The 113,831-nt window shown below is 68.2% G+C and carries 97 protein-coding genes and 2 tRNA genes (1 of these 99 running past the window's edge); 48 read left to right on the top strand and 51 right to left on the bottom strand.

Annotation, left to right across the window (positions count from 1 at the left end; all coding sequences use genetic code 11):
- Nucleotides 1-269 carry the start of a 2OG-Fe(II) oxygenase gene (locus tag C9J49_RS03185; protein ID WP_046079953.1) on the bottom strand. It extends 382 nt beyond the left edge of the window, so only the first 269 of its 651 coding nucleotides appear in the window; the start codon lies at nt 267-269; its stop codon lies beyond the left edge, outside the window.
- On the bottom strand, nt 266-886 hold the full coding sequence (locus C9J49_RS03180) for a CoA pyrophosphatase (protein WP_173835003.1): 621 nt from the start codon (nt 884-886) through the stop codon (nt 266-268). The genes C9J49_RS03185 and C9J49_RS03180 overlap by 4 nt, the downstream gene beginning before the upstream one ends.
- Nucleotides 887-978: 92 nt before the next feature.
- Here C9J49_RS03180 and C9J49_RS03175 point away from each other — a divergent pair, with 92 nt between their 5' ends.
- Nucleotides 979-1,536 (top strand): NUDIX hydrolase, encoded by a 558-nt coding sequence (locus tag C9J49_RS03175; protein WP_046079955.1) that lies wholly within the window; start codon nt 979-981, stop codon nt 1,534-1,536.
- A gap of 84 nt (nt 1,537-1,620) precedes the next feature.
- Here the strand turns inward: C9J49_RS03175 and C9J49_RS03170 are convergent, their stop codons facing one another.
- Nucleotides 1,621-1,932: a YqfO family protein gene (locus C9J49_RS03170; protein WP_107180900.1), complete on the bottom strand. Its 312-nt coding sequence runs from the start codon at nt 1,930-1,932 to the stop codon at nt 1,621-1,623.
- A 187-nt stretch (nt 1,933-2,119) separates the two neighbouring features.
- On the opposite strand from C9J49_RS03170, the gene C9J49_RS03165 reads away from it, so the two are divergent.
- Together C9J49_RS03165 and C9J49_RS03160 are read left to right on the top strand one after the other, a co-directional pair.
- A complete protein-coding gene (locus tag C9J49_RS03165; protein ID WP_107180899.1) occupies nt 2,120-2,626 on the top strand; it encodes a fasciclin domain-containing protein in 507 nt (168 codons plus the stop codon).
- Between the two features lie 148 nt (nt 2,627-2,774).
- Nucleotides 2,775-3,620: a fructosamine kinase family protein gene (locus tag C9J49_RS03160; protein WP_107180898.1), complete on the top strand. Its 846-nt coding sequence runs from the start codon at nt 2,775-2,777 to the stop codon at nt 3,618-3,620.
- Between the two features lie 27 nt (nt 3,621-3,647).
- Here the strand turns inward: C9J49_RS03160 and C9J49_RS03155 are convergent, their stop codons facing one another.
- Nucleotides 3,648-4,547, bottom strand: a complete 900-nt coding sequence (locus C9J49_RS03155; protein WP_107180897.1) for an alpha/beta fold hydrolase — start codon at nt 4,545-4,547, stop codon at nt 3,648-3,650.
- A 169-nt stretch (nt 4,548-4,716) separates the two neighbouring features.
- Between C9J49_RS03155 and C9J49_RS03150 the strand changes: the two genes are divergently transcribed.
- The 4 genes from C9J49_RS03150 (at nt 4,717) to C9J49_RS03135 (ending at nt 11,572) form a co-directional block, all read left to right on the top strand.
- The gene (locus C9J49_RS03150; protein WP_046079959.1) at nt 4,717-6,162 is read left to right on the top strand and encodes a TolC family outer membrane protein; all 1,446 of its coding nucleotides are present in this window, start codon (nt 4,717-4,719) and stop codon (nt 6,160-6,162) included.
- 93 nt (nt 6,163-6,255) lie between these two features.
- Complete coding sequence (locus C9J49_RS03145) at nt 6,256-7,518, top strand: efflux RND transporter periplasmic adaptor subunit (protein WP_107180896.1); 1,263 nt, start codon at nt 6,256-6,258, stop codon at nt 7,516-7,518.
- A complete protein-coding gene (locus tag C9J49_RS03140; RefSeq protein WP_035597328.1) occupies nt 7,515-10,694 on the top strand; it encodes an efflux RND transporter permease subunit in 3,180 nt (1,059 codons plus the stop codon). The genes C9J49_RS03145 and C9J49_RS03140 overlap by 4 nt, the downstream gene beginning before the upstream one ends.
- A 176-nt stretch (nt 10,695-10,870) precedes the next feature.
- The gene (locus tag C9J49_RS03135; RefSeq protein ID WP_107180895.1) at nt 10,871-11,572 is read left to right on the top strand and encodes a hypothetical protein; all 702 of its coding nucleotides are present in this window, start codon (nt 10,871-10,873) and stop codon (nt 11,570-11,572) included.
- On the opposite strand, the gene C9J49_RS03130 is transcribed toward C9J49_RS03135, so the two are convergent.
- Nucleotides 11,569-12,183, bottom strand: a complete 615-nt coding sequence (locus tag C9J49_RS03130) for a TetR family transcriptional regulator (protein WP_046080483.1) — start codon at nt 12,181-12,183, stop codon at nt 11,569-11,571. The two genes, C9J49_RS03135 and C9J49_RS03130, sit on opposite strands and share 4 nt — an antisense overlap.
- Before the next feature lie 152 nt (nt 12,184-12,335).
- Between C9J49_RS03130 and C9J49_RS03125 the strand changes: the two genes are divergently transcribed.
- Entirely contained in the window at nt 12,336-13,367 is a 1,032-nt protein-coding gene (locus C9J49_RS03125; RefSeq protein ID WP_035597321.1) for a succinylglutamate desuccinylase/aspartoacylase family protein, read from the top strand.
- A gap of 21 nt (nt 13,368-13,388) precedes the next feature.
- On the opposite strand, the gene dusA is transcribed toward C9J49_RS03125, so the two are convergent.
- On the bottom strand, nt 13,389-14,387 hold the full coding sequence (gene dusA / locus C9J49_RS03120) for a tRNA dihydrouridine(20/20a) synthase DusA (RefSeq protein ID WP_107180909.1): 999 nt from the start codon (nt 14,385-14,387) through the stop codon (nt 13,389-13,391).
- A 148-nt stretch (nt 14,388-14,535) separates the two neighbouring features.
- On the opposite strand from dusA, the gene C9J49_RS03115 reads away from it, so the two are divergent.
- From C9J49_RS03115 to C9J49_RS03105, 3 genes are read left to right on the top strand one after another with little or no spacing between them, the layout of a single operon-like run.
- Nucleotides 14,536-14,775 carry a hypothetical protein gene (locus C9J49_RS03115; RefSeq protein WP_046080022.1) on the top strand — a complete coding sequence of 80 codons (240 nt, stop codon included), beginning with the start codon at nt 14,536-14,538 and terminating at the stop codon, nt 14,773-14,775.
- A gap of 28 nt (nt 14,776-14,803) precedes the next feature.
- Nucleotides 14,804-15,124 (top strand): TraR/DksA C4-type zinc finger protein, encoded by a 321-nt coding sequence (locus C9J49_RS03110; protein WP_035597313.1) that lies wholly within the window; start codon nt 14,804-14,806, stop codon nt 15,122-15,124.
- Nucleotides 15,125-15,161: 37 nt separating this feature from the next.
- Complete coding sequence (locus C9J49_RS03105; protein ID WP_181454235.1) at nt 15,162-15,779, top strand: hypothetical protein; 618 nt, start codon at nt 15,162-15,164, stop codon at nt 15,777-15,779.
- Nucleotides 15,780-15,788: 9 nt separating this feature from the next.
- Here the strand turns inward: C9J49_RS03105 and C9J49_RS03100 are convergent, their stop codons facing one another.
- Together C9J49_RS03100 and C9J49_RS03095 are read right to left on the bottom strand one after the other, a co-directional pair.
- Nucleotides 15,789-16,376 (bottom strand): helix-turn-helix domain-containing protein, encoded by a 588-nt coding sequence (locus C9J49_RS03100; RefSeq protein WP_107180894.1) that lies wholly within the window; start codon nt 16,374-16,376, stop codon nt 15,789-15,791.
- Nucleotides 16,377-16,483: 107 nt separating this feature from the next.
- A complete protein-coding gene (locus tag C9J49_RS03095; protein ID WP_107180893.1) occupies nt 16,484-17,224 on the bottom strand; it encodes an SDR family NAD(P)-dependent oxidoreductase in 741 nt (246 codons plus the stop codon).
- Between the two features lie 192 nt (nt 17,225-17,416).
- On the opposite strand from C9J49_RS03095, the gene gltX reads away from it, so the two are divergent.
- The 3 genes from gltX (at nt 17,417) to C9J49_RS03080 (ending at nt 19,264) form a co-directional block, all read left to right on the top strand.
- The gene (gene gltX, locus C9J49_RS03090) at nt 17,417-18,895 is read left to right on the top strand and encodes a glutamate--tRNA ligase (RefSeq protein WP_046080026.1); all 1,479 of its coding nucleotides are present in this window, start codon (nt 17,417-17,419) and stop codon (nt 18,893-18,895) included.
- Between the two features lie 195 nt (nt 18,896-19,090).
- Nucleotides 19,091-19,166, top strand: a tRNA-Ala gene (locus C9J49_RS03085).
- A 22-nt stretch (nt 19,167-19,188) separates the two neighbouring features.
- Nucleotides 19,189-19,264: transfer RNA gene (locus C9J49_RS03080), tRNA-Glu, on the top strand.
- Between the two features lie 736 nt (nt 19,265-20,000).
- Here C9J49_RS03080 and gltA read toward each other — a convergent pair.
- Nucleotides 20,001-21,287: a citrate synthase gene (gene gltA / locus C9J49_RS03075; RefSeq protein WP_046080027.1), complete on the bottom strand. Its 1,287-nt coding sequence runs from the start codon at nt 21,285-21,287 to the stop codon at nt 20,001-20,003.
- A 458-nt stretch (nt 21,288-21,745) separates the two neighbouring features.
- Between gltA and sdhC the strand changes: the two genes are divergently transcribed.
- From sdhC to sucD, 9 genes are all read left to right on the top strand, one after another.
- Nucleotides 21,746-22,123, top strand: coding sequence for a succinate dehydrogenase, cytochrome b556 subunit (gene sdhC / locus C9J49_RS03070; protein WP_046080028.1), 378 nt, complete (start codon nt 21,746-21,748; stop codon nt 22,121-22,123).
- Entirely contained in the window at nt 22,117-22,464 is a 348-nt protein-coding gene (gene sdhD / locus C9J49_RS03065) for a succinate dehydrogenase, hydrophobic membrane anchor protein (RefSeq protein WP_046080029.1), read from the top strand. Before sdhC ends, sdhD begins: the two co-directional genes overlap by 7 nt.
- Nucleotides 22,465-22,467: 3 nt before the next feature.
- Entirely contained in the window at nt 22,468-24,240 is a 1,773-nt protein-coding gene (sdhA, locus tag C9J49_RS03060) for a succinate dehydrogenase flavoprotein subunit (RefSeq protein WP_035597292.1), read from the top strand.
- A gap of 11 nt (nt 24,241-24,251) precedes the next feature.
- On the top strand, nt 24,252-24,962 hold the full coding sequence (locus C9J49_RS03055; RefSeq protein WP_035597289.1) for a succinate dehydrogenase iron-sulfur subunit: 711 nt from the start codon (nt 24,252-24,254) through the stop codon (nt 24,960-24,962).
- Between the two features lie 212 nt (nt 24,963-25,174).
- The gene (locus C9J49_RS03050) at nt 25,175-28,012 is read left to right on the top strand and encodes a 2-oxoglutarate dehydrogenase E1 component (RefSeq protein WP_035597286.1); all 2,838 of its coding nucleotides are present in this window, start codon (nt 25,175-25,177) and stop codon (nt 28,010-28,012) included.
- Between the two features lie 42 nt (nt 28,013-28,054).
- Entirely contained in the window at nt 28,055-29,605 is a 1,551-nt protein-coding gene (odhB, locus tag C9J49_RS03045; protein ID WP_107180892.1) for a 2-oxoglutarate dehydrogenase complex dihydrolipoyllysine-residue succinyltransferase, read from the top strand.
- Between the two features lie 47 nt (nt 29,606-29,652).
- A complete protein-coding gene (gene lpdA / locus C9J49_RS03040) occupies nt 29,653-31,092 on the top strand; it encodes a dihydrolipoyl dehydrogenase (RefSeq protein ID WP_107180891.1) in 1,440 nt (479 codons plus the stop codon).
- A gap of 139 nt (nt 31,093-31,231) precedes the next feature.
- The gene (sucC, locus tag C9J49_RS03035; RefSeq protein WP_016856036.1) at nt 31,232-32,398 is read left to right on the top strand and encodes an ADP-forming succinate--CoA ligase subunit beta; all 1,167 of its coding nucleotides are present in this window, start codon (nt 31,232-31,234) and stop codon (nt 32,396-32,398) included.
- Nucleotides 32,398-33,270, top strand: a complete 873-nt coding sequence (sucD, locus tag C9J49_RS03030; protein ID WP_035597275.1) for a succinate--CoA ligase subunit alpha — start codon at nt 32,398-32,400, stop codon at nt 33,268-33,270. Before sucC ends, sucD begins: the two co-directional genes overlap by 1 nt.
- An 85-nt stretch (nt 33,271-33,355) precedes the next feature.
- On the opposite strand, the gene siaD is transcribed toward sucD, so the two are convergent.
- The 5 genes from siaD to C9J49_RS17395 form a co-directional block, all read right to left on the bottom strand.
- Nucleotides 33,356-34,150, bottom strand: coding sequence for a biofilm regulation diguanylate cyclase SiaD (gene siaD, locus C9J49_RS03025; protein ID WP_181454234.1), 795 nt, complete (start codon nt 34,148-34,150; stop codon nt 33,356-33,358).
- Nucleotides 34,147-34,536 (bottom strand): biofilm regulation phosphoprotein SiaC, encoded by a 390-nt coding sequence (gene siaC, locus C9J49_RS03020; protein ID WP_046080035.1) that lies wholly within the window; start codon nt 34,534-34,536, stop codon nt 34,147-34,149. Before siaC ends, siaD begins: the two co-directional genes overlap by 4 nt.
- Before the next feature lie 13 nt (nt 34,537-34,549).
- Nucleotides 34,550-35,083 (bottom strand): biofilm regulation protein kinase SiaB, encoded by a 534-nt coding sequence (gene siaB, locus C9J49_RS03015; RefSeq protein WP_107180889.1) that lies wholly within the window; start codon nt 35,081-35,083, stop codon nt 34,550-34,552.
- Between the two features lie 12 nt (nt 35,084-35,095).
- The gene (gene siaA, locus C9J49_RS03010; RefSeq protein ID WP_107180888.1) at nt 35,096-37,135 is read right to left on the bottom strand and encodes a biofilm regulation protein phosphatase SiaA; all 2,040 of its coding nucleotides are present in this window, start codon (nt 37,133-37,135) and stop codon (nt 35,096-35,098) included.
- Between the two features lie 200 nt (nt 37,136-37,335).
- Nucleotides 37,336-39,204 carry a cellulose binding domain-containing protein gene (locus C9J49_RS17395; RefSeq protein ID WP_107180887.1) on the bottom strand — a complete coding sequence of 623 codons (1,869 nt, stop codon included), beginning with the start codon at nt 39,202-39,204 and terminating at the stop codon, nt 37,336-37,338.
- 262 nt (nt 39,205-39,466) lie between these two features.
- Here C9J49_RS17395 and C9J49_RS03000 point away from each other — a divergent pair, with 262 nt between their 5' ends.
- Both C9J49_RS03000 and C9J49_RS02995 read left to right on the top strand, forming a co-directional pair.
- Nucleotides 39,467-41,218, top strand: a complete 1,752-nt coding sequence (locus tag C9J49_RS03000) for a type I secretion system permease/ATPase (RefSeq protein ID WP_258393744.1) — start codon at nt 39,467-39,469, stop codon at nt 41,216-41,218.
- Nucleotides 41,202-42,515 (top strand): HlyD family type I secretion periplasmic adaptor subunit, encoded by a 1,314-nt coding sequence (locus C9J49_RS02995; protein ID WP_107180885.1) that lies wholly within the window; start codon nt 41,202-41,204, stop codon nt 42,513-42,515. The genes C9J49_RS03000 and C9J49_RS02995 overlap by 17 nt, the downstream gene beginning before the upstream one ends.
- Before the next feature lie 25 nt (nt 42,516-42,540).
- Here C9J49_RS02995 and C9J49_RS02990 read toward each other — a convergent pair whose 3' ends face one another.
- The 3 genes from C9J49_RS02990 to C9J49_RS02980 form a co-directional block, all read right to left on the bottom strand.
- On the bottom strand, nt 42,541-43,533 hold the full coding sequence (locus tag C9J49_RS02990; protein ID WP_107180884.1) for a lysylphosphatidylglycerol synthase transmembrane domain-containing protein: 993 nt from the start codon (nt 43,531-43,533) through the stop codon (nt 42,541-42,543).
- Nucleotides 43,526-44,638 carry a glycosyltransferase family 1 protein gene (locus C9J49_RS02985; protein ID WP_107180883.1) on the bottom strand — a complete coding sequence of 371 codons (1,113 nt, stop codon included), beginning with the start codon at nt 44,636-44,638 and terminating at the stop codon, nt 43,526-43,528. The genes C9J49_RS02990 and C9J49_RS02985 overlap by 8 nt, the downstream gene beginning before the upstream one ends.
- Nucleotides 44,639-44,813: 175 nt before the next feature.
- Nucleotides 44,814-46,754, bottom strand: coding sequence for an exoribonuclease II (locus C9J49_RS02980; protein ID WP_107180882.1), 1,941 nt, complete (start codon nt 46,752-46,754; stop codon nt 44,814-44,816).
- 165 nt (nt 46,755-46,919) lie between these two features.
- On the opposite strand from C9J49_RS02980, the gene C9J49_RS02975 reads away from it, so the two are divergent.
- A complete protein-coding gene (locus C9J49_RS02975; RefSeq protein ID WP_046080044.1) occupies nt 46,920-47,717 on the top strand; it encodes a Cof-type HAD-IIB family hydrolase in 798 nt (265 codons plus the stop codon).
- A 107-nt stretch (nt 47,718-47,824) separates the two neighbouring features.
- Complete coding sequence (locus tag C9J49_RS02970) at nt 47,825-49,012, top strand: AGE family epimerase/isomerase (RefSeq protein ID WP_107180881.1); 1,188 nt, start codon at nt 47,825-47,827, stop codon at nt 49,010-49,012.
- A gap of 45 nt (nt 49,013-49,057) precedes the next feature.
- On the opposite strand, the gene C9J49_RS02965 is transcribed toward C9J49_RS02970, so the two are convergent.
- The 8 genes from C9J49_RS02965 to C9J49_RS02930 all read right to left on the bottom strand — a co-directional run bounded on the left by C9J49_RS02965 (nt 49,058) and on the right by C9J49_RS02930 (nt 56,864).
- Complete coding sequence (locus tag C9J49_RS02965; protein WP_107180880.1) at nt 49,058-49,501, bottom strand: universal stress protein; 444 nt, start codon at nt 49,499-49,501, stop codon at nt 49,058-49,060.
- A 79-nt stretch (nt 49,502-49,580) separates the two neighbouring features.
- The gene (locus C9J49_RS02960; RefSeq protein WP_035597241.1) at nt 49,581-50,021 is read right to left on the bottom strand and encodes a universal stress protein; all 441 of its coding nucleotides are present in this window, start codon (nt 50,019-50,021) and stop codon (nt 49,581-49,583) included.
- Nucleotides 50,022-50,095: 74 nt separating this feature from the next.
- Nucleotides 50,096-51,160 carry a TIGR01620 family protein gene (locus tag C9J49_RS02955; RefSeq protein WP_107180879.1) on the bottom strand — a complete coding sequence of 355 codons (1,065 nt, stop codon included), beginning with the start codon at nt 51,158-51,160 and terminating at the stop codon, nt 50,096-50,098.
- Complete coding sequence (locus C9J49_RS02950; protein WP_046080049.1) at nt 51,157-52,533, bottom strand: YcjX family protein; 1,377 nt, start codon at nt 52,531-52,533, stop codon at nt 51,157-51,159. The genes C9J49_RS02955 and C9J49_RS02950 overlap by 4 nt, the downstream gene beginning before the upstream one ends.
- Before the next feature lie 22 nt (nt 52,534-52,555).
- Entirely contained in the window at nt 52,556-53,734 is a 1,179-nt protein-coding gene (locus tag C9J49_RS02945) for an MFS transporter (RefSeq protein WP_107180878.1), read from the bottom strand.
- A complete protein-coding gene (locus C9J49_RS02940; RefSeq protein ID WP_107180877.1) occupies nt 53,725-54,744 on the bottom strand; it encodes a GlxA family transcriptional regulator in 1,020 nt (339 codons plus the stop codon). The genes C9J49_RS02945 and C9J49_RS02940 overlap by 10 nt, the downstream gene beginning before the upstream one ends.
- A gap of 157 nt (nt 54,745-54,901) precedes the next feature.
- Nucleotides 54,902-56,494, bottom strand: a complete 1,593-nt coding sequence (locus tag C9J49_RS02935; RefSeq protein ID WP_107180876.1) for a solute:sodium symporter family transporter — start codon at nt 56,492-56,494, stop codon at nt 54,902-54,904.
- A 151-nt stretch (nt 56,495-56,645) separates the two neighbouring features.
- Nucleotides 56,646-56,864 carry a hypothetical protein gene (locus tag C9J49_RS02930; RefSeq protein ID WP_107180875.1) on the bottom strand — a complete coding sequence of 73 codons (219 nt, stop codon included), beginning with the start codon at nt 56,862-56,864 and terminating at the stop codon, nt 56,646-56,648.
- A 117-nt stretch (nt 56,865-56,981) separates the two neighbouring features.
- Here C9J49_RS02930 and C9J49_RS02925 point away from each other — a divergent pair, with 117 nt between their 5' ends.
- Nucleotides 56,982-57,530 (top strand): DUF924 family protein, encoded by a 549-nt coding sequence (locus C9J49_RS02925; RefSeq protein WP_107180874.1) that lies wholly within the window; start codon nt 56,982-56,984, stop codon nt 57,528-57,530.
- Nucleotides 57,531-57,600: 70 nt separating this feature from the next.
- Entirely contained in the window at nt 57,601-57,843 is a 243-nt protein-coding gene (locus tag C9J49_RS02920; RefSeq protein WP_107180873.1) for a GlsB/YeaQ/YmgE family stress response membrane protein, read from the top strand.
- 90 nt (nt 57,844-57,933) lie between these two features.
- Here C9J49_RS02920 and gabT read toward each other — a convergent pair whose 3' ends face one another.
- Together gabT and C9J49_RS02910 are read right to left on the bottom strand one after the other, a co-directional pair.
- On the bottom strand, nt 57,934-59,226 hold the full coding sequence (gene gabT / locus C9J49_RS02915) for a 4-aminobutyrate--2-oxoglutarate transaminase (protein WP_107180872.1): 1,293 nt from the start codon (nt 59,224-59,226) through the stop codon (nt 57,934-57,936).
- Nucleotides 59,227-59,259: 33 nt separating this feature from the next.
- Complete coding sequence (locus C9J49_RS02910) at nt 59,260-60,705, bottom strand: NAD-dependent succinate-semialdehyde dehydrogenase (RefSeq protein WP_107180871.1); 1,446 nt, start codon at nt 60,703-60,705, stop codon at nt 59,260-59,262.
- 229 nt (nt 60,706-60,934) lie between these two features.
- Between C9J49_RS02910 and C9J49_RS02905 the strand changes: the two genes are divergently transcribed.
- Nucleotides 60,935-63,397: a DUF1266 domain-containing protein gene (locus C9J49_RS02905; RefSeq protein WP_107180870.1), complete on the top strand. Its 2,463-nt coding sequence runs from the start codon at nt 60,935-60,937 to the stop codon at nt 63,395-63,397.
- Between the two features lie 120 nt (nt 63,398-63,517).
- A complete protein-coding gene (locus C9J49_RS02900) occupies nt 63,518-64,099 on the top strand; it encodes a C40 family peptidase (RefSeq protein ID WP_107180869.1) in 582 nt (193 codons plus the stop codon).
- Nucleotides 64,100-64,279: 180 nt separating this feature from the next.
- On the opposite strand, the gene C9J49_RS02895 is transcribed toward C9J49_RS02900, so the two are convergent.
- Entirely contained in the window at nt 64,280-65,158 is an 879-nt protein-coding gene (locus C9J49_RS02895; RefSeq protein ID WP_107180868.1) for a LysR family transcriptional regulator, read from the bottom strand.
- Between the two features lie 86 nt (nt 65,159-65,244).
- On the opposite strand from C9J49_RS02895, the gene C9J49_RS02890 reads away from it, so the two are divergent.
- Nucleotides 65,245-66,459 (top strand): MFS transporter, encoded by a 1,215-nt coding sequence (locus C9J49_RS02890; protein WP_046080059.1) that lies wholly within the window; start codon nt 65,245-65,247, stop codon nt 66,457-66,459.
- Here the strand turns inward: C9J49_RS02890 and msrA are convergent.
- Complete coding sequence (msrA, locus tag C9J49_RS02885; RefSeq protein WP_107180867.1) at nt 66,444-67,091, bottom strand: peptide-methionine (S)-S-oxide reductase MsrA; 648 nt, start codon at nt 67,089-67,091, stop codon at nt 66,444-66,446. The genes C9J49_RS02890 and msrA overlap by 16 nt on opposite strands.
- A gap of 140 nt (nt 67,092-67,231) precedes the next feature.
- On the opposite strand from msrA, the gene C9J49_RS02880 reads away from it, so the two are divergent.
- Both C9J49_RS02880 and C9J49_RS02875 read left to right on the top strand, forming a co-directional pair.
- A complete protein-coding gene (locus tag C9J49_RS02880) occupies nt 67,232-69,502 on the top strand; it encodes an FAD-dependent oxidoreductase (RefSeq protein WP_107180866.1) in 2,271 nt (756 codons plus the stop codon).
- Nucleotides 69,502-70,131 carry a CDP-alcohol phosphatidyltransferase family protein gene (locus C9J49_RS02875; RefSeq protein WP_107180865.1) on the top strand — a complete coding sequence of 210 codons (630 nt, stop codon included), beginning with the start codon at nt 69,502-69,504 and terminating at the stop codon, nt 70,129-70,131. Before C9J49_RS02880 ends, C9J49_RS02875 begins: the two co-directional genes overlap by 1 nt.
- Before the next feature lie 87 nt (nt 70,132-70,218).
- Here the strand turns inward: C9J49_RS02875 and C9J49_RS02870 are convergent, their stop codons facing one another.
- The gene (locus C9J49_RS02870) at nt 70,219-70,701 is read right to left on the bottom strand and encodes a peptidylprolyl isomerase (RefSeq protein ID WP_035595239.1); all 483 of its coding nucleotides are present in this window, start codon (nt 70,699-70,701) and stop codon (nt 70,219-70,221) included.
- A 207-nt stretch (nt 70,702-70,908) separates the two neighbouring features.
- On the opposite strand from C9J49_RS02870, the gene C9J49_RS02865 reads away from it, so the two are divergent.
- On the top strand, nt 70,909-71,190 hold the full coding sequence (locus C9J49_RS02865) for a hypothetical protein (RefSeq protein ID WP_035595240.1): 282 nt from the start codon (nt 70,909-70,911) through the stop codon (nt 71,188-71,190).
- 78 nt (nt 71,191-71,268) lie between these two features.
- Here the strand turns inward: C9J49_RS02865 and C9J49_RS02860 are convergent, their stop codons facing one another.
- The 10 genes from C9J49_RS02860 to C9J49_RS02815 form a co-directional block, all read right to left on the bottom strand.
- Nucleotides 71,269-71,736, bottom strand: coding sequence for a glycine zipper 2TM domain-containing protein (locus C9J49_RS02860; RefSeq protein WP_107180864.1), 468 nt, complete (start codon nt 71,734-71,736; stop codon nt 71,269-71,271).
- Between the two features lie 286 nt (nt 71,737-72,022).
- Nucleotides 72,023-72,241, bottom strand: coding sequence for a hypothetical protein (locus C9J49_RS02855; RefSeq protein ID WP_035595246.1), 219 nt, complete (start codon nt 72,239-72,241; stop codon nt 72,023-72,025).
- Between the two features lie 438 nt (nt 72,242-72,679).
- Nucleotides 72,680-74,278 carry an isocitrate lyase gene (locus tag C9J49_RS02850; RefSeq protein WP_107180863.1) on the bottom strand — a complete coding sequence of 533 codons (1,599 nt, stop codon included), beginning with the start codon at nt 74,276-74,278 and terminating at the stop codon, nt 72,680-72,682.
- A gap of 372 nt (nt 74,279-74,650) precedes the next feature.
- Nucleotides 74,651-75,082, bottom strand: coding sequence for a GNAT family N-acetyltransferase (locus tag C9J49_RS02845; protein ID WP_107180862.1), 432 nt, complete (start codon nt 75,080-75,082; stop codon nt 74,651-74,653).
- A gap of 18 nt (nt 75,083-75,100) precedes the next feature.
- A complete protein-coding gene (locus C9J49_RS02840) occupies nt 75,101-76,285 on the bottom strand; it encodes a cupin domain-containing protein (protein WP_107180861.1) in 1,185 nt (394 codons plus the stop codon).
- Nucleotides 76,286-76,595: 310 nt separating this feature from the next.
- Nucleotides 76,596-77,975, bottom strand: coding sequence for an adenylosuccinate lyase (gene purB, locus C9J49_RS02835; protein ID WP_107180860.1), 1,380 nt, complete (start codon nt 77,973-77,975; stop codon nt 76,596-76,598).
- Between the two features lie 43 nt (nt 77,976-78,018).
- Nucleotides 78,019-78,660, bottom strand: coding sequence for a high frequency lysogenization protein HflD (hflD, locus tag C9J49_RS02830; RefSeq protein ID WP_107180859.1), 642 nt, complete (start codon nt 78,658-78,660; stop codon nt 78,019-78,021).
- Nucleotides 78,657-79,787, bottom strand: a complete 1,131-nt coding sequence (gene mnmA, locus C9J49_RS02825; protein ID WP_046080067.1) for a tRNA 2-thiouridine(34) synthase MnmA — start codon at nt 79,785-79,787, stop codon at nt 78,657-78,659. The genes hflD and mnmA overlap by 4 nt, the downstream gene beginning before the upstream one ends.
- Nucleotides 79,788-79,972: 185 nt before the next feature.
- Nucleotides 79,973-80,422: an NUDIX domain-containing protein gene (locus tag C9J49_RS02820; RefSeq protein ID WP_035595259.1), complete on the bottom strand. Its 450-nt coding sequence runs from the start codon at nt 80,420-80,422 to the stop codon at nt 79,973-79,975.
- Complete coding sequence (locus C9J49_RS02815; protein ID WP_107180858.1) at nt 80,419-81,069, bottom strand: pseudouridine synthase; 651 nt, start codon at nt 81,067-81,069, stop codon at nt 80,419-80,421. Before C9J49_RS02815 ends, C9J49_RS02820 begins: the two co-directional genes overlap by 4 nt.
- Before the next feature lie 275 nt (nt 81,070-81,344).
- On the opposite strand from C9J49_RS02815, the gene C9J49_RS02810 reads away from it, so the two are divergent.
- From C9J49_RS02810 to clpA, 3 genes are all read left to right on the top strand, one after another.
- Entirely contained in the window at nt 81,345-83,579 is a 2,235-nt protein-coding gene (locus tag C9J49_RS02810) for an NADP-dependent isocitrate dehydrogenase (protein WP_107180857.1), read from the top strand.
- Between the two features lie 223 nt (nt 83,580-83,802).
- A complete protein-coding gene (clpS, locus tag C9J49_RS02805; protein WP_046080071.1) occupies nt 83,803-84,165 on the top strand; it encodes an ATP-dependent Clp protease adapter ClpS in 363 nt (120 codons plus the stop codon).
- Nucleotides 84,166-84,300: 135 nt separating this feature from the next.
- A complete protein-coding gene (clpA, locus tag C9J49_RS02800) occupies nt 84,301-86,577 on the top strand; it encodes an ATP-dependent Clp protease ATP-binding subunit ClpA (RefSeq protein WP_107180856.1) in 2,277 nt (758 codons plus the stop codon).
- A gap of 124 nt (nt 86,578-86,701) precedes the next feature.
- Here clpA and infA read toward each other — a convergent pair whose 3' ends face one another.
- The 3 genes from infA to aat form a co-directional block, all read right to left on the bottom strand.
- Nucleotides 86,702-86,920 (bottom strand): translation initiation factor IF-1, encoded by a 219-nt coding sequence (infA, locus tag C9J49_RS02795; RefSeq protein ID WP_013332816.1) that lies wholly within the window; start codon nt 86,918-86,920, stop codon nt 86,702-86,704.
- 123 nt (nt 86,921-87,043) lie between these two features.
- On the bottom strand, nt 87,044-87,781 hold the full coding sequence (locus C9J49_RS02790) for an arginyltransferase (RefSeq protein ID WP_107180855.1): 738 nt from the start codon (nt 87,779-87,781) through the stop codon (nt 87,044-87,046).
- A complete protein-coding gene (gene aat / locus C9J49_RS02785; RefSeq protein ID WP_035595269.1) occupies nt 87,771-88,547 on the bottom strand; it encodes a leucyl/phenylalanyl-tRNA--protein transferase in 777 nt (258 codons plus the stop codon). Before aat ends, C9J49_RS02790 begins: the two co-directional genes overlap by 11 nt.
- 249 nt (nt 88,548-88,796) lie before the next feature.
- On the opposite strand from aat, the gene C9J49_RS02780 reads away from it, so the two are divergent.
- Nucleotides 88,797-92,090 carry a DNA translocase FtsK 4TM domain-containing protein gene (locus C9J49_RS02780; RefSeq protein WP_309250813.1) on the top strand — a complete coding sequence of 1,098 codons (3,294 nt, stop codon included), beginning with the start codon at nt 88,797-88,799 and terminating at the stop codon, nt 92,088-92,090.
- 106 nt (nt 92,091-92,196) lie between these two features.
- The gene (lolA, locus tag C9J49_RS02775) at nt 92,197-92,826 is read left to right on the top strand and encodes an outer membrane lipoprotein chaperone LolA (protein ID WP_107180853.1); all 630 of its coding nucleotides are present in this window, start codon (nt 92,197-92,199) and stop codon (nt 92,824-92,826) included.
- 93 nt (nt 92,827-92,919) lie between these two features.
- Here the strand turns inward: lolA and C9J49_RS02770 are convergent, their stop codons facing one another.
- Entirely contained in the window at nt 92,920-94,257 is a 1,338-nt protein-coding gene (locus tag C9J49_RS02770) for a replication-associated recombination protein A (RefSeq protein WP_107180852.1), read from the bottom strand.
- Nucleotides 94,258-94,452: 195 nt separating this feature from the next.
- On the opposite strand from C9J49_RS02770, the gene C9J49_RS02765 reads away from it, so the two are divergent.
- The 4 genes from C9J49_RS02765 (at nt 94,453) to C9J49_RS02750 (ending at nt 102,189) form a co-directional block, all read left to right on the top strand.
- A complete protein-coding gene (locus C9J49_RS02765) occupies nt 94,453-94,998 on the top strand; it encodes a hemerythrin domain-containing protein (protein WP_035595313.1) in 546 nt (181 codons plus the stop codon).
- A 171-nt stretch (nt 94,999-95,169) separates the two neighbouring features.
- A complete protein-coding gene (murI, locus tag C9J49_RS02760) occupies nt 95,170-95,946 on the top strand; it encodes a glutamate racemase (RefSeq protein ID WP_107180851.1) in 777 nt (258 codons plus the stop codon).
- 90 nt (nt 95,947-96,036) lie between these two features.
- Complete coding sequence (trmA, locus tag C9J49_RS02755) at nt 96,037-97,143, top strand: tRNA (uridine(54)-C5)-methyltransferase TrmA (protein ID WP_107180850.1); 1,107 nt, start codon at nt 96,037-96,039, stop codon at nt 97,141-97,143.
- Between the two features lie 204 nt (nt 97,144-97,347).
- The gene (locus C9J49_RS02750; protein WP_107180849.1) at nt 97,348-102,189 is read left to right on the top strand and encodes an NAD-glutamate dehydrogenase; all 4,842 of its coding nucleotides are present in this window, start codon (nt 97,348-97,350) and stop codon (nt 102,187-102,189) included.
- 79 nt (nt 102,190-102,268) lie between these two features.
- Here C9J49_RS02750 and mgtE read toward each other — a convergent pair whose 3' ends face one another.
- On the bottom strand, nt 102,269-103,621 hold the full coding sequence (gene mgtE / locus C9J49_RS02745) for a magnesium transporter (protein WP_107180848.1): 1,353 nt from the start codon (nt 103,619-103,621) through the stop codon (nt 102,269-102,271).
- A 176-nt stretch (nt 103,622-103,797) separates the two neighbouring features.
- On the opposite strand from mgtE, the gene C9J49_RS02740 reads away from it, so the two are divergent.
- Complete coding sequence (locus C9J49_RS02740) at nt 103,798-104,814, top strand: quinone-dependent dihydroorotate dehydrogenase (RefSeq protein WP_107180847.1); 1,017 nt, start codon at nt 103,798-103,800, stop codon at nt 104,812-104,814.
- Between the two features lie 93 nt (nt 104,815-104,907).
- On the opposite strand, the gene rmf is transcribed toward C9J49_RS02740, so the two are convergent.
- Nucleotides 104,908-105,114: a ribosome modulation factor gene (rmf, locus tag C9J49_RS02735; RefSeq protein WP_081945816.1), complete on the bottom strand. Its 207-nt coding sequence runs from the start codon at nt 105,112-105,114 to the stop codon at nt 104,908-104,910.
- Between the two features lie 261 nt (nt 105,115-105,375).
- Between rmf and rlmKL the strand changes: the two genes are divergently transcribed.
- A complete protein-coding gene (gene rlmKL, locus C9J49_RS02730; RefSeq protein ID WP_107180846.1) occupies nt 105,376-107,574 on the top strand; it encodes a bifunctional 23S rRNA (guanine(2069)-N(7))-methyltransferase RlmK/23S rRNA (guanine(2445)-N(2))-methyltransferase RlmL in 2,199 nt (732 codons plus the stop codon).
- Nucleotides 107,575-107,754: 180 nt separating this feature from the next.
- Nucleotides 107,755-108,093, top strand: a complete 339-nt coding sequence (locus C9J49_RS02725) for a glutaredoxin family protein (RefSeq protein WP_107180845.1) — start codon at nt 107,755-107,757, stop codon at nt 108,091-108,093.
- 33 nt (nt 108,094-108,126) lie between these two features.
- On the opposite strand, the gene C9J49_RS02720 is transcribed toward C9J49_RS02725, so the two are convergent.
- Nucleotides 108,127-108,408, bottom strand: coding sequence for a hypothetical protein (locus C9J49_RS02720; RefSeq protein ID WP_046080085.1), 282 nt, complete (start codon nt 108,406-108,408; stop codon nt 108,127-108,129).
- A 106-nt stretch (nt 108,409-108,514) separates the two neighbouring features.
- On the opposite strand from C9J49_RS02720, the gene pdxB reads away from it, so the two are divergent.
- Entirely contained in the window at nt 108,515-109,663 is a 1,149-nt protein-coding gene (gene pdxB, locus C9J49_RS02715) for a 4-phosphoerythronate dehydrogenase PdxB (RefSeq protein ID WP_107180844.1), read from the top strand.
- Between the two features lie 154 nt (nt 109,664-109,817).
- On the opposite strand, the gene htpX is transcribed toward pdxB, so the two are convergent.
- From htpX to msrB, 4 genes are all read right to left on the bottom strand, one after another.
- Nucleotides 109,818-110,717, bottom strand: coding sequence for a protease HtpX (gene htpX, locus C9J49_RS02710; RefSeq protein WP_046080087.1), 900 nt, complete (start codon nt 110,715-110,717; stop codon nt 109,818-109,820).
- A gap of 145 nt (nt 110,718-110,862) precedes the next feature.
- A complete protein-coding gene (locus C9J49_RS02705) occupies nt 110,863-112,092 on the bottom strand; it encodes a pyridoxal phosphate-dependent aminotransferase (protein WP_107180843.1) in 1,230 nt (409 codons plus the stop codon).
- Between the two features lie 79 nt (nt 112,093-112,171).
- Nucleotides 112,172-113,140, bottom strand: a complete 969-nt coding sequence (ylqF, locus tag C9J49_RS02700) for a ribosome biogenesis GTPase YlqF (protein WP_107180907.1) — start codon at nt 113,138-113,140, stop codon at nt 112,172-112,174.
- A gap of 76 nt (nt 113,141-113,216) precedes the next feature.
- Complete coding sequence (gene msrB, locus C9J49_RS02695) at nt 113,217-113,618, bottom strand: peptide-methionine (R)-S-oxide reductase MsrB (RefSeq protein WP_035595307.1); 402 nt, start codon at nt 113,616-113,618, stop codon at nt 113,217-113,219.
- Nucleotides 113,619-113,831 lie beyond the last annotated feature (213 nt).

Genomic DNA, 113,831 nt, shown 5'->3' with positions numbered 1-113,831 from the left:
ATGGCTTCCAGGTAGCGGCGCTGAGCCAGGCTCTCGCGGTCCAGCCAGCGGATGGCGTCGCCGCGGATGTCGCGGCGCAGGTGATGCTCGCTGCCGCGGCCGACGCCGGCGGCTTCCAGCGCCTCGCGGGCGGCCATCGCCTCGACTTCGGCGAACAACGGGGCGTGCAGGGCCTCGGGCAGGAAGGCTTCGCCCAGGTACCAGCCCTGTTCGACCAGGGCATCGACCAGCTCGGTCAGGCGGGCGGGGGGCAGGTGCGGGTGGCTCATGATGGCGTCAGTCGGCGTTCGGGGTGGAAATGCAGGGTGCCTGCGGGGCGCTGGAAGAGGTCGATCGGCATGGCGAAGCCCTCGGCCAGCAGCTCCACCAGCATCATCGACGACAGGCCCCAGATCACGTGGTCGTCGTGGCGATAGCTCGGCACGTAGTAGTCGCGGCCGTCGACGCGGATCACGTCGGTGTGGGTGCGGCGGTCGGCGAGGAAGCTCGCCACCGGCACCTCGAAGATGGCGTCGAGCTCATCCGGATCGGGAGCCAGTGGCAGGCCCGGGGGAATCACGCCGACGAAGGGCGTGACGCGGATGCCGTGCAGCGAGATGACCTCGGACAGTCGGCCGAGCACCTCGACCCGGTCCGGCGGCAGGGCGATCTCTTCCTCGGCTTCGCGCAGGGCGGTGGCCAGCAGGTCGGCGTCGCCGTCCTCGCGTTTGCCGCCGGGGAAGGCGACCTGGCCGCTATGGGTGGAGAGGTGGGCGGCGCGGCGGGTGAACAGCAGCGTCGGCTCGGGGTGGGCCACCAGGGGAAGCAGCACCGCCGCCTGGGGCAGGTCGAGGGCCAGGCGGCGCGGCGCATGCGCTTGCAGGCGCTCGCGAAGTTTCTCTAACATGATGATTCCATCGAGTTTCACCTCTTTTACCCAGTCGCCGCGCGCGGCGTCAAGCCCGGGGCACTCCCGGTGCCAGCCAGTCAGGGAGCGCCATGAACTTTTGCAGTCATTGTGGGCAGCCGGTCCGTTTCGCGATTCCCGAAGGCGATGATCGGCCACGATTCCTGTGCGACGCCTGCGGCACCATCCACTACCAGAACCCCCGCATCGTCGCCGGGACCCTCCCGGTATCGGGCTCGCGGGTTCTGCTGTGCCGCCGGGCCATTTCTCCGCGCAAGGGCTACTGGACGTTGCCGGCGGGCTTCATGGAGAACGGCGAGACCACCGTCGAGGCGGCCGCCCGGGAGACCCGCGAGGAGGCCATGGCCGAGGTGGCGCTCCAGCCCCTCTATACCATGATCAACCTGCCGCACATCGACCAGGTGTTCATGATCTTCCGCGCCGAGCTCGACGGCGACTTCGGCCCCGGGCCGGAGAGCCTCGAGGTGGCGCTGTTCGAGGAGCACGAGATTCCCTGGGGCGCGCTGGCCTTTCCCACCATCGAGCGTACCCTGCATCACTTCTTCGCCGATCGGCGCCAGGGCGACTTCGCCCTGCACGTCAGTGACATCACGCCCGAGGATCGCGAGCGCTACTTTGGCTCGGCCTGACGGCGGGCTCGCTGCCTGACCAGACGACGCCACGGGCCATGCCCGTGGCGTTTTCGTCGTGGGGCGCCGGATATCGGCTGGATGCTAGAGGTCGGCCAGCCGCCAGACGTCGTAGGCCGGCTCCTCGTAGGGGTGAGCCCGTCTGAGCGCGGCCAGGGCCTCGCGGATCAGTCCGACCTCGCAGACCAGCTCCACCTTGAGTTCCTCCACGTGTTCCAGGTCGCCGGCGCGGCCGATATGCGGGTCGGCGCCGGTCAGCGGACGAAACTGCCCGGTGCCCGGCGTCTGGAAACAGCAGGCCTCGTAGTCGCCGATGCGTCCGGCGCCGGTGGCGAACACGGCTTTCTTGACGCGCTCGGCGTCTTCCGCGGGCACGAAGAAGGCGAGCTTGTACATGACGGTCTCCGATGTCGAGGGTTCTTCCTCGTTGTGCCATAGCGACGCGTGCCCGTCAGCCATGCGCGAGAAAAAACTTGCCTCTTTTATGTACGTGGATTAATTTCTGTATAGGTTGAGTAAAGGAATCTCTGCCAGGACATTTCCCGCATCGAGTGTCAGCCGGTATCCCCGGAGGAGCCATCTCATGAAGGTCATGACATCACGCATTCCCCAGTTCATCGGCGCCGGCCTGGTCGGCCTGGCCCTGAGCGGCGTCGCCCAGGCCGATCATCACGGCATGAAGGCGGACATCGTCGACACCGCCGTCGAGGCCGGCCAGTTCGAGACCCTGGTGGCCGCGGTCCAGGCCGCCGGCCTGGTCGAGACTCTCAAGGGCGAAGGCCCGTTTACGGTCTTCGCCCCGACCGACGAGGCCTTCGCGGCACTGCCGGAGGGCACCGTCGACGACCTGCTCAAGCCGGAGAACCGCGACACCCTGGCGTCCGTGCTGACCTACCACGTGGTGCCCGGCAAGGTCACGGCCGAGGACGCCATGGCCGCCGACAGCGCCACCACCGTCCAGGGGCAGGACATCACCATCACCACCATGGACGGCCAGGTGATGGTGAACCAGGCCACCGTGATCCAGCCCGACGTCGAAGCCAGCAACGGCGTCATCCACGTCATCGATGGGGTCCTGATGCCCGAGTGACGTCTGCCGCTTCCCCCGCGATTGCGTCCTGCAATCGGTCCCTTGCCGCCCGCCCCGGGCGGCTTTTTTTATGACGTGTCCGCGGTTTTGACAGCAGGGGCGCACGGGGCGAGCCTCGAGTCACATGATGACGGATGGAGCACAATGCATGGTCGACGATGCCTTGACGGCGCTGCTCGAGCGCCTCGACCTCGGTTTCCGAGGGCCCCTCGAGCCGCTCTCCGGCGGTGATATCGCCGCTGTCTACCGCCTGGACACCGATCGCGGCGAGGCGGTGGTCAAGCGCGACGATCCGGCGCGGCTGGCCGGCGAGGCCGAGGGACTTCGCGCCCTGGGAGCGGCGACGGGGCGACTCGTGGTGCCCGAGGTCTGGGGCGAGGGCGATGGCTGGCTGGTGATGGAGGCGCTGACCCCGGCCCGGCGCACGGACACGGGCGAGCGGGCGCTGGCCGAGGGCCTGCGCGAATTGCACGGGGTGGGACACTCGCCGCACGGCTGGGCGCGGGACAATGCCTGCGGCGCCACGCCCCAGCCCAATGCCCCGCTCGACGACGGTCGCGCCTTTCAGCGCGAGCGTCGGCTGCTGCCGCTGATGCGCGCCTGTCATGCTCGGGGGCTGCTGGACGATCGCCTGTGCGCGAGGCTGGAGGCGGTGGCTTACGGGCTCGAGGGCTGGCTGCCGGATACGCCGGCGCGACTGGTGCATGGCGATCTGTGGTCGGGCAACGTGCTCTACACCACGCGGGGGCCGGCGCTGATCGACCCGGCGGTCTATCGTCACTACCCGGAGGTCGATCTGGCCATGCTGACGCTGTTCGGCGCTCCGTCAGAGGCCTTCTTCGACGCCTACTGGAACGGTGCGGCACCGGCGGACTGGTCGCGTCGCGAGGCGCTGTTCCAGCTCTATCCGCTGCTCAACCACCTGCTGCTGTTCGGCGGCGCCTATCGCAGCGGCGTGGCACGAGCGTTGCAGCGAGTGGAAGCGGGCGGCTGAGGTGCTCCGGTGCCGCGGCCGGCGTTCTCAGCCCTGGCGAAGCCGGGCCAGGGCGCGTCGCCACCAGGGCGTCCGTTGTCCGGCGGCGGGGAAGCCCCGGGTCAGGAAGTCGGCGATCGGGTCGACCTGATCGGTACGGTCGAGCATCGGGGCATGGCCGCAGTCGCTGGTCTCGAGGCGGATCAGCCCGGGCTGGGCCTGGCGCATGCGTTCGACGCTCTCGGCCTTGAGCAGCGGCGAGTCGGCGCCGCGTACCACCATCAGCGGGCAGCGGATCGCGCGCCAGTCGGCCCAGGTATCGCGCGGCGTATCGTGGATGAATTGCTCGCCGATGCGGGGATCGTAGTGGTAGGTCCAGCCGCCGTCCGGCAATCGACGAGCGCTGCCGAGGGTCAGGCGACGCCAGGCGTCGTCGCTGCGCGGGCCGAAGCCGGCATAGTGCCGGCGCAGCTCCGCGGCCAGGTCGCGGAACCGGCCGAAGCGGTGGGGCACGCCGAAGTAGGTACCCAGCGCGGCCAGGCCGTCGGGGTCCAGCTCCGGGCCCACGTCGTTGAGCACTAGGCGCTCGATGCGCTCGGCGGTGTCCGCTTCAGCGGCCAGCAGCATGCCCAGCAGGCCGCCCATGGAGGTGCCGACCCAGGGCACCCGCTCGAGGCGGAAGTGATCGAGCAGCGCGACTGCTATGGTCATATAGTGCGAGTACAGATAGTCATGGGCGGGATACAGCGACCAGCTCGACAGGCCTCGCCCGGGCGTGTCCGGTGCCAGGACTCGCCAGCCCGGGCCGAGCAGGCGGGCGAAATCGGCGAAGTCGCCACCGTGGCGGGCCAGGCCGTGCCAGGCGATCAGGGTGCGGGGTGCATCGGGATGCCAGATGCGGACGGCGACGTCCAGCTCCCTGACGCGCACGAAGGTCAGGTCGTCCATGATGAGGGCTCGGTCGGCGGATGTGGCTTTGCAGCATAGACGATGCCGGGAGGGCAGCTTGCTAGGAAGATAATTTTCTTGCTAATTACACGAACGTTGATGGATTGACGTGCTAAACATGCGACAATGAATGTATATCCTCATAGTCACCCTTAGAAGGAACTTGCCGATGAAGCCGTATCGTCCGGTATCGTCGGGGCGGCGTGTCCTGTTGCCCTGCCTGCTGGCCGTCTCGCTGGCCGGTCAGGCCCAGGCCGCCGACCTGCTGACCATCACCCGGGATGCCATCGACAACAATGCCAGCCTGGCTTCGGCCCGCGCCCAGTACGGCAGCGTGGAGGCGGGCCGCGACGTCGCCCGTGGCGACCTGTTGCCCCAGGTCTCGGCCTCGGGCCAGGTCGACCACAACCGTCTCTACGAGAGCGTCTCCTCGAGCCGCGGGTCCGGTGCGGGCAACGGCGATGACAGCTACAACAGCGCCAGCCTGACCCTGGAGGCGACCCAGGCGCTGTTCGACGCCGCCAACAGCGCCGAGGTGGATCAGGCCGCGAGTCGGATCGACCAGCAGACCTACCAGCTGGCCGCCACCGAGCAACAGGTGCTGATCGACGTGGCGTCGGCCTACTTCGACATCCTGCGTGCCCACGAGATCCTCGAGGCGCGTCGTGCCCAGGAGCGGGCCATCGGCCGCCAGCTCGAGCAGGCCCAGGAGCAGTTCGACGTGGGCCTGATCGCCATCACCGAGGTGGAAGAGGCCCGCGCCAGCTTCGACCAGTCCCGCGCCGACCGCATCGCCGCCGAGAACGATCTGCAGGTCAGCTTCGAGACCCTGGAGCGGCTGACCGGGCAGCGCTACGACAGCATCGACGCGCTTCAGGAGGCCATGCCGGTGACTCCGCCGCAGCCGAGCGGCCGCGATGCCTGGGTCGAGCTGGCGATGGACAACAGCCCGCTGGTGCTGGCCAGCCAGGCCGGCGTCGAGGTCTCCGAGGATGCCGTGGACATCGCCCGGGCCCAGCGCCTGCCGGTGGTCGAGGCCTTCGCCAACTACAGCTACTCCGACACCGATCAGGACCAGATGGACGGGCATAACTCCCAGAGCCAGGTCGGCGCTCGGGTGAGCCTGCCCATCTACACCGGCGGCCGCACCAGCGCCGGCATTCGCCAGTCCACCTACGACCTCGAGTCCAGCCAGTACGACTTCGAGGATCAGCGCCGCCAGACCGTTCAGCAGGTGCGTTCGCTGTACACCCAGGTCACCAACGACGTGGCCACCGTCGAGGCGCGGGCCCAGGCCATCGTCTCCAACCAGAGCGCGCTGGATGCCACGCGCGCCGGCTACGAGGTCGGTACCCGCAACATCGTCGACGTGCTCAACGCCGAGCAGAGCCTCTACGATGCCATCGCCGATCATGCCGATGCGCGTTTCAGCTACGTGATCGACCTGCTCACCCTGCGTCAGCAGTCGGGCACCCTGAACGTGCAGGCCATCGAGGCGATCAACGACTGGCTGTCGGCGGAGCAGGGCGTGTCGCTGGCGCTGCCGGAGGTCGGCGAGGCCAGCCGCTACGACGAGGCGATGAACATCGGCGCGCCGCCTCGGCCCGAATCCTGATAGTCACTTACGTACAGGCGTGAATGTATGTTTAGATTCTCGCCTGTCGTGCGATACCCCCTTCGACGTTCGATCCCCTAACGAGAATCAGGCATGAACACAACACTTCGACGCAGTCGTACAGGGCTGTTGGCGCTGGCGGCTGGACTGCTGCTGTCGGCCTGCGGTCAGGAGGAGGCCGCTCCGCAGCAGAGCGGCGAGACACCGCCGCAGCCCAAGCCGGTGACCACGCTGGCGCCTCAGGACATTCCGCTGGACAAGTCCTACCCGGCCCAGCTGCGCAGCGATACCGAGGTGACCCTGGTGGCTCGCGTCACCGGCGTCCTCGAACAACGCCTCTTCGAACCCGGCGACATCGTGGAAAAGGGCGACAGCCTGTATGCCATCGAGCCGGACCTCTACCAGGCCACGGTGTCGCAGCGCGAGGCCGACCTGGCCAGCGCCCAGGCCGAGCTGGAGCGGGCGCGTCGCGACGCCAACCGCTTCCAGGAGCTGCTGCGTCAGAACTCGGTGAGCCGCCAGCAGGCTGACCAGGCCCAGGCCGACCTCAACGTGGCCCGGGCCTCCGTGGCCCAGGCCGAGGCTGCGCTGGCCAGCGCCCGCATCGACCTGGACTACGCCGACGTCACGGCCCCGGTCAGCGGTGCCATCGGTCTGAGCGAGGTCAACGTGGGCAACCTGGCCAGCGCCGGCACCGAGCTGGCCACCATCACCCCGGTGGACCCGCTGGAGGTGCGCTTCCAGCTTCCCCAGCAGGATGCCTTCACCCTGCGCCGCCAGCTCGGCGAGCAGGCGCCCGGCGAGATCGCCGCCAGCCTGGCGCTGCCGGGCGTCGACGAGGCCCTCGAGGGGCGCCTGGAATTCCTCGGCTCGCGGGTGGACGAGCGGACCAGCACCGTGCAGGCGAAGGCGACCTTCGACAATCCCGAGGGCGAGGTGCTGCCCGGCCAGTTCGTGCGGGTGCGCCTGGAAGGGCTGAAGCGCTTCGACGTGCTGGCGGTGCCGTCGATCGCCGTGGGTCAGGGCCTGATGGGGCCCCAGGTGTTCGTGCTCGACGAGGACGACGTGGCACGCGCCCGCACAGTGGACCTCGGCGAGCTGGCCGGCCCGTGGCAGATCCTGACCAGCGGCGTGGAGCCCGGTGATCGCGTGATGGTCGGCGATCCGGCGGGCGTCCAGCCCGGCACGCCGATCGCGCCCCAGCCGTTCGATGGCGACGCCCGGGCGCTGATCGCCCAGGCCACCGGCCAGAGCCAGGACCAGCCATCCGGGCAGGGGCAGGGTCCGGCACAGGGCCGTGATGGCGCGGCCGGCGCCGAACGGGCTTCGCCGGCCGAAGAGGACGCGGCTGAATGAATTTCTCCAACTTCTTCATCAAGCGACCGATCTTCGCGTCGGTGCTGGCGATCATCCTCACGGTGGTCGGCCTGATGAGCATGCGGGTACTGCCGATCGAGCAGTACCCCAGCGTGGTGCCGCCCACGGTCTCGGTCAACGCCACCTTCCCGGGGGCGGACGCCGAGACCGTGGCGCAGACCGTGGCGGCGCCCCTGGCCGAGGCCATCAACGGCGTCGAGGACATGCTCTACATGAACTCGACCAGCTCCGACAACGGGATGATGAGCCTGAGCGTGGCCTTCAACATCGGCTCCGACGGCGACATCAATACCATCAACGTCAACAACCGGGTGCAGGGGGCGCTCTCCCAGCTGCCGGAGGCGGTGCAGCAGCAGGGTGTGACGGTGGAGCTGCGCTCCAGCTCGATCCTCATGCTGGTCTCGCTGCTCTCCCCGGAGGGCGATTACGGCAAGGTCTACATGCAGAACTATGCCGCCCTCAACATTCTCGACGAGCTGCGCCAGGTGCCCGGCGTCGGCGAGGCCGAGGTGCTGGGCGGCGGCGATTTCGCCATGCGCATCTGGATGGATCCGGACAAGCTGGCGCAGTACGACCTGACGCCGTCCGAGGTGGCCAGCGCGATCCGCGCCCAGAACACCGAGGTGCCGGCGGGCAGTCTGGCGTCAGCGCCCCAGTCCGATGCCCGCGCCTTCACCTACACCATCACCGCCGGCGGCCGTCTGAGCGACGTCGATGACTTCCGCGACATCTTCCTGCGCACCAATCCCGACGGTTCGGCCCTGCGCCTGGATGACGTGGCGCGCATCGAGCTGGGCGCCTCGTCCTACGGCGTCGATGCCACGCTGAACGGTGGCACCATGGCGCCGATCCTGATCAACCAGCAGCCCGGTGCCAATGCCCTGGAGACCGCCAACGCGGTCAAGGCGAAGATGGAGGAGCTGGCCGGCCGCTTCCCGCCGGGACTCGAGTACGCCACGCCCTACGACACCACGCTGTTCATCGATGCCTCCGTGGAGACCGTGCTTCACACCTTCATCGAGGCGTTCCTGATCGTCGGCGTCATCCTGTTCATCTTCCTGCAGAACTGGCGCTTCACGGTGATCGCCATGTCGGTGGTGCCGGTCTCGGTGCTGGCCACCTTCGCCGGCTTCTACGCCTTCGGCTTCTCGATCAACCTGCTGACGCTGTTCGCCCTGGTGCTGTCGATCGGCATCGTGGTCGACGACGCCATCCTGGTGGTGGAGAACGTCGAGCGGGTGCTCAGCGAGGACGAGGAAACCACCGTCATGCAGGCCACGGTGCAGGCCATGCGCGAGGTCGGCGGGCCGGTCATCGCCACCTCGCTGATCATGGCGGCGGTGTTCGTGCCGGTGGCCTTCCTCGGGGGCTTCAGCGGCCAGATCTACCAGCAGTTCGCCCTGACCGTGGCGGTGTCGGTGGCCTTCTCGGCACTGATGGCGCTGACGTTCACTCCGGCGCTGTCGGCGATCTTCATCAAGCACGACCTGCACACCAGGGAAACGGGCTTCCAGCGCGCGGTGCGTACCCCGCTGCGCCTGTTCGATCGCTTCTTCGCCGGCACCACCGCCGTCTACATGTGGGTGGTCAAGAAACTGGTGCGTTTCTGGGGGCTGGCGCTGGTGCTGACCGCCCTGGTGGGCGCCGGCTCCTGGTGGCTCTACCAGAGCACGCCTTCGACGCTGGTGCCCGAGACCGACCAGGGCATCGTGATCGCCTCCGTGCAGCTGCCGGATTCGGCCTCGCTGGAGCGTACCCAGACCTACATGGCCAAGCTCAGCGCCGCCATCGAGGACAGCCCCGGCGTGAAGTACTCCACGTCGGTGGCGGGCTACGACATGCTGACCAGCTCGGTGAACACCGCCCGCGGGGTGATCTTCGTCACCCTGGAGCCCTGGGAAGAGCGCGAGGTCACGGCCACCGACATGATCGGCCGGATCATGGGCCTGGGCGCACAGATTCCCGGCGGCTCGGCGATGGCCTTCAACATGCCGCCGATCATCGGCCTGTCGACCACCGGTGGCTTCACCGGCTACCTGCAGTCCTATGAGGGTGCCTCGCCGGAAGAGCTCTACCAGGCGTCGGTCAAGGTCATGCAGGCCGCCGGTCAGCATCCGGTGCTGAATCAGGTGTTCACCACCTTCAACGTCAACGTGCCGTCCTTCCATGCCGAGATCGACCGGCAGAAGGCGCTGAGCTACGGCGTGTCGCTGGAGGCGCTCAACTCGACCCTGGGCAACACCTTCGGCAACGGTTTCGTCAACTACTTCAGCTACAAGGGCCGGAACTTCCAGGTCTATCTGCAGAACGAGGACGAGTACCGGGATGCGCCGGATGACATCAACAGCGTCTACGTGCGCGGCGGCGACGGCGAGCGGATCCCGCTGTCCGAGTTCGTGACCCTCGAGCGCCAGGTGGCGCCGGCGGTGGTGACCCGCTTCGGCGTCTATCCGGGGGCCCAGTTCCAGGGTGGTCCCGCACCGGGCTACAGCTCCGGCCAGGCGATCGCCGCCATGGAAGAGATCGTCGACGAGCAGCTCGGCGACGGCTGGGGCATGGGCTGGACCGGTACCGCCTATCAGGAAAGCGAAGCCGGCAACGCCGCGACCATGGCCATCGTCTTCGGCCTGCTGATGGTGTTCCTGATCCTGGCGGCGCAGTACGAGAGCTGGTCGCTGCCGCTGGCGGTGCTCACGGCCACGCCCTTCGCCTTCCTGGGCGGCATCGGCGGCATCGCCCTGCGCTCGCTGGATACCAGCGTCTACGTGCAGATCGGCATGCTGGTGGTGGTCGGGCTGGCGGCCAAGAACGCCATCCTGATCGTCGAGTTCGCCGAGCTGCAGCGTCGCGAGATGGGCAAGACCATCCGCGAGGCGGCCATCACGGCGGCGGAGCTGCGCTTCCGGCCGATCGTGATGACCTCGCTGGCGTTCATCTTCGGCACCCTGCCGCTGGCCATGGCCACCGGTGCCAGTGACACCAGCAGCCAGCACATCGGCACCACGGTGGCGATGGGCATGGCGTCCGTGGCGGTGCTCGGCAGCCTGTTCGTGCCGACCTTCTACGCCATGATCGCCAGCGTCACCGACTGGCTGAAGCGCAAGACGGGCGGCGATCGCGCCGAGCGTCCGGCGCTGGAGCAGGACGCGAGCTGATCAAGGTCGCGTCCGAGTCGACGGGCACCGTCTCCCCGAGGGAGGCGGTGCCCGTTTGCGTTGGGTCAGGAAAACGTCGCTGTGCGACCAAAGTGGGTGTGACGCGCCCCCGACGAGCGCTACGCTGAAGGCAGGACAACACTTTGCCGGCTAATGGGCCGGACGGAGGAGCCGCCATGAACGCCATCGCCTCGCTTGCCCTCAGCTTTCCGCTGATCTTTTTCACGGCGCTGCTGGCGCTGGTGGCCGTCTACTGGCTGCTGGTGCTGGTGCGCCTGGCCCCCGTAGAGCTGTTCGAACACGACAGCCTGCGCAACGACACCCTGGCCAGCGCCCTGGTGTCGCTGGGTTTCGCCGGCGTGCCGGCCTCGCTGGCGCTGAGTGCCTTGATCGTGCTCGCCTCGCTGCTGGCCTGGATCGTCGAGCTGGCGGTGCTGGGGCCGCTGCCGCTGGGCTTCTTTCGTGTGCCGCTCGGTCTGGCGGTGATCTGGGGTGCCTTCGCGCTGGCCTCGCCGCTGGCCGCGGCGTTGTGTCGTCGGCTGCATCGCCGCCTGCACCGGCATCCGAGCCTGTCGAAGCGCTGCCTGCTGGGCGAGCGCGTTCGGGTCATCGACGCCGATGCAGGAGGCGCCACGGCGGAGATGGTCGATGATCCCGGCCGCCAGGTACGCCTGCGGGGCAAGGCCGGCAATCGGCCGCGCGTTGGCGAAGTGCGCGTGCTGGTCAAGTATCTGGTCAACGACGAGGCCTATCGCTCGGTGCCCGAGCAGGACTACCTGGATGCCCGCACGCGACTGGTGCGGCTGCATCTGGTGGAACGCCATGAGGGGGCGATGCCGCGTCAGGAAAGCCGCCATGGTTCGCGGCCGTCGGCCTAGGCGGGAGGGCGGCTGAGCAGTCGCAGCTGGGCGTCGATTAGCTCACGGCTGCGCTCGGCCAGCGAGAAGGCCTCGGGGTCGCGTAGCCAGTCGTGATAGAGCCCGCTCATTATCGACTGCAGCAGGCGGGTGGCCAGCTCGGGGGAGACATCGTCACGCAGCTGGCCGAGCTGGCGGGCGGTGGTGAAGTAGCCTCGCAAGGCGTCGAGGCATTCGCTGGCCATCTCGCTCTGCATGGCCTGGGGGTCGATGTCGCTGAAGAACTCGCAGCGATGCAGCAGGATGGCGTGCACGCGTCGATGGCGCGGCTGTTCCAGGCGCTGCACTCCTTGTTGGCAGCCCAGGCGGATGGCCTCGAGAGGCCTGGCATCGTCGGCCTCGCTTTCCTTGACCAGTTCCTCGAAGGGCATGCGCACCCGGTCGACCATGGCCCGGAACAGGTCGGCCTTGTTCTTGAAGTGCCAGTAGACGGCGCCGCGGGTCATGCCGGCGTGGCGGGCGATCTGTTCCAGCGAGGTGCGGGCCACCCCTTTCTCGAAAAACACTTCCTCGGCGGCATCGAGCAGGGCCACGCGAGTGGCTTCGGCTTCGGCCTTGGTACGTCTGGCCATGGGATGATCGACTCCGGGTGATTAGGCGGCCATTCTACCCAAGCCGAGTGATGCTTTACATTCATCCTTGAATGCCACCCTGGTCTTCGTCGCTTGAGCCGCCCGCGGGGATGAGTGAATATGAGTCAGCGCTTATCTCAGGAGATCGCCCCATGGCCCGTGCTCCCTTCGAACTCGCCGACGTCCGGGTGGCGCCGGGCAGTCGTCAGCAGATCGACGTGCCGGCGGCCCGGCTCTACACCCATGCGCCGCTGACCATCCCGGTGGAGGTGGTCCATGGCCGCCAGCCGGGGCCGGTGATGCTGGTCTGCGGCGGCATCCACGGTGACGAGATCAATGGCGTGGAAATCGTGCGCCGGCTGCTGCGCTCGCGGCAGCTAAAGGGGCTGCGCGGGACCCTGATCGGCGTGCCGATCGTCAACGTCTTCGGTTTCGTCCAGCACAGCCGCTACCTGCCCGATCGGCGCGACCTGAACCGCTGTTTTCCGGGCAGCGAGTCGGGCTCGCTGGGGAGCCGGATCGCGGCCCTGTTCCGCGAGCAGATCGTCGACCAGGCGACCCATATCATCGATCTGCACACCGGCGCCCTGCATCGCACCAACCTGCCCCAGATCCGCGCCCGGCTGACGCCCGGCAGCGAGACCGAACGCATGGCGGATGCCTTCGGCGCGCCGGTCATCCTCAACGCCGAGCTGCGTGACGGCAGCCTGCGCCACTACGCCGAGAGTCGCGACATCCCGGTGCTGACCTACGAGGCCGGCGAGGCGCTGCGCTTCGACGAGTGGGCCATCGCGCCGGGCGTTCGCGGTGTGCTGCGGGTGATGCGTCGCCTCGGGATGCTGACCGGCGAACGGCGACGCCGGCCACCGCCCGCCGCCGAGGTGGCCGGCGGCTCGAGCTGGGCGAGGGCGCCGATCGACGGCATCCTGCGGCCGCAGGTGCGTCTCGGTGCAAGGGTGGCCGCGGGAGAGCTGCTGGGACGGGTGGCCGACCCCTTCGGCAACGCCGAGGGCGAGGTGCGGGCCGTGGCCGACGGCATCGTGATTGGCATGAGCCGCCTGCCGCTGGCCAACGAGGGGGAGGCGCTGTTCCATATCGCGCGCTTCGATGCGATCGAGGAGGCGGAGAGCGCGGTCGAGAGTTTCCAGTCGAGCCTCGATCCGCCCCCCGATGCCCTGTACTGACGCGCTTTGTCGACCGACGGCTCAGCCGGCCAGACTGGTGTCCTGCGGCCGGGGCACCAGGCCGAGGGCATCGTCGAACACCGCCATGCCGGCGCCTTCGCGGTGGGCATGCTCCGAGAGATGGCGGCGGAACTTGCGGCCGCCCGGGCAGCCCTGGAAGAGGCCGAGCAGGTGGCGGGTCATGTGGTTGAGCTTCGCCCCTTGCTCGAGCCGGCGGGCGATATAGGGCCGGAAGGCTTCGGCGGCGGCATGACGACCGGCCGTGGGGGCGTCTTCGCCATAGAGGCGCCGGTCGACGTCGGCCAGCAGCCAGGGGTTCTGGTAGGCCTCGCGGCCCACCATCACGCTGTCCACGTGTTCGAGCTGGGCCTGGCACTCGTCGAGCGTCTTGAGGCCGCCGTTGATGCCGATGTGCAGATCGGGGCGCTGCTGCTTGAGGCGATGCACGCGGCCGTAGTTGAGCGGCGGCACGTCGCGGTTCTCCTTGGGTGACAGCCCCTCCAGCCAGGCCTTGCGGGCATGCACGGTGAACACTTCGCAGCCGGCGTCGGCGACGCGCTCGATGAAGTGGGCCAGGTCGGCGTCCTCGTCCTGGTCGTCGATGCCGATGCGACACTTCACGGTGATCGGGATCGACACCGCCTCGCGCATCGCCGCCACTGCCGCTGCCACCTTCTCGGGATGGGCCATCAGGCAGGCGCCGATCAGGTTGTTCTGTACCCGGTCGCTGGGACAGCCGACGTTGAGATTGACCTCGTCATAGCCCCATGCCTCGGCGATCGCCGCGCACTCGGCCAGTGCGCCGGCGTCGCTGCCGCCGAGCTGCAGGGCGAGCGGATGTTCCACGTCGTCGTAGCCGAGGAAGCGCTCGCGCGGGCTGCCGTGCAGGATGGCGCCGGTGGTCACCATCTCGGTGTAGAGCAGGGTGCGGCGCGTCAGGGTCCGGGCGAACGCGCGGTAGTCGCGGGTCGTCCAGTCCATCATGGGGGCCACGGAGAAGGTGCGGTCAAGATCGGTCATCGGCATCACGGGGTCGTTCGAGAAGCGCGTATTCTACCAGTCATGGCGCGGGGTGCGAGTGCTGTAGGCCAGCGTGAAAGGACTCGGCGACGATGTCGTCCATACTCGATGAGGTGGATGTGTGAAACGGCTACTGAGGGAGGCGTGAATGGGGAGTCATGATCTCGACGAGTCCCGGCGTGAGCTGTTGGCGCGGGTATTGCAGCACGGTGGCGTACTGGCGGCTCCGTTCGGTCACGCCGGTGAGGATTCTCATGAGTCTCGGGACCTGGCCGATATCGCGGCCCTGGAGGAGGCAGGGCATCTCGTGATCCAGCGGGATGACGAGGGCCGGCCGAGCCGGCTCGAGCTGACGCCGAGCGGATATCGCGTCCTGGGGATCGACTAGCCGGGGGCGGGTGAAGGAGGGGGAGACGATGAGCGATCGCAAGATTGAGCTGGAGCGGCTGAGAGACGAGCTGCAGGCGCGTCTGGCCCGCTACCGGCAGCACCGGGAGCGTAGAGCCGGGCCGCTGGACAAGGACATGGAGGATCAGTCTCTGGAAACGCGGGACGACGAGGTGGTGGCATCGCTGGAGGCGGAGGCCGATGACGAGCTGTCCCAGGTCCGTCACGCCCTGGCCAGGATTCGTGAAGGGCGGGGCGAGATCTGCGAAAACTGCGGCGAGGCGATCGATGCGGGTCGCCTGGCGGCGGTGCCCCATGCGACCCTGTGTCGGACGTGTCAGGGCCGCTGATGCGTGAGTCGGACATTTCCGCACAGGGAGGACGGGCATGACGGCATGGCAGCGAGGCGCCTGGGTGGCGAGCCTGGTGCTGGGGTTGGCACTGGGCATGGCCGGCTGTGGTGGCGGTGAGGACGACAAGCCGCCGGCCGATGAGCGGCTGGGTGGCGTGGCGCAGCCCGACACTGACACCGAGGTCGAGGCGGCGGCAGACGAGGCGGCGCCCGAGGTCGAGCCGTTCACGGACGAGGTGAGCGTCGGCATCGATGCGCGGCTGCGCAGCGACCGACGGCTGCTGGTCGAGGGCACCACCAACCTGCCCCGGAGCACGCGGCTGCAGGTGCTGGTCGAGCGCGAGCTTAGCGGCGTGCGCTGGCAGGCGCGGACCGCGGTCGAGGCCGGTGGCGGCTTTGCCGCCGGGCCGTTCGGGCCGGGCAGCGGGCTGCCGGATGGCGGCTATCGCATCACCGTCAACATGCCGGCCGCCTCGGTGCAGCCGCCTGCGGTGCGGGCACGGCTGGGCGAGGACGGCCAGCATCTTCGCGGTCCGCTGGTGCAGGCCTCGCGTCACGGGCTGGGGCAGGTGATCAGCGCCAGTCAGCGCTTCCTGGTCGGCAGCGAGCCGCGGCATACCACCGACCAGGTGAAGGTCATCGAAGTGGAGTAGCGCCCCGGCTCAAGGTGTCTCGAGCCGCCACAGGGCGACGACCTTGCCCAGCAGTCGGCAGTCGGGCGTGTAGGGGGTCGGGGTGGCGTCGTCCTGGCGCTGGAAGGTCAGCTCGCCCTTGGCGTCCTGCTGGACCCGGCGCAGCGCCAGTCGGCCGGCTTCCTCGATCAGGTAGAGGCCCGGCTGGCGGAATATCTCGCTGGGCGCGATGGCGGCCAGGTCGCCCGCGTTCAGGTAGTCGAGCGCCTCGCCGGGGGCCGGTGTCACCAGATGGCAGTCGCCGTCCCAGCGCTGGCCGGGGGTGAGTTCGATGGGCAGCTCGATGCCCTTGGCCTCGGTGCCCTCCCAGGGGGGAGGGCTATCGGCGCGCAGAAACAGCGGTGCTGGCCGGCTGGTGTCGTTGTCGAGCAGCGCGGAGAGCGGGCAGCCGAGGGCGCCGGCCAGCGCGACCAGCCGCTCGTGCCCGATCTGCTTGATGGCCCCGGATTCCCAATAGGAGATGGTGACGTCAGAGACGCCGACTCGGCGGGCCAGGGCGGCCTTGTTGAGGTTGGCCTCCAGGCGGAGCTGTTTGATCCGTGGGCCGAGTGTTTCCATGAACGTCGTCCTGTCTGAGGTCGTCTACGAGATGGGGCATGGTCTGCGATTGCTCGAGACTGTGCAATAGCGAGCATCAACGTTATGACCGCCGTCCCGCCCGAACGTCACCATGCGATGGGTTGGTCGTCCCAATCACGGAAACCGCCGGAGTCTGCCGGTGAGCGCCTGCTCAGTACCGTGATCAGATGGTCTGCCACGAAGGCCGGTGTGAATAGCTTGCCTTCGGGTACGCGGCTCTGGAAGGGGGTCGACAGGTCGGTGTCGGTGGTGCCGGGGTGCAGGCAGGTGAGGCAGGCATTGGGATTGAGGCGACGCAGCTCTACCGCGGCGGTCTTCATCAGCATGTTATGGGCGGCCTTGCTGGCACGATAGGCATACCAGCCGCCCAGCCGGTTGTCCTCGATGGAGCCGACCCGGGCCGAGAGGCTGCCGATCAGCGCGGTGTGACGCCCCTTGAGCGAGGGTGTCAGGGCCTTGAGCAGCAGGGCCGGTGTGGCGGCGTTGACGTGGAACAGCCGGCTCAGGGCGTCGACGTCGAGGTCGTCGAGTTTCTTCTCCGGCGCGATGCCGTCGGCGTCGTCATGCAGCATGCCCAGCGCGTTGAGCACCAGGTGCAGCGGCTGGCCGTCGAGGGCGTCGGTCAGCGCGGCCAGGCCGTCCGGGGTGGTCAGGTCCAGGACGTGAGCGGTCAGCCTCGGATCGTCGCGGCTGACCGCTTGCCGGCTGACGACGTGCAGGCGGGCCAGGCGCGGGTCGTCCAGCAGGGCGTCGACCAGGGCCGCGCCGATGCCGCCGGAGGCGCCGGTGACCAGGGCCTGGTAGTCGTCGGGTAGCTGGGGAAGCATGGTGCTCCTCGTTACGTGGGGTTCAGTGATGGACCATGGGCATCGCCAATGATTCCACGGTGCGGCTGCCGGCGCCACGCGAGGCGCGTATAATGCCCGCCATTCCTCTGGGGCCTTGCGGCGGCGTGGCGTTTCATGACCGGGCCGGCAAGGCGACCAGGATTCCATTCTCCCGACCGGACCAAGGACGACATGACCGTACGTACCCGTATCGCGCCGTCTCCCACCGGCGATCCCCATGTGGGAACCGCCTACATCGCCCTGTTCAACCTGTGCTTCGCCCGTCAGCACGGCGGCGAGTTCATCCTGCGCATCGAGGATACCGACCGGGTGCGCTCGACCGCTGAGTCGGAGCAGATGATCCTCGATTCCCTGCGCTGGCTCGGTCTGGAGTGGGACGAGGGCCCCGATGTGGGCGGCCCGCACGGCCCCTATCGGCAGAGTGAGCGCGGCGACATCTACGCCGAGCATGCGCGCAAGCTGATCGAGTCCGGTCATGCCTTCAAGTGCTACCGCACCAGCGAGGAGCTCGACGAGCTGCGCGAGACGCGCAAGGCCGCCGGCCTGCATCTGGCGCTGAAGCCGGCCGATCTGGCGCTGCCCGAGGAAGAGATCGCCCGCCGCGAGCGCGAGGGCTGGCCTCATGTGGTGCGCATGCACGTGCCGGCCAGCGGCACCTGCGTGGTCGATGACATGCTGCGCGGCACCATCGAGGTCGACTGGGCCCAGGTGGACGCCCAGATCCTGCTCAAGTCCGACGGCATGCCGACCTATCACCTGGCCAACGTGGTCGATGACCACCTGATGGGCATCACCCACGTGCTGCGTGGCGAGGAGTGGATCAACTCCGCGCCCAAGCATCAGCTGCTGTACGAATACTTCGGCTGGCCGATGCCGACGCTGTGCCACATGCCACTGCTGCGCAATCCGGACAAGTCGAAGCTCTCCAAGCGCAAGAACCCGACCTCGATCAACTACTACCGTCGCATGGGCTTCCTGCCCCAGGCGGTGACCAACTATCTCGGCCGCATGGGCTGGTCGATGCCGGACGAGCGCGAGAAGTTCACCCTCGACGAGATGATGAGCCACTTCGACGTGCAGCGGGTCTCGCTGGGCGGGCCGGTGTTCGACCTGCAGAAGCTGAGCTGGCTGAACGGCCTCTACATCCGCGAGGACCTGGACGACGATGCCTTCCTCAAGGCGCTGCGCGACTGGGCCTTCAACGAGGAGTACGTGCGCCAGATCCTGCCGCAGGTGCGGCCGCGGGTGGAGACGCTGTCCGACGTGATGCCGCTGGCCGGCCACTTCTTCTCCGGCGTGCCGGCGATCGAGGAGGGCGACTTCGATGCGGTCAAGCTGGGGCGCGAGGATCTGGTCAAGCTGCTGCAGTTCCTGACCTGGCGCCTCGAGACTGTGCCCGCCTGGCACAAGGAGGCCCTGCTGGCCGAGGTCAAGGCGCTGGCCGCGCACTTCGAGCTCAAGATGAAGGACTTCCTGGCGCCGGTGTTCATCGCCATCACCGGCTCCGTCGCCAGTACCTCCGTGATGGACGCCATGGCGATTCTCGGCTCCGACATGACCCGGGCGCGCCTGCGCCACGCCATCGCGGTGCTGGGTGGCGTCTCGAAGAAGCAGGTCAAGCGCTTCGAGAAGGAGTATCGGGAGCTGTAAGCCATAAGCTGTAAGCTTGAAGAAACCCCGCCAGGCCAAGGCCGAGGCGGGGTTGCCGAGGCCGGGCAGCAACACCGGCGTAGGCCGTGCCCGTCTTCCAGCTTCAGGCTTACAGCTTAAAGCTCTCGTGCGAAGCGCGAGGGGTTGACGAAGGCGAAGGGAATCAGTACTATACGCCTCGTCTTCACGACATGTGGGGCCTTAGCTCAGCTGGGAGAGCGCAACACTGGCAGTGTTGAGGTCAGCGGTTCGATCCCGCTAGGCTCCACCAATCACGTAATCGAAGATGATGCGTCCCATTCGTCTAGTGGTCCAGGACACCGCCCTTTCACGGCGGTAACAGGGGTTCGAACCCCCTATGGGACGCCACTCCAATCTCTATCTCCCCGGACGCCATGAGCGTCTTTTTTTGTCTCCGTCCGAGGCGCTTTATGGCGCTGGTTCGCGCGCGAGTCATGCTTTCCTCCTACATAAAGGCCCTGTAAGGCCTTGACTTGTCCACTTGAGCGGTTCCTGTCGTAACATTGTTCACAGGATCGCCTCGTAGGCCCGTGGTTATGGGCTTGGCAGATTAGTTCTTATAAATCAAAGGGTTGGGTGCGGTCAAAAATTGACCAATCTGAGCGCGACCCGCTATCCATGGCGATTCTGGGCGATTCCTCAAGGGTTTTGAACAGGTTTATCCACAGAATGTGTGGAAAACGCTGCGAAACGGCGTCAGTGCCATGACAGCGGTGGAGAAGCGGGGCTCGCGCTCTGCTTGGCCGTCTCCGCGCTAGGCCGTGAGCGGGGCAGGGCGGTGCTGGTGACGTCGCCCATGACGGATGTCGCTGGGGTGTCGGAATGGCCCGGAGAGGGCGTCGACGCGAGGCGCCGGTGTTCAGGGTGGGGGCGCGTTGGCGTCTCCAGTGGCGCTTCTGAGGCGGCTGGGGGAGTGAGGAGCTGTAGCGTGGCGGGGCCGAACAAGTGGTTGTGATCCTCGATCGGCGCCGGCCGGCGTCGAGCATGGAGAGGGCTGTCCGCCGGGGAGGGTGATCTCGGGTCAGAAACGCAAGAAGGCCGCCCCGAGGGGCGGCCTTCGTTGTCAGGGCGAGTCGTTCGCCGATTACTTGGCGGGGTAGTCGCGCTGGGTGTGGCCGGTGTAGAGCTGGCGGGGACGGCTGATCTTGTAGCTGTCGCTGAGCATCTCGTGCCAGTGGGAGATCCAGCCGATGGTGCGGGACACCGCGAAGATCACGGTGAACATGTTGGTCGGGATGCCCATGGCCTTGAGAATGATGCCGGAGTAGAAGTCGACGTTCGGGTAGAGCTTGCGCTCGACGAAGTACTCGTCCTCCAGGGCGATCTGCTCGAGGCGCTTGGCGATCTTGAGCTGCGGGTCGTCGGCCTTGCCGAGCTGGGCCAGGACCTCGTCGCAGGTTTCCTTCATGACCTTGGCGCGCGGGTCGAAGTTGCGGTACACGCGGTGGCCGAAGCCCATCAGCTTGAACGGATCGTTCTTGTCCTTGGCCTTGTCGATGAAGCGCTGGATGTTCTCTTCGGAGTCGTCGCCGATCTCGTCGAGCATGTTCAGCACGGCCTCGTTGGCGCCGCCGTGGGCCGGGCCCCACAGGGCGGCGATGCCGGCGCTGATGCAGGCGAACGGGTTGGCGCCGGTGGAGCCGGCCAGGCGCACCGTGGAGGTGGAGGCGTTCTGCTCGTGGTCGGCGTGGAGCATGAAGATGCGATCCATCGCCTTGGCGAATACCGGGTTGATCTCGTAGTTCTCGCACGGATTGCTGAACATCATGTAGAGGAAGTTCTCTGCATAGTTCAGGTCATTGCGCGGATAGACGAACGGCTGGCCCACGTTGTACTTGTGGGACATGGCCGCGATGGTCGGCATCTTGGCGATCAGGCGGATGGCGCTGATCTCGCGGTCTTCCTGTTTGGTGATGTCCAGGTGGTCGTGGTAGAAGGCCGCCAGGCCGCCGACCACGCCGCACAGGATCGACATCGGATGGGCGTCGCGACGGAAGCCCTTGAAGAAGTTGGCCAGCTGCTCGTGGACCATGGTGTGATGGGTGATGCGGCCGGCAAATTCGTCATACTGGGCCTTGTCGGGCAGCTCGCCGAACAGCAGCAGATAGCACAGTTCGACGAAGTCGGACTGCTTGGCCAGCTGGTCGATGGGGTAGCCGCGATGCAGCAGCACGCCCTGGCCGCCATCGATGTAGGTGATGGCGGACTGGCAAGAGGAGGTCGCCATGAAGCCGGGATCGTAGGTGAACAGGCCCTCGGCACCCAGGCCGCGAACGTCGATGACATCTGGCCCCGCAGCCCCCGAGTAGACCGGCAGCTCGATCGATTTCTCCAGGCCTTCTACCGTCAGCGTTGCTTTCCTGTCAGCCATAACTGGCCTCCTCTCGAGTTCATGGTGGCGCGATAAGTCGTGATTTCGCGGAACTTGCCTGCGAAAAGGTTCGCCCACTATAGAAGCGTCTTTTCGATTGTCAATTCATCCATCGATGTTGGTGTGCTGTATTGGAGTGGATTTATGTATAACCCTTGTCGCACATATGGTGCTTTGCACCATGGTGGTGCCATACGCCGCCTGGCAAGCACATGAGACTGGGAAAGCGCCGAGAGGTGGGATTTTTTTCCGCCAATCGTGGGCTGCCACCATGGTCTAGTTGGCAAGCTAGTGATTTGTCATCGATGCAGGCATGGCTCTATAATCCTGTCCCGCGACTGGCAGGAACAGGGAGATCGTGACCCGCAAGGCATGATCGTTCTCCTTCCCGAAACCACCGCCCGTGTCGGGCTCTCCTCGAGTGCCCAGTGACGGGCCAAGAGAGTGTGTAGAGAGCCGTGAATAGCAAACGACCCGTAAATCTGGATCTGTCCACGATACAGTTCCCCCTCCCCGCCCTGACGTCGATCGCTCACCGCATCACCGGCGTCATTCTCTTCATCGGCCTGATCTTCGGCTTCTGGGCACTGGATGCTTCCTTGTCGTCCCCCGAAGGCTTCGCTGCCGTCAGCGATGCGCTGGCTCACAACATCCTGGCCAAGCTGATCGCCTGGGGGCTGCTGTCTGCCCTGGCGTTCCACTTCGTGGCCGGCGTGAAGCACCTGCTGATGGACGTCGACATCGGTGTGACCCTCGAAGGTGGCGTCAAGAAGGCGCAGATCACCGTCGTGGCAAGCGCGGTCCTGATCATTCTGGCTGGAGTCTGGGTATGGTAACCAACATCACGAACTTCGGACGCAGCGGGCTGTCCGATTGGCTCGTTCAGCGCGTCTCGGCCGTTATTCTGGCCCTCTACACACTCTTCATCGTCGGCTACCTGCTGGTCCATCCCGGTCTCGACTACGCGACCTGGAGCGGGCTCTTCGGCCACACCTGGATGCGAATCTTCTCGCTGCTTGCCTTCGTGTCCCTGTCCGCCCACGCCTGGGTGGGGCTGTGGACCGTGACCACCGACTATCTCAAGCCGACCGGCATCCGCATTGCCGTCCAGACCGTCATCATCCTGGCCATCTTCGTGTTCCTGGTCTGGGGTATTCAAGTTCTGTGGGGAGCCTGATCCATGTCCAACATGCGTAGCCTGACCTTCGACGCCATCATCATCGGCGGTGGCGGTTCCGGCCTGCGGGCCGCCCTCGAGCTGGCCAAGTCCGGCAAGAAGACCGCCGTGCTGTCCAAGGTCTTCCCGACTCGCTCGCACACCGTGTCCGCCCAGGGCGGCATCACCTGTGCCATCGCTTCCGCCGACCCCAACGACGACTGGCGCTGGCACATGTACGACACCGTCAAGGGCGGCGACTACATCGCCGACCAGGACGCCGCCGAGTACATGTGCTCCGAAGGTCCGAAGGCGGTCTTCGAGCTCGAGCACATGGGTCTGCCGTTCTCCCGCTTCGACAACGGTCGCATCTATCAGCGCCCGTTCGGCGGCCAGTCCAAGAACTTCGGTGAAGGCGGTCAGGCGGCCCGTACCTGCGCCGCGGCGGACCGTACCGGCCATGCCCTGCTGCATACCCTTTACCAGAACAACCTGAAGAACAATACCACCTTCCTCAACGAGTGGTACGCCGTCGACTTGGTCAAGAACGCCAACGGCGACGTCGTCGGTTGCATCGCCATGGACATCGAGTCCGGTGAAGTGGTGCACATCAAGTCCAAGGCCACCGTGCTGGCCACCGGCGGTTCCGGCCGCATCTATGCCTCCACCACCAACGCCCTGATCAACACCGGCGACGGCATCGGCATGGCGCTGCGCGCCGGCTTCCCGATGCAGGACATGGAGATGTGGCAGTTCCACCCGACCGGCATCTACGGCGCCGGTACCCTGGTGACCGAGGGTTGCCGCGGCGAGGGTGGCTACCTGGTCAACAAGGACGGCGAGCGCTTCATGGAGCGTTACGCGCCCAACGCCAAGGACCTGGCCGGCCGTGACGTGGTCGCGCGTTCCATGGTCATGGAGATCCTCGAGGGTCGTGGCTGCGGCGAGAACGGCGATCACGTCTACCTCAAGCTCGACCACCTTGGCGAGGAAGTCCTCGGCAAGCGTCTGCCGGGCATCGTCGAGCTGTCCAAGACCTTCGCCCACGTGGATCCGGCCAAGGAGCCGATCCCGGTGGTGCCGACCTGCCATTACATGATGGGCGGCGTGCCGACCAACGTGCACGGCCAGGCGATTATGCAGGACGGCGACGGCAACGATCAGATCGTCAACGGCCTCTACGCCGTCGGCGAGGCGGCCTGCGTGTCGGTCCACGGCGCCAACCGCCTGGGCGGCAACTCGCTGCTCGACCTGGTGGTGTTCGGTCGCGCGGCCGGCATGTTCATCGAGAGCGCGCTCAACGAGGGCATCGAGTACCTGGCGGCCAGCGAGTCCGACGTCGAGTCGGCCATGAAGCGCATCAACCGCTGGAACGAGTCCGAAAGCGGCGAGACCGTCCCCGAGCTCAAGCGTGCACTGCAGGACATCATGCAGAACGCCTTCGGCGTCTTCCGTCAGGAAGAGAATATGCAGAAGGGCGTCCAGCAGCTGGCCGAGCTGCGTGAGCGCATCAACAACGCTTACCTGCCGGACAAGTCCAACACCTTCAACACCGCCCGGGTCGAGGCGCTCGAGCTCGACAACCTGATGGAGGTCGCCGAGGCCACCGCCATCGCGGCCCTTGAGCGCAAGGAGAGCCGTGGTGCCCACTCACGCTACGACTACCCGGATCGCGACGACGTCAACTGGCTGAAGCACTCCATGTATTTCCCGGCCGAGAAGCGCCTGGGGCAGCGTGATGTGAACTTCGCGCCCAAGACCGTCGATATGTTCGAACCGAAAGTCCGTACCTACTGAGGGGAGTCACGATGTCCACGCTTCAGGTATCCCTGTACCGCTACAATCCCGAGACGGACTCCGCCCCCTACATGGAGGAGTTCCAGGTCGACACCCAGGGCCGCGACCTGATGGTGCTCGACGTCCTGCACCTGGTGAAGGAGCAGGACAACGGCCTGGCCTATCGTCGCAGCTGCCGCGAGGGTGTGTGCGGCTCCGACGGCATGAACATGAACGGCAAGAACGGCCTGGCCTGCATCACGCCGCTGTCCGACGTGGTCAAGAAGGGCAAGCTGACCCTGCGTCCGCTGCCCGGCCTGCCGGTCATCCGTGACCTGGTGGTCGACATGGGGCTGTTCTACCAGCAGTACGAGCGCATCCAGCCGTACCTGCAGAACGATACCCCGGCGCCGGCTATCGAGCGTCTGCAGTCGCCGGAGGACCGCGACAAGCTCGACGGCCTCTACGAGTGCATCCTGTGCGCCTGCTGCTCGACCTCCTGCCCGTCGTTCTGGTGGAACCCGGACAAGTTCGTCGGTCCGGCCGGTCTGCTGCAGGCCTATCGCTTCCTCGCCGACTCCCGCGACGAGGCGACACGCGAGCGTCTGGAAGGCCTTCAGGACCCGTTCAGCGTGTTCCGCTGCCGCGGCATCATGAACTGTGTGGCGGTGTGTCCGAAGGGGCTCAATCCCACGCGCGCGATCGGCAAGATTCGCGAGATGCTGCTGGCGGATGCCACTTAAATCGTGGGCCGGGGCTTGTTATCATACGTTTCAGGCTGCGACGTGCTGTCGCAGTCTGGCCCCCGGTGAGACGTCCGAAGCCGGTGCCTCGTGCACCGGCTTCTGAGCATAGAAAAACAGGTGACCGCCCCGCCGGCTGGCTACCTAACTGATGTCGCCACGGGTGAGCCGTGACGGCCGACACCACCCCATCAGTGCAGGGTGACCGAGAGATGCAACAAGGCATAATGGAGTTGATGTGGCGCTCCTCCCATGTCAGTGGCAGCAATGTCCACTACGTGGAAGCGCTCTACGAGCAGTACCTCGATGACCCCTCTGCCGTTCCCGACGAATGGCGTCAGTACTTCGATCAACTGCCGAGACCCGATGGCAGCGCCACTCAAGACGTTCCGCTTGCCCCTACCCGCGAACAGTTCTACCAGCTAGGCCGCCAGCGCCGCACCGCCCAGACCGCGTCCGCCGCTTCCGAGAGCGACGAGAACCGCAAGCAGGTCAAGGTGCTGCAGCTGATCAACGCCTATCGCTTCCGCGGACACCAGAAGGCTGATATCGATCCCCTCGATCTGCGTAGCCCGACCCCGGTGCCCGACCTGGATCTGTCCTTCCACCAGCTCTCCAAGGCCGACCTGGATACCGAATTCCAGACCGGCTCTCTGTTCATGGGCGCCGACAAGGCACCGCTGAAGCAGATCGTCGAGGCGCTGGAGCAGACCTACTGCCGCAGCATCGGCTGCGAGTTCATGCACATCGTCGACACCGAAGAGAAGCGCTGGCTCCAGCAGCGTTTCGAGTCGGTGCGCTCGGCGCCGACGTTCAGCGAAGACGTCCGCAAGCATGTCTTCGAGCGGCTCACCGCCGCCGAGGGTCTCGAGAGCTATCTGGCCTCCAAGTACCCGGGCACCAAGCGCTTCGGCCTGGAGGGCGGCGAGTCCTTCATCCCGATGATGGACGAGCTGATCCAGCGCGCTGGCGGCTATGGTACCAAGGAAGTCGTGATCGGCATGGCCCACCGCGGCCGTCTCAACGTGCTGGTCAACATCCTGGGCAAGAACCCGTCCGAGCTGATCGACGAGTTCGACGGCAAGAAGCTGGTCGAGCGCGGCTCCGGTGACGTGAAGTATCACCAGGGCTTCAGTTCCAACGTCATGACCCCGGGCGGCGAAGTCCACCTGGCCATGTCGTTCAACCCTTCCCACCTGGAGATCGTCGCGCCGGTGGTCGAGGGATCGGTGCGGGCCCGCCAGGACCGTCGCAACGACACCGACGGCGGCAAGGTGCTGCCGATCAACGTCCATGGCGACGCGGCCTTCGCCGGCCAGGGCGTGGTCATGGAGACGTTCCAGATGTCCCAGACCCGCGCCTACCGGACCGGCGGCACGGTGCACATCGTGATCAACAACCAGGTGGGCTTCACCACGTCCCACCCGGAAGACTCGCGCTCCACCGAGTACTGCACCGACATCGCCAAGATGGTTCAGGCGCCGATCTTCCACGTCAACGGCGACGATCCGGACGCCGTGCTGCACGCCACCCAGGTGGCACTGGACTACCGCCAGCAGTTCAAGAAGGACGTGGTCATCGACCTGGTGTGCTACCGTCGCCGCGGCCACAACGAGGCCGACGAGCCGTCCGGCACCCAGCCGATGATGTACAGCAAGATCAAGAATCATCCGTCCTCGCGCGCGCTGTACGCCGAGCGCCTGGTGAAGGAGGGGCTGTACTCCGAGGATGAGGCCAAGGCCACCATGGAAGGTTATCGCGACGACCTGGTCGCCGGTAACCACGTGGCCAACGCCCTGGTGCAGAAGCCGAACACCGCGCTGTTCGTCGACTGGAAGCCCTATCTCGGTCACGAGTGGAGCGGCCACACCGACACCAGCTTCGACATGAAGCGCCTGCAGCACCTGGCGGCGCGCATGTGCGAGGTGCCGGACGGCGTCAGCGTGCAGCGCCAGGTCGCCAAGATCTACGACGACCGCCGCAAGATGCAGGCCGGCGGCATGGCCTGCAACTGGGGCTTCGCCGAGACCCTGGCCTATGCCACGCTGCTCGACCAGGGCCACCCGATTCGCCTGACCGGTCAGGACGTGGGTCGTGGCACCTTTTCCCACCGCCACGCGGTGGTGCACAACCAGAAGGACGGCAGCACCTTCGTGCCGCTGCAGCATCTGAGCGATGGCCAGCCGCGCTTCACCATCCACGACTCCTTCCTGTCGGAAGAAGCCGTGCTGGCGTTCGAGTACGGCTACTCCACCACGGCGCCCAACGACCTGGTGATCTGGGAAGCGCAGTTCGGCGACTTCTTCAACGGTGCCCAGGTGGTGGTCGACCAGTTCATCTCCTCCGGCGAGACCAAGTGGGAGCGGCTGTGCGGCCTGACCATGCTGCTGCCGCATGGCTACGAGGGGCAGGGGCCCGAGCACTCCTCCGCGCGCCTGGAGCGTTTCCTGCAGCTGTGCGCCGAGCACAACATGCAGGTCTGCGTGCCGACCACGCCGGCGCAGATCTTCCACCTGCTGCGTCGCCAGGTGATCCGCAAGCTGCGCAAGCCGCTGGTGGTGATGTCGCCGAAGAGCCTGCTGCGCCACAAGGATGCCACCTCCAGCCTCGACGAGCTGGCCAACGGCAGCTTCCAGATGGTGATTCCCGACCAGGGCAAGCGCGACGCCGACAAGGTCGAGCGCATCATCCTGTGTGCCGGCAAGGTCTACTACGATCTGGCCAACTGGCGCGAGGAGAACGCCCGCGACGACGTGGCCATCCTGCGTCTCGAGCAGCTCTACCCGTTCCCCGAAGCCGAGCTCTTCGAGGCGATCCAGGCCTACACCAACGCCAGCGAGATGGTGTGGTGCCAGGAGGAGCCGCTCAACCAGGGCGCCTGGTACCCCAGTCAGCACCACATGCGCAGCGTGGCGGAGCAGCTCAAGACGGGCCTGGGCGGCAAGCTCAAGTTCGCCGGCCGCCCGGCATCGGCCGCCCCCGCGGCGGGCTACATGTCCGTGCACACCGAACAGCAGCGCAAGCTGGTGGAAGACGCCTTCAACCTCTAAGGCAGCCCACCGGGACGAGAGAGAACACACAAGGGAAACGACATGGCTACCGAGATCAAGGCACCCACCTTTCCGGAATCCGTTGCCGAAGGCAGCGTGGCCGCCTGGCACAAGAAGCCGGGTGACAGCGTCGAGCGTGACGAGCTGATCGTCGAGATCGAGACCGACAAGGTGGTGCTCGAGGTCGTGGCACCCGAGGCCGGTACCCTGGCCGAGGTGCTGGCGGAGGAAGGCGATACCGTGCAGTCCGAGCAGGTGCTCGGCCGCATCGGCGAAGGCGCGGCCAGCGGCGGCGACAAGGCCGAGGCCGCCAGCGAGGAGAAGAGCGAAGCCAAGCCGGAGGCCGCCCCGGCCGCCGGCGGCGAGGCGCACGAGGTGAAGGCTCCGACCTTCCCCGAGTCCGTCCAGGAAGGCACCGTCGCCAGCTGGAACAAGCAGGTCGGCGAAGCCGTCAAGCGTGACGAGGTGCTGGCCGAGATCGAGACCGACAAGGTCGTGCTCGAGGTGGTCGCGCCGGCGGACGGCGCGCTGTCCGAGATCAAGGCCGAGGAAGGCAGCCAGGTGGCCTCCGAAGAGGTGCTGGCGATCTTCACCGAAGGCGCCGGCGGCGATGCCGCTCCGGCCGCCGGTGAAGGCAAGGCCGCGGCCTCCGCCGACGACGGCGCCAGCGACGAGAAGGTCGGCGACAAGATCCTCGCCCCGGCCGCGCGCAAGCTGGTCGCCGAGCACGACCTCGACGTCGGCAAGCTCGAAGGCACCGGCAAGGGGGGGCGCGTCCTCAAGGAAGACGTGCAGAAGGCGATCAAGGACGGCAGCGCCAAGAAGTCGGCCAAGTCCGCCCAGCCGGCCGGCGCCAAGGCCGCCGCGGCGCCGGCGCCGGTCGCCGAGGGCGAGCGTCCCGAGAAGCGCGTGCCGATGACGCGCCTGCGCAAGACCATCGCCAAGCGTCTGGTCGAGGCCCAGCAGACCGCCGCCATGCTGACCACCTACAACGAGGTGGACATGGGCGCGGTCATGGACCTGCGCGCGCAGTACAAGGACACCTTCCTCAAGGCCCACGACACCAAGCTCGGCTTCATGGGCTTCTTCGTCAAGGCGGCCTCCGAGGCGCTCAAGCGCTTCCCGGACGTCAACGCCTCCATCGACGGCGACGACATCGTCTACCACGGTTACCAGGACATCGGCGTGGCCGTGTCCACCGACCGTGGCCTGGTCGTGCCGGTGCTGCGCGATACCGACAGCATGAAGATCGCCGACGTCGAGAAGGGCATCGTCGACTTCGGCAAGCGTGCCCGTGACGGCAAGCTCGGCATCGACGAGATGCAGGGCGGCACCTTCACCATCACCAACGGCGGCATCTTCGGCTCGCTGATGTCCACGCCGATCCTCAATCCGCCGCAGACCGCGATCCTGGGCATGCACAAGATCCAGGAGCGTCCGATGGCGGTCAACGGCAAGGTCGAGATTCGCCCGATGATGTACCTGGCGCTGTCATACGATCACCGCATGATCGACGGCAAGGACGCGGTGCAGTTCCTGGTGACCATCAAGGAGCTGCTCGAGGACCCGGCCCGTCTGCTGCTGGATGTCTGATCCGCGCCGGTTAACGAGCACAGCGAAACATAACGCAAGGAGCCAACATGGCCGACAAGTTTGATGTCATCGTCATCGGCGCGGGCCCCGGCGGCTACGTGGCCGCCATCCGCGCCGCCCAGATGGGCCTGAAGACCGCCTGTGTCGAGAAGTGGATCGGCAAGGAAGGCAATGTCGTGCACGGCGGGACCTGCCTGAACGTCGGTTGCATCCCGTCCAAGGCGCTGCTGGAGGCCTCCCACAAGTTCGTCGAGGCGCAGCACGACTTCGACGACATGGGCATCGAGGCGGGTGACGTCACCATGGACGTCAAGAAGATGATGGCCCGCAAGGACAAGATCGTTAAGAACCTGACCGGCGGTATCGCCGGCCTGTTCAAGGCCAACGGCGTCACCGCGCTGGAGGGCACCGGCAAGGTGACCGGCAGCAAGCAGGTCGAGGTCACCGACAAGGACGGCAACGCCGCCACCTACGAGGCGGACAACATCGTGGTCGCCGCCGGCTCCGTGCCGGTCGAGATCCCGCCGACCCCGCTGACCGAAGGCCTGATCGTCGACTCCACCGGCGCGCTGGAATTCCAGGAAACGCCGAAGCGTCTGGGCGTCATCGGCGCCGGCGTCATCGGCCTGGAGCTCGGCAGCGTGTGGAACCGTCTGGGCTCGGAAGTCACCGTCCTCGAGGCCATGGACGACTTCCTGCCGATGGTCGACGGCGCCATCGCCAAGGAAACCCAGAAGCTGCTCAAGAAGCAGGGCCTGGACATCAAGCTGGGCGCCCGCGTCACCGGCTCCGAGGTCAAGGGCGACGAGGTCGTGGTCAAGTACTCCGACGCCAAGGGCGAGCAGGAGATCACCTTCGACAAGCTGATCGTCTGCGTCGGCCGCAAGCCGTACACCAAGGGCGTGATCGGTGAGGGCGTGGGCGTCGAGCTCGACGAGCGCGGCTTCATCCACGTCGACGACCAGTGCCGCACCAGCGTGCCGGGCGTCTACGCCATCGGCGACTGCGTGCGTGGCCCGATGCTGGCCCACAAGGCCTCCGAAGAGGGCGTGATGGTCGCGGACATCATCGCCGGTCACAAGGCCGAGATGAACTACGACGCCATTCCCAGCGTGATCTACACCTTCCCCGAGGTGGCCTGGGTCGGCATGACCGAGCAGGACGCCAAGGCGGCCGGCATCGAGGTCAAGACCGGCGCCTTCCCGTTCGCCGCCAGCGGTCGTGCCATGGCCAACAATGCCACCGAGGGTCAGGCCAAGGTGATCGCCGACGCCGAGACCGATCGTATCCTGGGCCTGCACATCGTCGGCCAGCACGCCGGCGAGATGATCGCCCAGGGCGTCATCGCCATGGAATTCGGCTCCAGCGCCGAGGATCTGGCGCTGTCCTGCTATGCGCACCCGACCATGTCCGAGGCTGTCCACGAGGCAGCCCTGGCCGTGGAAGGTCACGCCATCCACATGGCGAACCGCAAGAAGCGCAAGTAAGACAACAAGAGCGCCGCCTTCGGGCGGCGCGTCCCTTCCGGCCATGCATCGGAGGGGAGCGGTGGTAGCCGCCGCGCTGCGCCGAGCCGGCGCCCGGGCGACTACCGTTCGAGTCACATGCAACCAATGGCATGAATCGATGAACCTTCACGAGTATCAGAGCAAACAGCTGTTTGCCGACTATGGTCTGCCCGTCTCCAAGGGCTTTGCCGTCGACACCCCCGAGGAAGCGGCGGAAGCCTGCAAGAAGATCGGCGGTGAGATGTGGGTCGTCAAGGCCCAGGTCCACGCCGGTGGCCGCGGCAAGGCCGGCGGCGTCAAGCTGGTCAAGAGCGCCGACGAGGCCAAGGCCTTCGCCGAGCAGTGGCTGGGCAAGAACCTGGTGACCTTCCAGACCGACGAGCACGGTCAGCCGGTCGCCAAGATCCTGGTCGAGAACTGCACCGACATCGCCAGCGAGCTCTATCTCGGTGCCGTGGTCGATCGCGCCACCCGCCGCGTGGTCTTCATGGCTTCCACCGAGGGCGGCGTCGAGATCGAGAAGGTCGCCGAGGAAACTCCGGAGAAGATCCTCAAGGCCGAGATCGATCCGCTGGTCGGTGCCCAGCCGTACCAGGCCCGTGAGCTGGCCTTCCAGCTGGGCCTCGAAGGCGCACAGGTCAAGCAGTTCACCAAGATCTTCCTGGGCCTGTCCAAGCTGTTCCACGACAAGGATCTGGCGCTGCTCGAGATCAACCCGCTGGTGATCACCGAGGAAGGCAACCTGCACTGCCTCGACGCCAAGATCAACCTGGACGGCAACGCCCTGTACCGTCACCCGGACCTGCAGGCCATGCGCGATCCCTCCCAGGAGGATTCCCGCGAGGCCGAGGCCGCGGCATGGGACCTGAACTACGTGGCCCTGGACGGCAACATCGGCTGCATGGTCAACGGCGCCGGCCTGGCCATGGGCACCATGGACATCGTCAACCTGAACGGCGGCAGCCCGGCCAACTTCCTGGACGTGGGCGGTGGCGCCACCAAGGAGCGCGTGGCGGAAGCGTTCAAGATCATCCTGTCCGACGACAACGTCAAGGCCGTGCTGGTCAACATCTTCGGCGGCATCGTGCGCTGCGACATGATCGCCGAGGGCATCATCGGTGCCGTCGAGCAGGTGGGCGTCAACGTGCCGGTCGTGGTGCGTCTGGAAGGTAACAACGCCGAGCTGGGTGCCGAGAAGCTGGCCTCCAGCGGTCTGAACATCATCGCTGCCAAGAGCCTCACCGACGCGGCTCAGCAGGTCGTCAAGGCAGCGGAGGGCAAGTAATGAGCATCCTGATCGACAAGAACACCAAGGTCATCTGCCAGGGCTTCACCGGCGGCCAGGGGACCTTCCACTCCGAGCAGGCGATCGCCTACGGCACCCAGATGGTCGGCGGCGTGACCCCGGGCAAGGGCGGCCAGGAGCACCTGGGCCTGCCGGTGTTCAACACCGTCAAGGAAGCGGTCGAGCAGACCGGCGCCGAGGCCAGCGTGATCTACGTGCCGGCCGCCTTCTGCAAGGACTCCATCCTCGAGGCCGCCAACGCCGGCATCAAGCTGATCGTGTGCATCACCGAGGGCATCCCGACCCTCGACATGCTCGACGTCAAGGTCAAGTGCGATGAGCTGGGCGTGCGCCTGATCGGCCCGAACTGCCCCGGCGTGATCACCCCGGGCGAGAGCAAGATCGGCATCATGCCGGGCCACATCCACAAGCCGGGCAAGGTCGGTATCGTGTCGCGCTCCGGCACCCTGACCTATGAGGCGGTCAAGCAGACCACCGACCACGGCTTCGGCCAGTCCACCTGCGTGGGCATCGGCGGCGACCCGATCCCGGGCTCCACCTTCATCGACATCCTCGAGAAGTTCGAGAAGGATCCGGCCACCGAAGCCATCGTGATGATCGGTGAGATCGGCGGCACCGCCGAGGAAGAGGCGGCCGCCTACATCAAGGAGCACGTCTCCAAGCCGGTGGTGTCCTACATCGCCGGCGTCACCGCCCCTCCCGGCAAGCGCATGGGCCACGCCGGCGCCATCATCGCCGGCGGCAAGGGCACTGCGGACGAGAAGTTCGGCGCCCTCGAGGCGGCGGGCGTCAAGACCGTGCGCTCCCTGGCCGAGATCGGCGACGCGCTGAAGGAAGCCACCGGCTGGTAAGCCGCTGCCTTCGCGACGCGATGCGCAAAGGGCACCCTTCGGGGTGCCCTTTTTCGTGATCGCGGCGAGTGGCTGGGTGAGGGGCTCAGCTCGCTCGGCGGGTGCGGTCGCGCCCCTCGCCCTTGGCGCTCAGCAGTGCCTGGTCGGCGCGGCGGATGGTGTCCTGGTAGGCTTCGGCGGGGCGGTGCTCGGCGACGCCGATGCTGGCGGTCACGGTGGTCGGGCGGTGCGCGTCGTCCAGTGCCAGGTCGAGATGGCGGAGCCGCTCGCCGAGCCGGACGAGCAGCGATTCGGCCTGGTCGAGGCGGGTGTCCGGCAGCACCACAAGAAACTCCTCGCCGCCCCAGCGGCCGCAGAGATCGTCACCGCGCAGCGTGTTCGTCAGTGCGCCGGCCAGGGCGACCAGCGCCCGGTCGCCGGCCGCATGACCATAGCGGTCGTTGATGCTCTTGAAATGATCGATGTCGATTATCGCCAGGCTCAGGGGACGGTCATGCCGGATAGCGCGCGAGACCAGCGTCACCAGCTGCTCGTCGAGACGGCGGCGGTTGAAAAGTCCGGTCAGCGGGTCCAGCCCAGAGGCGTCCTCGAGCTCCTGGTTGCGCTCGAGCAGGAAGTCCTGAAAGCGGTCGGCGATGCGAGACAGCTTGCGCTGTCGCCGCTGTTGTCGCTCCAGCTGCTGGCGGGTCGCGTGCAGGTCCTCCTGGGCGCCCTGCTGAAAGCCGTCGGCGATGGCGATCATTCGCTCCAGCCGCTCGCGTTGCGCCAGATAGTGATGATAGAGGCGTCGTAGCGCCTCGTGCAGCGGGTGGTCGCCATGGGCGTCGTCCTGCAGCAGCGCCGCCACCTCGGCGAGCAGGGCCTCGTCCCGGGCGCTCACGTGCTCACCTCGAGCGGGCGAATGGCAAAGGGATAGCTGCAGTCCTCCTTGAACTCCTCGGCCAGCTCGGCGATGCGCTCGTTGCGCGGGTCGTAGCGCCATTCGACGCCGACCTCGCGGCCGCTTTCGTGGGCCTCCTCGAGCAGGTCGAAGATGTCCATCATCGCCTTGACCGAGCTGGTGTTGAGGTAGACGAGCTGCAGGTCCAGCCTCAGGGGGCGTGCTTCCTGCCCCAGGAACGCCTCGACCCAGGTGATGACCTGGTCGAAGAGATCGAAGGAATTCTCCGGATAGGAATCGCCCTGCATCGTGAGCCGGCCTGCCTGCCAGTCGCTCTGGATGGCGGGAGTGGAGGCGCTGCCGGGGAGAGTCAGATCTTGGCTCATGGGGAAAGACCGTTCAGATGGTGGCTGTCAGGCTGAGAAAGCTGCGGCCGGCGGACAGCGGCTGCAGCGAGGCCTCGAGGGGGCGCGATGACTTGCGGGCCATGTCGATCAGTCCCAGGCCGGCACCGCTCGGCGCGGCCTCGTCGCGGGGGCGGCGCAGCTGCTGCTTGTAGGCACGCTTGAGCTCGACGGCATCGAGCCCGGCCAGGCTCTCCACGGCTTCGACCAGGCGCTGGCCGTCGGCGTCTTCCACCAGATTGCCGGCGGAGACCAGATAGCGGCCATCCTCGTCACGGGCCACGGCGACCGTGGCCGTGGCATCTTCTTCGCCGTAGCCCCGCTCGCGAGCATAGTGGCGGATGTTCTGGGTCATCTCGATGTAGACGGCGAACACGTCCATGGCCGAGGAAGGGGCGGCGGACTGGCTGTTCAGGTAGTTGCGCAGCGCATGGCCGATCTCCTCGATCAGGCTGCGCGAGATCGGGCCGTTGAAGCACAGCATGATGCGCTGCTGAAGGTAGGTGTCGCGCAGGGTCAGCAGATCCATGACGTCTCCGGGTCAGGTGGGCGAGGCGTGAGCGAGCGCGCCGTCATCGGGTGGCGTGTCGAAGCGGAAGCATAGCAGGGTGATGTCGTCGCGCTGGGCGTGATCGCCTCGGTAGGCGTCCAGCTCCGCCTCGAAGGCGGCGATCTGGTCATCCAGCGTGGCGTCAGCATGGCGCTTGAGCATGGCCTCGAAGCGGCGGTTGCCGAACCCGAAGCCGTGTTCGCCGCCGGCCTGATCGAGGAAGCCATCGGAACACAGCGAGTAGGTCCAGCCCCGGCGCAGCGGCATGATGTGGTTCTCGTGCACCATGGTGCGCTTCTGGCCCAGGGCGCGCTTGCCGCCAGGATGTACCTCGAGATGCGCGCCGTCGCTGGCGTAGAGCGACATCTTGGCGCCGGCGAAGGTCAGGCGCCCGGCGTCGCGCTCGACCCACACCAGGCCCATGTCCATGTTGGTGGCGATCGAGGCCGGCAGGCTCTCGCGCTGCAGGGTGGCGCGGTTCTGGCGGTCGGTCTCGTTGAGAATGGCCGCCGGGTCGTCGGCGCCGACCTTGAGGATGGCGTGGTCGACGATGGCCCGGGCCAGCATGGTCATCAGCGAGCCGGGGACGCCGTGGCCGGCGCAGTCGATGACGCCCATCAGGTAGCCGGCCTCGGTGGCGCGGAAGACGTAGATGTCGCCGCCGACCTGATCCCGCGGGCGCCACAGCACGGCCTGATGGCCGGCCAGGTGAGTCTCCAGCTGATGGCGGGGAAGGATGGCCCGCTGGATGATGCTGGCGTACTCGAGGGAGGCGTCGATCTGGCGCTGGGCGGCGGCCATCTCGGCGTTGGTGGCCTCGAGATCCCGGGTGCGGTGCCGGACCGTGGCCTCGAGCTCCTGGGTGTGCCGCTCCACCTGTCCGGCCATGTGGGCGAAGGCCCGCGACAGCTCGCCGATCTCGTCGCCGCGTTCGGTGGGCAGGTGGCTGGCGTAGTCGCCGTCGGCGATGGCCTGGGCGGAATGCTGCAGGCGGCGCAACGGGCCGAGGATCAGTCGCTCGATGCCGTAGGCCACACCGGCCATCAGCAGGGTCAGCACCAGTGCCAGGGCGCCGAGCAGCGCCCAGAACCAGCGGCCTTCGAACACCGGCGCGCTTTCCAGATCGAGAGCCGAAACGAACAGCCACTGCAGCTCGGGAAGGTAGCCCAGCGTCAGGGTGCGGGGCCGACCCTCGAGGTTGAGGTCGAGCTGCTGCACCGTGCCGGGGCGGCGCCGCGCCTCGAGCATGGCATCCTCCAGCCGCTGGCGCTGGGCCGCGTCGTCGACCAGCATCTGAAGGCGTGGCACGTCGCCATCGAGCCGGCGCTGGGTGGCGGAGTTCAGGGCCAGCCGATCGCGGTCCGGGTGCGCCTGTATGGCGCCACGGTCGTCGACGATCATCGGCGTCAGGCCGGGGGCCCTGTCGCGCAGGAAGTCGTCGAGGAAGCGGCTCAGGTCGAGCCCGCCGCCGGCCATGCCCAGTGCCCGGTCGCCATCGCGTATCGCCACGTTCAGCCACACCTTGGCCAGCCCCAGCTTGCCATCGACGTTGACGTTGATGTTGTAGCTGGCGTTGCTGGCGATGCTATCGAAGTACCAGGCGTCTTCCGGATCGTCGGGCGACAGCCGATAGCGAGGCTGACGGCTCTCGGGCGCCTCGGCGTCGTTGTAGTAGTAGTCGCCGCTGTCATGGTCGACCACGAAGTAGGCGTCACCGCTGAACTGATCGCGAAAGCCCTCGGCCTCGCGGAAGAAGCGATCGCGCCGTTCGACGTCGTCCGTCGCATCCAGCCACTCCCGGGTGACCACCGAGTCGGCGAAGCGGCGCGCCAGGGCCAGCTCACGGGAGACCGGGGCGAGAATCTCCTGCATGTGCAGCAGGGTGTACTGTTCGGCGTAGCGGGTGGCGAAGTGGCGACGCGCCTCATCGACGGCCTGCCAGCCGATCAGCAGCGCCGGTATCAGCGCCAGCAGGCAGGCCAGCAGCAGCGTGAGGGTGGACTGGCCACGCAGTCCCCAGCGTTGGGCCATTGATGGAGTTCCTTGCGCAATTCCGCCCGAAGGTCCGGAGGACGGCTTTGTAATGATTTGTGACTACTATGCCATATCCTGACGGGCAAGAAACTTGGTACGGCGAAGAGATGATCAAGCGTACCCGGCATGAGGCAGGGAATCCGTTGGATTCCCTGCGTGCGGGGGGCGGAATAGAGAGAGGGGAATGCGAGGCGGTACTAGCCGGCCACTTCCTCCACGCTGGTGTTGCCCAGGCCAAGTACCTGAACCTCGAGGGACTGCCCCGATCCGGTCTCGGCGCTCATCTCGGCGGGCAGCTCGTCATCGCCGTAGGCCTTGAAGCTGAAGCGCCAGGCGTCCCCCGGGGACAGGGTGTTGGCGTTGTTGTCCTGCACCCGATAGCCGCCGTCGGCTTCAGCGACGACGCCGTTCCACAGGGTGTCGAGATCGGCGGGCAGGTCGAAACCGACCTGCGGATCGACGATGTCGTCATCGGAGACGTTCTCGATGAAGACCTCGGCCACGTAGCCCGAGGACCACTGGCTGGTGACGTTGCCGGTCACCAGCAGCTCGGCGTCGTCCTCCAGGATGGCGGGCCTGATCCCGTCGCCGTCGAGGATCTCCCCGGGCTCAGGCGCGTCGATGGGGTCGCCGCGGAACAGGTTGCCCGATGCCGTGTGCAGGGTGATGCCATCGCCGAAGACCGCGAACTCCATGTCGGTGAGGGTATCCTCGCTGCCCTTGCCGGTGATGATCACGCCGTCATCGGACATCGCGATCTCGTGATCGTCGATGCCGCCGGTATAGCGCGCGGTGTCGACGCCTTCGCCGCCGTCCAGGCGATCGTCGCCGTCGTACCAGTCGTCGCCCGGCCCACCCTGGAGCAGGTCGTTGCCGCTGCCGCCTCGGAGGTGGTCATGGCCCAGGCCACCGTTCAGGTAGACGCCGTCATCAGAGCCCTGTACTTCGTCCGAGCGACGGGTGCCGATCAGGTAGTCGAAGACAGCCTCGTTGGCGTCGGGATCGGTCGGCGCACCGAAGCTCTCGCCGTCCTCGTTGACGTAGAGCGCCGGTGACAGCGCGTCCGCCTCGGGATCGCGGATCGATTGCCGCACGTGGACGCTGTTGTCGTGATCCCGGCCGCCGTGGAAGTTCACATCGCGGTCGGTGGAAGCGATCTCGACCTCGTTGCCGGCCGACGAGCGCCAGGAGGCGAACAGCAGGCCGTGGCGCATGCCGCTGTCCTCCAGCCCGGTGAAGACGCCGTCGTAGCTCTCGTGCAGCTCGTAGGCATAGCCGTTGCCGCCGCTTCCCTTGTTGAAGGCGCCATGGGCCTCGAGATCCTCGGCTCTGGTGTCCAGGGCACGGGAAAAACGAAAGGCGGTGGAGGGCCCCTCGATGACCTGAATGTCGTCGAGCCGGGCGTTCACCGTGCCTTCGAGATGTACGGCGTGATAGCCGCTCAGATCGTCCCTGGCGTTCTCGAAGTGCGACGGGTCGGCCTCGCCCAGCTCGAAGTGCAGGCTGAAGCCCTCCAGGGTGACGTCATCGACGCTCTCCAGGCGTTCCACCTGGGTGTCTCCCTCCGCGAAATCGAATCGCACGCCCCGGTCAAGCGTGACCTGATCGCCGTCGATATCGGTGATCCTGGCCATGCTGGTTCGCAGTTCGGCGTACTCGACCTTGCGCCAGGAACTGTCACCGATGTCGTCGAAGAAGGCGTCGTCGTTGTCCTGCCAGATGCGAATGGTATCGCCGATGGACAGGTCGGAACTGTCATTCAGCGTCAGCCGTCGATCACCGCTGTCGGCATCCGACGACAGGGTGCCGATGCCGGTGTTATCGCTGCCGTCCAGGTGAATCGCCTGGTCGTCATCCCGTGAAAGTGCCTCGTCGGTGAAGGTCAGACGCGTCTCGCCGGATCCTGCACCGATCAGGGAGATATCGGAGCGTTCGATGGTAATCGAATCATCGAAGCGAAATTCACCGGCGGAAAGCTGGAAGGTCGTGCCCGAATCGGCTTCCCGTATCAGGCTCTCGAGCTCCTCGGCGGAGGTCGAAGTTTCTACCTCGATTGTCGAACTCATTTATTGAATCCCCTTGTCATGAGGTGGCGAAGATTTAGGGTATTAATACCCTGAATTATCGATAGGTTTTTATCGAAATTCCTAAATTTCTCTGTCGTCATCTTGAGACGAATCCCATGGGTTGAAGTGAGGGTTTGATGACGGTTATTTTTCGGGTTCCGGCGCTACATGGGCGCCATTTTTAGTGTTGTATAAGCAAAAAATAGCGTCAATATAGCGGCCGATAAGTGAGGACGGACCATGGCATGGGAGAGCCACTGAGGTGTTGAGCGGGCGAGGGAAGGGCCGGAAGGATGCCGAGACGCCGCTGGAGAGCGCGCGCCAGGCGTGCCGTGGGTCGTTGCTGTGGGTGGCGGGTTTCAGCCTGTGTCTCAACGTGCTGTTGCTGACGCCCGCGCTGTACATGCTGCAGGTGTACGACCGTGTGATCACCTCGGGCAGCGAAGCGACCCTGCTGATGCTGACGCTGCTGGCGGTCTTCCTGTTCGTGGTGATCGGCGGGCTGGAGTGGGTGCGAGCGGGCGTGCTGGTGCGCCTCGCCAATCGCCTCGACGAGCGGGTCGTCGAACCCCTGCACGCGGCGATGTTCCGTCGCGGTCTGCGTCAGGCGGGCGGGCAGGGGGCCGGGCCGCTGGACGATCTCGCCAGCCTGCGTCAGGGGCTGGCGGGAGGTGCGCTGCTGGCCTTCTTCGATGTGCTCTGGGTGCCGGTCTATCTGGCCCTGCTGTTCCTGTTCGATCCCTGGTTCGGTGTCTTCGCTGCCGTGGCCGGCCTGTCGCTGCTGGCGCTGGTGGTCACCAGCGAAAAGGCCACCCGTGGCTGGCTGGAGGGGGCCGAGCAGGAGATGGCGGCCTCCCGTCAGCGGGCGGCGGAGAACCTGCGCAACGCCGAGGCCCTCGAGGCCATGGGCATGCTGCCGAGCATCGCCGGGCGCTGGCTGTCGCATCATCGCCGCGGGCTGTGGCAGCAGTCGAGGGCCAGCGACCGGGCGGCCATGTTGTCGAGCCTCACCCGAGCGCTGCGGCTGCTGCTGCAGTCGATGATCCTGGGGCTCGGTGCCTGGCTGGTGCTCGAAGAGCGCATCAGCGCCGGCATGATGATCGCCGGTTCCATCCTGCTGGGCCGCGTGCTGTCGCCGGTCGATCAGCTGGTCGGCAGCTGGCGCAGCGTCGTCGCGGCCCGGGCCGCCTATCGTCGTCTCGAGGCGATCTTCCGCGAGGCGCCGCCGCTCGCGCCTCCCATGTCGCTGCCGGCTCCCCGCGGGCGGCTGACGCTGGAGGGCGTGACCGCCGGGCCGCCGGGCGGACGACGGCCCATCCTGGCCGGCATCGATCTCGATATCGCCTCGGGGCAGCAGGTCGGCATCATCGGCCCCAGCGCCGCCGGCAAGTCGACCTTGGCGCGCCTGGCGCTGGGCGTGTGGCCGGCCCAGGAAGGATGCGTGCGGCTGGACGGCGCCGATATCGCGCGCTGGGATCGTGGAGCCTTGGGGCCACACCTCGGCTACCTGCCCCAGGACGTCGAACTGTTTGCCGGCACCATCGCGGAGAACATCGCCCGCTTCGCCGAGGTCGATGGCGAGCGGGTGATCGCGGCGGCGCGCCGCGCCGGGGTGCACGACATGATCCTGCGGCTGCCCGAGGGCTACGATACCTGGCTGGCGCCGGGCGGTGGCCTGCTCTCCGCCGGCCAGCGCCAGCGCATCGGCCTGGCGCGGGCGCTGTATGGCGATCCGGTGCTGGTGGTGCTCGACGAGCCGAATGCCAACCTGGACCATCGCGGCGAACAGGCCCTGGCCGAGGCCATGGAGGCCTTGCGGCGGGAAGGCGTGACCCTGCTGGTGATCAGCCATCGCAGTGGCGTGCTGAAGCGGGTCGACCGACTGCTGGTGCTGGACGACGGCCGGGTGTCGCTGTTCGGCCCGCGGGATCGAGTGCTGGAGCGAATGGCGACCCGGCGACAGGGACGCCGCGAAGCGACCGGTCAGGGAGGCGCCCATGCAGCCGACTCATGATGACCCTCGGCCGCCGGTCGACGACCGCCGGCATCGCCTCGCGGGGCTGGCGCTGGTGCTGGTCTGCGTGCTCGGCTTCGGCGGCTGGGCGGTCTCGGCCGAGCTGGCCGTGTCGGTGATCGCCCCCGGCCGTGTCGAGGTGGCCTCGTTCAAGAAGACGGTGCAGCACCTCGAGGGCGGCATCGTGCGACGCATCGCGGTCGAGGAGGGCGATCGCGTCGAGGAAGGGCAGACGCTGCTGGTGCTCGACCCGACCCAGGTCGAGTCGCGGCTGCAGATCGCGCGTTCGCAGTTCCTGATCAATCGCGCCGCCGAGACCCGGCTGATGGCCGAGCAGGCCGGCGATGAGCGTCTGACGTTTCCCGACGAGCTGGCCGACGCCGACTCGCCGCGCATCGCGCAGCTCAAGGCGGTGCAGCGCGGGCTCTTCCTGTCGCGGCGCGAGGCCCTGGAGGGAGCGCTGGCATCGCTTGAGGAGCAGAGCGAGCAGCTGCGTCAGCGCATCGAGGGCCGCGAGGCTATGATCCGGGTCAGCCGCGAGCAGCTCGCCTCGCTGCGTGAGGACGCCGAGGCCTATCGCTCGCTGTTCAAGGACGGGCTGGGCGACAATCGCCGGCTGAGAGAGCTGGAGCGCGAGGTGCTTCAGTACCAGGGCGAGATCGAACAGCATCGCACCGAGATCGCGCGGCTGAGATCGCAGATCAGCGAGAACGACCTGAAGAAGCGGGTGCGCGTCGAGGAGTTCCGCCAGGAGGTGGGCGAGCGCCTGCGCGAGACCCGGCGCCAGATCGCCGACGCCGAGGAGCGCATGACCGCGCTGCGCGACCAGCGTCGCCGCACCGTCGTCGAGGCGCCGGCCGCGGGCACCGTGGTCGGCTTGGCGGTGCATACCCGCGGCGCGGTGATCGAGCCCGGCACCACGCTGCTGGAGATCGTCCCGGGCGGTGGGGATTTCGTGGTCGAGGCCCGGGTCGACGACCGCGACATCGACGGCGTCTATCCCGGCCAGTCGGCGGAGATCCGCTTCAGTGCCTTCAACCGTCGCCGTTCGAAACTCCTCGACGGCACGGTGCAGCGGGTGTCCGCCGACAGCTTCACCGACGAGCGCAGCGGCCAGCGCTACTACGAGGTGCGGGTTCGGGTCAGCGAGGCGGAGCGTCAGTCGATGCCCGAAGCGATGCGGCTGCAGGCGGGCATGCCCGCCGAGGTGCGGCTGCAGACCGCTAGTCGCACCTTCGCCAGCTACCTGGCCAAGCCGGTGACCGACATGCTGGCCCGGGCCATGCGGGCCGACTGAGCCGGATCGCTTCAGTCCGCCCAGCTCAGCCGGCCCGGTCGCCATCAGGCGTGCCGCGGCGTCGAGGCAGGCCGATCATGGCCAGGAACACCGGGGCGCCGGCCAGCAGGTAGCAGTGGAAGGTGACGAAGCGCCAGATCACGATGGCGGCCCCGGCGGTGGCCTGGCCGACCAGCGGGATCAGCAGCATGCCGGTGCCGAGTTCGGCGGCGCCGGTGCCGCCGGGCAGCAGGCTCAGCTGGCCGGCCGCCATCGACAGCATCTGCACCAGGAAGGCCCAGATCCAGGCCACGTCGGCGCCCAGGCCGGCAAGCGCCAGGTAGAGCAGGCTGTAGCGCGTCAGCCAGTGGGCGGCGCAGCTGGCCATGGCCAGCATCAGCACCGGGCGGGGCAGGGCCAGGGTGGCGACCAGCGCCTGGCGAAAGCCGAGCAGTCGCCGGGCCAGGCGAGGGCGCCGCTTCCGCGATGCTCCTAGACGGCGCAGCAGCGCCGGCAGATGTCGGATCAGCATCGCCCCCGTCGCCAGCAGCAGGAGCAGGGCGACGATGGCGGCGACCAGCAGCCACTGATGGGGCCAGGGCACGGCCGTGGCCAGCGACACCAGCACCAGGGCGGTCAGCGCGGCCAGGAAGAACAGCAGGTCGCAGCACTGGTCGACCATGAACACCGCCGAGGCCCGGGAGGGGCGCAGCCCGCGTCGGGCCAGCAGCGCGAGCAGGGTCGGCAGCCCGCCGCTGCCGCCCGGGGTGGCGCAGATGGCGAACTCGGTGGCCATCACCATCCCCAGGGCGCCGCGCTGGCCGAGCGGGCCGGCGCGCCCGGCCAGCAGCAGCCTCAGTCTCAGGGCGTTGAGGTTCCAGCACAGCACCACCAGCGCCAGCATCCCCGCCAGCCTGCCCGGCGGAAAGTCGCCCAGCGCCGTCAGCGCATCGCGGCCGCCGATCATCAGCGGCACCGCCAGGGCCAGCACCAGCGCCGCGGCCAGCCACCCGCCGTAGTGTCGGCGACGCTCAGCCATGCCTCAGCGCCGCGCGCTCGCCGGGCATGAGGGTGGCGTAGTAGCCGAGTAGGTCGTCGATCACCAGGTTCCAGTGGAAGCGACGCTCCACCTGTCGGCGGGCGTGCCGGCCGCCGGCAGCGACGTCGTGGTCGAACAGGGCCTCGACCGCCTCGGCCATGGCGCCGTCGTCGTGGGGCGTGCACAGGAGCCCGCCGCCCAGCGGCACGTTCTCGATCAGCGCCCCGGCCCGGGCGGCCACCACCGGCAGGCCGCAGGCCATGGCCTCCAGCGCCACCAGGCCGAAGGTCTCGCGGGTGCCGGCGTGCAGCATGGCGTCGGCGCTGGCCAGCGCCCGGGCCACCTCGCGGCGATCGCAGTAGCGCGAGATGACGGTCACGTTGTCGGGCACTCGGGTCGGCATCCCCGGGCCCATCAGCAGCAGGTGATAGGGCTGCCCCAGGCGCCGGAGGGTGCGCAGCAGCACGTCGACGTTCTTCTCCCTCGAGTAGCGCCCGGCGAAGACCAGCAGCCGGGTGTCGGCGGGCAGCCCCAGCGAGGCCCGCCAGTCCGGATCGGCGCGGTCGGGGTGGAAGGTGTCGAGGTCGACGCCCAGCGGCTGCACGCGCACGTTCTCCACGCCCCACTCGGCCAGTCGCTCGGCCATGGCCCGGCAGGGCGCCATCACGCCGTCGAAGCGGCCGTAGAGATCGCGCACGTAGCGCTCCAGGCGCCGGCGCACCGCGCCGCCGAAGCGATCGCCCATCAGCCGCGGCAGGTCGGAGTGGTAGAAGCCGACCACCGGCACGCCGAGGCGCTGGCCGGCCTCCAGCGCAGCCCAGGGCGTGACGTAGGGATCGCCGGCCTCGATCAGGTCGGGGGCGAGCTCCAGCAGCCGCTGGCGCCAGGGGGCGCGGCGCAGCGGGAAGCGGTAGCCCTGGCCCAGCGGCAGGCGCATCGCCGGCAGGGTATGGCAGTCGTCGAGGGCGTCGCGCTCGGCGCCGGGCACGAGCAGGGTCGAGCGCAGACCGGGAGTCTCGGCGATCCGGCGGTGCTTGGCCTGGAGATAGGTGCGCACGCCGCCGCTCGAGGGGGCGTGGAACATGGTGACGTCGGCGATATGCAAAGGGTCCCTCCCGCGCGGGCCGATGGTTCCACCATCACGTTACGCGGGCTTTGCGACAGTTCGACGACATGGGCCGGGAACGCGAGCACGGGAGTACGGAAGCGGGGCTCTGAAACGCAAAACGGCGGCCCGAGGGCCGCCGTTCTGCGTGCGAGGGATCGCGCGGGGAGGGCGCTTACTCGGCCGGGCGGCCGACCAGCGAGCGGGTCTCCTCGCGGGCCTCGGTCAGGGCCACGCGGATCACGTCGCCGAGCTTGTAGCGCTCGACACCCTCGATCTGGATGCGGCCGTCCTTGTCGTCGATCGCCACCTTGTCGCGGTCGCTGTGCATCAGCGGGGCCGGGACGAAGGCGGTGGCGCCGTTGGCGGTCAGGCGCACGCGCATGCCGCCGCGGTTGATGGCGATGATCTCGGCCTCGAAGCTCTCGCCCGCCTCGGCGGACGGCGTCAGGTAGCGCACGTAGAGCCAGTCCTTGACGTCGCGCTCGGCCAGGCGGTTGAGGCGGCGGCGCTCGGTGAGCTGCTCGGTGAGTGCCTGGCTGGCCTCGGCCGGGGCCTGCTCGCCCTTGAGCACGCGCTTGATCAGGCGGTGGTTGACCATGTCGCCGTACTTGCGGATCGGCGAGGTCCAGGTGGCGTAGGCGTCGAGCCCCAGGCCGAAGTGCGGACCGGGCTGGGCGGACATGTTGGTGAAGCCCTGGAAGCGGCGCAGACGCGCGTCCAGCCAGGCATCCTCGCGGCCCTCGAGCTCGCGCTTGAGCTCCCTGTAGCGGGGCAGCTCGGTGAGTGCCTCAAGCTCGACCTGGATCTCCTGGCCGGCCAGGAATTCCTGGGCCGCCTCGGCCTTGTCGGCCTCGAAGGCACGGTGGACGTTGAAGATGCCGTGGCCCACGTGCTGGCTCAGCAGGTCGGCGCAGCAGGCGTTGGCCGCGATCATCGATTCCTCGATCATGCGGTTGGCGATGCGGCGCTCCTCGGTGCGGATGCCCAGCACGTTGCCGGCCTCGTCGAGGTCGAACACGTAGTCCGGACGGTCCTTGAACACCAGGGCGTGCTTGGCGCGCCAGTCGGCGCGGGCCTCGGTCAGCTCGCGCAGCGCCTCGAGCTGCTCGCCGATGGCCTCGGACGGCGCCCAGTCGCCCTGGCCCTCGAGCCAGTCGGAGACGTTGTCGTAGACCAGTTTGGCGTGGGAGCGCGCGGTGGCGGCGAAGAAGCGGTACTCGCCCAGGCTACCGTCGGCCTCGATGTTCAGCGCGCAGGCCAGCACCGGGCGGTCGCGGTCTTCCCACAGCGAGCACAGGTCATCGGCCAGCGCCTCGGGCAGCATGGTGACGTTCTGGCCCGGCAGATAGACGGTGAAGGCGCGGGTGCGGGCCTCCAGGTCGGCGGCGTGACCTTCCTCGACGTAGGCGGTCGGGTCGGCGATGGCCACGTTCAGGGTCCAGCCGCCGCCCTCGCGACGCTCGACGCGCAGGGCGTCGTCCATGTCGCGGGTCTTCTCGCCGTCGATGGTGAAGAACGGCTCGGCGGTCAGGTCCTCGCGCTCGAGGCCCTCGTCGCGCAGCGGCCAGTCGTCGCCAGCGTCCGGGCATTCCTGCTCGAGGGCGTGGCGCGCCAGGGTCACCCGCCAGGGCACCGCCGGGTTGTCGGTCTTGGCCACCAGCTCATCGATCTGGGTGAAGAAGCCGCGGTCCTCGGGCTTGAGCGGGTGACGCACCAGGCGCACCACGACCCAGTCACCTTCGCCGAGGCTCGCCTCGTCGAGGCTGCGCTTGACCCGGGCCTTCAGCGGGGCATTCATCGACGGATGATCGGGGATCACCGACAGGCGCCCGTCGCGCTTCTTCACGCGGGCGATGAAGCGTTCCATGCCGCTCTCGATCAGAGTGTCCGGCTCCACGGACTTCTTCTCGCCCTCCTCGTGGAGGATGGCTTCGACACGGTCGCCGTGGAGCACCTGCTTCATGGCGGGGGGGGGCACGAAGTAGGAGTCGCCGTCGTCGGTCTCGAGGAAACCGAAGCCGCGGTCGGTGGCCTTGATGACCCCTTCGACGCGGGGCGTGTTGTCGCGGATCTGTTGCTTGAGCTGAGCAAGCGCCGAGTTGTTCTGCAGCATGGTCACGATCGATTGGCGGGATAGGGGGGTCACTATACGGATTCCGCCAGCCGGCGCCAATCGGGCGGCGAGCAATCGTCGCCGGGGGTGTGGCGAGGCCGGATGAGCCCGCGACGCGGAGCCGATAGAATGGGCGCACACTCTTTGCAGCGGAGGGCGCCGCCCATGTCGGCCCATCTCATCGTCAGCGACCTCGACGGCACCCTGCTTGGCGCGGATCACGCCCTGGCGGACGATACCGTGGCCACCCTGCGCGCCCTGGCGGCGCGCGGCCACCACATCGCCCTGGCCTCGGGGCGCCACTATCGCGACATCCTGGCGTTTCGCGACCGCCTGGGGGTGGACGCCCACATCATCAGCACCAACGGCGCCTACACCCACGCGCCCGACGACAGCCTGCTCGAGGCGCGCCACGTGCCGGCCGAGCTGGCCCGGGAGCTGATCGACCTGCCGCGCCCCGACGCCGTGCGCCTGAACCTCTATCACGACGACGAGTGGGTGATCGACGCCGAGGCGCCGACGCTGCTGGCGCTGCATGCCCACACCGGCTTTGGCTACCGAGTGGTGGCGCCGGAGCGGCTGGCCGCCGAGGGCGTCGGCAAGGTGCTCTACATCGGCGAGCCCGGGCACCTGGCCGAGCTCGAGGGCGAGGTGCGTCGCCGCGCCGGCGAGCGGCTGCACGTGACCTATTCGATGGGCAACTCGCTGGAGATCATGGCCGAGGGCGTCAACAAGGGCACCGCGCTGACGGCGCTGCTCGGCCGGCTCGATCTCCCCGCCGAGCGCTGCCTGGCGTTCGGCGACAACCTCAACGACACCGAGATGCTGGCGCTGGCCGGCGAGGCCCACATCATGGCCAACGGCCATCCCGAGCTGGACGCGCGCCTGCCCGGGGCGCGTCGCATCGGCCATCACGACGAGGCGGCCGTGGCGCGCCATCTGGCCGAGCGCTTCGCCCTCTAGGCGGGGGCAGGAGAACGAACGAGAGAGACAGGGCGTTGCCACCATGGTGGTATCGCCCGTCTCGCGCCGGGCGGCCATCCTTGAGGAACACGTCGTCGGGAGGCGCCATGAACGTCCACGATCCGGCCTTTCTCGAGACCCAGGTCCGCCGCACCATGGCCTTCTATCATCCCCGCGCCATCGATCCCCACGGCGGCTTCTACCACTACCTGCTCGATGACGGCGCCATCCTCGATCACGACCATCGCCACCTGGTCTCCAGCGCCCGCTATGTGGTGACCTATGCCCGCCACGCCCGTCACGGCGGCGGCGACGAATACTGCCACTGGGTGCGCCACGGGCTCGCCTATCTGGAGAAGGCGCACTTCCAGACGGCGACCCAGGGCTATGCCTGGACGCTGGACAGCGGGATCGTGGAGGACGACACCCATCACTGCTACGGACTGGTCTGCGTGCTGCTGGCCTACGCCGAAGCGCTGCGGGCCGGCATCGACGAGGCCCGGCACGGTCTCGAGGCCACCCATCGGCTGCTGCAGCGGCGCTTCTGGGAGTCGCGTTGGCAGCGCTTCGCCGATGAGGCCGACCGTCACTGGCGGCTGTCACCCTATCGGGGCCAGAACGCCAACCTGCACGGCTGCGAGGCCCTGCTCGCCGCCTTCGAGGCGACGGGAGCGAGTGGCTATCTCGACCAAGCGCTGGCCATCGCCCGGGCCCTCACGCTGGCCGGCCGCGACCATCGGGACGGCTGGATCTGGGAGCATTACGACGCCCGGTGGCAGCCCGACTGGGACTATCACCGCAACGAGCCCGCTCACCTGTTCCGTCCCTGGGGCTATCAGGTCGGCCACCAGGCCGAGTGGGCCAAGCTGCTGGTGATGCTGGAGCGTCATCGCCCCGAGCCCTGGCTGCTGCCCGCCGCCGAGCGACTGTTCCTGTCCAGCGTGGCGGCGGGCTGGGATCGCACCCACGGCGGGCTGGTCGCCGGCCTCGATCCGGCGGGGCGGCTCAGCGACGGCGACAAGTATGACTGGGTGCAGGCCGAGAGCCTGGCGGCCGCGGCGCTGCTGGGCGTGCGCACCGGCCGGGCGGTCTACTGGCGCTGGTACGAGCGGCTGTGGGACTACAGCTGGCGCCACCTGATCGACCATCGCCACGGCGGCTGGTATCGCGTGCTGACGCCGGACAATCGGCGCTACTCGGACCTCAAGAGCCCGCCGGGCAAGGTCGACTATCACGCCATGGGGGCCTGCCAGGCCGTGATGGAGGCCCTGGCACGGCGTGCGGGTTCGCGGTGAGCGCCCCGGCCGGCTTGCCGGAGCGCCTTCCGGGTCTGCCTTTGTCTAGTGCACGGTGACCACGCTGCACTCCGCCGCATGGCTGACCTTGTGCGACACGCTGCCGGTGATCAGGCCGCGCAGGTCGCTGAGGCCGCGGCTGCCCATCAGGATGGCATCCACGTTGCGGGCATCGGCCAGCTCGAGAATGGTGCGGGTGGGGTCACCGAAGCGCAGCTCGGGCTCGACGTGGCGCACGCCCCGGTCGCGGGCCTCCTCCGCGGCCGTGTCGAGCAGCTGCCGGGCGCGGCGTTCGCGTTCGTCCCGGGAGTCGGCCGCGGCCTCGCTGCCCACGCCCCACATCATCGGCGGGTCGTGGGGCGCGGCTTCGGGCACATGGAGCAGCAGCAGGCAGGCCTCCTGGCGGTCTGCCAGCAGCTGGCAGGCCAGGGAGAGCGTCTTTCGGGCGTGTGACGAGCCGTCGACGGGCACCAGGATCGTTCGAAACATGGCCAGCACCTCCGGGACTGAGAATACCGCCCCTTCAGCCTAGCCGTCCGATCGCCGGATGGCCCGTTGCCGGCCAGGGTCAGTGGACGGTGATCACCCGGCAGTCGGCGCCGTGGCTGACCTTGTGCGACACACTGCCCACCACCAGGCCCTTGAGATCGCCGAGGCCGCGGCTGCCCATGACGATGGTATCGACGCCGTGCTCTTCGGCGGCGGCCAGGATCTTCTGGCTGGGGTCGCCGCGGGTCAGCACCGGCTTGACCTGTTCGACGCCCAGGGTCCTGGCCTCCTCGGTGGCGTGGTCGAGCAGGGCCTGGCCGACCTCGTCGCGCTTCTCCAGGGTCGATTCCATCGGCACCGCGCCGATGCCCCAGACCAGCAGCGGTTCGTGGGGCAGGGCCTCGGGAATGTGCAGCAGGATCAGCTGGCCGTCCTCCTGGCGGGCCAGCTTGCAGGCGACGCACAGCGCCACCCGCGAGTGCTCGGAGCCGTCGATGGGCACGAGGATGGTGTGGAACATGGGATCTCTCCTTGGCATGGCCGGGGGCATACCCTACAGCCTAGACCCCATCGGGCCGCCTGGGATGATCCTCATCAACGCTTGTCGTCCTGCTCGCGACGCTCCAGGCGCCGCATCCTGCCCCACAGCTCGCGGCGCAGGTCGGCGACGCGGGGCCGCTCGGCCTCGTCGAAGGCCAGCGGGCGGGTCAGCCGCTGGGCGCGCAGCCCCAGCCGTGCCCCTAGCAGGCCCACCGCCATGCCCTGGCCGGCTCGCGCCGAGAGGCGTCCGGCCAGGTTCAGCGACAGCCATTCCATGCCGGCCTCGCTGGCCAGCTCGCTGGCGCCGGCGAAGGCCATGTCGCGCAGCACCTGGCGAAACAGCCTCAGCCGCGCCGCATAGCCGAGCTCCAGGCCGTAGAGCCGGCAGAGTCGGTCGATCAGCGACAGGTGCCGCCAGGCCACCAGCGCCATGTCGACCAGCGTCAGCGGGCTCAGCGCCACCATCACCGCGGTCTCGCCGCTCATCCGCGAGATCAGCCGCCGCGCCTCGCGGTCCCGGGGGGCCAGCAGGTGGTGGGCCAGTAGGGCCTGGGTCTCGCGGCCGTCGTGGTGGGGCTCATGGGCGGCGAGAAAGGCCTGCCAGTGCGGATGGTCCTCATCCAGGCCTAGCTGGCGGCGCAGCTGGTCGGCGGTGGAGTGTGCCTGGCGGCTGGAGGCCTCCGGCAGCGCGCCGAGCGTCTCGCGCAGCCGCTCGTGGCGGCGAAGGCGACGCAGCCGCCACAGCTCCCGGGCCAGGGCACCGCCGCCGAGGCCGATGGCGCCGAGGCCCAGCAGCCCCCAGCCGAGGCCCAGCCAGTCGCCCTCGACCAGCGCTGCGGGCATCGACAGCGCGAGCTCGCCGGCGCCCAGGCCGAGCCCCGCGACCAGCAGCCCGAGCAGGCCCCAGCGGCGGCGCTTCGGCGGCGCCAGGCCGGCGGTGACGGCGGCCTCGCTTTCGCCGGGAGCGGCGTCCGGCTCCGCCGGCGTCAGTGGATGATGGGCCTGCGTCGGATCGAACAGATGCTCCGGGGCCGGCGTTTCGGGCGCCTTCGGGGCGGGTTCGGTCTCCAGCGTGAAGCGCTGCGCGGGGTGCGGGTCGGATTCACGGGGCGCGGTCATGTCAGCTTGTCTCCGATCAGCCATTCCAGGGCGGCATCCAGGCGAATGTGCGGCAGGGCGCCGCCGGCGCGGGGCTGGGGGCGAAAGGCGGTGAAGGTGAAGCCCTGGCGGCGCCAGAAGCTGGCGTCGGGCAGGGTGGCCGGCACCTCGCCGGGAAACAGCAGCGTGTCCTCGCCCTCGAGGGTGGTGCCGCGCAGGACCGGCTGGCGCTGGCCGCGGTGGTCGACCTCGCGGGCCTCGGTGGCGCGGATCGCGGCCAGGCTCAGGGCGCGCACCGGCACGTCGGCGAAGCGCAGATCCTTGAGCGGCTCGGCCAGCAGCGCCTGGAGCAGCCCGGTGAGGCGCGGATGCTGCTCGGGGGTCACGTGGTCGGCCTTGGTGGCGGCGATGGCCAGGCGGTCGATGCGCGGGGCGAACAGCCGCGAGAGCAGGCTGCGTCGGCCGTAGTCGAAGCTCTGCATCAGCCGCGTCAGCGCCCGCGACAGGTCCTCGAAGCGCTCGGGGCCGGCGTTCAGCGCGCCCAGCACGTCGACCAGCACGATCTGGCGGTCGAAGCGCCGGAAGTGATCGCGGTAGAACGGCTTGACGATGTGCTGCTGGTAGTGGCGAAAGCGCCGCGCCAGGGTGGCGTAGAGGCTCTCGGGCGGCAGCTGCGCCAGCACGGCCGGATCGGCCTCGTCGAGCCCCGGCAGGGGAAAGAACTGCAGTACCGGGGCGCCTTCGAGCTCGCCGGGCAGCAGGAAGCGGCCCGGCTGCAGGTCCGAGAAGCCGGCCTCGCGGGCGGCCCGCAGGCCCTCGGCGTAGCGTTCGGCGATCTCGGCCAGGCGCGCCTCGTCGACTTCCTGGGCCGGGTCCAGGTCTGCCACCTCGCGCTGCCAGCCGGCAAACAGCGCGGCGCGCTCGCCGTCGAAGCGCTGGGCCCGGCACCAGCTGGCGAAGTCGTGCTCGAGCAGCGGCAGGTCGAGCAGCCATTCGCCGGGATAGTCGAACAGGTCCAGCGTCAGCTGGCGGGTGTCGCCGCCGATCCAGCCGGGGCGGCTCGGGCGGTAGCGGATCGACAGGCGCAGCTCGCTGATGCCGCGGGTCGGCGCCGGCCACTGCGGCGGGTCGGCGTCTAGGGCGGCGAGTGCTCGGTCGAAGGGGAAACGCGGCACGCCGAGATCCTGCTGCTCGACCCGGCGGGCGCCCAGCAGTCGGCCTTCCCGCGCCGCGGGCAGCAGGTCCAGGCGGGCCTCGAGCCCGGCGTGGCGGAGCTGGTCGATCAGCGAGGTCAGGAAGGCGGTCTTGCCCGCCCGTGACAGGCCGGTGACCGCCAGGCGCAGCTGGCGGTCGCGGCCACGCTCGAGCAGGTCGCGTGTCAGGTTTCGGGGCATGGGGCGTCGCTCGGCATCCGTGTCAGCCCCTAATCTGCGGGCGGCGACGCCAGAAGGCAAGGCGGCGGGCGCCGAGCAGCGCCAGCGGCAGCAGGCACAGCGGGATCAGCAGCAGGTTGAGGCTCGCCCAGCCCAGCAGCGTCACCATCGGGCCGGCCAGCAGCGCAGTGATCGCCACGGTGGAGAACACCAGGAACTCGTTGGCGGCCTGGGTGCGGGCCTTCTCGGCCGGGGAGTGGGCCTCGGTGAGCAGCCCGGTGGCGGGCAGGAAGGCGAAGTTCCAGCCCAGGCCGAGCAGCACCAGCCCGGTGTGGAAGCCGGCGAGGCCCGCGTCGAACTGGGCGATCAGGGCGCTGGCCGCGAGCAGCAGGCAGCCGGCGGCGATCATCCGCGGGGCGCCGAAGCGGGCGCTCAGCCGTCCGGTGACGAAGGAGGGCAGGAACATCGCCACCACGTGCCATTGAATGGTGGTGGCCACGTGATCGAAGCCGTGGCCGACCTCGGCCATGGCCAGCGGCGTGGCGGTCATGGCCAGGTTCATCACCCCGTAGCCGACCATGGCGCTGACCACTGCCAGCAGGAACACCGGCTGGCGGACGATCTCGGCCAGCCGGCGCGGCTCGCCCTCGGCAGCATCCCGGCCGGGCTCGGGCAGGCGCATGCCGGCCAGCAGCGCCAGGGCCAGCAGGTAGAGGGCGCCGAGGCCCAGAAAGCTGCCCAGGTAGGGCACCTCGGCCAGGGCGTGGCTGTGGCGGGCCAGCCAGGGGCCGAAGAAGGCCGCCAGCACGCCGCCCCCCATCACCAGGCCGATGGCCCGGTCGCGGCCGCCCTCGGGGGCGGCCTCCACCGCGGCGAAGCGATACAGCTGGCCGAAGCCGATGCCGATGCCGATCAGCCAGGTGGCGAGCAGGAACAGACCGAACGCCTGGGCCTGGAGGGCGGCCACGGCCAGCCCGGTGCCGGCAAGCCCCAGCAGGTGGCCGAGCACGAAGCCGCGGCGCCGGCCCAGGCGCGCCATGATCAGCGAGGCGGGAATGGTGGCGCACATCAGGCCCAGCCACTGGGTCGCCACCGGGGCGGTGGACCAGGTCGGTGAGGGCGCCAGCTGGGCGCCGATCAGCGGCGACACGGCGATCAGCAGGATGTTGCCGCTGACCAGCAGGGCCTGGCACAGCGAGAGCAGCGTGACGGTCAGGGGCATGCGGTGGGCTCCTCGAGGGGGACGGTGCGGGCGCCGAAGCGCTCATGATAGACCGACGGCGGGACGCCGTAGCGGCGATGGAACAGGCGGCGCAGCTGTTCGGCGCCGCCCAGCCGCCACCGGGCGGCGAGGCGGTCGAGCGGCGGGGCGGGATGGCCGTCGATCAGCTCTCGGCGGGCGCCCTCCAGGCGCAGCTGCGTCAGGTAGGCCCCGGGCGAGGTATCGAGGTGGCGCCGGAACAGCCGCGACAGATGGCGCGGGGTGACCGCTATCCGTGCCGCCATGCGCTCCAGGCGATGATCCCCGGCCGGGTCGGCGTGCAGGGAATCGAGCAGTTCGCGCAGCGGGCCGCTGGTGCGTCGCTGGTGCGCGAGCGCTTCGCTGAACTGGGACTGGCCGCCCGGGCGATGCAGGAACATCACCAGCTCACGGGCGACGCGGCTGGCCAGCTCGCCGCCGTGGTCGGCCTCGACCAGCGACAGGGCCAGATCGATGCCGGCGGTCACCCCGGCGCTGGTGTAGCGGCCGCGGTCGGCGACGTAGAGCGCATCCGGCTCGACGCTCAGCGTCGGATAGGCCTGCGCCAGGGCCTCCGCGTGGCGCCAGTGGGTGGTGGCCCGGCGGCCGTCGAGCAGGCCAGCCCGGGCCAGCAGGAAGGCGCCGGTGCAGATGGCACCCAGGCGCCGGACGCGCGGGGCCATCTGGCGCAGCCCCTCGAGATGGTGCCCGGCCTTGCACTCGGCGAAGACGCCGCTGCCGCCGGCCACCAGCAGGGTATCCGGCGCGCCGCGGGCCGCCAGGCCCGCCCAGTTGAGGTCGGCCACCATGGCCAGGCCACCGTTGGTGCGAAGCGGGCCCGGCGCGCGGGCGACCAGTGCCAGGTCGTAGAGCCGCCGGCCGGCGCAGTCGTTGGCGCTGGCGAAGACCTGCCAGGGGCCGCTGACGTCCAGCGCCTGGCAGTCGGGATAGGCCAGTAATACGACGTGGCGTGGCGGGGAAGCATCCGGCATCGGCGGGCTCCATAACGGGACGATGTCTGAAGTCTGGCGGCTGGCGGCCGTGTCCACAATGACCCGTTTCCCACTGATCGGGACATGGCGCGGCCCGAAACGACGATGCCCCGCACGGGGCGGGGCATCGTCGCGGCGGGGCAAGGCCGGGGCGGCGTCAGGCGAAGGCCGCGTAGATGGCGATCACCAGCACCACCAGCGCGATGCCGGCGGGCACGGCGCCCTTCCACGGGGTCAGGTCGACGGCGCCGCTGTCCTCGTGGACCCAGGCCTCGGCCCGCGGGCGCAGCTTGCCGATCACCAGCATCGCCACCACCAGCAGCACGAAGACCGAGGCGACGAAGTGGAACTCGTGCATCACCTGCGGCAGCTGGTTGAAGGGCGGGATGAAGTAGCCGGCGAAGATCAGCAGGCAGCCGCCCACCAGGGCGATCTTGGCCGCCATGGCCGGTACGCGCTTGGTCAGCAGGCCGACCAGCACCACCGCCAGCAGCGGGATGAAGTAGATGGCGTTCATCTTCTGCAGGTAGCCGAACAGGCTTTCCTGGCCGGCCAGCAGCGGGGCGATGGTCATGGCGATCAGCGCCATGATCCAGCCGAAGGTCTTGCTGGCGCGCACCACCTGCGCCTCGCTGGCGTCCTTGTTGAGCACGCCCTTGTAGAAGCCGAGGCTGAACAGGGTGGTGGTGGAGTTCAGCGCCGAGTTGAACGACGACAGGATGGCGCCGACCATCACCGCGGCGAAGAAGCCGGTGAGGTAGGGCGGCAGCACGTTGAACACCAGGTGGCCGTAGGCCTCGTCGGCCTGGATGCCCTGATCGGCGTACAGCTGGTAGGCGATGATGCCGGGCAGCACCAGGTACAGCGGGCCGAGCAGCTTGAACAGGCCGGTCAGCAGTACGCCCTTCTGGCCCTCGGCCAGGTTCTTGGCGGCGAAGGTACGCTGGATGATCTGCTGGTTGGTGGTCCAGTAGAAGACGTTGATCAGGAACACGCCGGTGAACAGGGTGGCGAAGGGCACCTGCTGGTCCTCGCGGCCCATGGAGTTCAGGCGCTCGGGCTGGGATTCCTTGAGGATCTCCCAGCCGGCCAGCACGCCGTTGCCGTCACTGACGGTCTGCAGGCCGAAGTAGACGATCACGAAACCGCCGATCAGCAGGCCGATGCCGTTCAGGGTGTCGGACACCGCGACGGTGCGCAGGCCGCCGAACAGCGCATAGACGGCGCCGATCAGGCCCACCAGCCACACGGTCAGCCACAGCAGGGTGGTATCGGACTCGATGCCGGTCAGCCCGTGGAGGTCGAGCATGCCCTGCAGGCCCATGGCGCCGGAATAGAGGATGATCGGCAGCAGGATCACCGCATAGGCGAGCAGGAAGATCACGTTGGCGATACGCTGGGTGCCCTTGTCGAAGCGGATCTCCAGCAGCTGGGGCACGGTGGCGATACCGCTTTTCAGGAAGCGCGGCAGGAAGAACAGCGCCAGCAGCACCAGGGCGATGACCGCGACCACTTCCCAGGCCATCACGCTGAGGCCGTCGGCGAAGGCGGCGCCGTTGAGGCCGACCATCTGTTCGGTCGACAGGTTCGTCATCAGCAGCGAGCCGGCGATCAGCGGGAAGGTCAGGCTGCGCCCGGCCAGGAACAGGCCGTTGGTGCTGGCGTGGTCGTCGCGGCGGGTGATCCGCCAGGTGACGAAGGCGACCAATCCTGTAAAGAACAGGAAGGAAGCGAGGGTGAGGGCGTGCATATCGGAAAAATCCTTAACGTCTGGCGCTCATTGGCGTTCTCGCCGCCGAGGGAAGAGATTATGTTGCTAACATTACGACAGTGACGAGGCAGTCTAGGGGACTGCCTTGCCGCCGCCATACGCCTTTCGTCTAACTGTAGGTAGTTCTTTTTCAGGAAGGCGGCGTCACGCCGGCCGGCGTCGGCTCCGCCCAGCCGAAAAGCTGCGCCAGCAGCGGGGTCGCGGCGATCGCGAATCCTGCTACGGCCAGCAGCCGACCCAGCCAGCGATGCCGTGGCCGCCGGGCCAGGCTCAGCCCGCCGAGGCAGACGAGCAGGCCGACGATGTTGAAGGCATAGCCGAGCATCGAGATCAGCTGATAGGCGGTCATGGTGGCTCCGGGCGTCATGGGGCGTCGGTCGTTGTCGGGTATCGAGAGCGGGCTGCTATGCTGAGAGCATATCAGCCGGGGACGGGGCATGGCCCAGCCACAGGGAGGCGCGACGCCATGGCAGGCAGTAAGGCAAGCGACGTGCTCGCTTTCTGGTTCGACGAGCTGACGCCCGCGCAGTGGTTCCGCAAGGACCCTGAGCTGGACGCCGAGGTGCGGCGCCGGTTCGCCGAGATCCACGCAGCCGCTCGCCGCGGCGAGTTCGTCGAGTGGCGACGCTCGGCCACGGGGCGGCTGGCCGAGATCATCGTGCTGGATCAGTTCTCGCGCCACCTTCATCGCGACGGCCCCGAAGCCTTCGCCGCCGACGAGCAGGCGCTGGCGCTCGCCCGGGAGGCGGTCGCCGCCGGGGATGACGCCGCGCTCGCGGCGCGCGAGCAGGCCTTCCTCTACATGCCTTACATGCACAGCGAGTCGCTGGCCGTCCACGACGAGGCGGCGCGGTTGTTCGAGCAGCCCGGCCTGGAGGACAGCCTGCGCGCCGAGCGCCGGCACCGCGCTATCCTGGAGCGCTTCGGCCGCTATCCGCATCGCAATGCCGCCCTCGGGCGGCGTTCCACCGAGGAAGAGCGGGCCTTCCTGGCCCGGCCCGGATCATCGTTCTGAGCTTGCGTTATGACGCCGCATGTCGGCAGTCTGGCAGGCACATCCCAAGGAAGTGGAAAAGGAGACACCCATGAGCATCATCGCCTGGTTGATCATCGGCGGGCTGGCGGGCTGGATCGCCGGCAACATCATGCGTGGCGGCGGCTTCGGGCTGCTGGGCAATATCGGAGTGGGGGTCGTCGGCGCGGTGGTCGGCGGCTTCCTGTTCAGCCTGCTGGGGCTTCAGGCCGGCGGCTTTATCGGCTCGCTGGTCACCGCCATCGTCGGCGCGGTGGTATTGCTGTGGGTGATCGCCAAGGTCAAGAAGGCCTGACCGGCAGCGCCCATCGAACCCGCAGGGTCACGCAGAAACACGCCGCCCGGCCAGTTGGCCGGGCGGCGTGCGTTCGGGGCTAGCGCAGGATCAGGCGGTGGCGGCGGCCTGGCTGCCGACCACTTCCTTAAGGCACTCCTCGATGATGCCCAGGCCTTCCTCCAGCACCTCGTCCTCGATGGTCACCGGCATCAGGAAGCGGATGGTGTTGCCCCACAGGCCGCAGGACAGCAGGATCAGCCCCTTCTCGCGCGCCTTCTTGCACAGCGCGCCGGCCAGGTCGGCGTCCGGGCTGCCGTCGGCCGTGACCAGGTCGAAGGCGGCCATGGCGCCCAGGTGGCGGCCGTTGGCCACGCAGTCGAAGGCCTGCTCCCATTGGGTGAAGCGCTCGCCCAGCCTGTCGCCCAGGGCCAGGCTCTTGTCGAGGATCTGCTCTTCCTCGAACACCTCCAGCACCGCCAGCACCGCGGCGCAGGACACCGGGCTGCCGGTGTAGGTGCCGCCCAGCGAGTTGCCGCCGGAGGCGTCCATCACCTTGTCGGTGCCGACCACAGCGGAGATCGGCATGCCGTCCGCCATGCTCTTGGCCATGGTGATGATGTCCGGCTCCACGCCGCTGTGCTCGATGGCGAACAGCTTGCCGGTGCGGCCGAAGCCCGACTGTACTTCGTCGACGATCATCAGCATGCCGTGTTCGTCGCACAGCTCGCGTACGGCCTTGAGGAAGCCCGGCGAGGCCGCATGGAAGCCGCCCTCGCCGAGCACCGGCTCGAGCACGATGGCGGCAGTGTCCTTCGGATTGGCGTCGGTCTTCAGCGCCATCTTCAAACCGCGCAGCGCGTCCTCGTCGCTGACGCCCTCGCTCGGCACCGGGTAAGGCGCGCGGAAGACATTGCCCGGCATGCTGCCGAAGTCGGTGGCGTAGGGCGCGACCTTGCCGTTCATGGCCATGGTCATGAAGGTGCGGCCGTGGTAGCCGCCGGTGAAGCAGATCACGTTGTCGCGGCCGGTGGCGGCGCGGGCCACCTTGACGGCGTTCTCCAGCGCCTCGGCGCCGGAGTTGGCGAGCATCACCTTGCCGTGACCGCGCACCGGGGTCACCTGGCTGAGCTTCTCGGCCACCTTCACGTACCCCTCGTAGGGCATCACGGTCTGGCAGGTGTGCATCACCTTGTCCAGCTGGTCCTTGACCGCCTGCACCACCTTGGGATGGCGATGGCCGATGTTGAGCACGCCGATGCCGCCGGCGAAGTCGATGATGCGGTTGCCGTCGGCGTCCCAGATCAGGGCATTCTCGGCCCGGTCGGCAAACTGGGTGGCCGGGCTGGCGGCGCCGCTGGCGACGTAGCGCTGCTTGAGCTCGTTGAGTTGTGCGTTGTTCATGGAGACGACTCCTGTTGAGAGAGCGATAGGGCCTCAGAGCCCGCCGACACAGACGTATTTTAGTTCAGTGTATTCATCCAGGCCGTGACGCGAGCCCTCGCGTCCCAGGCCGGATTCCTTGACGCCGCCGAACGGCGCCAGCTCGGTGGAGAGCAGGCCCTCGTTGACGGCGACCATGCCGTACTCCAGTCCTTCCATGGTGCGCCAGATGCGCTGGTAGTCGCGAGCATAGAAGTAGGCGGCCAGGCCGAACTCGGTGGCGTTGGCCATGGCGATCGCTTCCTCGTCCTCGTGGAAGCGGAACACCGGCGCCAGCGGGCCGAAGGTTTCCTCGGTGGCCACCTTCATCTCGGCGGTGACGTCGGCGACCAGGGTCGGCTGGAAGAAGGTGCCGCCCAGGGGGTGGGGCTCGCCGCCGCACACCAGCCGTCCGCCGTGCTCGAGGGCGTCGGCGATGTGTGACTGTACCTTGGCCACCGCCGCGTCATTGATCAGCGGCCCCTGGAGCACGCCCTCGTCCAGACCGTTGCCGACCTTGAGCTCGGCCATGCGAGCTGCCAGCCTGTCGATGAAGGCGTCGTAGACGCCATCCTGCACCAGGAAGCGGTTGGTGCAGACACAGGTCTGGCCGGCGTTGCGGAACTTGGAGGCGATGGCGCCTTCCACGGCAGCGTCCAGGTCGGCGTCGTCGAAGACGATGAAGGGCGCGTTGCCGCCGAGCTCCATGGACGCCTTCTTGACGGTGCCGGCGCACTGGGCCAGCAGCCGCTTGCCGACCGGCGTGGAGCCGGTGAAGGAAACCTTGCGTACTCGCGGATCGGTGGTCAGCACCTCGCCGATCTCGGCCGGGCGGGCCGCGGTCACCACGTTGATCACGCCCGCCGGGAAGCCGGCGTCCTCGGCCAGCCTGGCCAGCGCCAGGGCGGTCAGCGGGGTGGCCTCCGCGGGCTTGATCACTACCGGGCAGCCGGCGGCCAGGGCCGGGGCGCACTTGCGGGTGATCATCGCCAGCGGGAAGTTCCAGGGCGTGATGGCGGCCATCACGCCGATCGGCTCGCGCATCACCAGGATGCGCTTGTCGGCGCCGTGGCCGGGCAGGGTCTCGCCGGCCACGCGCTTGGCTTCCTCGGCGTAGTACTCCACGAAGCTGGCGCCGTAGCCGACTTCACCGCGGGACTCGGCCAGCGGCTTGCCCTGTTCGCGGGTCATCAGTCGGGCCAGGGCCTCCTGGTGGGCCATGATGCGCTCGAACCAGCCGCGCAGCAGGGCGGCACGTTCTTTGGCGGCCAGGCGGCGCCAGGCCGGCCAGGCCGCCTCGGCGGCGGCCACGGCCTCACGGGCGTCGTCGGCGCTCAGGTCGGGGACCTCGGCCAGCACCTCGCCGGTGGCGGGGTCGGTCACGGGGAAGCGTCGCTCGGCGGCGCGCCACTGGCCGGCCACGTAGGCCTTGTCGATCAGCAGGTCGCTCGGGGATGTCATCGGCACTCTCTCGGCTGTCTCTCGCCATCGTTGACACAAGGCGAGCTTGTGATGCGTTATGTTTTACGAGTGTGCATTATTTAGAACACGCCGCCAAGCCCCGGATCGACGTCTCTCCGAGTGATTTCGAGCATCGGCGCCGGCGGCGCTTTCCGTTACACTGTGTCGCCGAATTTCCCGCGGCGCTTCGGCGCCGTTCCGAACGTTTGCTTGTGTGGCGAGGTGTGCCTTGGTCGATCCCCTGAATGCCTGGTGGGCCCAGCAGCTGGTGCTGTGTGATTGGGCCTTCGCCCCCGATCCCCTGACGCTGGACGCCGAGGTGGCAGCGGCCCGCCTGGAAGGGCTCGGGGTCGTCGATCGCGGCGAGCTGGGATGGCGGCTGCTCGAGGCATTCGGAGGCGGTGGTGAGGCCGATCCGGCGCGTCTGCTCTCTGCCCTGGAACTGGCAGCCCTCGGCGGCGCCGCCGGCTGGCTCGGCGAGACCCGAGCACGGGCCTGGGCACAGCGCCTAGCCGAAGAGATTGGTAGTCGCTATCACGGCCTGGAGGCGTGGCTGGATGCGCTGTGCCGGGCGCGTAGCGCCGTGGGCTGGGTCCAGGGCGATGACGGCTTCAGCGAGGCCTGCGAGGCCCTGGCCGCCCTCGAGCACCAGGGCGAGGGCGTCACCTGGGAGATGATGCGCGAGTGGCTGGCCGATTCGCGCCCTGAACAGGCGCTGTGGCCCGATGATCCGGTCGACCGGGTCTGGCGGCTGCGCGCGGCCTTCAGCCCCGTGCTCGAGCCCCGGGCCGCGCCGCTCGATTGGCAAGGGCTCGAGGGCTGGCTGACCGAGGCCTGGCAGGTCCAGGGGCGCGACGAGCTGATTCGGGTGCTGCTGTGGCTGGCCTCCCAGGGCGACCGCCAGGCCTGGGACCTGGACGCCACCCGCCTGCTGTCGGCGGCGGCCGAGGAACGTCGGGCCTGGTGGGAGGGCCTCGCGCCCCGCGACCAGTCCGCCGGCCGGGTGCTGTTGACCCTGGTTGAGAGCGGCGAGCCCCTGGAGTGGGCCGCCTGGGACTGGCTGCGCCTGATCGATCTGGCCTGGGCCGGCCTGTGCATGGGCTGGCTCGACGACGAGGAGGCGCGCCACTTCGCGCTGCACGGCGCCGACATGGCCATGCACCGTTACAGCGACTGGGTGGCGCTGGCCCGGGCTTACCAGCGCGGACGCAGCCTGTTCGAGGCCCGCGACCTGCGCGGCGCCTTCGACGTCGACTGGGCGCTGCTGCTGCAGTCGCCGGTCAGCCCCTGGCGCACGCCGCTGTCGGAGATCGTCGACGAGGCGCAGCTCGAGGCCTCGCGTCGGGCCATGCGCGACTGGCGTCGCGACCCTCGCCACTGGGTGCTGGCGCTGGCCGCGGTGCGCGAGCCGGAGCTGGCGCTGCGCCAGGGCGTGGCGCCGATGCTGCCGGAGGCGCGTCGGCAGGACGCCCGCCGCTACCTCGCCGAGACCCTCGACCTGCACGCCGACGAAGGCCCCGAGGCGCTCTCGCGCTACTGGTTGCCGGCCCAGGCGCATCATCTCAATCAGCTGGCGGCGGACGGTGCCCACGGCGCCTTGCCGACCGCCGCCACGCCGTTCGGCCGTCCCGGCAGGCAGGATCTGGCCGCCCGGGATGCCCTGGGCCAGGCCAGTCGCCACGCGGCGACCATTCACATGGCCGAGAAGTACGCCTTCCACCTGCAGATGGCCATGGACAGCGGGCTCTTCGACGCCGCGCGGCTGTCCGAGCTCACCGCGGCCCTGCATGGCTCGCTGAGCCGTTTCTACACCAGCCCGCGGCGCCTGCTCGCGGCCTGGGCACAGTGGGAGGCGCTGCTGCCCGAGCCCGATCAGCCGTCGCTGGTGGCCGAGATCCGCTGGCACCAGGACGATCCCGGCAGCGTCTTCCACTGGCTGGACTGGAGCAGCGGCGAATGGCAGGAGCCCGGCCCGCGGCCGAGCCTGTCGCACTTCACCGCCATGGCGCTGGTGGGGCCGTTGAACAGCCCGGCCTGGAGCCTGCCCCAGCCTGAGAGCGAACGCGAGTGCGCCTCGATCCGCGAGTGGGTCGATGGTCACTACGCCCTGCATACCGCCGGCGAGCTGGCCGATTTCGTGGACTACCTGCTGGAGGCGGGCGATCGCCAGGAATACCAGATCAACTATGCCCCCTATACCCTCAATTGCGAACGATTGGCCTCGGAGATCGCTACCCTGGAATCCGGCGAGTGCAGCGAGGAGGAGCGCAACCACCTGCTGCGCCTGATCCGTGTGCGGGACGGCGAGGACGGCTGCAACGAGCTCGATATGACCGCCTGGGACCTGGCCCAGGCGGTGGATCTGGCGATCGCCGGTCGCCAGCTCGGCTGGCTCACCGAGGCCGACTTCCTGGCCTTCCTGGGCCGGGCCCACACCCTGGCCGCGCGCCATTACGGCGGCTGGGAAGAGTACGCCCGTGGCCTGCTTGCCGGCTTCTCCTTCTTCATGGGCGAGACGCCGGAGCGCGAGGCCTTCCTCAGCGGCTTCCGCCAGGCACTGGTGAGCTGGCTGTCCGCGGCGCCGCCCATGGCCGGCGCCTGGGCGAGCCTGGATTTCCCCGGTGCGCGCCCGCGTCACTGGGCGCCCATGCACGTGGATACGCTGCCCGGCGACGGCCGACAGCTGCATTAAACCCTTGTGCCGGTTATGATGCGTGATTGCCGGCCCGGCCGGCACGATGATGGCGATCGAGAGACAAGGATGGCAAAGAGGACAGGGATGCCGACCCGGTGTCGCGTTTCACTCGCAGGCATGACGCTGCTGCTGCTGACCGGCTGTGCCGGCGGTGGTGGAACGAAGGCGCCGGTGGACGACTATTTCGCCCGTGACATGCCGGGGCTGCCCGGTCAGATGTCGCCGGTCGACAATCCCGTTCTCGAGATGCGTGGCCTGCGCCATCCGCCGCCGGCCCAGGTACGCCAGGCGCTGCTCGACGAGCACGAACGCTGGCTCGGCACCCCCTACCGGCTTGGCGGCACTACCCGCCGCGGCATCGACTGCTCCGCCCTGGTCCAGCGCGTCTTCGCCGAGGCCTTCGGCCTGGAGCTGCCGCGCACCACCACCCAGCAGGTCCGCGAGGGCGAATCGGTGACCCGCGACGCCCTGCAGCCCGGCGATCTGGTGTTCTTCCAGCCTCCCGGCTACTACCACCACGTCGGCATCTACGTGGGGCAGGGACGCTTCCTTCACGCCTCGACCTCCCGCGGCGTCAAGATATCCTCCCTCGACAACCGCTACTGGCGCCACTACTACTGGCAGGCCCGCCGCCCGCTTGACGACGTGCATCTGGCCCGCCGCCTCGATGATATCCAGTACGATCGCGGCGAGGGCTGAGTCTGTCTTCCTGGCCGCTTGGAAGTGATGGGCGCCGAGGACAAGGTGTAGCGAGGATTTTTTGCCATGGATGGCAAAAGTAGCTCCCAGGGATGGGTTCACAGCGCCCTCGCGAAGGCTTGTCGTCGGTAAAGCCCATCGGCTGGGACATGTTGGCGAGCCTCGTCCCGTGGTCTTGACTCAGCGGTTCTCCAGCGCGAATTCCACGAACGCCTGTTCCGCCCGGGACAGGTAGGCGCCTTCCTTCCAGGCCAGCGACAGCGCCAGCCAGGCCGGCGGGTCGAAGGGCACCGCCGCCAGCTCCGGTTCCTCGACCACGCGCCTGAGAAAGGTGGTGATGCCGTAGCCCTGGCGCACGATGGCCTTGGTCAGCGGGATCAGGTTCGACTCGAAGGCGACGTTGGCGCTGGCGCCGGTGTCCCGTGCCAGGGCGTCGATGAACTCGCGATGGAAGTAGCCGTCCTGGAACAGCACCAGCGGCTCGGCGAAGAAGTCCTCGGGCGTGACGCGGTCCCGCCCGGCGAAGGGATGCTCCCGGGGCACGCATACCACCATCTCCTCCCGCGCCAGCGGCTGGCGCGTCAGATGGCGGCTCTCGCCGTCGTCGATCACCACGCCCAGATCCAGCTCGCCCGCGGCGATCATGCGCTGCAGGCGGCGCGCGCCGGCCTCCAACACCGTCAGCCGGATGCCCGGGTGGCGTTCCTTGAAGCCCATCAGCAGCGGCGGGAAATAGTAGGAGCCCAGCATCGAGGGAATGCCGATGCGTAGTTCGCCCTTCACCAGCCCGTGCAGCTCCCGCATGGCCAGCTCGGCCGCCTCGGCTCGGGCCAGCAGGTCGCGGGCGTGCTCGACCAGCGCCTCGCCCTCGGCGGTCAGGCCGATGCGCCGCTCGTGGCGGTGGAAGAGGGTGAGATCGAGGCGATGTTCCAGGTTGGCGATGGTCTGGCTGACCGCGGACTGGGCCAGGTGCAGCGAGCGGGCGGCGGCGCTGAAGCCGCCCTGGTCCACCACCGCCAGGAAGACGCCGAGGCTGCGCAGGTCGAAGGGCAGGGCCATAAGACAATCCGATGAGTACGATCATTAACTTCTGCTTGGCTTATCATTGTGCGCCTTCGATCATGGTCGGCCAACCCGGAGGACCTATGATCGACGCTCACAGCCGCGCCTGGTGGCGCGCGACCCTGGCCCTGAGCCTGGGTTCCTTCCTCGTGTTTCTGAATCTCTACGTGGTGCAACCGCTGCTGCCGTCGCTGCATCAGGCCCACGGGGTCTCGACCCTGGTCGCCAACCTGGCGATGTCGCTGGCCACGCTGTCGCTGGCCGCGGCCCTGCTGGTGTTCGGCCCGCTGTCTGATGCCATCGGGCGCGGCGGTATCATGCGCCTGACGCTGCTTGCGGCCGGCGGCCTGTCGCTGGCGCTGGCCGTGGCGCCGGGCTTCGAGGCGCTGCTGGCACTGCGCGTGGTGCAGGGCTTCGTGCTGGGCGGGCTGCCGGCGGTGGCGATCGCCTGGATGGGCGATGAATTCGAGCCCTCGGCGATGCTGCCGGCGGTGGGGCTCTACATCGCCGCCAACTCGCTGGGCGGGATCTCGGGGCGGGTGATCGGCGGCTGGGCCGCGGAGTCGGCCGGGATCTCGGCGAGCTTCCTGTGGGTCGGCGGCCTGACGCTCGCCGGGGTGGCGCTGTTCTGGTGGCTGCTGCCGGCGTCCCGGGGCTTCACCCCGCGGCGCTTCCGGCTGGGCGAGGCGCTCGGCGATCTGGCCGGGCACCTGCGCCAGCCCGAGCTGCGCGGGGCCTACCTGCTGGGCGGGCTCAACTTCCTGGTGTTCATCAATCTCTACAGCTACCTGACCTTCCGCCTGGCGGCCGAGCCTTTCGCGCTGGACGCCCGCTGGCTGGGGCTGCTGTTCCTGACCTACCTGGGCGGCACGCTGGGCTCGTCGATGTCCGGGCGCCTGGTGCGCCGCGCCTCGCCGCCGACCTGCATGGCGCTCGGCACGCTGCTGCTGGCCTCGGGCATGGCGCTGACGCTGGCGTCCTCGCTGCCGATCATCCTGGGCGGGCTGACCCTGGCGGCCTTCGGCTTTTTCCTGGCCCACTCCATGGCCTCGGGCTGGGTGGGGCGCCAGGCCCGGCGCGCCCGGGGCAGCGCCTCGGCGCTCTATCTGGTGTTCTACTACCTCGGTGCCAGCCTCGGTGGGCTGTGGCTCGAGCCGTTCTGGCGCGCGGGGGCCTGGCCGGGCGTGCTGCTCGGCGGCGCCCTGGTGCTGGCGATCACCCTGACGCTGGCCCTGCGGCTGCGCCGCGGCGAGCGACGTCGGGCGGCCGAGGAGGCCGCGGCTCAGGGCATGGCGTAGGCCTCGGCCTCGTCGCCCCAGACCTCTTGCAGCCGGTCCTCGCGCCCGCAGGCCGACTTGTAGAAGTTGTAGCGCACCGGGTTCTTGTCGTAGTAGTCCTGGTGATAGGTCTCGGCGGGGTAGAAGGCCGTGAAGTCGAGGATCTCGACGCCGATCTCGCGGCCGAAGCGCTCGGCCATGGCGTCGCGGGTCGCCTCGGCCATGGCGCGCTGGTCGGCGTGTTCGGGGAAGATGGCGCTCTGGTAGGGGCGGCCCCGGTCGCAGAACTGGCGATTGACGGCGAAGGGATCGATGTTGCGCCAGAACACATAGAGCAGGGTGCGGTAGTCGACCCGCTCGGGATCGTACTCCACCTTCACCACCTCGATGTGATCGGTGTCGCCGGACGAGACCTGCTCGTAACTGGGGTTCTCCAGCTCGCCGCCGGCGAAGCCCGAGGTCGTGGCGACCACGCCCTCGACCTTGTCGTAGGCCTCTTCCACGCACCAGAAGCAGCCGCCGCCGAACACGGCGCTTTCCTTCGCAGGGCCGTCGATGGCAGTGCTGTCGGACTCGGCGGTCGCGGGGCCGGCGAACGCGGTGGCGAGCAGCAGCGGCAGGGCGGGCAGGCGGATCGAGCGGTTGAGTGTCATGATGGGGACCTCCTCCAGGATGCAATGGAGCGTCGTCGATCGGGATCGGCTTTCCTTACACGCGGTTGACCGCCAGTGTAAGGGGAAGTGCCTGGCGACGACTCAGGGGCGAGACCTCACCATGGAACAGGGAGACCGACTTGACCAAGCGACGCTTGCTGCTGCTGTGTCTTATCGTGCTGGCCTTCGCCGCCTTCTTTCTCTCCGGCGCCGACCAGCTGCTGACGCTGGAGTCTCTCAAAGCCGAACAGGCCCGCTTCCAGGCCTGGCTGGCGGCGGAGCCGCTGACGGTGGCCGGGGGGTTCTTCGCGCTCTATGTGGCCATGGCGGCGCTGTCGCTGCCGGGCGCGGCGCTGCTGACGCTGCTCGGCGGGGCGCTGTTCGGTTTCGGCTGGGGGCTTCTGCTGATCTCGTTCGCCAGCAGCCTGGGCGCGACCCTGGCCGCGCTGATCGCCCGCACGCTGGCCCGCGCGCCGCTGGAACGGCGCTTCGCCGCCCAGCTCGAGCGCGTCAATGCCGGCATTCGCCGCGAAGGCGCCTTCTATCTCTTCACCCTGCGGCTGATTCCGCTGTTTCCGTTCTTCGTCATCAATCTGGTGATGGGCCTGACGCGGATGCGCCTGACCACCTTCTACTGGGTCAGCCAGCTGGGCATGCTGCCGGGCACCGCGGTCTACGTGAACGCCGGCCGCGAGCTGGGAGATCTCGAGTCCCTGTCCGGTATCCTGTCGCCGGGGCTGATCCTGTCCTTCGCCCTGGTCGGGCTGTTTCCCTGGCTGGCCCGGGGGCTGATCGGCGTGGCCAAGCGGCGCCGGCTGGCGCGGCGCTTCTCCCGGCCGACGCGCTTCGATCATGACATCGTGGTGATCGGTGGCGGCTCGGCCGGGCTGGTGGCGAGCTACATCGCCGCCGCGGTGAAGGCCCGGGTGGCGCTGGTGGAGCGCGACCGGCTGGGCGGTGACTGCCTGAACACCGGCTGCGTGCCCTCCAAGGCGCTGATTCGCGCGGCGCGTGCCGCCGAGGAGGTGCGCCGGGCGCCGCGCTATGGCGTCGAGGCGGGCAAGCCGAGGGTCGATTTCGCCGCCGTCATGGGCCACGTGCGCGGCGCGATCCGCGAGATCGAGCCCCACGACAGCCGCGAGCGCTACGAGGGGCTAGGCGTCGAGGTCGTCCAGGGCGAGGCGCGACTGGACGACCCCTGGCGGGTTCGCGTGTTCGGAAGCGAGGGCGAGCGGGTGATCACCGCCCGCCATGTGATCATCGCCAGCGGCGCCTCGCCCTGGGTGCCGCCGTTGCCGGGCATCGAGAAGACCGAGCCGCTGACCTCGGACACCCTCTGGCAGCTCGAGGCGCTGCCCGAGCGGCTGCTGGTGCTGGGCGGCGGGCCCATCGGCTGCGAGCTGGGCCAGAGCTTCGCGCGGCTGGGGAGCCGGGTGAGCCTGGTGGAGCTGGGCGACCAGCTGCTGCCGCGGGAAGACGAGGACGTCGCCGCCGAGGTGGCATCGCGGCTGCGCGATGAGGGCGTCGAAGTGCATCTGACGGCCAAGGCGCTGCGGGTGGTGACGGATGACGACGGCGGCCAGGGCCTGGAGATCGAGGTCGGCCAGACAGGGGAGAAGGGGGAGGAGACGCGCGTCGAGACGCTGCCCTTCGACCGGCTGCTGGTGGCGGTGGGGCGGCGCGCCAACGTGTCCGGCCTGGGGCTCGAGGCCCTGGGCGTCGAGACCGCTCCGGACGGCACCCTGGCGGTGGACGAGACGCTGCGCTCGGTGCTGCCCAACGTCTGGGCCTGCGGCGACGTGGCCGGCCCCTTCCAGCTGACTCACGCCGGGGCACACCAGGCCTGGCACGCCACGGTCAATGCCCTGTTCGGCGAGCTCAGGCGTTTTCGGGTCAGCTATCGGGCGTTGCCGGCGGTGACCTTCACCGACCCGGAGGTGGCGCGGGTCGGCCTCAACGAACGCGAGGCACGCGAGCGCGGCATCGAGGTCGAGGTGACCCGCTACGCGCTGTCCGAACTCGACCGCGCCATCGCCGACGGCCAGCGGGAGGGCTTCGTCAAGGTGCTCACCGTGCCGGGGCGCGACCGCCTGCTGGGCGCCACCCTGGTCGGCGCGGGCGCGGGCGAGATGCTGGCCGAGTTCACCCTGGCCATGACCCACGGCATCGGGCTCAACAAGCTGCTCGGCACCGTGCACCCCTATCCGACCCGCAGCGAAGCGGTGAAGGCCACCGCCGGGGTGTGGAAGAACGCCCACAAGCCGGCGCGCCTGCTGGCCTGGCTCGAGCGCTATTTCGCCTGGCGGCGCGGCGAGGAGCGGGCGTCGAACGCCCGCGACACGGCGGAGCGCGACGAGACGGGAAGGGAGCCGCCGGGCAATGACGGTCTGAACGAGAAGAGGGAGGCCTGATGCTCGATCGCTGGACCATGCCGTTGACCCAGCGGCCGCTCAAGTGGCTGGCGCACAGGCTTGCCAAGACCGGCGTGCGGCCGGACCAGGTGACCGTCGCGGCCTTTGTGGTCGGGATGCTGGCGCTGCCGTTGCTGGCCATGGAGGCCTACGGCGCGGCCCTCGTCGCCGTCCTGCTCAACCGGCTGGGCGACGGCCTGGACGGCACCCTGGCGCGACTGACCGATCACGCCAGCGACGCCGGGGGCTTTCTCGATATTGGCCTGGACTTCGTCTTCTACGCCGCCGTGGTGCTGGGCTTCGCCCTGGCCGACCCGGCCGCCAACGCCCTGGCCGCGAGCCTGCTGCTGTTCGCCTTCATCGGCACCGGCACGTCGTTTCTGGCCTTCGCCATCATGGCCGCCCGCCACGCACTGGACCGGCCGCGCTTCCCGCGTAAGGCCTTCTACTACCTGAACGGGCTGACCGAAGGTACCGAGACGCTGCTGGCGCTGGTGGCCTTCTGCCTGTGGCCGGCGCACTTCCCGCTGCTGGCCGGTCTCTTCGCGGTGGCCTGCCTGATCACCACCGCGACCCGGCTGGCAGGCGGCTACCTGACCCTGAAGGCGATGCCGAGGGCTTCGGAGTGAGCCGGCTCAGTGGTCAGGCACGTTCGTCTCGGGCATGAAAAAGGGCAGCCCGGAGGCTGCCCCTTTTTCGTTCTGGCTGGCGGGAGCTTAGTGCTCGTGGCCACCTTCGCCGTGGACGTGGCCGTGCTCGACCTCTTCCTGGCTGGCCTCGCGGACTTCGGCGATCTCGACGTCGAAGTTCAGGGTCTGGCCGGCGAGCGGGTGGTTGCCGTCGACGGTGACGGTGTCGCCTTCGACCTGGGTCACGGTGACCATCAGCGGGCCGCCCTGGGTCTGCGCCTGGAACTGCATGCCCGGCTCGATGCTCTCGACGCCCTGGAAGGCGTCGCGCGGGACTTCTTGCACCAGCTGCGGCTGGACTTCGCCGTAGCCTTCTTCAGGGGCGACCTTGGCCTGGAGCTTGTCGCCAGCCGCACGACCTTCCATTTCCTTCTCGAGGCCCGGGATGATGTTGCCGGCGCCGTGGAGGTAAGTCAGCGGCTCACGGCCTTCCGAGCTGTCCAGCACTTCCCCTGCATCATTGGTCAGGGTGTAGTGGAAGGCCACAACGGAATTCTGTGCGATTTGCATGATGAACCTATCGATGAGTGCGTGTGCGCGCATGGTAACGTGGCTTCCCGGGGACTGTCAGTGGCGCAAGGAGATTTTTCAGCTTGCCCGGTACGATCCTGAGTGCGATTCACGCCGTGTCCCGTGGTTGCGTGCTTCCGAAGGCAGGGATACCCTTTGCTGCGACACCTTTTCCCCTTGTCCTTCGTTCCCTGTTGGAGACCCTCCATGACCGTGACCGTCATCTGGCTGATCGCCTTTGCCGTGATCCTCTTCCTGTGCCTGAGCCGCTGGGAGGCCTCCGTCAGCGCGGGGCTCGACAAGCTGATTCCCGCCGTGCTGCGCAGCGAGGACGACCGCTGGGTGTGGAGCCCGGCCATCGCCGTGCTGGCCGCGACGGCCATCGTGCGGCCGGTGGACCTGCTGCTGACGCTGATCATCATCGCGGTGATCGCGCTGGTGGGTGGCAAGCTGGCGTGCTGGGCGATGCGCAAGGCCAATTTCCACTGAGCCGGCGCCTCTGGACCGAAAAGGCCCGCGGCATGCGCCGCGGGCCTTTTGCGTTGAGCGTCGTCGAACCGCCGGGGCTCAGTAGGGCGCCACGCTGACGTTGTTGCCGGTGCCGATCAGGCGCACCTGCTGACCGACCTGGAACGGCTGGTCGGCCTTCTGCACCACCACCACGGTCTGGCCGGTCTGCTTGCGGATCTCGAGCTCCCAGGCATCCGTGCGGTTGGCGCTGTCCTCGATCTTCTTGCCGGCCACGCTGCCGCCGATGGCGCCGGCCGCGGTGGCCAGCGTCCGGCCCGAGCCGCCGCCGATCTGGTTACCCAGCAGGCCACCGATGGCGGCGCCGCCGAGACCGCCGATGGCGCCGCTGTTCTGGTCGCCGGCCTGGATCTGCACCCGGCGCATGGCGGTGATGGTGCCCACGCTCACGTTCTGGGCCACCTTGGCCTGGTTGCCGGTGTAGACATTGCCCGAGTAGGGCGAGGTGTTGGCGCAGCCCGCCAGGGTCAGGGCGCCTAGGGCGACGATGGGAAGAAAACGCTTCATGGGTAACCTCCTTGCAAGTCGGTGAGCGACGCGGTGGGCGTCTGCCGTATGGCTTCCGTAGGGCATGATGCAGCGGGCCTCTGGCTTGCCGGTGCCCATACCCTGCCTGTAGTCGGGAGGTTTGACCAGTGAAAGACAAAAAGGTGCGCCTGCGAACGACATCGGTGCCCCTGGGGGGCCGGCCGCATGAAAAAACCCACCCCGCGGGGCGGGATGGGCAATGGCTAGTCATGCCATGTCACCGGGGAGGCGAGTCATTCCGCTTCCAGGGGTCTCGCTTTCCGCATCACTCCTCTTCGAGCTGGGTCGCGTCGCCGGTCAGCACCTCGTCCCAGGCATCGTCGAGGGAGTAGCCCGCGCGGCTGTCGACGGTGTCGATCACCTCGACGGCGTGCTGGAGGGATTCCCGGTTGCCTTTCAGGGCCAGCACCAGCTTGGCGAGTTCCTGCTTGCTGAACGTGCTGGCAATGAGGTCGGCTTGGTGGCTCAGTTCGATGCAGTTCATGTGTAACACCTCGTGCGGTGGCCATCGTCGATGGCGTGATGGGCGTTTGCTACTCATGCCGGGCCGGGTAAGCGCCCGGTGCTGCAGTCGCGAAGTGGTCACAAGCTTGGAAAGACCATCGCCTACGGCGCCTGGATCATCGTGAAAGCGCCTTCTTTGTAGCTTTCAGTGCAGGTCGCCGGTCGGGGTAGCGACGCGTTGTCCTGCGCTGTGACTTGACTATGGTGCAGTACGGCAGAACCGACCATGCCTCCTTGGGCGCAGCCGGCGTTGTAACTCGACTACATCCTTTAAGGAACGGCAGCGAGGTTGTCGGCCTCCTTCACGGGGCACTTGGCGCGCTGCATCGCGGTGCACCGAGGTCGGGTGAGCGGGCACGAGAAAGGGGAGGCCGAAGCCTCCCCGAGCGTCCTGTCGCTGTGCCGTCGCGGCGTGCGATCAGCCGAACTGGTTCATGGTGTTGTCCTTGCCGCCGGCCTTGAGCGCCGCCTCGCCGTGGAAGAACTCCTTGTGGTCGTCGCCGATGTTGGAGCCGGCCATGTCCTGGTGCTTGACGGTGGCGATGCCCTCGCGGATCTCGCGGCGCTGCACGCCCGCCACGTAGGCCAGCATGCCTTCGTCGCCGAAGTAGCCCTTGGCCAGGTTATCGGTGGACAGGGCCGCGGTGTGGTAGGTCGGCAGGGTGATCAGGTGGTGGAAGATGCCGGCCTCGCGGGCGGCGTCACGCTGGAAGTTCTGCGTCCACTCGTCGGCCTGGCGCCCCAGCTCGGTGTCGTCGTACTCGGCGTTCATCAGGTCGGCGCGGTCGTAGGCGCTGACGTCGCGGCCCTCGGCTTCCCAGGCGTCGAACACCTGCTGGCGGAAGTTCAGTGTCCAGTTGAAGGACGGCGAGTTGTTGTAGACCAGCTTGGCGTCGGGGCAGACCTCGCGCACCCGGTCCACCATGCCCTTGATCTGACCGACATGGGGCTTCTCGGTCTCGATCCACAAGAGGTCGGCGCCGTTCTGCAGGCTGGTGATGCAGTCCAGCACCACCCGGTCCTCGCCGGTGTCCGGCTTGAACTGGTAGAGGCCGGAGGCCAGGCGCTTGACCTTGACCAGCTTGCCGTCCTGCTTGATCACCACGTCGCCGTTGGCGATATCGTCCGCGGAGGTGATCTCGTCGCCGTCGAGGAAGGCGTTGTACTGATCGCCCAGGTCGCCCGGCGCGTGGCTGACGGCGATCTTCTGGGTCAGGCCGGCGCCCAGGGAGTCGGTGCGGGCGACGATTACGCCGTCTTCCACGCCGAGTTCCAGGAAGGCGTAACGCACGGCGTTGAGCTTGGCGATGAAGTCCTCGTGCGGGACGGTGACCTTGCCGGCCTGGTGGCCGCACTGCTTCTCGTCGGAGACCTGGTTCTCGATCTGCAGGCAGCAGGCCCCGGCCTCGATCATCTTCTTGGCCAGCAGGTAGGTGGCCTCGGCGTTGCCGAAGCCGGCGTCGATGTCGGCGATGATCGGCACCACGTGGGTCTCGAAGTTGTCGATCTTGCCCTCGAGCTCGGCGGCCCTGGCGCTGTCGCCGGCCTCGCGGGCCGCTTCCAGATCGCGGAACAGGTGGTTGAGCTCCCAGCTGTCGGCCTGGCGCAGGAAGGTGTAGAGCTCCTCGATCAGCGCCGGCACGCTGGTCTTTTCGTGCATCGACTGGTCGGGCAGCGGGCCGAACTCGGAGCGCAGGGCGGCGATCATCCAGCCCGAGAGGTACAGGTAGCGACCCTTGGTCTGGCCGAAGTGCTTCTTGATGGAGATCATCTTCTGCTGGCCGATGAAGCCGTGCCAGCAGCCCAGCGACTGGGTGTACTTCGCGGTGTCGCCGTCGTAGGCCGCCATGTCCTGGCGCATGATCCGGGCGTTGTAGCGGGCGATGTCCAGGCCGGTCTGGAAGCGGTTCTGGACGCGCAGCCGGGCGGCATGCTCGGGCGTGATGTTGTCCCACTTGCCGCGCTGACCTTCGCGCAGCTGGGTCAGGGTCTTGAGTTGATCTTGAAACGTTGCCATGGAGCCATCCTCTCTGCCTTCAGGGGGAAGGTCGCCCGCTCTCGTCCCGGCGTGATTGCCGTCTGGTGTCGACGAAGCCTTATGCTGCGACCGCGAAGCGCTATCAGGTTCGTCCGCTTTCCCGAGTCTGTCTCTAGGGTGTTGGTCGAACCTCGTCGAGAGAGGAAAGTGCCCGGCGACTACATGGCATAACTGTTGATGCCGGGCGTCCCTCGCTCGCCTTGGATATCACTATGGGCGGGCATGGCGCGGCTCAACAATTGATCCTTGGGGGCAGCGAGGGTTGTAGTCCGACTACAGGACGGGGGCGGGAATCGCCATTCCTGTAGTCGGGTTTCCCGATGGGGGCGGAAAATGGGAGGGAGAAAACGCTCAGGCGTCGAGGCGCAGCGCCATGTTGCGGTGCGGAATGCCGGCCTCCATGAAGGTCTCGCCGAAGGCTTCGAAGCCCAGTCGCTCGTAGAACGCCAGGGCATGGGTCTGGGCGGCGAGCTCGGCGGCAGGCAGGCCGCGGTGGCGTGCGGCGGCGATCGCCGCCTCCATCAGCGCCAGCCCGATGCCGAGGCCACGCGCCTCGGCGAGCACGGCGACGCGGCCGATATGGCCGTCGGGCAGCAGCCGGGCGGTGCCCAGGGCGCGGCCGTCGGCCAGCGCCAGGAAATGCAGGCACTCGGGATCTCGGCCGTCCCATTCCTCGTTTCTGGGCACGTCCTGCTCCTCGATGAAGACGACGCGGCGGATCTCGCCGGCCGCCTCGCCGAGGGTCTGCCAGTCGCCCTCGCGGATCTCGACGCTCGTGCTCATGCGCTTACTCCTCTGTGTTCATTCTTCTTCGTCGTTCCACCAGGCCAGGCTGCCGGCGTCGAGCAGATGGGTCAGCACGCGGGGCGCGTCGTCGAAGGCCAGCAACTCGGCGTCGACCGGTTCGCCGCCCGCCAGGGCGCGGGCCAGGGCGATCGAGCACTCGACGCCGTCGCCGTCGACGAACAGGGTGGCGCGTGCGTCGTCCAGTGCGCGCCAGGCGAAGCGCGAGCCGGGCGGGCGTTCCAGTGTCTCGCCGTCCTGTAGTGCGGCGACAAGGTCGTTCGGGTCGGTGGGCGTCTCGCTGGCCACCAGCTGGTCGACGTACTTGGGCTGGGTCATCACGCGGCCGAACCACTGGGCCAGCTGGGCCGGGTCGTCCAGGGTCTCGAGGATCAGTGTGCGCATGCGCTCGAGGGCGGCGTCGTCGAGCTCGGCCGGGTCGGCGGGCGCCGCCATGCCGGCGTCGGCGTAGCGCAGCGAGGGAGGCAGCTGCTCGCCGATGTAGTCGGCGTAGGAGGTCACGGCCTCGTCGGCGGAGGGGGCGCGGAAGCCCACCGAGAAGGTCATGCAGTCACTGGACTGGCTGACGCCGTGATGGGCCCAGCCCGGCGGCAGGTAGAGCATGTCGCCCGGTTCCAGCACCCAGTCGGCGTCGGCCTCGACCTCGAAGGTCTCGAGGATGCGCAGGTCGATGCCCTTGAGGATCGGGGCGTCGTCGTCGACCCTGCCGCCGAGCTGCCAGCGGCGCTGGCCGCTGGCCTGAAGCAGGAAGACGTCATACTGGTCGACGTGGGGGCCGACGCTGCCGCCGGGCGGCGCATAGCTGACCATGATGTCGTCGAGGCGCCAGCTCGGCAGGAAGTCGAAGGTCTCGAGCAGCTCGGCGACCTCGGGCACGTAGTGGTCCACGGCCTGGACCAGCAGGGTCCAGTCCTGCTCCGGCAGGCGGGCGAAGGTGGCCTCGTCGAAGGGGCCGTGGCTGACCTGCCAGGGGCCGTCAGGGCCTTGCTCCTCGACCAGACGCGCCTCGATGTTCTCCTCGCAGGCCAGGCCGGCGAGCTCGTCGGGTTCGAGCGGGCTCTGGAAGTCGGGGATGGCGCCGCGGATCAGCAGCGGCCGGCGCTGCCAGTGGTCGCGCAGAAAGTCGGCGGCGGTGCGGCCGCCGAGCAGGGTGAGGGGTTCGTCTCGGGACTGTCGTGACATGAGGCTCGCGCTCGCGAAGGGATGAAACGGCGACAGGCGCCGATTGGCGCCTGTCGGGATACTAGCATGTGGGGCCAGCCGACGAGGGGCATGGCGGGTTAAGGATCGGGCCTCGTGCTCGCGATCCCGGGAACGAAACCCTGACACTGCGCTTGCCGCCTGCGCGTCGCTTCACAACATAATCCCTCACGGGTGAAGCTGGCTCGCCATCCCTGGCGAGCCACGCGCGCGGCTGCGCTGGTGTCAGCGTCCCCGGGTAGATATCGCATCGCTACGATGCCCGCCCCTGATCGGCTGACCGGCCGGACGCTTACAGGTTGCGCGCCTGGGCCTCGGCGTTGCCGATGTAGTTGGCCGGGGTCAGCTGCTTGAGCTCGCCCTTCACCTCGGCCGGCAGCTCCAGGGTGTCGATGAAGGCGGCGAAGCCGGCCTGATCGATGCGCTTGCCGCGGGTCAGCTCCTTGAGCTTCTCGTAGGGCTTCTCGATGCCGTAGCGACGCATCACGGTCTGGATCGGCTCGGCCAGCACTTCCCAGCTGTTGTCCAGGTCCTCGGCCAGGCGAGCCGGGTTGGCCTCGAGCTTGCCGATGCCCTTCAGCGAGGCCTGGTAGGCCACCAGCGCGTAGGCCATGCCGACGCCCAGGTTGCGCAGCACGGTGGAGTCGGTCAGGTCGCGCTGCCAGCGGGAGATCGGCAGCTTCTCGGCCAGGTGACCCAGCACGGCGTTGGACAGCCCCAGGTTGCCCTCGGAGTTCTCGAAGTCGATCGGATTGACCTTGTGCGGCATGGTCGAGGAGCCGATCTCGCCGGCCACGGTCTTCTGCTTGAAGTAGCCCAGCGAGATGTAGCCCCAGACGTCGCGGTCGAAGTCGATCAGCACGGTGTTGAAGCGGCACACGGCGTCGAACAGCTCGGCGATGTAGTCGTGCGGCTCGATCTGGGTGGTGTAGGGGTTGAAGGTCAGGCCCAGGCCCTCGACGAAGGTGCGGGCATTGGCTTCCCAGTCGACCTCCGGGTAGGTCGCCAGGTGGGCGTTGTAGTTGCCCACGGCGCCGTTGATCTTGCCGAACAGCTCCACGCTCTCGATCTGCTTGAGCTGGCGACGCAGCCGGTAGGCGACGTTGGCCATCTCCTTGCCGAGGGTGGTGGGGCTGGCGGTCTGGCCATGGGTGCGCGACAGCATCGGCTGAGCGGCGTGCTCCTCGGCCAGGCGGGCCACCTCGTCGGCCACCTGGTGCATCACCGGCAGCAGCGCATCCAGGCCGCCGCGCAGCATCAGCGCGTGGGACAGGTTGTTGATGTCCTCGCTGGTGCAGGCGAAGTGCACGAATTCGGTGATGGCGTGCAGCTCGGGCGTCTCGGCAATGCGCTCCTTGATGAAGTACTCGACCGCCTTGACGTCATGGTTGGTGGTGCGCTCGATCTCCTTGATGCGCTCGGCGTCTTCCACGGAGAAGTCGCGGACCAGGGCATCCAGCGCCGCGGTGGCCGCGGCGGAGAGCGGCGGCACCTCGGTGATCTGAGGCTGCTCGGCCAGGCGCTGCAGCCAGCGGGCCTCGACGATGACGCGGGCACGGATCAGGCCGAACTCGCTGAAATGCTCGCGCAGGGCCTCGGCCTTGCTGCCGTAGCGGCCGTCGACGGGAGAAAGGGCGGTGAGGGCGGTCAGGGGGAGTGACTTGGGCTGCATGGGCGCGTTCCGGGTGGCGTGGTGGAGAAATCAGTGGGGGAAATCAGTTCAGCTCGTCCAGGGCCTTCTTGAGGGCGCCGCGCTGGAACATCAGCTTCCAGCGGCGGCCGCCCTGCTGGTGCCACAGCAGCGCGAAGCGGATGCCGGTCAGCAGGCAGGCGCGCACGCGCTCGGGCATCATGCGGCTCTGCAGCAGCGAGGGATCGCCCTGGACGACGATCCGGCTCTTGAAGGTGGAGATGGTGTCCTGGTAGGCCTCGCCGAGGCTGGCGACGACGTTCTCGTGGGTCTCGCCGAAGTGCTCGGCCTGGCCCTGGATGCGGGTCAGCCGGGTGCCCAGGGTGTCCATCATGTCGGCGTCGTTTCTCAGCTTGCTCATCAGCATCAGCAGCGAGAAACCATAGCGCATCACCACCGGGTTGGCCTGGCGGCGGCCCAGCATGCCCTCGAGGGTCTCGATGCCCAGGCGCAGGTTGTTGGGATGGCCGCCGTAGATGGCCTCGAAGCTGGCCGGGTCGGTGTCCAGGGTGGCGTGGATCAGGGTGTCCCAGGCGCGCTGGTCGACCTGGCCGGTGCGGGCCAGCTGGTCGACCTGGCTGGCGGCCTGGAAGACCCCGGCCAGCGCCAGGGCCTGGCGCGCGACGGGGGAGTCGGGGGCGCGGTGAATGGGCGTGGTGCCGTTCATCGCGCGGCCTCCTCGGCGTTCCAGATGGCCTTGATCACGCCGCCGCCGAGGCAGATGTCGCCGTCGTAAAGCACCAGCGACTGGCCGGGGGTCACGGCGCGCTGGGGCTCGTCGAAGCGCACCCGCACGCCGCCGTCCTCGGTGGTCTCGAAGCGGCAGGGCACGTCTTCCTGGCGATAGCGGGTCTTGGCGGTGAGGCGGCCCTCGGCGGCCGGCGGCTCGCCGGCGACCCAGTCCATCGGCTCGGTGGCCAGGCTGTCGGTGTAGAGCAGCGGGTGATGCTTGCCCTGCACGGCCACCAGCACGTTGCGCTCGAGGTCCTTGTCGGCCACGAACCAGGGCGCGTCGGAGTAGTTGGCGAGCCCGCCGATGCCGAGCCCCTGGCGCTGGCCGAGGGTGTAGTACATCAGGCCCATGTGCTCGCCGATGACGTCGCCGTCCGGCGTCTCGATGGTGCCGGGCTGGGCGGGCAGGTACTGCTGCAGGAAGTCGCGGAAGCGGCGCTCGCCGATGAAGCAGATGCCGGTGGAGTCCTTCTTGCGCGCGGTCACCAGGTCATGACGCTCGGCCAGGGCGCGGACCTCGGGCTTCTCCAGTTCGCCGACCGGGAACAGGGTGCGGGCGATGGCCGCCTCGGGCACGGCGTGCAGGAAGTAGCTCTGGTCCTTGTTGGCGTCGAGCCCCTTGAGCAGCCGCGGGCGCTCGGCCCCGTCGAGCTCGCCGCGGGCGCGGCCGCCACGGACGTAGTGGCCGGTGGCGATGCGCTCGGCGCCCAGCATCTCGGCGTACTCGAGGAACACCTTGAACTTGATCTCGCGGTTGCAGAGGATGTCCGGGTTCGGCGTGCGTCCGGCCTGGTACTCGGCCAGGAAGTGCTCGAAGACGTTGTCCCAGTACTCGGCGGCGAAGTTGGCGGTGTGCAGCTTGATGCCGAGCTTGGCGCACACGGCCTCGGCGTCCGCCAGGTCTTCCTTGGCGGTGCAGTATTCGGTGCCGTCGTCCTCGTCCCAGTTCTTCATGAACAGGCCCTCGACCTCATAGCCCTGCTCGAGCAGGAGCAGGGCGGAGACGGAGGAATCGACGCCGCCGGACATGCCGACGATCACCTTGCCTTGGGTGGCTGTCATGACGCTCTCGGATTGGGGTGGTCGCAAATGGGGCGGGATTATACATCACTCGAGCCGGAAGCTCGAAGAGCGGTGCTTCGCACCTGGAAGCTGGAAGCCCCCCCCCTTGCCGGAGTGCAGGGCGACACGCTGTTTTCCAGCTTCCAGCTTCCAGCTTCCAGCTTCCAGCTCCGCGCGAAGCGCGGCTACCGTTCGTGAATCACGTCCATGGGATAGAAGCGCCCGGCCAGGGCGTCGCGCACGCGGCGCAGCACCAGCGGGCTGCGCAGCCGTCCCAGGCGTTCCAGCGCCTCCAGTTCCTCCAGCGTCACCCAGTGGGTGGCCAGGATGTCCGGGTCGAGTTCGGTGCCCAGCCGGGCCAGCGCCATGCCGTAGAAGCCGTGGCTGTGAAAGGTGGTGCCGTCCGGCGCCCGATAGACGTAGATGCCCAGGTAATCGCTGAGACCCACCTGCCAGGCGGTTTCCTCGCGCAGCTCGCGCAGGGCGGCGTCCTGGATGCGCTCGCCCGGTTCCAGGTGCCCGGCCGGCTGGTTGAAGACCGTGTGGGGCCCGCCCCGGTCTTCCTCGACGATCAGGAAGCGCCCGGCGCGCTCGACCACGGTGGCCACGGTGACGAGGGGATGCCAGCGGCTCATCGGCGTGTCCTCCCGCCGTGGGGTGACTTGCCGTTCCGACGGCCGCTGCCCCGGCGGCCGGTGTCGCGACGATTCGAGGGCGGAGCGGGCGCGTGCAGGGTCTCGCGACGCCACTCGCCGGGCGACAGGCCGTCGAGCGACCAGGGGCCGATCGCCACCCTGACCAGGCGCAGGGTGGGGTGGCCCACATGGGCGGTCATGCGTCTCACCTGGCGATTGCGGCCCTCGGAGATGATCAGCTCCAGCCAGTGGGTGTCGGGATGACGCTTCGGGTCCAGCGGCGGCTCGCGCTCGGGCAGCTCGCTGGCCTCGAGGCGGCGCACCCGGGCCGGCCGGGTCAGGCCGTCCCTGAGTTCGACGCCGCGGCGCAGGGCCTCCAGGGCGGCATCGTCGGGCCGCCCCTCGACCTGCACACGGTAGGTCTTGGGCTGCTTGTGACGCGGATGACTGATGCGGTGGATCAGCTCGCCGTCGTCGGAGAGCAGCAGCAGACCCTCGGAGTCGTGGTCGAGTCGGCCCGCCGGATAGATGCCGGGCACGTCGAGGTAGTCGGCCAGGGTGGCGCGGGGCGTGCCCTCGGCGTCGCCCTGGTCGGTGAACTGGGACAGCACCCGGTAGGGCTTGTGAAAGAGATATAAGCGGCTCATGGGCGTATCTTACCGCTCGGCGCGGCGGGATGGCAGGGATCGGCGACCATCGCTGCCATGCGTCGTGGGCGGCGGGCTGGTATACTGCGCGACGCTCGCCGGAGCGCCCTCGTCATTTTCCGGGCCTGGCGTGACCCGCTCAGAGGGATGGCCGATGCCGCGTGTCGGCGATCGAGCCGAGCGGCGGTCGCCCTGGTTGCCCGTGTTGCCGACATCGTAGAGTGTGCGCTTCGATCCGTTTCATGCACCGCAGTGACCAGAGAGATCTACGCCACATGTCCAAAACGCCGAAGATTATCTATACGCTGACCGACGAAGCGCCGGCTCTGGCGACCCATTCCCTGTTGCCGATCATCGACGCCTACACCGATTCCGCCGGCATCTCCGTCGAGACCCGTGATATCTCCCTGGCCGGGCGTATCCTCTCGCAGTTCCCCGATTCCCTGACCGACGAGCAGCGGCTGGGCGACCATCTGGCCGAGCTGGGCGAGCTGGCCAAGACGCCGGAAGCCAACATCATCAAGCTGCCCAATATCAGCGCCTCGGTGCCGCAGCTCAAGGCGGCCATCAAGGAACTGCAGGGCCAGGGCTATGCGCTGCCCGACTACCCGGACGAGCCCGCCAGCGACGAGCAGCGCGACATCAAGGCGCGCTACGACCGGGTCAAGGGCAGCGCCGTCAACCCGGTGCTGCGTGAAGGCAACAGTGACCGTCGTGCCCCCAAGTCGGTGAAGAACTACGCCCGCAAGTACCCGCACCGCATGGGTGAATGGCAGTCCGATTCCCGCTCCCACGTCGCCCACATGAACGAGGGTGACTTCTACGGCAGCGAGAAGTCCGCCGTGATCGGCGCCGACGGCGCGGTCAAGATCGAGCTGGTCGGTCAGGACGGCAGCGTCAGCGTGCTCAAGGAGCGCACCCCGGTGCTGGCCGGTGAGGTGATCGACGGCTCCATGATGAGCCGCAAGGCGCTGTCCGCCTTCGTCGCCGAGCAGATCGCCGACGCCAAGGCACAAGGCGTGCTGTTCTCCCTGCACCTCAAGGCGACCATGATGAAGGTCTCCGACCCGATCATGTTCGGCATGGTGGTCGACGAGTTCTACCGCGACGTGCTCGAGAAGCACGCCGAGGCGCTGGAAGAGGTCGGCTTCGACGCCACCAACGGCATCGGCGACCTGTACGCCACCATCGCCAAGCTGCCGGCCGACAAGCAGGCCGAGATCGAGGCCGACATCGACGCGCTGTACGACGAGCGTCCGAGCCTGGCCATGGTCGATTCCTACAAGGGCATCACCAACCTGCACGTGCCGAGCGACGTGATCATCGACGCCTCCATGCCGGCCATGATCCGCGACTCCGGCAAGATGTGGGGCGCCGACGACGCCCTGCACGACACCAAGGCGGTGATCCCGGATCGCTGCTATGCCGGCATCTATCAGGCCACCATCGAGGACTGCAAGAAGCACGGCGCCTTCGATCCGACCACCATGGGCAGCGTGCCCAACGTCGGCCTGATGGCTCAGAAGGCCGAGGAGTATGGCTCCCACGACAAGACCTTCCAGATCCCCGCCGGCGGCACCGTGCGCGTGACCGACGAGGCCGGCGAGGTGCTGTTCGAGCACGCGGTGGAAGAGGGCGACATCTGGCGCATGTGCCAGACCAAGGACGCCCCGATCCGCGACTGGGTCAAGCTGGCCGTGTCCCGCGCCCGCGAGAGCGGTGCCCCGGCGGTGTTCTGGCTCGACGCCGAGCGCGCCCACGACGCCCAGTTGATCAAGAAGGTCGAGGCCTACCTGCAGGATCACGACACCGACGGTCTGGACATCCGCATCATGGCCCCGGTCGAGGCGATGCAGTTCTCCCTCGAGCGCATCCGCCGCGGCGAGGACACCATCTCCGTGACCGGCAACGTGCTGCGTGACTACCTGACCGACCTGTTCCCGATCATGGAGCTCGGCACCAGCGCCAAGATGCTGTCCATCGTGCCGCTGATGAACGGCGGCGGCCTGTTCGAGACCGGCGCCGGCGGCTCCGCGCCCAAGCACGTCCAGCAGCTGCTCGAGGAGAATCACCTGCGCTGGGATTCCCTGGGCGAGTTCCTGGCCCTGGCCGCGTCCCTCGAGCACCTGGGCAAGACCTTCGACAACGCTCGCGCCCGCGTGCTGGCCAAGGCACTGGACGAGGCCAACGGCAAGTTCCTCGACAGCAACAAGTCGCCGTCGCGCAAGGTCGGTGAGCTCGACAACCGCGGCAGCCACTTCTACCTGGCCATGTACTGGGCCGAGGCGCTGGCCGCCCAGGACGAGGACGCCGAGCTCAAGGCGCTGTTCGGCAAGCTCGCCGCCGAGCTGACCGCCAAGGAGGCGGTGATCGTCGAAGAGCTCAACGCCGTTCAGGGGCAGGCGGTCGACATCGGTGGCTACTATCACGCCAACGGCGAGCTGGCCGATGCCGTGATGCGCCCCAGCCGCACCCTAAACGCGGCCCTGGAGCTGGTGGCCGAGCGCTAAGCGCCACCGACCCGCGACAGACGCGTCGTCGACGTGTTCCGGCCCCCGCCCGTTCCCGGGCGGGGGCCGTTGCATTGCTGGCGGCGGTCAAAGACGGCACAGTGAATTCATCCCGATGAACCCGATCGCCTCGCCGGCGTCCAAACACGGTTGGAATGCCCGGGGGGCGCCCGGCTTGTCGATAGCGACAGTGATGCTTATGTTCAAGACAAAGGAAGAGGGCATGGCGCCGCACCGCGCGTCGCTTCATGCCGGCATGACGCGGCCTCCCGGGCCCGAGGAAGAGGGCGACGGCGACCTGGCGGTGCAGTCGTCGGAACCGGAGCTTGCGCAACCGCCGATGTACAAGGTGGTCTTGCACAACGACGACTTCACCCCCATGGAGTTCGTGGTGGACGTGTTGCAGACGTTCTTCAACATGGACAACGAGAAGGCGGTGCAGGTCATGCTGGCCGTGCACACCCAGGGCAAGGCGACCTGCGGGATCTTCACTCGCGATATCGCCGAGACCAAGAGTCATCAGGTCAACGAGTACGCCCGGGAGTGCCAGCACCCACTGCTGTGCGACATCGAAGCAACGGATTGAGCGTCGGCGTGTCGAAGTAAGGAAATCGCCAGCGTTGGCGGGGCGACTTGCAACGCCGATGTTTGTGCTCGATGTTGATGATGCCGGACCCAGAAGGGTCCGACGCAAGCCCTAAGCGGCGAGAAGGGGACTGCCATGCTGAGCAAAGAACTTGAACTGACCCTGAACACGGCCTTTACCGTGGCGCGCTCCAAGCGTCACGAGTTCATGACCGTGGAGCACCTGCTGCTGGCGCTGCTCGACAACGCCTCGGCGGCGGACGTGCTGCGAGCCTGCGGGGCCAACCTCGACAAGCTGCGGTCCGACCTGCAGGATTTCATCAATTCCACCACGCCGCTGATTCCCGAGGATCAGGCCGATCGCGAGACGCAGCCGACGCTGGGCTTCCAGCGCGTCCTGCAGCGCGCGGTCTTCCACGTGCAGTCTTCCGGCAAGAGCGAGGTGACCGGCGCCAACGTGCTGGTGGCGATCTTCTCCGAGCAGGAGAGTCAGGCCGTCTACTTCCTCAAGCAGCAGAACGTGGCCCGGGTGGACGCCGTCAACTACATCGCCCATGGCATCTCCAAGGTCGCCGGTCATGGCCAGGGGCAGAGTTCGCCGTCGCCCGAGGCCGATGACGCCGAGGAGGCCGGCAGCGAGCAGGGCGGCAATCCGCTGACGGGCTATGCCACCAATCTCAACGAGCAGGCCCGCATGGGCAAGATCGACCCGCTGATCGGGCGCGATCACGAGCTCGAGCGGGTGGTGCAGATCCTCGCCCGGCGGCGCAAGAACAACCCGCTGCTGGTCGGCGAGGCCGGCGTGGGCAAGACCGCCATCGCCGAGGGGCTGGCCAAGCGCATCGTCGAGGAGGACGTGCCCGAGGTGATCGGCGACGCCGTCGTCTACTCCCTCGACATGGGCGCGCTGCTGGCGGGCACCAAGTACCGCGGCGACTTCGAGAAGCGTCTCAAGGCGCTGCTGGCCGAGCTGCGCAAGCAGCCCAACGCCATCCTGTTCATCGACGAGATCCACACCGTGATCGGCGCCGGGGCGGCCTCCGGTGGCGTGATGGACGCCTCCAACCTGCTCAAGCCGCTGCTGTCCTCCGGCGAGCTGCGCTGCATCGGCTCCACCACCTTCCAGGAGTTCCGCGGCATCTTCGAGAAGGACCGTGCGCTGGCCCGCCGCTTCCAGAAGGTCGACGTCATGGCGCCCTCGGTGGAGGACACCATCCGCATCCTCAAGGGGCTGCGTTCGCGCTTCGAGGAGCATCACCACCTCAAGTACACCGACGCCGCACTGGAAAGCGCCTCGCGGCTGGCGGATCGCTACATCAACGACCGTCACCTGCCCGACAAGGCGATCGACGTGATCGACGAGGCCGGTGCCCACCAGCGGCTGCTGCCGCCCGAGGTGCGCGTCGACACCATCGACACCGACCAGGTCGAGGCGGTTGTCGCCTCCATCGCGCGGATTCCGCCGAAGAGCGTCTCCAGCTCCGATCGCAAGCTGCTGGCCAATATCGACCGCGACCTCAAGATGCTGGTGTTCGGCCAGGACGAGGCGATCGACGGCCTGTCGGCGGCCATCAAGCTGTCGCGGGCCGGCCTCAAGGCGCCGGACAAGCCGGTGGGCAGCTTCCTGTTCGCCGGTCCTACCGGGGTCGGCAAGACCGAGGTGGCTCGCCAGCTGGCCCACATCATGGGCATCGACCTGGTGCGCTTCGACATGTCCGAGTACATGGAGCGCCACACCGTGTCGCGGCTGATCGGCGCCCCCCCGGGCTACGTCGGCTATGACCAGGGCGGCCTGCTGACCGAGGCGATCACCAAGCAGCCGCACTGCGTGCTGTTGCTCGACGAGATCGAGAAGGCGCACCCGGAAGTCTTCAACCTGCTGCTGCAGGTGATGGACCACGGCCGGCTGACCGACAACAACGGCCGCGAGGCGGACTTCCGTCACGTGATCCTGATCATGACCTCCAACGCCGGGGTCGAGCAGGCCACGCGGCGTTCGATCGGCTTCCAGACCCAGGACCACTCCACCGACGCCATGGAGGTCATCCGCAAGACCTTCTCGCCGGAGTTCCGCAACCGCCTGGACGGCATCATCCAGTTCCACGCCCTGCCCACCGAGGTGGTGCGCAACGTGGTCGACAAGTTCCTGATCGAACTCCAGGCGCAGCTCGACGAGAAGCGCGTGCAGCTCGATGTGGACGAGGAAGCCCGGGACTGGCTGGCCGAGAAGGGTTACGACCCCGATATGGGGGCAAGGCCGATGGCGCGCCTGATCCAGGAGAAGCTCAAGAAGCCGCTGGCAGAGCTGATCCTGTTCGGCGAGCTGGCCGAGCACGGTGGCGTGGTGCACGTCAGCGTCGAGGACGGCGAGCTGCACCTGGCATCGGAGTCGGAACTGGCCGACGCGCCCTGAAGCGGCGCGTCGATCGCTTCCGCCAACCCATCAGCGCCCTGTCTTCGGACGGGGCGTTGTGCGTCTGGGAGACGTGCTGGCGGGGAGGGGCCGAAGGGCATTTCATGCATGCCCTCAGGCTGGCCTAGCGAGAGCGGTAGACGATGCGGCCCTTGGACAGGTCGTAGGGAGTCAGCTCGACCTTGACCTTGTCGCCGGTGAGGATGCGGATGTAGTTCTTGCGCATCTTGCCCGAGATGTGGGCGGTCACCACGTGGCCGTTCTCGAGTTCGACCCGGAACATGGTGTTGGGCAGCGTGTCGACGACGACGCCTTCCATTTCGATATGGTCTTCGCGTGCCATATAGGCAATTCCTCGCTGGTGATAACAAACGGCGGCACGAGTGGCGGAGTGTCCGTTCGTGCCGATCAGGATAGCGCGATATTGTGCCGCATGCCGGGCGTCAAGGCAAAAAGCGCCGCAATGTCAGGTCGGGATCAGGCGCCGCCAGTGGCGTCCCTCGAGCCGCTCCAGGGGGGAGAAGGCCTGCTTGTAGGCCATCTTGCGGCATTCCTCGATCCAGTAGCCCAGGTAGACGTGGGGCAGACCCAGCTCGCGGGCGCGTTCCACCAGTGCCAGCACCGCGTAGGTGCCCAGCGAGCGGCGGTCGAATTCCTCGCCCGGGTCGAAGAAGGTATAGATGGCCGACAGGCCGTGCGAGAGCTGATCGAAGGCCGAGACGGCCAGCAGCCGGCCGTCGAGGCGCAGCTCCAGCATCCGCGCATAGTCCTGATTCAGGGTCAGGAAGGTGCGGTACTGCTCATGGCTGGGGGGGTACATGTCGCCATCGGCGTGCCGGGTGCGGATGTAGTGGGCGTAGAGCCCGTAGTGCTCGGCATCGAACAGCGCCGGGCGAACCCTGGCCTCGAGATCGGCGTTGCGGCGGTAGAGCTTGCGCTGGGTGCGGTTGGGGGTGAAGCCCTTGACCGGAATGCGCACCGAGATGCAGGCGTTGCAGCCCTCGCAGTGGGGGCGATAGAGGTGTCGTCCGCTGCGCCGGAAGCCGAGTGGCGCGAGGGAGTCGTAGACGCCGCTGCCCGGTGACTCCTGGGGATCCAGGAACAGGGTGGTGGCCTCACGCCCCTCCAGATAACTGCAGGCGTGCGGCACGGTCAGGAAGAACCGCAGATCGCGAATCGGCTGGCGGGGAGTGTTACTGCTCAAGGTGACCGCCTCCTGTGGCTCCCGGGGGCATCTGTCTCGCGGCGTCGAGGCGTTCGAACGACCATGCCGGCGGTGGAAAGACGAGGGTCCCGTCGCCCTGCGGCTCCGGCATCGCGTCCAGCCACTCATCAAGATAGCCGATGAACGTCCGCCGGGCGATGTCCCGGGCGCCCAGGCTCGCCAGGTGCGCGGTATGCATCTGACAGTCGATCAGGCGGCCGCCTTCGGCGGCCATGGTGCGGGCGAGGCACGCCAGCGCCACCTTGGAGGCGTCGGGCGCCCGCGAGAACATCGATTCGCCGAAGAATACCGGCCCCAGTGCAATGCCGTAGAGGCCGCCCACCAGCGTCTCGTCCTGCCACACCTCCACCGAGCGGGCCGCGCCCAAGGCGTGCAGGCGGCGGTAGGCGGTGACCATCTCCGGAGTGATCCAGGTGCCGGGCTCGTCGTCTCGGGGTGCGGCACAGGCGGCGATGACGGCCTCGAAGGCGGTATCGCCGGTGACCGTGAAACCGCCGTTGCGCAGCCGCTTGGCCAGGCTGCGCCGGACCCGGACCTCTTCGGGAAACAGCACCATGCGCGGGTCCGGGCTCCACCACAGGATGGGCTGGCCCTCGCTGTACCAGGGGAAGATGCCGTGGCGATAGGCGCTGAGCAGCCAGGCCGGGCTCAGTTCACCGCCGGCGGCCAGCAGACCGCCGGGATCGTCGAGGGCGGACTCGACCGATGGGAAGCGAACGGGGTGCTCGGGGAGCCAGGGCAGCATGGGGTGGACGTCCTCGGGGCGTGGAAGTCCAAGTGTGACCGGCGCGATGGCGCGGCTCAAGTCGTGGCGTGCCCCCTGTGACGGGCGCGGCTGGCTCGGTATGATTGTTGGCCTTGGATTTGGAAGACGCCGTCTCGGCGCAAGGGGGTTGGCCGCTTGAGTGCCAAGAAGACAACCACGTCGCCGCGCGAACGCGCAGCGACGGCCAGGGAAACGGCCCGGCGCTTCGGCCTGCGTTTGCAGGGATCGATGCGCGAAGGCGTGGTGATCCTGCTGCTGGCGGGCTGCGTGTTCCTGCTGCTGGCGCTATACAGCTTTCGGCCCGACGATCCCGGCTGGTCACGCAGTGGCCCCGAGACCGAGGTCGCCAACTGGATGGGCCGCATCGGTGCCTGGCTGGCCGACGTGCTCTATTCGCTGTTCGGCGGCAGTGCGCTGTGGTGGCCGGGCATGCTGGGCTTCGCCGCCTGGTGGCTGATCCGTGCCGGCCAGGTGCGCCTGGAATGGGATGCCACGGCGCTCGCCGTGCGCAGCGGCGGCCTGATGCTGCTGCTGCTCGGCTCGACCACGCTTGGTGCGCTGCACTTCTACGATCCCGAGAGCCTGCTGCCCTACGGGGCCGGCGGCATCCTCGGCGAGGGGCTGGTCGGGGCGCTGCTGCCGCTGGTCGGTGCCGGCGGCACCGCGCTGCTGGCGCTGGTGGCGATCCTGTGCGGCGTGCCGCTGTTCAGCGGCTGGTCCTGGCTGACCATCATGGACGAGCTGGGCCGGCGTGCCACCTCGCTGTGGTCCGGCATCAGCGAGCGCTTCGCCTTCGGCCGTGACGACGCGGGCGACGGCGACGCCGAGCCCGCGCAGGACGGCACGCAGGACAGCAAGAGCGCCGACGACTCGGCCCGGGCCGAGCGTGATGACGCGGCGAGCCCGGAACGCGCGCCCTGGTGGCGCCGCTGGCTGCCGGCGCGTCGCGAGCCCGTCCCGGCGCTGGCTGCCGAGAGCGGACGCCGCGAGCCCGGCTTCGGCGACGACGGCGACACCGAGATTCCCTGGGAGGTGCCCGAGCGCACGCCTTCGGCCAAGCGCCCGGAGGCGGCCTATACCGCTCAGGAGCCGCGTCTGTCGCTGTCCCCCGAACGCGGCGAGCCGCGCGAGGCCGGCGAGCCCGTCGCTGCCATGCCGCTGCGCGCCACCGAGCCTGCGGAGCCCGAGGCGCCGGCTGCATCGGCGGAGAACGCTCGGCCGGCAGAGCCGACGCCGTCCCGTGCGGTCGAGCCCGAGCCCAAGGCCGAGGAACCGACGCCGCGTCGTGAGTCGCCCGATGCGGCGTGCTCGCCCGCCGCGCCGTCGCCCCAGGCCTTCGCACCGCGGGAGGACGCCGCTGTCGAGCCTCGGGAGCCGCGGCACGAGTCGTTCGTGTCGCGCGAGCGCGAAGAGCGCGAAGAGAACGAGGAGAAGAGCGAAGAGCCGGCACCCAAGTCCTGGGAGCCCGCGTTGTCTCCGTCCCCCGGGCCGGCACCGGAGGCCGAGCCGACGCGCGAGTCCTCACCGTCGACGGCCGAGCAGCCGTCGTCCGGGACGCCGGTCGAGGACACCCCGGCCGAGGCGGTCGCGCCGCCCTGGTCGCATGACGAGGTCGACCACTCGGCCCAGGCCGAGCGCGAGCTCGCCCCGAATCAGCCGGTCGAGCCCCAGGCGCCCGAGGCGTCCTACGAGCCTGCGGCTCCCCGTGAGACTCAGCCTGAATCGGTTGCGACGCCGTCGCCCGAGCGGCCCGAGCCGCGCCGCGTGCCGGAGGTGATCCCCGATCCGGTGCTGCCGGACGACGATGACGAGGTGCCGCTGCCGTCGTCTTCTGCGTCGGCCGCGCCCGTCTCGCGGGCGGCCGAGCCGCCGCGTCAGGAAGCGCCCGCCGCTCAGGTGGCGACCGCCGAGCAGGCGCGTCAGGCCACCGACGAGCCCGACGGCCCGACGCTGTGGACCGTGGAGCACCTGCAGAACCAGGGCGCCGAGGTGGAGGCGTTCGCCGAGCCCGAGGGCGAACTGCCGAGCCTGCGGCTGCTGACGCCGCCCCAGGATCATGAGCCCAACTACACCGACGAGCAGCTGGCCGAGATGGCCGAACTGCTGGAGGTGCGGCTGCGCGAGTACGGGGTCAAGGCCGAGGTGGTCGACACCTGGCCGGGGCCGGTGATCACGCGCTTCGAGATCAAGCCGGCGGCCGGGGTGAAGGTCTCCAAGATCAGCAACCTGGCCAAGGACTTGGCGCGCTCGCTGATGGTCAAGAGCGTGCGCGTGGTGGAGGTGATCCCGGGCCGGCCCACGGTGGGCATCGAGATCCCCAATCCCAACCGCGCCATGATCCGCCTGCGCGAGGTGATCGACTCCGACCGCTACCAGCACGAGGCCTCGGCGCTGACCATGGCGCTCGGCCAGGACATCGGCGGCGGCGCCGTGGTCGCCAACCTCGGCAAGATGCCGCACCTGCTGGTGGCCGGCACCACCGGCTCGGGCAAGTCGGTGGGGGTCAACGCGATGCTGATCTCCATGCTGCTCAAGGCCAAGCCGGAAGAGGTCCGCATGATCATGGTGGACCCGAAGATGCTGGAGCTGTCGGTCTACGACGGCATTCCGCACCTGCTGGCGCCGGTGGTCACCGACATGAAGGAGGCCGCCAACGCCCTGCGCTGGTGCGTGGCCGAGATGGAGCGGCGCTACAAGCTGATGGCCGCCATGGGCGTGCGCAACATCGCCGGCTTCAACGCCAAGCTCGACGAGGCCGAGCGCGCCGGGGCCCAGGTCGCCGATCCGCTGTGGGAGCCGCAGCCCTGGGAGATGCACCAGGCGCCGCCGGTGCTCGAGAAGCTGCCCTACATCGTGGTGGTGATCGATGAGTTCGCCGACATGTTCATGATCGTCGGCAAGAAGGTCGAGGAGCTGATCGCGCGTCTGGCCCAGAAGGCCCGTGCCGCCGGCATCCACCTGATCCTCGCCACCCAGCGGCCCTCGGTGGACGTGGTGACCGGCCTGATCAAGGCCAACATCCCCACCCGCATGGCGTTCCAGGTCTCCTCCCGGGTCGACTCGCGCACCATCCTCGACCAGGGCGGCGCCGAGAACCTGCTGGGCCACGGCGACATGCTCTACCTGCCCGCCGGGTCCGGCATGCCGACCCGCGTGCACGGTGCCTTCGTCGACGACGACGAGGTGCATCGGGTGGTCGAGGACTGGAAGCGTCGCGGCGAGCCGGAGTACATCGACGAGATCCTCTCCGGCGGCGTGTCCGCCGACGCCCTGGCCGGCCTCGAAGCCGAGGGCGGCGGTGGCGGCGACGACGACGCCGAGCAGGACGCCCTCTACGACGAGGCGGTGGCCTTCGTCACCGAGAGCCGTCGGGCCTCCATCTCGGCGGTCCAGCGGCGCTTCAAGATCGGCTACAACCGGGCGGCACGCCTGGTCGAGGCGATGGAGACGGCCGGCGTGGTCTCGACCATGGGCACCAACGGCGCCCGCGAGGTGCTGGCGCCGCCGCCGGCGGGCGACTGAGCCGCCGATCGTGCAACCACCATGCAAGCCGCGGCGGGGAGGCAACCCGTCGCGGCCCGTGCAGTCTTACCGGGCAGGATGCTCTCGACCTTCAGGGAAACAGGAGATGACCATGAAACGATCCCTCGCCGCGCTGGCCCTGGTGGCCCTGACCCCGCTGACCGCCGTGGCCAACGAAGGCGCCGAGCGGCTGGCGCACATGCTCGAGCCGTTGGACACCTACGTCGCCGACTTCGACCAGCAGATCCTCGACGGCTCCGGCCAGCGGTTGCAGGAGGCCAGCGGCCGCATGTGGCTGTCGCGCCCGGGCCGCTTCCGCTGGGAGGTGAACGCCCCCTATGAGCAGATCGTGGTCTCCGACGGCGACGAGGTCACGCTCTACGATCCCGACCTCCAGCAGGCCACTGTCCAGCCGCTGGACGACCGCGTGACCCACACCCCGGCCCTGCTGCTGTCCGGCAGCGCCGACCAGCTGACCGAGAGCTACGAGGTCTCCAGCAGCCAGCAGGGCACCGCCGAGACCTTCGCGCTGGTGCCGAAGAGCCCCGACACCTTGTTTGAGGAGCTCAAGCTGACCTTCTATGGCGAACGACTCGGTTTCCTGCAGATGACCGACAGCACCGGCCAGCGCACCGCCATCGAGTTCGACGACGTCGAGCAGAACGTCTCGGTGGAGGACTCGCGTTTCGACGTGACGCTGCCTGAAGGCACCGACGTGATCCGCGAGTCGCGCTAAGCGCCGCCAAGCGCCGCGCTAAAAGAAAACCCCGAAGGTTCAGCCTTCGGGGTTTTCTGTTGCCTTGAGTGATTTTCGGCGGTCGACTTGCCGCTATTCCCCGCGATCTGCCTGGGCGTCGAGCTCGGCCCGCCACTCCAGCATCTGGCCGTAGCGCTTCTCCTGGCCGTTGGCGGTGGGCTGGTAGAAGCGTTCGAAGGGCACGTCGTCCGGCCAGCAGTCGTGGGCGCTGCCGGCGGGGTAGCCGTTGGGCTCGTTATGGGCGTAGCGATAGCCGTCGCCGTGGCCCAGCGATTCCATCAGCTTGGTGGGCGCGTTGCGCAGGTAGGTGGGCACCTCGAGGCGCGGCTGGGCGGCGGCGAACGCCTTGGCGCGATGCCAGGCCTGGTCGACGGCGTTGCTCTTGGGTGCCACCGCCAGGTGCACGGCGGCGTGGGCGATGGCGCGCTGGCCCTCGTAGTCGCCGAGCCGCAGGTAGGCGTCCCAGGCTGCCATGGTCAGCGGCAGCGCCTTGGGGTCGGCGTTGCCGACGTCTTCCGAGGCGATGGCGGTCAGCCGGCGGATCACGTCCAGCGGGTCGCCGCCGCCCTGGATGAATCGCGCGATGTAGAGCAGGGCGGCGTCCTGGCGCGAGGAGCGGATCGACTTGTGGATCGCCGACAGCAGGTCATAGTAGTGATCGCCCTGCTTGTCGAAGGCGCTGGCCTGGTGGCCGATCACGTCCTCCAGTGCCTCGCGGGGCAGGCGCTCGCCGTCGCCTTCCTGCACCGTGAAGTCGCAGGCGGTCTCCAGCAGGCCCAGGGCGCGGCGGGCGTCGCCAGCGGCGGCCCGGGCCAGCAGCGCGAGCACCTCGTCGTCCACGGTGATGTGTCGGGCGCCCAGCCCGCGGTCGGCGTCGACCAGTGCGCGGCGGAGCACCTCGGTCACGTCGTCGTCGGAGAGCGACTTCAGCACGTGCACCCGGGCCCGGGACAGCAGCGCCGAGTTGACCTCGAACGAGGGGTTCTCGGTGGTGGCGCCGATCAGCGTCAGCAGGCCGGACTCCACGTGGGGCAGCAGGGCGTCCTGCTGGCTCTTGTTGAGCCGGTGGATCTCGTCGAGGAACAGCAGGGTGGGGCGGTCCTGACCCTGGGCGGCTCGGGCGCGGTCCACCGCCGCGCGGATGTCCTTGACCCCGGCCATTACCGCCGAGAGCCGCTCGAGGTGGGCGCCGGACTCCTCGGCCAGGATCTCGGCCAGGGTGGTCTTGCCGGTGCCCGGCGGGCCCCACAGGATCATCGACCGCACCGGGCCGCCCTCGGCCATGCGGCGCAGCGGCTTGCCGGGGCCGACCAGCGCCGGCTGGCCCACGTAATCGGCCAGCCGACGGGGGCGCATGCGCCAGGCCAGGGGGGCGCTCTCCTCGCTGCTGGCCTGCTGGAACAGGTCCATTTCTGACTCCTTCGCTGACGGCTGCTATGTTGGATACGCGATGTCGGGCATTGGCTCCCGGCATCGCCAGATCCCGAACGAGGTGGGCGAACCCTGACGGCCGGTGCCATTGGCCAGGAACCCGGAGGGCGAAGGCGCGTCTAACACCAGTGCCTTCCGTCCATGACCGATATTGAGGAGGCTGCCGCAATGCCCATGCTGAACCAACTGCGCCAGGATCATGCCAACATGGCCCGCATGTTGCACGTTCTACAGCTCAAGCAGAAGACCCTGGCCGAGGGCGAACGCCCGAACTTCCAGCTGGTGCGGGAAGTCGTGGATTATATCCTCGATTACCAGGACAGCTTCAGCCAGCCGCTGGAGCATGTCTGCTCCGAACGCCTGCAGGAACTGGCCCCGGAGACCGAGGCGGTGACCGAGCGGCTGGCCAAGGACTATCGTGCCCTCAAGGCCCAGCTCAAGCGCCTCTCCGGCGACCTCGACATGATTCTCATGGATGCCGTAGTGCCCATGGATCGTTTCGCCGACGACCTCAAGGCGTATCTCGATGCCCATCGGGCCTACCTGCGCGACGAGCGCGAGCTGCTCTTCCCGCTGATTCGCGAGCATTTCTCCGAGGATGACCTCCAGCGGCTTGCCGAGGCTCTGCCCGAGGGCGCGACCACCGAACTCGAGCGCCTGCAGGAGGCCTACCCCGAGCTCTATGCCGAGCTGCGCGATGCGCCGGAGCCGGTGACCTGATTCCCTGCGTCGCCGCCGGGAGACGGCTTCGAGTCCCGGCCCCGCTGAGGTAGAATGCGCCGCATCGTTCGACGGAATGCCTGCGATGCCGATGTTCGCCTCGACCACCTTCACCCTGATCTTGCCCCTCGTGCCGTCTTGGCCGGGGGGCGAGTGCGTGGTGGCGCGCCGATGACGGGCCCGGTGCTGGTGTTCGATTCCGGCGTCGGCGGGCTCTCGGTGGTCGAGGCGCTTCGCCGCCGCCTGCCCGACGTGGTCCTGGCCTACGCCTGCGACAACGCCATGCTGCCCTATGGCGTGCGCGAGGACGCCTGGCTGGTAGAGCGCATCCTCGCCGTGTGCGAGGCGGCGGTGGCCGCCAGTGGGTGTTGTGGCCTCGTGGTGGCCTGCAACACCGCCAGCACCCTGGCCCTCGATGCCCTGCGCGAGCGGCTGTCGGTGCCGGTGGTGGGCACCGTGCCGGCGATCAAGCCCGCCGCCGGGGCCAGCGAGAGCCGCCATATCGGTCTTCTCGCCACCAGTGCCACCGTGGCGCGGCCCTATACCGCGCGGCTGATCGAGGCCTTCGCCGGCGACTGCCGGGTCACGCGCCTGGCCGCCGACCCGCTGGTGGGCGAGGCCGAACGCCTGGTGGCCGGCGAGGTGCCGGACCCCGAGGTGCTGCGCCGGGTGCTGGCGCCGCTGGCCGAGCTGCCGGATCTCGATACCCTGGTGCTCGGTTGCACCCACTTCCCGCTGCTGCGCGAGGCGCTCGAGGCCGCGGTACCGCATCCGGTGCGCTGGGTCGACTCCGGTGACGCCATCGCCCGGCGCACCGGCCAGGTGATCGTCGCGCCCCAGCGCCGCCCGGCCGTCGAGCGGGGCTGGGTCACCGGCCCCGACACGACCCTGGCCCGGGGGCTCGCCGGCTTCGGTTTTTCCGAGACACACGCTCTCGTGTTGCCCTGAGGCATCGGCCGGCCCAAGGTGCCGCGCTTTCCGTCTTTCATCGCCCGTATTCGACCATCCCTTTCGACCGACCATCTTTCAGGAGCCGCCGTGGCCATTCCCGTTGTCGACCCCGACCGCTATGACGAGCAGCTCGCGGCCAAGCGCGACCGACTGACCGCCCAGTTCGCCCGTTTCGCTCCACCCGAGCTGGAAGTGCATGCCTCGCCGGCCAGCCACTACCGCCAGCGCTGCGAATTCCGGGTCTGGCACGAGGGCGACGATCTCTACTATGCCATGTTCGAGGTCGATCCCGAGGACCCGAAGCAGAAGACCGTGGTGCGTCTGGACGACTACCCGGTGGCCGGCCAGCGCATCAATGAGCTGATGCCGGCACTGCGCGAGCGCCTGCTCGACAACCCGACCCTGCGGCATCGGCTGTTCCAGGTGGAGTTTCTCACCACCTTGACCGGCGAGGCGCTGGTGACGCTGATCTATCACCGCCAGCTCGACGAGGCCTGGGAGGTCGAGGCCCGTGCCCTCGAGCAGGCACTGGACATCATGATCATCGGCCGGGCCCGCAAGCAGCGCCTGGTGCTGACCCGCGACCACGTCTGGGAGCGGCTCGGCGTCGACGGCCGCGAGTTCGTCTACCAGCAGGTGGAGAACAGCTTCACCCAGCCCAACGCCGAGATCTGTCGTTCGATGCTGTCCTGGGCCCGGGACGTCACCGCCGGCAGCACCGAACGCGACCTGGTGGAGCTGTACTGCGGCAATGGCAACTTCACCGTGGCCCTGGCGGAGAACTTCCGCCGCGTGCTGGCCACCGAGATCTCGCGCACCTCGGTCGCCAGCGCCCGGGAGAACCTGGCCGCCAACGGCGTCGACAACGCCGTGGTGGGGCGCATGTCGGCCGAGGAGTTCTCCCAGGCGCTGCGCGGCGAGAAGGGCGGCCGCCGGGTCGCCGAGTTCGGCCTCGACGACTACGATTTCTCTACCGTGCTGGTCGACCCGCCGCGGGCCGGGCTCGATGAGGACAGCTGTCGTCAACTCAGTGACTACGAGCGTATCGTCTATATTTCATGCAATCCGGATACGCTTGCCGACAACCTGGAGACCCTCACCCGTACCCACGAGGTGGTGCGCTTCGCGCTCTTCGACCAGTTCCCCTGGACCCACCACTGCGAGTGCGGTGTCCTGCTGGAGCGGCGCCGCTAGCGGCGAGAACAGACCTCGCTGCCGGGCGAAATGTCAAGGGCGATGCGCAACCGACATGGTCATGAGGAAAGCGGCATGTGGCTGGGGTGATCGGTGTCGAACGCGTAAGCTGTTGGCAATGCGGGGCTTTGGTCGAGGCCGGGCCCGGCGATTCGGTCCAATGATCCGGCCGCACGAGGCGGCCGCTGGCAGTCGAGGTGATGGATGCTACAAGTCGCACACGAGGAGGGCCGTCAGGACCTCCTCAAGCAGCTCGAGGAACGGCTGCAGAGCCGTCTGGAACAGGACAAGGCCGCGTCGGTCGAGGCCTTCGCCCGGCACTTTTATGCGGCGGTGCCTCTGGAGGATCTCGCCGACCGACGCCTTGACGACCTCTACGGCGCGACCCTCTCGGTGTGGCACTTCATCCAGCAGTTCGATGCCGACGCCCCCAAGGTGCGGGTCTTCAACCCGGACTTCGAGGAGCACGGCTGGCAGTCCACCCATACCTTCATCGCCGTGCTGCACGAGGACATGCCGTTCCTCGTCGATTCGGTGCGCGTGGAGCTCAACCGTCGCGGCATGACCGTGCACGCCATCCACAACGCCGTGCTGGCGGTGGAGCGCGACGCCGATCATCGCCTTTGCCGCGTCAGCGACCCTGGTGCGTCCGGCGCTCCTGAGACCCGCGAATCGCTGATCGCCATCGAGGTCGACCGCCACTCCGACGTGGCCGAGCTGGAAGAGATCGAGGCCAGCCTGCATGAGGTGCTGGGCGACGTGCGCACCGCCGTGGCCGACTTCGACCCCATGCGCGAGAAGGTCCGCGAGGCCATCGCCGAACTCGAGACCGGCTGCCCCGAGCAGGTCGAAGCCGAGGATCATCGCGAGGCGATCGCCTTCCTCGAATGGTTGCTCGAGGACAACTTCACCTTCTTCGGCTACGACGAGTACGAGGTTCTCGAAGACGGCAGCCGGCAGCGCCTGGACAAGGTCGAGGACAGTGAACTCGGCGTGTTCCGCCTCGACCAGCCGCGCTACCGCGAACGCATTCGCACCGACCTGGGCGTCGAGGGCGACCGCTTCGTGCTGGTCCCCCAGCTGCTGTCGTTCGCCAAGAGCGCCCATCATGCGCGCATCCACCGGCCGACCTACCCGGACTACATCTCCATCGACCGCTACGACGAGCAGGGCAACATCGTCGGCGAGCGGCGGTTCCTGGGGCTGTTCACCGCCACCGTCTACAACGATTCGCCGCGCCACGTGCCGATCCTGCGGCGCAAGCTGCGCTCGGTGATGGAGATCTCCGGCTTCAATCCCAAGGCCCACAACGGCAAGCAGCTGCTGCAGATCCTCGAGGTCTATCCCCGCGACGACCTGTTCCAGATCGACGTCGACGAGCTGGCGCAGACCGCGCTGGGCATCCTGGACATCCGTGAGCGGCGCCGGGTGAGGCTGTTCATCCGCGAGGACCGCTTCGGCAAGTTCTTCTCCTGCCTGGTGTTCGTGCCGCGCGACGTCTTCTCCACCGAGCTGCGCCTGCGCCTGCAGGAGCTGCTGTGCGAGGAACTCGACGCCACCTTCGGCGACTTCAACACCTATCTCTCCGAGTCGGTGCTGGCGCGCATCCAGTTCATCCTGCGCTTCAACGGTGACGGCCCGGCGGACTACGACATCCGGCGCCTCGAGGACAAGCTGGTCAAGCTGGCGCGCAACTGGCGCGACGACCTGCTCAACGCCGCCATCGAGGGCTTCGGCGAGGAGCATGCCAACCAGCTGATGGGCCGCTTCCGCGACGCCTTCCCGGCCAGCTACCGCGACGACTTCAGCGCTCGCACCGCAGTCTACGACCTGCAGCATCTCGGGGAGCTCGACGACGGCGCGCCCCTGGCGCTGTCGCTGTACCGCCTGATCGAGGAAGAGGGCAGCGGCGTCAATCTCAAGCTGTTCCATCCCGACACCTCGATCCCCCTCTCCGATGTGCTGCCGATGATGGAGAACCTGGGCCTGCGGGTGCTCGGTGAGCGGCCCTACGAGGTCGGTGCCACCGATCGCGACTACTGGATTCATGATTTCACCCTGGAGCATCACACCAGCGTGGAGGTGAATCTGCAGGAGATGCGCGAGCCGTTCATCGAGGCCTTCCAGCGCATCTGGACCGGCGAGGCCGACAATGATCCCTTCAACCGGCTGATCATCGGCGCCAACCTGGACTGGCGGGAAGTGGCGATGCTGCGTGCCTACGCGCGCTACCTGAAGCAGATCCGCTTCGGCATGTCGCAGAACTACATCGCCACCACCCTGGTGAACCATCCCGAGATCACCCGCGAGCTGGTCAGCCTGTTCGAGCTGCGCTTCGATCCGGCCGATCGTCCCGAGGGCGGCGACATCGCCGACTGCGAGGCGCGCATCCTGGCGCTGCTCGAGGAGGTGCCGAGCCTCAACGACGACCGCATGCTGCGTCGCTACATGGAGCTGATCCAGGCGACCCTGCGCACCAATTACTATCAGCGCACCGAGGACGGCGGCTTCAAGGACTACATCGCCCTGAAGCTCGAGCCCTCCAGGGTCACCGGCATGCCCAAGCCGCGCCCGGCCTTCGAGATCTTCGTCTGCTCGCCGCGGGTCGAGGGCGTGCATCTGCGTGGCGGCAAGGTCGCCCGCGGCGGGCTGCGCTGGTCCGACCGTCGGGAGGACTTCCGCACCGAGGTGCTGGGCCTGGTCAAGGCGCAGCAGGTCAAGAACGCGGTGATCGTGCCGGTAGGGGCCAAGGGTGGCTTCGTCTGCAAGCGCATGCCGGAAGGCGCGGACCGCGAGACCGTGCAGAAGGAAGGCATCGCCTGCTATCAGATCTTCATCCGTGCGCTGCTCGACGTCACCGACAACCTGGTCGGCGGCGAGGTGGTGCCGCCCGAGTGCGTGGTGCGCCACGACGACGACGACGCCTACCTGGTGGTGGCCGCCGACAAGGGCACGGCGACCTTCTCCGACATCGCCAACGAGATCTCCGTCGAGTACGGTCACTGGCTGGGCGATGCCTTCGCCTCCGGCGGCGCCCACGGTTACGACCACAAGAAGATGGGCATCACCGCCAAGGGCGCCTGGGAATCGGTCAAGCGCCACTTCCGCGGGCTGGGCATCAATACCCAGGAAGACGAGTTCAGCGTGGTCGGCGTCGGCGACATGGCCGGCGACGTGTTCGGCAACGGCATGCTGCTGTCCGACAAGATCCGGCTGATGGGCGCCTTCAACCACCTGCACATCTTCGTCGACCCGACCCCGGACGCCGCGGCCAGCTTCGCCGAGCGCAAGCGCCTGTTCGAGCAGCCCCGTTCGAGCTGGGAGGACTACGACCAGAGCGTGATCTCCGAGGGCGGCGGCGTGTTCCAGCGCAGCGCCAAGTCGATCACCATCACGCCGCAGATGAAGAAGGCCTTCGGCATCCGCGAGGACAGGCTGTCACCCAACGAGCTGATCCGCGCCATGCTGGTCTCCCAGGTCGACCTGATCTGGAACGGCGGCATCGGCACCTACGTCAAGGGCAGCGCCGAGAGCCACGCTCAGGTCGGTGACAAGGCCAACGACGCCCTGCGCGTCGACGGGCGCGAGCTCAACTGCCGGGTGGTGGGCGAGGGCGGCAACCTCGGCCTGACCCAGCGAGGACGCATGGAAGCCGCGGCCAAGGGCGTGCGGGTCTACACCGACTTCATCGACAACGCCGGCGGCGTCAACTGCTCCGACCATGAGGTCAACATCAAGATCCTCATCGACGAGGTGGTCTCCCGCGGCGACATGACCGAGAAGCAGCGCAACCGTCTGCTCGCCGACATGACCGACGAAGTCAGCGAGCTGGTGCTGCTCGACAACTATCGTCAGACTCAGGCCCTCGATCTCGCCGAGCGGCTTTCCCGGGAGGGGATCGGCCCCTTCCGCCGTTTCATCAGCGAGCTGGAAGCGGCCGGTCAGATCGATCGCGAGCTGGAATTCCTGCCCAGCGACGAGGAGCTTCAGGAGCGGGCACACCAGGCGCAGGGCATGACGCTGCCCGAGCTGTCGGTGCTGATCTCCTATGCCAAGAGCGTGCTCAAGGGCGACCTGATCGCCTCCGACGTGCCCGACGACCCGACCATCATCCGCTACGTGGAGCGCGTCTTCCCGTCGATGCTGGCCGAGCGCTATCGCGACGAGATGTACGACCACCGCCTGAAGCGCGAGATCGTCGCCACCCAGCTGGCCAACGACATCATCGATCACATGGGCGTGGTGTTCATGCGCCGGCTGATGGACTCCACCGGGGCAGGCCGTGCCGACATCGCCCGGGCCTACGTCATCGCCCGTGACAGTTTCCAGCTGCCCAAACTGTGGGAGCAGCTCGAGGCGCTGGACAACAAGATCGCGACGGATGTCCAGTACGCGATGATGCTCGACCTGATGCGTATGCTGCGTCGTTCCACCCGCTGGTTCCTGCGTCATCGCAGCAGCCTGAGCACCCGCGACGCCATCGACTACTTCGGTCCGCGCCTGGCCCAGCTGCAGGAAGGCATCGGCAAGCGCCTGCGCGGCGAGGAGAAGGCCCAGTGGGAGGCGCGGCGTCAGGAGCTGGCCGAGGCCGGCGTGCCGGAGGCCCTGGCCGCCACGGTCGCCGCGGCCGACAGTCTCTACGCGGCGCTGGGCATCATTCATGCCGCTCGCCAGAACGACGACAAGCCGCAGCGGGTCGCCGAGGTCTTCTACGAGATCGGTGCGCGCCTCGAGCTGCCCTGGCTGCTGCAGCAGGTCACCCGCCTCGAGGTCAGCGACGGCTGGGAGGTCAAGGCGCGGGAGACCTTCCGCGACGACATCGAGCGTCAGCAGCTGGCACTGACCTCGAGCGTGCTGAGCATGGAAGGCGGGCCGCGCGAGAGCGCCGAGCGCGTCGAGCGCTGGCTGTCGCTCCACGAGAGCATGCACCAGCGCTGGGGCCGCCTGCTCGAGGAGGTCGGCAGCGGCAGTCAGGGTGGCTTCCCGCTGTTTGCCGTGGCGGTCCGCGAGCTGGTGGACCTGGCCGAGAGCAACAGCGAGGGCTGATCCGCCGGCCCGGCTCTGTTGAACGCGAAATCCCGCCTCGAAGGCGGGATTTCGTCGTTCTGGGCCGGGGAGCGGCGGATCAGAGCAGGAACAGCGTGGCCAGGCCCAGGAAGGACATGAAGCCCACCACGTCGGTGACCGTGGTCAGCACCACCGAGCCGGACAGGGCCGGGTCGATGCCGAAGCGCTTGAGCATCAGCGGGATGACGATGCCGGCGACGCCGGCGGCCAGCATGTTGATCACCAGGGCGGCGGCGATGATGATGCCGATGCCGACGCTGCCGAACCAGACGATCGCCAGTACCGCCACCACCAGCGCCCACAGCACGCCGTTGAGCACCGCGATGCCGACCTCCTTGCGCAGCAGCCAATTGCTGTTGGTGCGGCTGATCTGGCCGAGGGCCAGGCCTCGAATCGCCAGCGTCAGGGTCTGACTGCCGGCGATGCCGCCCATGCTGGCGACGATCGGCATCAGCACGGCCAGTGCCACCAGCTGATCCAGCGCCGCCTCGAAGCGGCCGATCACCCAGGCGGCCAGGAAGGCGGTCAGCAGGTTGATGCCGAGCCAAACGGCACGGCGTTTGGCGCTGGGCAGCACTGGAGCGAACAGGTCCTCTTCCTCGTCGAGGCCGGCCATGTTCATCAGCGCCTGCTCGGACTGCTCTCGAATCACGTCGACGATGTCGTCGATCACGATGCGGCCAAGCAGCAGGCCGCGGGCATCGACCACCGGCGCCGAGACCAGGTCGTGGGTCTGGAACAGGGTGGCGACGTCCTGGGCCTTCATGGTCACCTGGATGCTGTCCACGTCGCTGTCCATCAGGTCGGCCACGGCCTGCTCCTGATCGCTGGCCACCAGCCGGGCCAGCGGCAGCATGCCCATGAACAGGCCGTTGCGGTCGACCACCATCAGGCTGTCGGTATTGTCGGGCACCTCCTGCTTCCAGCGCAGGAAGCGCTGTACCGTCTCCAGGCTGACGTCGGCACGCACGGCGATGGTGTCGGTACGCATCAGGCGCCCGGCCGAGTCCTCCTCGAAGGCCAGGGTCTCCTGCAGGCGCGCACGCTGCAGCTCGTCCATGGAGCGCAGCATGTCCTCGGCGACCTGCTGTGGCAGGTCCTCGAACAGCTCGGCCAGATCGGCGGTATCGAGCCCGGCGGTAGCGGCGACGATCTCGGCGTGGTCCATGTCCTCGATCAGGGTACTGCGCGCCTCGTCGTGGACGTGCAGCAGTACCTCGCCGTCGACCTCCTGGGGCACGCGCTCCCACAGCCGGATGCGCGCATCGAGCGGCAGCGACTCCAGCAGCAGGGCGACCTCGGCAGGTTCCAGGTCGGCGATCACGTCGTCGACCCACTCCAGGTGTTCCTTCTCCAGCGCCAGGTGAATGCGCGACAGGCGGTGTTCCAGCGTCTCGGTGGTTTCGGTCATGGCGTCTCCCTGGCGGGGCGATGGCCCCAGCGGTCTGTTCTGTCGCGGACATTCCGATGTCCGGTCAGTGAATCATACAAGAAGTGCCGGGCGGTCGTTGGTTTCCGAGTTCGTCGTGGCGATGCGGCTGCGCTATACTCGCGCCCCGATTTTCCGCCGCCGTCCCAGGAGTCGCCATGTATTCCCTCGCCCGTTCGCTGCTGTTCCGTCTCGATGCCGAGAAGGCCCATGGCCTGGCGCTGTCGGGGCTGGACCTGGCCGACCGCCTCGGCCTGGCGAAGACCCTGGGCGAGCGCGTCGATGATCCGGTGGAGCTGATGGGGCTGAGTTTCCCCAATCGGGTGGGCCTGGCCGCCGGGCTCGACAAGAACGCCGACCATCTGGACGCCCTGGGCGCGCTCGGCTTCGGTTTCGTCGAGGTCGGCACCGTGACGCCCAGGCCCCAGGACGGCAATCCGAAGCCGCGGCTGTTCCGCCTGCCCGAGGCCGGCGCCATCATCAACCGCATGGGCTTCAACAACGCCGGCGTCGACCACCTGATCGCCAACGTGAAGGCCAGCCGTTATCAGGGCGTGATCGGCATCAACATCGGCAAGAACCTGACCACGCCGGTGGAGCAGGCGGTGGACGACTACCTCCACTGCCTGAACAAGGTGCATGCCCACGCCCACTACATCACCGTGAACATCTCGTCGCCGAACACCCCGGGGCTTCGCAACCTGCAGTTCGGCGAGCATCTGGACGAGCTGCTCGGCACCCTGCGCGAGGCGGGCGACCGACTCGACCGCGACAGCGGGCGGCGCGTGCCCCTGGCGGTCAAGATCGCGCCGGACATGGAGGCCGAGGAGGTGGGCCTTGTGGCGCGCAGCCTCGAGGCCAATCGCATCGATGCGGTGATCGCCACCAATACCACCATCGCGCGAGAAGCGGTGGCAGGACTCGTCCACGGCGACGAGCAGGGTGGGCTGTCGGGGCGGCCGGTGTTCGAGGCCTCCAACACCGTGATTCGCGAGCTGCGTCGGCACCTGCCGGAGCTGCCGATCATCGGCGTGGGCGGCATCGACAGCGGCGAGGCGGCGATGGTCAAGCGCGAGGCGGGCGCGGATCTGGTGCAGCTGTATTCCGGCTTCATCTATCGCGGGCCGGGGCTGGTCGGGGAGTGCGCCCGGGCGCTGCGCGGCTGGCGTCGCTGAGCCCGGCGGATCGAGGCGCACTAAAAAGCCCACGCGAGGCGTGGGCTTGTGAGGTTCGTCAGGGTAACGAACGGCGATCCGCTCGAATGGAGGTCAGATCACCATGGGGTTCTTGTGAATACCGGAGATGCCCGTCATGCCGGACCACTGGTCTCCACGACCTTCACGCCAACCGCTCATCCAGTACTCGCGTAGATTGATATCCTGATTCGGACAGTCATCGCGGGAACGACCTGAGACACCCGCCTTGTACCCGTGAACATAGGCACGCTGGAAGCGATCACGTTTCTGTCGTTTCATTGGACTACCTCTTGCGAAAGGCACCGATGGCATACGACGCACAGGCGTCGCACCCGTTAAGCGAGGGCGTCGAAAATGGCGCGTCAGCGAATCGCGCCGACAGGTCCTTGCCCTCATGACAGGAATGCATGCGTTGTCTGGTAGCTACCAATTCATTCATAGCGCAACCTGGTCGATGCCGTCGACAGGTGATTTGTAACAAAGCGTACATTCAGGCGTCACGCGGGCGTGGCGGGCCTGATGCCACCCGATGGATTTCTCATGACCGAACGACGAGCTACCGACTCCCTGGCCTTCCTCGCCACCTGTCCCAAGGGGCTGGAACTGCTGGTGTCCGACGAGCTGGCCGCACTGGGCGCCACGCCCGGCAAGACGACCCTGGCCGGGGTGCACTTCCAGGCCGACCTCGAGACGGCCTACCGGGCCTGCCTGTGGTCGCGGCTGGCCAACCGGGTGGTGCTGTGCCTGGTGCGCGAGGAGGGCATCGAGACCCCCGACCAGCTGCGCGCGGCCACGGCCGGCGTGGCCTGGGGCGAGCACCTGCCGCGTGGCGCCACCCTGGCGGTGGACTTCCATGGCCGCTCCACCGAGATTCGCCACACCCGCTTCGGCGCCCAGACCGTCAAGGACGGCGTGGTCGATCGCCTGCAGGCCGACGGTCTGCCGCGGCCGAACGTCGACACCCGCCAGCCGGATCTGCGTCTCTACGCTCATCTGCATCGCGGTCGGCTGACCCTGGGCATCGACTTCGCCGGTGACAGCCTGCACCGGCGAGGCTATCGCCGCGACGTGGGCCACGCGCCGCTCAAGGAGAACCTGGCCGCCGCGCTGCTGATCCGCGCCGGCTGGCCCGAGCGGGCCCGCGAGGGCCAGCCGCTGGTCGACCCGCTGTGCGGCGCCGGCACCCTGCTGATCGAGGCGGCGATGATGGCCGCCGACATGGCGCCCAACCTCAACCGCGAGCGCTTCGGTTTCCAGGGCTGGGCCGGCCATGAGAAGGCCTGCTGGCAGGAGGTCAAGCGCGAGGCCGAGGCCCGGGCCAGTATCGGCCGCAAGCGCTGCCGCTGCCGGATCCACGGCTTCGACCAGAGTCCGCCGGCGCTGTCGTCGGCCAAGGCCAACGCCATGCGCGCCGGCATTCCGGCGCTGATCACCCTGAAGGGCGCCAGCCTCACCGAGCTCAAGCGCCCCGAGGATTTCGACCCCGAGGCGAAGGGCCTCGTGATCACCAACCCGCCCTACGGCGAGCGGCTCGGCGAGCTGCCGGAGCTGGTCGGCCTCTACGCCGATCTCGGCGAGCGGGCGCGCCAGGCCTTCCCGGGCTGGCGCCTGGCGCTGTTCACCGGCAACCCCGACCTCGGCCATCGCACCGGGCTGCGTGCCCACAAGCAGTATTCGCTGAAGAACGGCCCGCTGGACGCCAAGCTGCTGCTGATGGACGTGCCGGAGGATGCCCAGGACGCTGGCAAGGGCGAGCCCGCTGCGTCCGCTCCGCCGCCGCGCTCCGAGGGCGCGCAGATGTTCGCCAATCGCCTGACCAAGAACCGCAAGCGGCTGAAGAAGTGGCTCAAGCGCTCCGGCGAGACCTGCTACCGGCTGTATGACGCCGACATGCCGGAATATGCCCTGGCCATCGACGTCTACGGCGACCACGTGCACGTGCAGGAGTACGCGCCGCCGAAGTCGATCGATGCCGGTCAGGCCCAGAAACGCCTGTTCGAGGCGCTGGCGGTGATTCCGGAGGAGCTGGAGGTCGATGCCAGCCGGGTGGTGGTCAAGCGCCGCGAGCGCCAGAGCGGGCGCGCCCAGTACCAGAAGCAGGCCGCCAGCGGCGAGCGCTTCGAGGTCCGGGAAGGGGCGGCCCGGGTATGGGTGAACCTGCGCGACTACCTCGACACCGGGCTGTTCCTCGATCATCGTCCGGTGCGGCGCATGCTCGGCGAGATGGCACGGGGCAAGCGCTTCCTGAACCTGTTCTGCTACACCGCCACGGCCACCGTGCAGGCGGCCCTCGGCGGCGCCTCGGACAGCGTCAGCGTGGATCTGTCGAACACCTACCTCGACTGGGCCCGCGACAACTTCGCCCTGAACCGGCTCGATCCCTCGCGCCACCGCGTGGTCCGTGACGACTGCTTCCAGTGGCTGGAGACCGCCGGCGTCCACTTCGACCTGATCTTCATGGACCCGCCGACCTTCTCGAACTCGAAGAAGATGGCCGACACCCTGGACGTGCAGCGCGACCACGGCCGGCTGGTGCGCCTGGCCATGGCGCGTCTGGCGCCCGGCGGCACCCTGGTGTTCTCCAACAACCAGCGCCGCTTCAAGCTCGATGCCGAGCTGGCCGAGGCCTACGCGGTGGAGGAGATCTCGGCGAAGACCTTCGATCCGGACTTCTCGAGGCGCCCGGACCTGCACCATGTCTTCCTGATTCGTCACCGCGAGGAAGAGCAAACGTCATGAGACCTTCGACCCGCTCTCTACTCGGCACCCGGCGCCCGGACCTGCATCACGTCTTCCTGATTCGTCATCGTGAGGAAGGGCAAACGTCATGAGACCTTCGACCCGCTCTCTATTCGGCACCCGGCGCCCGGACCTGCACCACGTCTTCCTGATCCGCCACAAGGAGGGGGTCGCCGCGTCATGATCCATCTGACGCTCTACACCACGCTCGGCTGCCATCTGTGCGAGACGCTGGAGGCCGGGCTTTCGCGCCTGGCCGGCGTCGAGGTTCGCCTGACGCGGGTCGAGATCAGCGAGGACGAGGCGCTGCTGGCGCGCTTCGGTGAGCGCATTCCGGTGCTGGTGGACGAGGCAGGGGCGGCGCTGGAAGGCGCCGCCTCCCCGGCGCGGCTGGCCGAGTGGCTGGCTGCGCGGGGCTGGCTGGACGACAGCGCCTGGCAGGCGATGCAGGGAGAAGCCGATGCACCGTCGGAGCCGGGTGGCGCGGTCAGGCGCCGGGGGCGTCGCTATCTCGGATAGGCGCTGAGGGGCGAGCCGAGGTTCAGGGAAGGGTCAGAGCTGGTCGAGCAGCGACAGCTGATTCACCGCATCGCGCCCTTCCGGGCTGTGGTCGTCGGCTTCCAGCACCTTGTGGAAGCCGCGCGAGGCCTGGATGGTGGCCTCGTCCTCGAGCCACATCATGGCCTGGCCGTGGTCGTCGGCGAGCCGATGCTTGAGTCCGCCGAACTGGGTGCCGATCTGGCCCCAGGCGCGGCTGAAGATCCAGTCGCCGAACATGTCCTGATGGACATGTACCAGCACATAGTCATGGTCGGTTTCCCAGCGGACGATCACGGCGACTCCCGAGGTCGGCGGCGGCGCGACGCGCGCCGCTCGTGTAACATGACCCGTATTGTAAGGCCTTGTGTTCCATGGACAAGTCAAGCGGGAGGAAGGACCCATGAGAATCGTCGTCGATGCCAACGTGCCGGCCGCGGAGACCTGTTTCGGGCCGCTGGGCGAGGTGGTCCGGGTGCCCGGCCGCGAGATCGATGCCGACACGGTGCGCGACGCCGATGCGCTGGTGGTGCGCTCCATCACCCGCGTCGACGAGGCCCTGGTGGCCGGCTCCCGGCTGCGCTTCGTCGGCACCTGCACCATCGGCACCGACCACGTCGACCAGGCGGCGCTGGCCGCGCGCGACATCGGCTTCGCCAGCGCCCCGGGCTGCAACGCCGAGGCGGTGGTCGACTACGTGCTGACGAGTCTCGCGACCCTGGCCGAGCGTCAGGGCTTCTCGCTGCTCGAGCGCACGGTCGGTATCGTCGGGGTCGGCAACGTCGGCGGCCGACTGCGCGCGCGACTGGAGGCCATGGGCATCGCCTGCCTGGCGTGCGACCCGCCCCGCGCCGAGGCAGAAGGCGACGATGGCTTCCATGAGCTGGACGCGCTGATCGATGCCTGCGACGTGCTGTGCCTGCACACGCCGCTGGTGCGCGACGGCCGCCACGCCACCCGGCACCTGCTCGATGCCCGTCGCATCGCCGAGCTGGCGCCGGGCACCGTCGTGCTCAACGCCGGGCGGGGCGACTGCCTGGACGGCCAGGCGCTGCGCTCGCGGCTCTCGGGGCAGGGCGACATCACCGCGCTGCTCGATGTCTGGGAGCACGAGCCCGGCATCGACGCCGCGCTGTGCGACCTGGCGGCGATCGCCACGCCGCATATCGCCGGCCACAGCCGCGACGGCAAGCTGCGCGGCACCCACGCCATCTATCAGGCGCTGACCCAGCGCTTCGGCCTGCCGGCGCGGTTGACCCTGGCGGATCTGTACCCGGCGCCGCCGCTGGCCTCGCTGACCCTCGACGGCGGCCTGTCGCTGGAGGAGGCGCTGCGGCTGTGCATGCGCGCGGTCTATGACGTGCGCCGTGACCACGACGCCCTGCACCGGGAGAGCCGCCGCCAGGGCATGGCGGTCGGCTTCGACGACTGCCGCGCGAATTACCCGCTGCGCCGGGAGTTCTCGACCCTGGCCGTCGAGCTGCGCCCGGCGGCCGAGGTCCTGGCCGCGCCGCTTGCGGCCGCCGGCTTCCGGGTCACGAATGTGGATTAGTCGCGAGCGATGCCGCAGACGGCAGAAGGCCCGCCAATGGCGGGCCTTCTGCGTTTCGATGGGCTGGTAAGGATTACTGCCGGTAGGCCGCTTCCTTGAGCGCGCGGATGCGGCCGACATAGAGAGCAGCGGCGGGTGGCTGCTGCTGGAGGCGTTATTGCCGGTAGGCCGCTTCCTTGAGCGCACGAATGCGATCATCCAGGGGTGGGTGGCTGGCGAACAGCCGCTCCATCAGCTTGCGGGTCTGGCCGGTGGTGATGGCGAACGCGGTCAGGGTATCCGGCATCTGGTCGGCCATCTGGGTCTCGGCCTTGAGCCGGCCCAGGGCATTGATCATGGCGCCGCTGCCGGCCAGCCTGGCGCCCGCGGCGTCGGCGCGGTACTCGCGGAAGCGCGAGAACCAGGCGACGATGGCCGAGGCGATCAGGCCGAACACGATTTCGGCGACGATCACCACCGCGAAGTAGCCGAAGAAGCCCAGGCCTTCGTTGTCATCCTTGCGCAGGAAGCTGTCGACCAGCTGGGCCACCACGCGGGCGAAGAACATCACGAAGGTATTCAGCACGCCCTGAACCAGCGCCAGGGTCACCATGTCGCCGTTGGCCACGTGGCCGATCTCGTGGGCCAGCACCGCGCGCACCTCTTCCGGGCGCATGCGGTTGAGCAGGCCGGCGGAGACCGCCACCAGGGCGTCGTCCTTGTTCCAGCCGGTGGCAAAGGCGTTGGACTGCTCGGCGGGGAAGATGCCCACTTCCGGCATCTTGATGCCGGCCTCGCGGGCCAGCTCGCCCACGGTGTCCAGCAGCCACTGCTCGGTGCTGTTGGAGGGCTGCTCGATGATCACCGTGCCGGTGCTGCGCTTGGCCATCCACTTGGAGATGAACAGCGACACCATGGAGCCGGCCATGCCGAAGATGAAGCAGAAGATCAGCAGGCTGTTGAAGTTGATGCCCTGGGCGGTGAGGTAGGGCTCCACGCCGAGCAGTCGCAGGGTGATGCTGGCCACCAGGATCACCGCCAGGTTGGTGCCCAGGAACAGCAGGATTCTCATCATTGCCGGAACTCTCCCATGAGGGTTGTCGTGCAGGCGCCGCGCCCGGGTGGGCGCGGCGAGTAGAAGCATCTGCTTAGATACGGACTTTCGTCGAGGGTTTCAAGCGCAGCGTCGCCGTGGGCTCATCGACGATGGCGAGACGGGGTCACTGGCGGTAGCGCGACAGGAACCGCGCGAAGCGATCCAGGGCGTCGTCGAGCTGCTCGGCCCAGGGCAGGGTGACGATGCGCACGTGGTCCGGCTCGGGCCAGTTGAAGGCCGTGCCCTGCACCAGCAGGATCTTCTCCTGCAGCAGCAGGTCGAGCACCAGCTGCTGGTCGTCCTGGATGTTGAACACCTTGGGGTCGAGGCGCGGGAAAGCGTAGAGCGCGCCCTTGGCCTTGGTGCAGGACACGCCGGGAATGGCGTTCAGCTTTTCGTGCGTGATGTCGCGCTGGGCCAGCAGCCGGCCGCCGGGCAGTACGAGGTCGTTGATCGACTGATAGCCGCCCAGCGCGGTCTGGATGGCGTGCTGGGCCGGCACGTTGGCGCACAGGCGCATCGAGGCCAGCATGTTGAGGCCCTGGATGTAGTCCTGGGCGCGCTGCTTGGCGATGCTGCCCGACAGCGTCATCCAGCCGCTGCGGAAACCGGCGCAGCGATAGCTCTTGGACAGCCCGTTCATGGTCACCACCAGCTGGTCGTCGCCGGCCAGGGAGCCGGTGGAGACGTGCTCGGTGCCGTCGTAGAGGATCTTGTCGTAGATCTCGTCGGAGAACACCACCAGGTTGTGCTCGTGGGCGATCGCCAGCAGCTCGCGAACCACCTCCGGCGGATAGACGGCGCCGGTGGGGTTGTTGGGATTGATGATGACGATGGCCCGGGTGTGTTCCGTGACCTTCTTGCGGATGTCGTCGAGATCCGGTGCCCAGTCGGCCTGCTCGTCGCACAGGTAGTGCACGGCGCGGCCGCCAGAGAGATTGGTGGCGGCCGTCCACAGCGGATAGTCCGGTGCCGGGATCAGCACCTCGTCGCCGTCGTTGAGCAGCGCCTGGAGTGAGATGGTGATCAGCTCGGAGACCCCGTTGCCGACGAACACGTCCTCGACGCCGACGCCGGGAATGCCCTTGCGCTGGCACTCCTGCATGATCGCCTTGCGCGCCGAGTAGAGCCCCTTGGAATCGCAGTAGCCCTGTGCGGTGGGCAGGTTGCGCATCACGTCCTGGAGGATCTCCTCCGGGGCCTCGAAGCCGAACGGCGCGGGGTTGCCGATGTTCAGCTTGAGGATGCGCTGGCCTTCCTCTTCCAGGCGCTTGGCGTGGTCGAGCACCGGGCCGCGGATGTCGTAGCAGACGTTTTCGAGCTTGTGCGATTTCCTGAGCGAGGCAGTGTCCATGGGGTCGAATCCAGTGGTGTCCAGGGCCGCCGGTCGGCGGGGTGATCGTCTTTGGGATAAGAAGAATCGTCAGTGTGGCTCAGCCGGCCGCTTCGTCGTCGGCGCTGGCGGAGGCATCCGGGGCTTCCTCGGGCGGAGCCGCCGGAATGTCGTCCGGGGTCTCGAGGGTCACGCGGCCGAGCTTGCCGTCGCGCAGCTCGTGGAGCAGGACCTCGGCGCCGCGATGTAGATCGACCTCGCCGCCGGCGCGCAGGCCGCCGCGCTTGCTGGCGATGGTGGAGAGCAGGGCGTGGCCGTCGAAGCCGGTCTCGGCCAGCAGATCGAGCTGGGCGTCGCCGTCGGCCTCGACCCGGTCGGCGTCCGGATGCCCCTCGTAGGGAGGCAGCGTCTTCAGCTTGTAGCGGGCGGAGAACGCCTCGGGATAGCGCTTGGCCAGCTCGGCGGCGGCCACCACGGCCACGTCGACGTAGTCGATGGCGGTGTCGCGGATCGCCCCGCTGGCGGCCAGTCGATAGGCGCTGGCCTGATCCTCGATCTTCGGCCACAGCACTCCAGGAGTGTCGATCAGCGCCACCTGGCCGTTGATGCGCACCTTCTGCTGGCGCTTGGTGACCGCCGGCTCGTTGCCGGTCTTGGCGATGGTGCGCCCGGCCAGGCCGTTGATCAGCGTCGACTTGCCGACGTTGGGAATGCCCATGACCATCACCCGCACGTCGCGGTCGGCGCGCACCTGGCCGGCCAGCTCGTGGCACAGCTTGGGGATGCGCTTGAGCTCGCGCGACTGGGTGGTGGTCACCGCCAGCGCCCGGGTGTCGGGCTGGGCGTCGAAATGGGCCGTCCATTCCTTGGTGCGCACCGGGTCGGCCAGGTCGGCCCGAGAGAGGATCTTGAGCACCGGCTTGTGGCGAGTGAGTTCCGCCAGCATGGGGTTGGCGCTGGAGTAGGGCAGACGGGCGTCGAGCACCTCGATCACCACGTCGATCTCCGGCAGCGCCTCGAGAATCTGCCGGCGCGCCTTGTTCATGTGTCCCGGGTACCAGCCGAGCATCATCCCTCTCCTGCTACTAAATGAAACGGCCGACCATCATAGCAGATGGCCGGCCGCTGCAGGGTGGGGGAAGACGCTATTCGCCGGGGTGGAAGTCGATGGCCACCGAGTTGATGCAGTAGCGCTGGCCGGTGGTCTCCTGCGGGCCGTCGGGGAAGACGTGGCCGAGGTGGGCATCGCAGCGGGCGCAGAGCACCTCGATGCGCTGCATGCCGTGGCTGGAGTCCGCCTGCTGTTCCACGCAGCCGCTGGCCAGGGGGCGGTCGAAGCTCGGCCAGCCGCAACCGGCGTTGAACTTGTGCTCGTTCTCGAACAGCGGCGCGTGGCAGCACACGCAGTGATAGATGCCGTGTTCGTCGGTGGTTCCGTAGTCGCCCGAGAAGGGGCGTTCGGTGCCTTTCTCTCGGGTCACGTGATACTGCTCGGGGGTGAGCTGTTCACGCCATTCGGCCTCGCTCTTCTCTACCTTCTTGCGCATGGCCTCTACTCCTCGGTTGCGTCGCCAGGTGCGTGCACCTCATTGTGACATCAAGACACGACGTTTTTTCCAGCTCGATCGTTAACGCTAGATCGTCGGGCCACTCCCGCGCTTGACACTTTCCCGTCGTGTCAGTACTATACGCGCCATCTCGACGAGGCGAGACACAGCGTCCCATTCGTCTAGTGGTCCAGGACACCGCCCTTTCACGGC

This window comes from Halomonas sp. SL1 (assembly GCF_003030865.2).
Taxonomy (GTDB): Bacteria; Pseudomonadota; Gammaproteobacteria; order Pseudomonadales; family Halomonadaceae; genus Halomonas; species Halomonas halophila.
Note: the sequence above shows the minus strand (reverse complement) of the source record. Positions and strands in the feature narration are given on the sequence as shown.

Coding starts and splice junctions, on each gene's coding strand:
- C9J49_RS03180 (WP_173835003.1), bottom strand. CDS start 886: ATGTTAGAGAAACTTCGCGAGCGCCTGCAAGCGCATGCGCCGCGCCGC.
- C9J49_RS03175 (WP_046079955.1), top strand. CDS start 979: ATGAACTTTTGCAGTCATTGTGGGCAGCCGGTCCGTTTCGCGATTCCC.
- C9J49_RS03170 (WP_107180900.1), bottom strand. CDS start 1,932: ATGTACAAGCTCGCCTTCTTCGTGCCCGCGGAAGACGCCGAGCGCGTC.
- C9J49_RS03165 (WP_107180899.1), top strand. CDS start 2,120: ATGAAGGTCATGACATCACGCATTCCCCAGTTCATCGGCGCCGGCCTG.
- C9J49_RS03160 (WP_107180898.1), top strand. CDS start 2,775: ATGGTCGACGATGCCTTGACGGCGCTGCTCGAGCGCCTCGACCTCGGT.
- C9J49_RS03155 (WP_107180897.1), bottom strand. CDS start 4,547: ATGGACGACCTGACCTTCGTGCGCGTCAGGGAGCTGGACGTCGCCGTC.
- C9J49_RS03150 (WP_046079959.1), top strand. CDS start 4,717: ATGAAGCCGTATCGTCCGGTATCGTCGGGGCGGCGTGTCCTGTTGCCC.
- C9J49_RS03145 (WP_107180896.1), top strand. CDS start 6,256: ATGAACACAACACTTCGACGCAGTCGTACAGGGCTGTTGGCGCTGGCG.
- C9J49_RS03140 (WP_035597328.1), top strand. CDS start 7,515: ATGAATTTCTCCAACTTCTTCATCAAGCGACCGATCTTCGCGTCGGTG.
- C9J49_RS03135 (WP_107180895.1), top strand. CDS start 10,871: ATGAACGCCATCGCCTCGCTTGCCCTCAGCTTTCCGCTGATCTTTTTC.
- C9J49_RS03130 (WP_046080483.1), bottom strand. CDS start 12,183: ATGGCCAGACGTACCAAGGCCGAAGCCGAAGCCACTCGCGTGGCCCTG.
- C9J49_RS03125 (WP_035597321.1), top strand. CDS start 12,336: ATGGCCCGTGCTCCCTTCGAACTCGCCGACGTCCGGGTGGCGCCGGGC.
- dusA (WP_107180909.1), bottom strand. CDS start 14,387: ATGACCGATCTTGACCGCACCTTCTCCGTGGCCCCCATGATGGACTGG.
- C9J49_RS03115 (WP_046080022.1), top strand. CDS start 14,536: ATGGGGAGTCATGATCTCGACGAGTCCCGGCGTGAGCTGTTGGCGCGG.
- C9J49_RS03110 (WP_035597313.1), top strand. CDS start 14,804: ATGAGCGATCGCAAGATTGAGCTGGAGCGGCTGAGAGACGAGCTGCAG.
- C9J49_RS03105 (WP_181454235.1), top strand. CDS start 15,162: ATGACGGCATGGCAGCGAGGCGCCTGGGTGGCGAGCCTGGTGCTGGGG.
- C9J49_RS03100 (WP_107180894.1), bottom strand. CDS start 16,376: ATGGAAACACTCGGCCCACGGATCAAACAGCTCCGCCTGGAGGCCAAC.
- C9J49_RS03095 (WP_107180893.1), bottom strand. CDS start 17,224: ATGCTTCCCCAGCTACCCGACGACTACCAGGCCCTGGTCACCGGCGCC.
- gltX (WP_046080026.1), top strand. CDS start 17,417: ATGACCGTACGTACCCGTATCGCGCCGTCTCCCACCGGCGATCCCCAT.
- gltA (WP_046080027.1), bottom strand. CDS start 21,287: ATGGCTGACAGGAAAGCAACGCTGACGGTAGAAGGCCTGGAGAAATCG.
- sdhD (WP_046080029.1), top strand. CDS start 22,117: ATGGTAACCAACATCACGAACTTCGGACGCAGCGGGCTGTCCGATTGG.
- sdhA (WP_035597292.1), top strand. CDS start 22,468: ATGTCCAACATGCGTAGCCTGACCTTCGACGCCATCATCATCGGCGGT.
- C9J49_RS03055 (WP_035597289.1), top strand. CDS start 24,252: ATGTCCACGCTTCAGGTATCCCTGTACCGCTACAATCCCGAGACGGAC.
- C9J49_RS03050 (WP_035597286.1), top strand. CDS start 25,175: ATGCAACAAGGCATAATGGAGTTGATGTGGCGCTCCTCCCATGTCAGT.
- odhB (WP_107180892.1), top strand. CDS start 28,055: ATGGCTACCGAGATCAAGGCACCCACCTTTCCGGAATCCGTTGCCGAA.
- lpdA (WP_107180891.1), top strand. CDS start 29,653: ATGGCCGACAAGTTTGATGTCATCGTCATCGGCGCGGGCCCCGGCGGC.
- sucC (WP_016856036.1), top strand. CDS start 31,232: ATGAACCTTCACGAGTATCAGAGCAAACAGCTGTTTGCCGACTATGGT.
- sucD (WP_035597275.1), top strand. CDS start 32,398: ATGAGCATCCTGATCGACAAGAACACCAAGGTCATCTGCCAGGGCTTC.
- siaC (WP_046080035.1), bottom strand. CDS start 34,536: ATGAGCCAAGATCTGACTCTCCCCGGCAGCGCCTCCACTCCCGCCATC.
- siaB (WP_107180889.1), bottom strand. CDS start 35,083: ATGGATCTGCTGACCCTGCGCGACACCTACCTTCAGCAGCGCATCATG.
- siaA (WP_107180888.1), bottom strand. CDS start 37,135: ATGGCCCAACGCTGGGGACTGCGTGGCCAGTCCACCCTCACGCTGCTG.
- C9J49_RS17395 (WP_107180887.1), bottom strand. CDS start 39,204: ATGAGTTCGACAATCGAGGTAGAAACTTCGACCTCCGCCGAGGAGCTC.
- C9J49_RS02995 (WP_107180885.1), top strand. CDS start 41,202: ATGCAGCCGACTCATGATGACCCTCGGCCGCCGGTCGACGACCGCCGG.
- C9J49_RS02990 (WP_107180884.1), bottom strand. CDS start 43,533: ATGGCTGAGCGTCGCCGACACTACGGCGGGTGGCTGGCCGCGGCGCTG.
- C9J49_RS02980 (WP_107180882.1), bottom strand. CDS start 46,754: ATGCTGCAGAACAACTCGGCGCTTGCTCAGCTCAAGCAACAGATCCGC.
- C9J49_RS02975 (WP_046080044.1), top strand. CDS start 46,920: ATGTCGGCCCATCTCATCGTCAGCGACCTCGACGGCACCCTGCTTGGC.
- C9J49_RS02970 (WP_107180881.1), top strand. CDS start 47,825: ATGAACGTCCACGATCCGGCCTTTCTCGAGACCCAGGTCCGCCGCACC.
- C9J49_RS02965 (WP_107180880.1), bottom strand. CDS start 49,501: ATGTTTCGAACGATCCTGGTGCCCGTCGACGGCTCGTCACACGCCCGA.
- C9J49_RS02960 (WP_035597241.1), bottom strand. CDS start 50,021: ATGTTCCACACCATCCTCGTGCCCATCGACGGCTCCGAGCACTCGCGG.
- C9J49_RS02955 (WP_107180879.1), bottom strand. CDS start 51,160: ATGACCGCGCCCCGTGAATCCGACCCGCACCCCGCGCAGCGCTTCACG.
- C9J49_RS02950 (WP_046080049.1), bottom strand. CDS start 52,533: ATGCCCCGAAACCTGACACGCGACCTGCTCGAGCGTGGCCGCGACCGC.
- C9J49_RS02945 (WP_107180878.1), bottom strand. CDS start 53,734: ATGCCCCTGACCGTCACGCTGCTCTCGCTGTGCCAGGCCCTGCTGGTC.
- C9J49_RS02940 (WP_107180877.1), bottom strand. CDS start 54,744: ATGCCGGATGCTTCCCCGCCACGCCACGTCGTATTACTGGCCTATCCC.
- C9J49_RS02935 (WP_107180876.1), bottom strand. CDS start 56,494: ATGCACGCCCTCACCCTCGCTTCCTTCCTGTTCTTTACAGGATTGGTC.
- C9J49_RS02930 (WP_107180875.1), bottom strand. CDS start 56,864: ATGACCGCCTATCAGCTGATCTCGATGCTCGGCTATGCCTTCAACATC.
- C9J49_RS02925 (WP_107180874.1), top strand. CDS start 56,982: ATGGCAGGCAGTAAGGCAAGCGACGTGCTCGCTTTCTGGTTCGACGAG.
- C9J49_RS02920 (WP_107180873.1), top strand. CDS start 57,601: ATGAGCATCATCGCCTGGTTGATCATCGGCGGGCTGGCGGGCTGGATC.
- gabT (WP_107180872.1), bottom strand. CDS start 59,226: ATGAACAACGCACAACTCAACGAGCTCAAGCAGCGCTACGTCGCCAGC.
- C9J49_RS02910 (WP_107180871.1), bottom strand. CDS start 60,705: ATGACATCCCCGAGCGACCTGCTGATCGACAAGGCCTACGTGGCCGGC.
- C9J49_RS02900 (WP_107180869.1), top strand. CDS start 63,518: ATGACGCTGCTGCTGCTGACCGGCTGTGCCGGCGGTGGTGGAACGAAG.
- C9J49_RS02895 (WP_107180868.1), bottom strand. CDS start 65,158: ATGGCCCTGCCCTTCGACCTGCGCAGCCTCGGCGTCTTCCTGGCGGTG.
- C9J49_RS02890 (WP_046080059.1), top strand. CDS start 65,245: ATGATCGACGCTCACAGCCGCGCCTGGTGGCGCGCGACCCTGGCCCTG.
- msrA (WP_107180867.1), bottom strand. CDS start 67,091: ATGACACTCAACCGCTCGATCCGCCTGCCCGCCCTGCCGCTGCTGCTC.
- C9J49_RS02875 (WP_107180865.1), top strand. CDS start 69,502: ATGCTCGATCGCTGGACCATGCCGTTGACCCAGCGGCCGCTCAAGTGG.
- C9J49_RS02870 (WP_035595239.1), bottom strand. CDS start 70,701: ATGCAAATCGCACAGAATTCCGTTGTGGCCTTCCACTACACCCTGACC.
- C9J49_RS02865 (WP_035595240.1), top strand. CDS start 70,909: ATGACCGTGACCGTCATCTGGCTGATCGCCTTTGCCGTGATCCTCTTC.
- C9J49_RS02860 (WP_107180864.1), bottom strand. CDS start 71,736: ATGAAGCGTTTTCTTCCCATCGTCGCCCTAGGCGCCCTGACCCTGGCG.
- C9J49_RS02855 (WP_035595246.1), bottom strand. CDS start 72,241: ATGAACTGCATCGAACTGAGCCACCAAGCCGACCTCATTGCCAGCACG.
- C9J49_RS02850 (WP_107180863.1), bottom strand. CDS start 74,278: ATGGCAACGTTTCAAGATCAACTCAAGACCCTGACCCAGCTGCGCGAA.
- C9J49_RS02845 (WP_107180862.1), bottom strand. CDS start 75,082: ATGAGCACGAGCGTCGAGATCCGCGAGGGCGACTGGCAGACCCTCGGC.
- C9J49_RS02840 (WP_107180861.1), bottom strand. CDS start 76,285: ATGTCACGACAGTCCCGAGACGAACCCCTCACCCTGCTCGGCGGCCGC.
- purB (WP_107180860.1), bottom strand. CDS start 77,975: ATGCAGCCCAAGTCACTCCCCCTGACCGCCCTCACCGCCCTTTCTCCC.
- hflD (WP_107180859.1), bottom strand. CDS start 78,660: ATGAACGGCACCACGCCCATTCACCGCGCCCCCGACTCCCCCGTCGCG.
- mnmA (WP_046080067.1), bottom strand. CDS start 79,787: ATGACAGCCACCCAAGGCAAGGTGATCGTCGGCATGTCCGGCGGCGTC.
- C9J49_RS02820 (WP_035595259.1), bottom strand. CDS start 80,422: ATGAGCCGCTGGCATCCCCTCGTCACCGTGGCCACCGTGGTCGAGCGC.
- C9J49_RS02815 (WP_107180858.1), bottom strand. CDS start 81,069: ATGAGCCGCTTATATCTCTTTCACAAGCCCTACCGGGTGCTGTCCCAG.
- C9J49_RS02810 (WP_107180857.1), top strand. CDS start 81,345: ATGTCCAAAACGCCGAAGATTATCTATACGCTGACCGACGAAGCGCCG.
- clpS (WP_046080071.1), top strand. CDS start 83,803: ATGGCGCCGCACCGCGCGTCGCTTCATGCCGGCATGACGCGGCCTCCC.
- clpA (WP_107180856.1), top strand. CDS start 84,301: ATGCTGAGCAAAGAACTTGAACTGACCCTGAACACGGCCTTTACCGTG.
- infA (WP_013332816.1), bottom strand. CDS start 86,920: ATGGCACGCGAAGACCATATCGAAATGGAAGGCGTCGTCGTCGACACG.
- aat (WP_035595269.1), bottom strand. CDS start 88,547: ATGCTGCCCTGGCTCCCCGAGCACCCCGTTCGCTTCCCATCGGTCGAG.
- C9J49_RS02780 (WP_309250813.1), top strand. CDS start 88,797: ATGCGCGAAGGCGTGGTGATCCTGCTGCTGGCGGGCTGCGTGTTCCTG.
- lolA (WP_107180853.1), top strand. CDS start 92,197: ATGACCATGAAACGATCCCTCGCCGCGCTGGCCCTGGTGGCCCTGACC.
- C9J49_RS02770 (WP_107180852.1), bottom strand. CDS start 94,257: ATGGACCTGTTCCAGCAGGCCAGCAGCGAGGAGAGCGCCCCCCTGGCC.
- C9J49_RS02765 (WP_035595313.1), top strand. CDS start 94,453: ATGCTGAACCAACTGCGCCAGGATCATGCCAACATGGCCCGCATGTTG.
- murI (WP_107180851.1), top strand. CDS start 95,170: ATGACGGGCCCGGTGCTGGTGTTCGATTCCGGCGTCGGCGGGCTCTCG.
- C9J49_RS02750 (WP_107180849.1), top strand. CDS start 97,348: ATGCTACAAGTCGCACACGAGGAGGGCCGTCAGGACCTCCTCAAGCAG.
- mgtE (WP_107180848.1), bottom strand. CDS start 103,621: ATGACCGAAACCACCGAGACGCTGGAACACCGCCTGTCGCGCATTCAC.
- C9J49_RS02740 (WP_107180847.1), top strand. CDS start 103,798: ATGTATTCCCTCGCCCGTTCGCTGCTGTTCCGTCTCGATGCCGAGAAG.
- rmf (WP_081945816.1), bottom strand. CDS start 105,114: ATGAAACGACAGAAACGTGATCGCTTCCAGCGTGCCTATGTTCACGGG.
- rlmKL (WP_107180846.1), top strand. CDS start 105,376: ATGACCGAACGACGAGCTACCGACTCCCTGGCCTTCCTCGCCACCTGT.
- C9J49_RS02725 (WP_107180845.1), top strand. CDS start 107,755: ATGATCCATCTGACGCTCTACACCACGCTCGGCTGCCATCTGTGCGAG.
- pdxB (WP_107180844.1), top strand. CDS start 108,515: ATGAGAATCGTCGTCGATGCCAACGTGCCGGCCGCGGAGACCTGTTTC.
- htpX (WP_046080087.1), bottom strand. CDS start 110,717: ATGATGAGAATCCTGCTGTTCCTGGGCACCAACCTGGCGGTGATCCTG.
- C9J49_RS02705 (WP_107180843.1), bottom strand. CDS start 112,092: ATGGACACTGCCTCGCTCAGGAAATCGCACAAGCTCGAAAACGTCTGC.
- ylqF (WP_107180907.1), bottom strand. CDS start 113,140: ATGCTCGGCTGGTACCCGGGACACATGAACAAGGCGCGCCGGCAGATT.
- msrB (WP_035595307.1), bottom strand. CDS start 113,618: ATGCGCAAGAAGGTAGAGAAGAGCGAGGCCGAATGGCGTGAACAGCTC.